This window comes from Sphingomonas sp. FW306-05-A (assembly GCF_058782275.1).
Map to the genome: position 1 here is coordinate 340729 of NZ_JBYSXN010000002.1, position 115343 is coordinate 456071.

Consider the following 115343-nt stretch of genomic DNA (forward strand, 5'->3'; position numbering starts at 1 on the left):
GCTCAAGGCCGGGCTGCCCGACCATGTCGAGGCGACCACGATCAACAAGATGTGCGGATCGGGGATGCAGGCGGCGATCCTCGCGGCGGATGCGCTCGCGGCGGGCTCGGCCGACCTGATCGTTGCGGGCGGCATGGAGAGCATGACCAACGCGCCCTATCTCTCGATGCGCCACCGCGGCGGCGCCCGGATCGGGCATGATGTGCTGAAAGACCATATGTTCCTCGATGGGCTCGAGGATGCGTATGAGCCCGGCAAGCTGATGGGCAATTTCGCCGAGGACAGCGCCGCGGCCTATCAGTTCACGCGCGCACAGATGGACGATTACGCGATCGAATCGCTCCACCGCGCGCAACGTGCGCAGCAATCGGGTGCGTTCGACCGCGAGATCGTCCCGACCGAAGTCGCCGGGCGCAAGGGGCCGACCACGGTCACCCTCGACGAGCAACCCGCCAAGGGCGATGTCGCCAAGATCCCGACGTTCAAGCCCGCCTTCTCGAAGGACGGCACGATCACCGCGGCCAATGCCTCGTCGATCTCGGACGGGGCCGCCGCGCTGGTGATGACGCGCGCGTCGGTCGCGGAGAAGCTCGGCCTCACCCCGCTCGCGCGGATCGTCGCGCATGGGGCGCATGCGCATGCGCCGTCGCTGTTCACCACCGCGCCGGTGTTCGCGATGCGCAAGACGCTCGAACGCGCGGGCTGGTCGGCGCGCGACGTCGACCTGTTCGAAGTCAACGAAGCCTTCGCGGTCGTCGCGATGATCGCGATGCGCGACCTCGACATCGCGCACGACCGGATCAACGTGAACGGCGGCGCCTGCGCGCTCGGCCACCCGATCGGCGCGAGCGGCGCGCGCATCCTCGCGACGTTGCTCTCCGCGCTGGAAACGCGTGGGGGCAAGCGTGGGCTCGCATCGCTGTGCATCGGCGGCGGCGAGGCGACCGCAGTCGCGGTGGAGTTGATGGCGTAACCGAGGACACCCCCCACGGCGTCGCGCTCCCCGCGCGCACGGTTCCGGCCCCGCGCTCGATCTCGGCGCAAGCGCGCGCGATGCTGGAACGCGCGGTGCGCGCCGACGGGGTGCCGCTCAACGCGCTCCATGTGCTGCCCGATCCGGCGGACCATGCCGCCTGGGCGGACCTCAAGACCGCCGCCGATGCGGGCTACGCGATGGCGATGGAGGGGATCGCGGGGAGCCTGCGCGCGACCGTCGAGACGATCACGGTCGGCGCGGCGCGAGTGCATGTCGCGACCCCCGAAGGCGCATTCGACGCCAGGCGCGCCTATATCGACCTGCACGGCGGCGCGCTCGTCTTCGGCGGCGGCGGCGCGTGCCGCACCGGCGCGCGGATGCACGCCGACCAGCACCGGGTGCGCTGCTACGGCGTCGATTATCGCACGCCGCCCGAACACCCCTTCCCCGCCGCGCTCGACGATTGCGTCGCGACCTACGCGCACGTCCTCGCGCACCACGCCCCCGCCGACATCGTGATCGGAGGCCGCTCGGCGGGCGGCAATCTCGCGGTGGCGATGCTGCTCCGCGCACGCGCCGAAGGGCTGCCGATGCCCGCCGGGCTGGTGCTGCTGTCGCCGCAAGCGGACCTGACCGAATCCGGCGACAGTTTCGCGGTCAACCGGCTGGTCGACGTCGTGCTGCCGGGGTCACTCGCCGCGACCAACCTGCTGTATGCGAACGGCACCGACCTGCGTGATCCTTTGGTGTCGCCGCTGTTCGGGGAACTTGGCGGACTGCCGCCGACCTTCCTGCAATCGGGCACGCGCGACCTGTTCCTGTCGACCACCGTCCGGCTGCACCGGGCGCTGCGCCGTGCCGGGGTGGCGGCCGAGCTGCACGTGTTCGAGGCGATGCCGCATGGCGGGTTCGGCGGCGGGACGCCGGAGGATGTGGAGTTGCGGGCGGAGGTTGCGACGTTTGTTGCTGGGCGGTGGGGTGGGTTGGCGGGTTAGCGCGTTGACATGGCGTGAGACGCTGGTTCGAAGCCAATTGCAAACATTATGAAATTCTATCAGTTTGAGGATATTGGTTTTTTATAAATTATAATTGTGAATTTCCAGACTCTAAGGAATAATGGTGTAGCAACTTTCGGTACGTCCATGAATTTCTCTGTTTTTATTTGCCCAGTTGTACGTTGCCCTGCCCAATCTGTTCCGTATGGTGCAGATGGGAGAGACAATGGCAGAACAACTTACATTTTCGATAGGGGTAGATGAGGACGTTACAGTCCGATCCTATGACGAACTTATCAAGTGGATTGAGAAGGAACGCAGCCGATGGGCTTGGATGGTGCCAAACGACAATCATACTGACCGACATGGCCTAGCAACCGAACTTCAAAACGCATGGAATACTGTACTCAACGAAGTAAGTTCGCTGAAGACACAGGGACATACGTTAAGTTATGCTGGTGATTACCTACACCCTCTTAAAAACAGCATAATAATGGTTTCGACCACAGGAGATGGTTCCACTGTTCTCGATATCAGACAAAGCGCTGGGGAAGTTGCTGCGATGGCAGCACTTGGTTTTCTTAAACAGCGACTAGCAGCACCAAACATGACGCTACGTGATGAAATGTTGGGCCTTCTGTTGAGCGTGTTCCCAGACCTCCGTAATGTTGCTGATTGGACTGATAGGCTAAAGCGCGAGCGGACAAACTTCCGAATGGCAACGCGAACCCTGCAGGAAAAGTTGGCTCATGATGCAGCGGAGCGCGACAAAGCTACGCGAGAGCTTAACGATCGCGTTCGCGGCATCGCCCATCGCATATTTGATGCAAGGCGGCGCGTATGGCGCGCAACTCAAACCGAATGGGAAAATTCGGCAAATGAGAGCGTCGCATCGATTGAAACCAAGGCGGGCAGCGCGGTCGTCAGTATTAATAATACGGAAAAATACTATCGAGAGTTTATGAGAATGAAGGCTCCGGTTGAGTATTGGGATAACAAAGCTGATAGCCACGGCAAACGTGAAAAACGTGCTCGATTTCTCGTAATGTTATTCTTTCCATGCTCGGCACTTGTTCTCTCTCCAGTTTTTGTATTTTGTGCGTGGATTCTTCTTTCGCACCCGGATACATCAAACTCGAGATCTCCCATCGCACTATATGTGGTTGTTTCAGGAGGACTTTTGCTATTGTCTACTTTGGTATTCTGGATCGGTCGCCTGCTTACAAAGTTGTATTTAAGCGAGCATCATCTGCGGAATGATGCGGAAGAGCGTGCTACAATGACGACAACATATCTCGCGTTAACAGGTGAGAATGCCGCTGGAGAGACGGACCGTCAAATTATTCTCAGTGCGCTCTTCCGTCCTACACCAGATGGTATTGTCAAGGACGATGGCCCCGGAGATATTGGACTTCAAGGTTTGCTAACTAAGCTATTGGTAAGGTAATTTAGAGAACGTTAGATTGTAGAAAATCGATTATTTCGCTTCCGATTTTCTTAAAGATTACATCCCCCCTCACCCCCGCAACCGCCGCTGCAACCGCTTCCACGCCCCCTCATCCGCACCCCAGCCCGGAAACGTCGGCGGCAGCAACGTCGGCCGGATCCGCACCGGTCGCCCCCCGCATTGCGAGCAGCGCAGGAACCCCGGCAGATTGTCGACCGCGGCGTTCAACCGCTTGAGGAAGCACCACCGCGCAAACCGATCGCGATGCACCACACCCTTGTGCGCGCACGATCCGCAGACGCAGCCGACGTTCATCTGATGCCGCGTGAAATCGAACAGCGTGCGAAATCTTACGTTGCCCACGTCAAAGCGGCAGCGCCATCTGGCGCGGGTCGCGATCACCCGGAAAACCCTCGAGCGCACACACGATCGTGCGCGCCAGTTCGGCGGCGGCGGCTTCGCGGATGCGCTCGCTCGGGGCGGTCAATCCGACTCGGGCGAAGCCGCTGCTGGTCAGGAGGGCGTGGGCGATCAGGGCGCAATCTGGCTGGGTCATAGCCACTATGTTCACCATCTGTTCCGATTCGTCCAGCGCGATTTTGGCGAAGAGCGATGGTCAGCAGGCTGTAAGCAGGCGCAATTCCCCCGGCGCGACGGGGCGGCAGAGATCGGACGCCTTCCGCGCCCGCAAAGCTACGCTGAAGCGGCAAGATCCTTGGTAAAGTACTGCGCGAACACCGTATCGTGATAATCCCCAAACGGCGCGCACTCGACGAACCCGGCCCGCCGATACAGCGCATGCGCGGCGGCGAACGGCGCGTTGGAGCCCGTCTCGAGGCTCAGCCGCCGATACCCCCGCGCCCGCGCCTCAGCGACCAGATGATCGAGCAGCACCCCCGCCACCCCGCGCCGCAGCTGCACGGGCGCGGTGCGCATCGACTTGACCTCGCCCCAGGCCGGATCGAGCTGCTTGAGCGCGCCCATCCCCAGCAAGGCGTCGCCCTCCCACGCGGTCCACACCGTCACCGACGGATCGCGCAGCCCGCTCGCATCGAGCGCGAACACGCTCCCCGGGGGGCTGTTCTCGAACGCGGCGCGTAAGTGCAGGTCGAGCAGGTCGAGCACGTCCGGATGCGTCAGATCGTCGCGCCGGATCGTCCAGCCCTTCACGGCAGCGTTTCGCCCGCTTCCGCACCCCACATCCGCAACTGTTCAACGAACCCGCCGCGCCCCTGGACGTCGAAATAGCACCAGCCGCCCGAACATTTGCTCAGCCGTCCGACCACCCCCGGTGCCGCGCGCCAGACGATGCGCGCGTCGCTGTCCGGGCTGTCGCGCAATTCGGCGACCTGCCCGGTGATCATCCCAGTCCGCCGCTCGCTGAGCAGCCCGCTCATCATCCACCCCTGCGTGCCGCTCGGGTCCTCGACCTTGTACCATTGGCCGTGCTCGAACACGGCGATGACTTTGACCGGAAGATCGGCACGCTGGTACAGCCAGCTGACCGGATAGGATCGCGCCGGCCCCGTGCGCATCCGCGCCTTCTTGGCACCGACCGAGGCGTAGAACGGCGCTTTGCGGTTGGCCATGGCGGCAATCGCGGGCGCGAACGCCGCCGCGGCCATGCTCGTCGCCCCGATCAGCAGCGCAAGCCGCGCCGCGATCGGCATCTTCTGGTGTCGTAGCGTCATGTCCCCGCTTATCGCGTTTTGGCGCGACGCTTCAACACCCGTTGACGCCGCGCAGGCCCTCCGCCAAGCCAGCGGGATGGCAGAGACGAGACGTGTCCCCAACCCGCGCGTGGCGGTGACCCGCGAATTGCCCGACGCGGTGATGCTGCGGATGGAGCAACTGTTCGACGCGAGCATCCACCGCGGTGCCACCGCGTTGACTCGCGCCGAGCTTGCCGCCGCGATGGCCGATTGCGACGTGCTGGTCCCGACCGTCACCGACGAGATCGACGCCGCGCTGATCGAGGGCGCCGGGCCGCGGCTGAAGCTGATCGCCAATTTCGGCGCGGGCGTGAACCATATCGCGTTGAAAGCCGCGCGCGCACGCGGCATCCTCGTTACCAACACGCCGGGCGTGCTGACCGAGGATACTGCGGACCTGACGATGGCGCTGCTCCTCTCGGTCCCGCGGCGGCTGGCGGAGGGCGAAAAGCTGGTGCGCTCGGGTGCGTGGCAGGGCTGGACCCCCGGCGGGATGCTCGGCCACCGTATCGGCGGCAAGGCGCTCGGCATCCTCGGCATGGGGCGGATCGGCCAGGCGGTGGCGCGGCGTGCGCGCGCGTTCGGCCTGTCGATCCATTACCACAACCGCCACCGGCTGCCCAAGGTGGTCGAGGCCGAGTTGCAGGCGCAGTGGCACCCCAATCTCGACGAGATGCTCGGCGCGATCGACCTGCTGACGATCCACACCCCGCGCAATGCGGACAGCGAGGGGCTGATCGACGCCGACCGGATCGCGCTGCTCCGGCCCCATGTCTATGTCATCAACACCTCGCGCGGCGGGATCGTCGACGAGGATGCGCTGGTCGACGCTCTGGAGAACGGCCGGCTGGCGGGTGCCGGCCTCGACGTGTGGCAGCATGAGCCGCGGATCGACCCGCGGCTGCTTGCGCTTCCCAATGTCGTGATGACCCCGCACATGGGCTCCGCGACGTTCGAGGGGCGGCTTGCGACGGGCGAGAAGGTCATCACCAACATCCGCATGTGGGCGGACGGCCACCGCCCGCCGGATCAGGTGCTCGAAGGCTGGGCCTGAGCGTCTATTACATGCTTGAAGCGGGTACAAACCGCCACGGAAATGGCAGATTCCGGCGCCACAATGCCGCATTCTGCTGTCGCGGCGACAGTGTTTCGACGAGTTTGGCGACGTCGCGCGCCGACAGACCCGACCGATCGCAGAAATACGGCCGCTGCGGCACCCGCGCGAAGTAGCTGTAAAACAAGGCCGCCCGGTCGCGCCCGGTCGCCGGCTTGCCGCGATGGAAGAAGCGCGCGGTGTCAGCGACGACGACCGTCCCCGCCGCCCCCTCGCAACTGATTGGATGAACGCCCAAAATGCGCCCGCCGTCGTCCTTCTCGTCGGCATCGTCGAAGTAAAACCGGTCGTCCGGCACAGTCGCCTCGACCGGCAGCAACTGGAACGGCCCGCTGTCCGCATCGACGTCGGTCAGATACACCGCCAGCTTGATCATCCGCCGGTCTTCCCGGTCGCGGTGCCATTTCCGCGTCGAGACCGCGCGCCCGTCGGCCAGCGTATATTGCAGGTTCACACCGTCATAGGCAACCGGCAGCCCGACATACGCTTCCGCCAGATCGAGCAGCGCGGGATGCAATCCCAACCGGTAGATTGCTGGTCTTGCGGCGATTTCGGCGGGCGGCACGCGGAGAAACGCACTGCCCGCACGCCCCTGCTCCCGCAGTCGGTCCCTCCACAGCGCGGTCAATTGCGACGCCTCGGCGAACGCTTCATCCGCCCCCTCCAGCGCAAGCGACGACAGACGGGTCTGGACCACACCGCGCTCTTCCAGCCCGCGCGCCATCTCCGCGATTGCATCGGACATGGCGGGCAATCGGGTGCGATGCTGGTCACGCGCGTGCTCGTATCGCCGATGGCGGAGGGCGTGAATCGTGCGGGTCTGCACCAGACCGGCGGCAACACGCCACGGCACAGATCCGGCTCTTCGTTTTATCCCTAGCAAAACGCTCATCATTGTACGCCTTACACGCGCGGCCCCGACGAACGGAGACACGCTCGCGGTACCAGCCTGGATGCAAGGGTCCCTATGCGCGCAAACGCGGACCCTGCCTATCGTTCTCCATCCCCCTACTCCGAATTGTTGCTGGAACGTTTCCGGCGTGCGGCGGCGGAGGCCGTCACCGCGTGTGGAAAAAGTCGTACAGTTGCTGTGCCACCGCCGCGCTGACGCCCGGCGCGCGCTGCAGATCCGCCAGACTGGCGTTGCGCACCGCCCGTGCGGTGCCGAAGTGCATCAGCAACGCCTTCTTGCGCGCCGGCCCGATGCCCGGCACGTCGTCGAGCGGCGACGCACCGATCGCCTTGGCGCGCTTCGCCCGGTGCGCACCGATCGCGAAGCGGTGCACCTCGTCGCGCAAGCGTTGCAGGTAGAACAGCACGGGCGCGTTGACGGGCAACTGGAACTCGCGTCCGTCGAGCATGTGGAACACCTCGCGGCCATCGCGGCCGTGGTGCGGCCCCTTGGCGATCCCGACGAGACACACGTCCTCGATCCCCAATTCCTCGAGCACGCCCTTCACCGCATTGAGCTGCCCGCGCCCGCCGTCGATCAGCACCAGATCCGGCCAGTCGCCCGAATCCCGATCGGGATCGTCCGCCTGCGCCCGCGCGAACCGACGCCCGAACACTTCGCGCATCATCCCGAAGTCGTCGCCCGGGATCGTGTCGGGGTTCTTGATGTTGAACTTGCGATACTGCCCCTTGCGGAACCCCTCGGGCCCCGCGACGACCATTGCGCCAAGCGCGTTGGTCCCCTGGATATGGCTGTTGTCATAGACTTCGATCCGATCGGGCGGTTCAGGCAAGTCGAACAGCTCGGCCACTTCGCGCAGCAATTTGGCCTGCGTCGTGCTCTCCGCGAGCCGCCGGTCGAGCGCTTCCTCGGCGTTGCGCTTGGCCTGGTCTAGCAACTGCCGCCGTGACCCGCGTTGCGGCATCGACAGCGCGACCTTGAACCCCGCCTGGGCGCCCAATGCCTCGCCAAGCAGCGCCGCTTCGTCGAGCTCGCGGTCGAGCAGGATCGTTCGCGGCGGCGGAACTTCCTCGTAGAATTGCGCGAGGAAGCCCGAGAAAATCTCATCCTCGGGCACGTCCGCGGTATGCGCCGGGAAGAAGCTGCGATGCCCCCAATTCTGTCCGCCCCGGATGAAGAACGCCTGGATCCCGATCACGCCGTTCTTGCACGCCATCGCGAAGATGTCAGCGTCGCCCAGCCCTTCCGCGTTGATCGCCTGGCTACCCTGGATGAAGGTCAACGCGCGCAACCGGTCGCGGATGATCGCGGCCAGTTCGAAGTCCATGTTCTCCGCGGCGACCTGCATCTGCGCGCCGAGCTTGGCCTGCACCTCGGTCGACTTACCCCCGAGGAACGCCTTCGCGTCCGCGACGAGTTCGGCATAACCCGCTTCGTCGATCCGTCCGACGCACGGCGCCGAGCATCGCTTGATCTGGTACAACAGGCAGGGCCGGTCGCGGTTCTTGAAGAAGCCGTCGGTACAGCTCCGCAACAGGAACAGCTTCTGCAACGCATTCAGCGTGTTGTTGACCGAGCCCGCGCTCGCGAACGGGCCGTAGTAATTGCCCTTGGCGCGCCGCGCGCCGCGATGCTTCTGGATCCGCGGATAGGCATGATCGGCGCGCAGCAGGATGAACGGGAAGCTCTTATCGTCGCGCAACAGCACGTTGTACGCCGGGCGATAGCGCTTGATCAGCTGCGCCTCGAGTAGCAGCGCCTCAGCCTCATTGTTGGTCGTCACAATCATCATCGACCGAGTCTGCGCGACCATCCGCTGGAGCCGCTTCGACAGCCGATCGACCTGCGTATAGTTGGTCACGCGGTTCTTGAGCGCGCGCGCCTTGCCCACGTACAGCACGTCCCCGCGCGCATCGAGCATCCGGTACACGCCGGGTCTGATGGGCAGCGTCGCCAGCACGTTACGGATCGCGGCGACCCCCGCCTCGATATCGGGCGCGTCGCTGCCGCGAACGGTGAAGGTGGCCTTGTCTTCGTGGAAGCGGGTCGGGGCATTGGGATCGGACATCGCGTACGATCTAGGGGTTCGTGCCGGTGGATACCACGGGTTCGTTCACCTTCTTGCCGATATGCATGGCACGCGCAGCCAAGCGTCGGTGCGCGTCCGATCGGGATCGGGACTCCAACCGACAGACTGATCCTTATCAGTGAGAATGCAAGCAACTGGCGCGGACATTAAGCACGCTACCCGGCGTTTCATCGCTCGCCAATACGGCAAGTCGGAGATGGAATATGGCCCTGAAATTCGCCGGAACGATGAATGCGATCAATCGCGGTCTTGATACGACCAAGGCGACCAAGGGCGCCGACATGATCGAGGATTGGGAAGCCGCGCTCGCGGATGTCGAGACATCGGGTGCCAAGGGCATTCTTCGCGATCTCGGATCGCTCCGCAAGCAGCTCGAGCGCGACGAACCCGATGCGGATCGCGTCCATGCGCTGCTCCACCGTCTGGGTGCCGCCACGACCAAGATCGCCGACAAGGCGGATGCGCAGCAGGAAAAGCTAAAGGCATTGGGCGAGGCGCTGACCGAAGCCGGCGAAGACTCGCCCGACGAGGAAGAAGACACCGTCGCGGCTGCAGCCCCCAAGCGCGCGCGCAAGAAGGCCTGATTGGTTTTCACCGGCGGTTCCGCCGATGTGAAACGGCAGAAAGCTCGTCGTCTCGACAGAGACGGCGGGCTTTTCGCTGTCAACGATGGTCGTCCCGCATCACGGCAGCGGCCGTGACGTTGCATCCATTCGACAATCTGCTCCGGCTGACGGTACACCGACATATTAACGAAGGGGACCGAGATGCCGACGACCGACCCGACCCGCCGCACGCTCCTAGCCGGAGGCGCCGCGCTCTATACGCTCGCTGCCGCGCCGCTCGCGGCCCAATCGTCCCGCGACGAAATCGTGCCGCTCTGGCCAAAAACGATTCCCGGCGATCGGAAAAGCGCGATCAAGCCCAGTGTCGAGGAACGCAGCAAGGATCCGCGCCACCCCGACCGCTGGCTGCGCGGCATCGCGCGTCCGGCGCTTGTGGTGAAGCGCGCCGCCAAGCCCAATGGCGCGGCGGTACTGGTGATCCCCGGCGGTGGTTATGGCTTCCTGTCCTACGACAATGAAGGTCTGGAACAGGCGGCGTGGCTCAATGCGCACGGCATTACGGCGTTCATCCTGCAATACCGCCTCCCCGCCGAAGGCTGGGGCGATCGCGCGTTGGTACCGTTGCAGGACGCGCAACGTGCGATGCGGACGATCCGCGCGGACGCTGCCCGGTTCGGCGTCGATCGCACGCGGATCGCAGTGCTCGGCTTTTCGGCGGGCGGGCATCTCGCGGGATCGCTCGCCACGCGGCACGGCGAAACCGCCTACGCGCCGATGGACGCGATCGACGGCCAGTCGGCACGGCCCGATTATGCCGGCCTGATCTATCCCGTCGTCAGCCTGGAAGCGCCGTTCACCCACGGCGGGTCGCGCGATGCCTTGCTCGGCACCGACGCACCTGTCCCGCTGCGCCACGCCGCTTCGGTCGAAACACGCGTCACCAGTGACACGCCGCCGATCTTCCTCGCGCATGCCGCGGACGACGACCTGGTCCCGGTTGCGAACAGCATCGCGATGTTCGGCGCGATGAAGGCAGCCGCGCGACCGGCCGAACTGCATGTGTTCGAAGCCGGCGGACACGGCTTTGGGACGCGCCTCCCCGCGAGCAAGCCTGCGTCGGTTTGGCCCGCGTTATTTACCGCTTTCGGCACCAGCAAAGGCGTGTTCCCCACCTGAGCGGATCTTCCGCCAGCAAAAGTAGCTGTTCATATATAAATCATCGCTTTATAGCTGCACGAAATAGCCCGGTTCGCGGTGCACTTCTGGAGGGGATCGAGATGCGAGGATACGCAACGCTAGCCGGATTGCTGCTGGGTCTGGCTTCGGTCACCGCCCAGGCGCAGACCATCGTACCGGGCGATCCCCACGCGGGTGATCCGGTCGGCATCGTGTCCGATCCGTGCGTCACGCATCCTGCTCCGGACGCCAAGGTCAGCTACCAGATGTTCAATCTCCATATGCTCACCCGAGATTTCGGGCAGCTGTGCCGCTACGCCGCCGACAACCGCGCGCTTGCCGGGCAGAAGGTCCGGGTCGTGTTCATGGGGGATTCGATCACCGACAACTGGATCCACGCCGACAAGGAGCTCTTCTCCAACGGCGTGGTCGATCGCGGCATCAGCGGGCAGACCACCCCGCAAATGCTGGTCCGCTTCCGCGCCGATGTGATCGCGCTGAAACCCCAGGCGGTCCACATCATGGCGGGCACCAACGACATTGCGGGCAACACCGGCGCGGCGACGCTCGAGACGGTCGAGGGCAATATCCAGACCATGGCCGAACTGGCCCGCGCGCACGGGATCAAGGTGATCCTCGCCTCGGTCCCGCCCGCCGCTTCCTTCCCGTGGAGCCCGGACAAGCGCCCGGTGCCGCAGATCGCCGCGCTCAACGCCTGGCTGCAGAGCTACGCCAAGGCGAACGGCTTCACCTACGTCGATTACCACGCCGCGCTCGCCACCCCCGAGGGCGCGATGAAGCCGGGCTATGCGAGCGACGGCGTCCATCCGACCCCGCAAGGCTATGCCGTGATGCGCCCGCTTGCGCTGGCAGCGATCGCCAGAGCGGTTGGCAAGTGACCCCAGCCGCGCTCACGCGCCGGTCGATCCTCGCCGGGCTCGCCGCGACGCCGATGGCGCATGCGGCGCTCGCGAAAAGCCCGATGGGAATGACGCGCGGGCCGGTCGAGCCCAACTGGCCGTCGCTCGTTTCCAACTATCGCTACCCCGACTGGTTTCGCGACGCAAAGCTCGGAATCTGGTCGCATTGGGGGCCGCAATCGGTCCCCGAACGCGGCGACTGGTACGGCCGCTTCATGTATATGCAGGGGCATCCGGTCTACGACCATCACGTCAAGACCTATGGCCATCCGACCGTCGCGGGGATGAAGGACGTCCAGAACCGCTGGACTGCCGACCGCTGGGACCCGGACGCGCTGATCGCGCGCTACAAGAAGGTCGGCGCACGCTATTTCATGGCGCTGGCGAACCACCACGACAATCTCGATTGCTATGACAGCCGCTATCACGCGTGGAACTCGCTGCGCGTCGGCCCAAAGCGCGACATCGTCGGCACGTGGGAAAAGGCAGCGCGCAAGGCCGGGCTCAAGTTCGGCGTATCCAACCATTCTGCGCACAGCTGGCACTGGTATCAGACCGCTTACGGCTACGACCAGACCGGCCCGCGCAAGGGCGAACGCTATGACGCGTTCCGGCTGCGCAAGGCCGACGGCAAGGGCCAGTGGTGGGACGGGCTCGACCCGCAGGAACTCTACACCGGCGGCCATGCGGTGATGCCCGACGGGATCGACACGATTCCGGCGATGAACGCGTGGCACGAGAAGAATGACGGCCAGTGGATCGAGACCGGCCCGACCGACGATCCGCGATACGTCACAAAGTGGCTGCTCCGCCAGACCGACCTGATCGACAAGTACAAGCCCGACCTCGTCTATTTCGACGATTACGGGCTGCCGTTCGGCCCGATCGGGTTGCAGGCGGCGGCGGACTATTACAACCGCTCGATCGGCTGGTCGGGCAAGATCGACGTCGCCTTGTTCGCCAAGCAGTTGAAACCCAACGAACGGCTCGGCGTGGTGCAGGATGTCGAGCGCGGCTTCAGCGATCATTTGTGGGAAGAACCGTGGCAGACCGACACCTGCCTCGGCGACTGGTTCTACAACGTCGCGCGGCTCAACGACAAAAGCTACACCTCGGCGGAAAAGGTCGTCCAGCGGCTTGCCGACGTGGTGTCGAAGAACGGCAATCTGCTGCTGTCGGTGCCGCAGCCCGGCCACGGCGCAATCGATGGCGAGGAAGAGAAGATCCTCGACCAGATGGGCGAATGGACCGCGACCAATGGCGAGGCAATCTTCGGGTCGCGGCCATGGCGCATCTTCGGCGAAGGGCCGACCAAGCTCCAGTCGGGGATGCAGAACGAAGCGGGTGCGGGCGATTTCACACCGCGTGACGTGCGCTTCACCACCAACAAGGGCGCGCTGTACGTGCTGTTCCTCGGCTGGCCCAGCGGCACCGCGACGGTGCCCTCCTTGGCGGCCGGTCGTGCGCGTGGCGAAATCGAACGTGCGACGCTGCTCGGCGGCGGGTCGGTCCGCTATCGCCGCGATGCGGCGGGCCTGCATATCGATTTCCCGCCCAAACCTGCTGGCGGGTTCGTCCCCGTAATCCGGCTCGATGGAGGTCTCGCATGAACCGGACGGAAACCACACGCGCATCGCTGACGCTGCCGATCATCCTGATCGTCGCCTTGTTCTTCCTGTGGGGCGTCGCGAACAACCTCAACGACGTGCTGATCTCGCACTTCAAGGGCCTGTTCAGCCTGGGCGATTTCGGCGCAGGGTTGGTGCAGTCGGCCTTCTACCTCGGCTATTTCTGCCTCGCGATTCCCGCCGCCTTGTTCATGCGCTCCTATGGCTACCGCGCGGCGGTGCTGCTCGGGCTGATCCTCTACGGCGCGGGCGCGCTCTTGTTCTGGCCCGCCGCGAGCGCACTGAGCTATCCTGCGTTCCTCGCCGCGCTGTTCATCATCGCGAGCGGCCTTGCCTTTCTGGAGACGTCGGCGAACCCATTGATCGCACGGCTCGGCAGCCCCGAGACCGCGTCGCGTCGGCTCAACTTCGCGCAAGCCTTCAACCCGCTTGGCTCCATCAGCGGCGTGCTCGTCGGGCGTGCCTTCATCCTGTCGGACAGCACCACCGCACAGCTCGACCGCACCCAGGCGGCGGCTGCGGTGCAGATGCCCTATCTGTTCATCGGGATCGGCGTGCTGATCTGGGCCGTGCTGATCCGCCTTGCGAAATTCCCGGCGATCGCGACTCAACCCGATGTCGAGGAAGGCGTCGGTGCCGCATCGGACTTCGCCTGGCTATTGCGCTCGCCACGCTTCCTGATGGGGGTGCTCGCGCAGTTCTTCTACGTCGGCGCGCAGGTCGGCGTGTGGAGCTTCCTGATCCGCTATGTCGAGACGGTGTTGCCTGGCACCCCCGCCACCACGGCGGCGGGCTATCTCACCGCGTCGCTGATCGCGTTCATGGCGGGACGGTTCGTCGGCGTTGCGCTGATGGGACGGGTCCGCCCGCTCCCGCTCCTGTCGATCTTCGCTACCGCGGCAGCCATCCTGTGCGCAGTGGCTGGCGTCGTCGGCGGCATGACGGGCGTCCTGGCGCTTGTCGCGAGCAGCTTCTTCATGTCGATCCTGTACCCGACGATCTTCGCCGAAGCCGTCAACGGGCTGGGTCCGCGCACCAAGGCGGGGTCGGCCTTGCTGGTGATGGCGATCGTCGGCGGGGCAGTGTTCCCTGCGGTGATGGGCTTGGTATCCGACGCCGGCGGATCGATCGTGCAGGCGATGCTCGTCCCTGCCGCATGCTTCCTCGTCGTCCTAGCGTTCGGAGTGTTTCATATGCGGAGGCCTGCATGATCACCCTCCCCCCGATCGGCATGGGCTGCGCCGGGATCGGCAATCTTTACCGCAGAGTCGACGATGCGGTCGCGACCGAGACCGTCGCCGCCGCGCTCGCGGCCGGCATCCGGTACTTCGACGTGGCACCGCATTACGGCTTCGGCCTTGCCGAAACGCGGCTCGGCGCGGCGCTAGCCGAGTATGACCCAGCAGGGCACGCGTTGGTGTCGACCAAGGTCGGGCGCTTGCTCGAACCGACCGACAGCGACGCGACCGAACGCCACGGCTTCGTCGACGCCCCCGCGCTGGAGCCGGTGTTCGATTATTCGTACGACGGCGTGCTGCGCAGCCATGCCGAAAGTCTGCGCCGCCTGCGCCGCAATCGTGTCGACATCCTGTTCGCACACGATCTGGGCGCAGAGACGCACGGTGACGAAGCCGAGCGGCACATGACGGCCTTTCTCGACGGCGGCTATCGGGCGCTCCGCGGCTTGCGGGACGCGGGCGACATCGGGGCGATCGGCATTGGCGTCAACGAAATCGCGGTGTGCCATGAGGTGCTAGATTCCGCCGACATCGACCTGATCCTGCTCGCCGGGCGCTACACACTGCTCGAACAGGACGATGCGCGCGCACTGTTCGAACGCTGCGCGCGGCTCGGCACGCGGATTGTCGTCGGCGGGCCGTACAATAGCGGAATCCTGGTCGAGGGCAGCAAGAGCGACAGCCACTTCAACTATGCCCCGCCGCCGCCGCACATCGTCGCGCGTGTCGCCGCACTGGAGGCGGCGTGTGCTGAATTCGACGTGCCGCTCCCCGCCGCCGCGCTCCAGTTCCCATGCCGCAACCCGGTGGTCGCCAGCACGATCCCCGGCCTGGTCGGGCGCGAACAGGTCGAGGCGACGCTGCGCTTTGCCGAATGGCCGATCCCCGACGCCTTGTGGGACCGCCTGACCGCCACCCTCTCTCCCGTATCGGACGTCTTCGCTTCATGACCGCCATCCTGCTTCATCCCGACGACAATATCCTCGTCGTCACCGCCACGATCGCGCCCGGTGACGCAGTCCCGATCGATGGCGTCGCAGTCATCGTCCCGATGGCGGTACAGGTCGGCCACAAGATCGCGCGCCGTGCGCTGAGCCTCGGCGAGACCGTCATCAAATACGGCGCCCCGATCGGATCGATGACCGCCCCCGCCGCCGCCGGCGACCACGTCCATCTGCACAATATGAAGAGCGACTATATCGCGTCGCACATGCGCGACACGCTCGAACGGAGTAGCGAGTCATGATTTCCGCCTGGTCCCGCACCGACGGCCGCAAGGGCATCCGCAATGTCGTCGCCGTCGCCTATCTGGTCGAATGCGCGCACCACGTCGCGCGCCGCATCGTCGACAAGAGCGACGATCCCGACATCCAGCTGATCGGCTTCCCCGGCTGTTACCCCAACAGCTATGCCGACAAGGTGATGAAGGCGATCGCGACGCATCCCAATGTCGGCGGGCTCGTCATCATCTCGCTCGGCTGCGAGAGCTTCAACCGCGAGGGCCTCGCCGCCGCGGTCGCGGCCAGCGGTCGCCCGGTCGAGACGCTGGTGATCCAGCAGAACGGCGGCACCGCCTCGACCATCGCCGCGGGTCTCGCGGCAGTCGCGCGCGTCAAGGCGATCGCCGACGCCGGTCCGCGCATCCCGATGGCCCCGAGCGAACTCGTCATCGGCACGATCTGTGGCGGGTCGGACGGGACCAGCGGGATCACCGCCAACCCAGCGGTCGGCCGCGCCTTCGACCGGTTCGTCGCGGAGGGCGCGACCTGCATCTTCGAGGAAACCGGCGAACTCGTCGGCTGCGAGGCGATCATGTCCGATCGCGCGATTACCCCCGAGCTCGGCGCGGAACTGATCGCGAGCGTCGAGAAGGCCGAACGTTATTACACCATCCTCGGCTTCGGCAGCTTCGCGCCCGGCAATGCCGAGGGTGGCCTGACGACGCAGGAGGAAAAGTCGATGGGTGCCTATTCCAAATCGGGCAGCTCGCCGATCTCTGGCATCGTCAAGCCCGGCGACGTGCCTCCGTCCCCCGGCCTCTACATGCTCGACGTCGTGCCTGATGGCGAGCCGCGCTTCGGCTTCCCCAACATCTCGGACAATGCCGAGATCGTCGAACTGATCGCGTGCGGTGCACATATCAACCTGTTTACCACCGGGCGCGGGTCGGTCGTAGGTTCCGCGATTTCACCTGTCATAAAAATCTGCGCAAATCCCGAGACCGCACGGCGACTTGCAGAGGATATGGACATCAACGCCGGGCGGATTCTGGAAGGTGCGGCGACGATCGAAGAGGTCGGCACCGAAATCTACACCCGAACGCTCGCCGTCGCCGCGGGCGAGCGCAGCGTGTCCGAGGCACTCGGCCATCAGGAGTTTATCTTGACCTACAAAAGCTTCGATCCCGTCGGCCCCGCCTGCCTGCCGCGGAGACAGGCGGCATGAGCGGGCGGCTGAACGGCAAGACCGTGTTCGTCACCGCCGCCGGCCAAGGCATCGGCCGCGCCAGCGCCGAACTGTTCCTGGCAGAGGGCGCGAAAGTCATCGCGACCGATATCGATGCCACCAAGCTGGAAGGCCTCGCGTGCGAGACCTTCGCGCTCGACGTCCGCGATGCCGCCGCGGTCGCCGCACTTCCTGGGCGTACCGGCCCGGTCGACGTGCTGATGAACAGCGCGGGCGTCGTACACAACGGCACGATCCTCGAGTGCGACGAGGACAGCTGGGCGTTCGCCAACGACCTCAACGTAACCGCCATGTACCGCACGATCCGCGCCTATCTCCCCCTGATGCTGGATCGTGGCGCGGGGAGCATCGTCAACGTCGCGTCGATCGCGAGTTCGGTGAAGGGCATCCCCAACCGCTTCGCCTACGGCACGACCAAGGCGGCAGTGATCGGGCTGACCAAGTCGGTCGCGGCGGATTTCGTCGCGCGCGGGGTGCGCTGCAACGCGATCTGCCCCGGCACGGTCGATTCCCCCTCGCTCCAGCAACGGCTGCGCGATACCGGGGATTATGACCAGGCCCGCAAGGATTTCACCGCGCGACAGCCAATGGGACGGCTCGGCCGCCCCGAAGAAGTCGCCGCGCTGGCGCTGTACCTCGCCAGCGACGAATCTGCCTTCACCACGGGTCAGGCGCACATCATCGACGGCGGCTGGATCAACTAAGGTTTTCGTCTCGCACCCTTTCTTCGTCATCCCTCAGGAGTTTCCCCATGAAGTTAGTTCGCTACGGCACCCCAGGCGAAGAACGCCCCGGCCTGATCGACGCCAACGGCACGCTGCGCGACCTGTCGGGTGAAATACCCGACGTGATCGGCGCGACGCTGTCGCCCGATGTTCTCGCCGATCTCGCGAAGCTCGACCCCGAGACGCTCCCGCCGGTCGAGGGCAATCCGCGCTACGGTGCGTGCGTCGGACAGGTCGGCAAGTTCCTGTGCATCGGCCTCAACTATTCCGACCACGCCGCCGAAACCGGCGCGACCGTGCCGCCCGAGCCAGTCATGTTCACCAAGGCCACCAGCGCGATCATCGGCCCCAACGATACCGTCCGCATCCCGCGCGGGTCTACCAAGACCGACTGGGAGGTCGAGCTCGGCATCGTCATCGGCACCGCCGCCAAATATGTCTCGGAGGCAGACGCCCCCGCGCACATCGCGGGCTATTGCGTGATCAACGACGTGTCCGAGCGCGAATATCAGCTCGAACGCCACGGCACCTGGGATAAGGGCAAGGGCTGCGACACGTTCGGCCCGCTCGGGCCGTGGCTGGTCACGCCCGACGAAGTCGGCGATGCAGGCGCGCTGCACATGTGGCTCGAGGTCAACGGCCATCGCTATCAGGACGGTACGACGGCGACGATGGTCTACAAGCCCGCCTTCCTCGTCAGCTACCTCAGCCAGTTCATGACGCTCCACCCCGGCGACGTGATCACGACGGGCACGCCCCCCGGCGTCGGCATGGGGCAGAAGCCGCAGGTCTTCCTGAAGGCGGGCGACGTGATGACGCTCGGAATCGAGAAGCTCGGCGAACAGCGCCAGGAGGTTACGGCGGACTGATGCAACAGGTCCTGCTGCTCGACCTCAAGGACGATCCCGCCGGGATCGCCGAGTACGAACGCTGGCACGCGGCGGGCAATGTGCCCGCCGCGGTGACGGCGAGCATCCGCCGCGCCGGCATCCGCGACATGCGGATCTTCCGCGCGGGCACCCGACTGGTGATGCTGATGGAGACGGGGCCGGACTACGACCCCGCCGCCAAGGCCGCGAGCGATGCCGCCGATCCGGATGTGGTGGCGTGGGAACGGCTGATGGACCGTTTCCAGCAAGCGATCCCCGGCGCGATTCCGGGGACAAAATGGACCGAGACGACGCAGATCTACGCACTGAGCGCGCAAGACTGAGCGGTGATGGTCACGCTCGCCAGACCCACCGCGAGCGCGCACAGTGTCCCCATCACGCTTGCCCGAATCGTATTGGCGCTTGCGCCAGTGAAGTGATTGCCCATAGGTGAACACAAGGTACTGGGGCGGACAGGCGTCACCTGCCTAAGCGCAGGATCGGACGGGGGAGAAGAATGGCAAAAGCCGCAGCAGTGCTGGACTATCGAGCCCGCGCGCGCCGGCGTCTTCCGCCGTTCCTGTTCGAATATCTCGACGGCGGTTCCTACGCCGAAGTCACGTTGCGCCGGAATGTCGCCGTGCTCGAACAATTGGCCTTGCGTCAGCGGGTTCTGACCGACGTGTCGTCGATCGATCTCACCACCCGCATCTTTGGCACGGAGCAGGCTTTGCCCGTCATGCTCGCACCGATCGGCCTTGCGGGCATGAACGCGCGTCGTGGCGAGGTGCAGGCGGTCCGCGCCGCCAATGCCGCCGGCGTTCCGTTCTGCCTGTCGACCGTCAGCGTCTGTCCGCTCGCCGAAGTCGCGGCCGCAGCCACTGCGCCCTTCTGGTTTCAATTGTACATGATCCGTGACCGCGGACTGGTGCGCGCGCTGCTTGACGAAGCCCAGGCGCTGGGGTGCTCGGCACTGGTGTTTACGGTCGACATGCCCGTCCCCGGCGCACGCTATCGCGACTACCGGTCGGGTCTTGCGGGTGCGCCGGGTCTGCGCGGAACCGTTCGCAGGATTGGCCAGGCATTGACCCGTCCAGAGTGGGCAATCGATGTCGGCCTTAGGGGCAACCCGCACCATCTCGGGAACATCGCCCCCGCGCTTGGCGACAAGTCCGGGCTCGAGGATTTTCTCGGATGGATGCGGACCAACTTTGATTCGAGCGTCACCTGGCGCGATCTCGACTTCATTCGCTCCCACTGGAAGGGGCCATTGATCATCAAGGGGATTCTCGACCCCGACGACGCACGCGCCGCGGCACAGACCGGCGCGGACGGGATTGTCGTGTCCAATCACGGCGGACGGCAACTCGATGGTGTTCCCGCCACCGCCGATGCGCTCCCCCCGATCGTCGACGCGGTCGGCGATGCGCTTACGATCCTCGTGGACGGCGGCGTGCGCTCCGGACTGGACGTCGTGAAGCTGCTCGCGCTCGGCGCGCACGGCGTGCTGCTCGGGCGGGCATGGGCCTATGCGCTTGCGGCGGATGGCGAGGCGGGTGTCGCCCATGTGCTGCGCCTGATCGAAGCCGAGATGCGCGTCGCGATGGCGCTATGCGGCCGAACCCGAATTTCCGACATCGACCAGTCGATGCTCGTGTCCAACATTCTCTAACACGGGGCCCGTTATGATCGCCGCAGCAATATCCAAACACAAACTCGCACGCTGGACCGGCGTGGCCGCGATAGCCTTGCTGCCCGTCGCCGCGGCACAGGCCGAGCCGATGGCGACGGTCGATCGCAACGGCAGCCTCGTCGCGATCGAACCCTATGCCCCCAACATCGTGCGCGTCACGATCGCCGTCGACCGCGCGTTGGCGGATGCCGCCCCCGGCCCCGGCCCCAACGCCAAGGCAAACGCCGCCGGCTGGACCCACCGCACCGATCCGTCGGGGGACGTGTTCGCGTCCTCCGCCCTGTCGCTGACAGTGGCGGCGCAGCCGTGGCCGAAGGCGCCGTCGCAGATGGAACGCTATTTCGCGCCGTCGCTCCCCCCGGTCGCGATCACCATCAACGGCGCAGACGGCCACGTCATCACCCGCATGAATGGCTGGGAAATGGCCCCGCACACGGTATCGGGCGAAAAGACGTTCAGGGTGGGCGCGAGCTTCGCCGCCCCCCTCGACGAGCATTATTATGGGCTCGGCCAGAATCAGGAAGGCAAGCTCGACCTGCGCGGCCGCACGATCGACTGCCGCCACAATTACGATGCGCCCGCGGGCGAGACAGTATGCGTCCCCTTCCTCGTCACCAACAAGGGGTACGGGATCGTCTGGGACAATCCCTCGACTACGACGGTCTCGCCCGGATTGCACAACAGCACGCACTGGCAATCCGAAGTCGGAGAACGCGTGTCGTTCTTCGTCATCACCGGCGACACCACCGACGCGCTGTATGCTGGCTATGCCTCCCTTACTGGCAAGACCCCGCTCCCGCCCAAATCCGCGTTCGGCCTGATCCAGAGCAAGGCGCGCTACGAAAGCCAGGCCGAGCTACTCAGCATTGCCGACGGCTATCGCAGCCGCGGCTATCCGCTCGACACGATGGTGCTCGACTGGTTCTACTGGACCCGGATGGGGCAGCTCGACATCGACCGCACTTATTTCCCCGACCCAGCGGGGATGAACGCCAAGCTCAAGGGCATGGGGATGCGCAGCATCATCAGCGTCTGGCCGCGGTTCGAGAAAGAGTCCCGCTACTATAACATGCTTTCGGCCAAGGGCTGGCTGCTGCATGACGCCGACGGCAGCGTTGTCGACGGTCTGCCAGTCCGTGCGGACCGCGCGGGCGCACTGCTCGACAGCACCAATCCCGAGGCGCGGACGTGGTTCTGGGAACGCATCCGCGACAATATCGCATCGCAGGGCTTCGACTATTTCTGGCTCGACGAGACCGAACCGGATCTCGTCCCCGATGGCCATCAGTTCGCGATCGGGTCGGGTGATCGGTACCATAACGTCTTCCCGCTGGTGCATACCGCCAGCGTTGCGGAAGGATCCGCAAAGGATCGCCCGGACCTGCGCAACCTGATCCTGTGCCGCGCGGCCTATCTCGGCACGCAGCGGAACGGCTGCCTGTTCTGGTCGTCGGACGTCCAGGCGACGTGGGAAGTGTTGCGGCGGCAGGTGCCAACCGGGCTCAACTTCACCGCATCGGGCATGGCCTATTGGAGCAGCGACACCGGCGGCTGGCAATATCCATCCGGCCCCAAGGCGCTGAACCCCGTACTGCTCGATCCTGCAGGCGCGACCGCGATGGGCGGAAACTATCCGGATTATCCCGAACTGTTCGTCCGCTGGTTCCAGTACAACACGTTCACGCCCACGCTGCGCATCCACGGCCAGCGTCCGGCAACCGCGATCTGGGAATATGGCAAGGCAGCGGAGCCCGTTCTCGCGCAATATCTGAAGCTGCGCTACGCCTTGATGCCCTACCTCTACGCAATGGGCCACCAGACCGCGGAAACCGGAGCGCCGTTCATGCGCGCGCTGTTCATGGATTTCCCGAACGATCCCAAGGTCAGCGACATGGGCGACGAATATATGTTCGGCCCCGCCTTCCTCGTCGCGCCCGTGACCGACCAGGGCGCAACCTCGCGCCCGGTGTATCTGCCCGCCGGGACCGATTGGTACGATTACTGGACCAACGAACGCCACACCGGCGGCCAGACGATCACCGCCGCCGCGCCGATCGACAAGATCCCGTTGTTCGTCCGCGCCGGGTCGATCATCCCGATGGGCGTTCAGGTCCCAAGTACCGCGACGCGCCAGAAACTCGACAGCATTCGGGTGTACCCAGGCCGCTCGACCAACTTCACGCTCTACGATGACGATGGCGTGAGCACGCGCAAGACCGGCACCAGCGCGGTACTGCGGTGGGACGACGGCACCAAGCGCCTGACCGCGTCGGGCAAGCTGCCGACCGGGCAGGACCCGGCCACGCTGGTCAAGGTGATGGCCCGCTGATCGACGGCGGGCGATGGCGCGCCTTGTGCGCTTTCGCCCGCCCCGGCTAAGGTTGCCCCCAACCGGAATCCAGGCGGATCCACAACGGGGGAAGCAATGGACGATCACGACGCAGACGATCGCCGCTACAAGGCGCCCGCGCTCGAAAAGGGACTGGATATCCTCGAGTTGCTGGCAGATGCGAGCGACGCGATGCCTTTCTCCGCGATCGCGGACCAACTCGACAGATCGCGCGGCGAACTGCACCGGATGGTCCAGGTGCTCCAGTTCCGCGGCTATATCGAACAGGATGCGGGGTCCGAAGGCTATCGCCTGACGGATCGGCTGTTTTCGCTCGGCATGCGCCAGCCACGAACGCGCAACCTCGTCGAGATCGCCCTTCCCGTCATGCGCCAGCTCGTCCAGGAAACCGGCGAATCGTGTCATCTCGCCTTCCACAGCCGCGGTGAGATGGTCGTCGTGGCGCGGGTCGAATCCGGCGAACAGCTCGGATTCTCGGTCCGCGTCGGCTATCGCCGCCCGCTTGCCTCGACCGCTTCGGGGATCGTGCTGTACGCATTCCAGGATCAGGCGGTCCGCCGCCATTGGGAAACGCTGTTCGATCCGCCGCTGGACGTAACGGCCCTCGCGGCATTCCGGTCGCACGCCGAGGTCGTACGGACTGCAGGCGTGGTGCAAATCCCGAGCCCGCTGATTTCGGGCGTGACTGACATATCCGCCCCCGTACTGCGGGGGGAATTTGCAGCGGCTGCGCTGACCGTCCCTTTCCTTGCGCGACGGCAGCCGGTTCATACCGCCCGTGACGTCGCCGCGATGGTGGTGAACGCGGCAGGGCAGATCGCGGGCCAGCTGGTCCAGGGTGACGATCGCCTTTGAGACGAGACCGGCGCACCGTCGGTGCGCCGTCTTTCGCTCCGTCTCGGTGCCGCCCGTCCGCGCTTCGTCTACATTATTTCCGACGAATCGCTGTGACCCAATTGGAAAACGAACCGTCGCCGATCGGGGAAAGCCGGTACCACGGCAAGTTTTCAGCTCCAGTTGGTAAGGCGAGCATTCCGACGGGCAGATCACAGGTGCTCGTTATCACCCGTCAAGCGCACGGCCTACACTCCCGCCAGTAGGCATAATCGTACGACGAAGCCGTCATGAATGAGCTCTTAAACATGACTGGCTTGCAGCAAACGTGCGATACCGACTATCATGGCGCAATACTCGACACATTTGGCCATCGCCATCGAAGCCTTGTGCTCAGCTTCCAGCAGTTTTCAGAGCCCTGTACGGGAACCCGGTCAGATTTAACAAAATTTTGACCGGATGCGGCAGACTCTCTGGTTATCCCCCCATTACGGCACTATTGGCCGAAACCACATTATCTGAGGTGAGAAAAATGTCGAAGACCGCCATCGTTACCGGGATCAGCGGCCAGGATGGCGCATATCTGGCAGAGAATCTGCTCGGCCGCGGCTATACCGTTTACGGCACGTATCGCCGGACGAGCTCGGTCAATTTCTGGCGGATCGATGAGCTCGGCATCACCAACCATCCTCAACTCAAGCTCGTCGAATATGATCTGACGGACATGGGGTCGGCGATCCGGTTGATCGAATCCTCCGAGGCGACCGAGGTCTACAACCTTGCCGCGCAGAGCTTCGTCGGCGTCTCGTTCGATCAGCCGATCACCACCGGACAGATCACGGGGCTTGGCGCAGCCTATCTTCTCGAGGCGATCCGCACCGTCAATCGCGACATCCGCTTCTACCAGGCGTCGACGTCCGAAATGTTCGGCAAGGTCCAGGCGATCCCGCAGACTGAAGACACCCCATTCTATCCGCGCAGCCCTTATGGCGTGGCCAAGCTCTATGCTCATTGGTTGACGGTCAACTATCGCGAGAGCTTCGGCATCTTTGGCACGAGCGGCATTCTGTTCAATCACGAATCACCGCTGCGCGGGCGTGAGTTCGTAACGCGCAAGATCACCGACACGGTCGCGAAGATCGCGCAGGGCAAGGCGGAAATGCTCGAACTCGGCAATCTCGATGCCAAGCGCGACTGGGGCTATGCCAAGGATTATGTCGAAGGCATGCGGCTGATGCTCCAGCACGATGTCGCCGACACCTATGTGCTCGCCACCAACCGCACCGAGCCGGTCCGCCGCTTCGTCGAACTGGCATTCGCGCATGTGGGGATCGAGCTCGACTGGTCGGGCAAGGAAGAAAACGAGACGGGAACCGACCGCAAGACCGGCAAGACGCTCGTACGCGTCAATCCCGCGTTCTACCGCCCTGCCGAAGTGGATCTGCTGATTGGCGACCCGGGCAAGGCACAGCGTGAACTCGGCTGGACCCCGACGGTCAAGCTTGAGGAACTCGCCCAGTTGATGATGGAAGCCGACATGCGCCGTAACACGGCGGGGTGGTCCTTCTGATGCGGGTCGCGCTGACCGGAGCGACCGGCTTTACCGGTCGCTTCGTGTCGTCCGCTTTGGAGCAGGCCGGCGCGACGCCGGTCGCGCTGCAGGTTGACCTGCGCGACCGCGACGCTGTCGTCGCCGCAGTCGATGCGCTCGAGTTCGACCGGGTGATCCATCTGGCCGGCCATGCCTTTGTCGACGCGCGCGACTGGCAGGCCTTTTATACGGTCAACCAGCTTGGCACGCTCAACCTACTCGATGCGGTCGCGCAGAAGCGGCCCGGTGCACGCTGCATCCTCGCATCAAGCGCGCAGGTCTATGGTCCCAAGGCCGAAGGGCTGATCGCCGAAAGCGCACCGACCAACCCGGTCAACCATTATGCGATCAGCAAGCGCGCGATGGAACTTGGCGCGGACCTGTGGCGCGACCAACTCGACATCGTCGTAACCCGGCCGTTCAACTACACCGGGATCGGCCAGGATACGCAATATCTGATCCCCAAGATCGTCGATCATTTCCGCCGCAAGGCCGATGTGATCGAGCTTGGCAACACATGGGTTCGGCGCGACTTCGGTGACGTACGCTCGGTGGCCGAGGCATGTTGTGGACTGGCGCTGGCGGACGACGTGCCGCCGGTGGTCAACATCGCAACCGGCGCGGTTTCGTCGATTGGTGACTTGCTGGAGCAGTTGCATGCGATCAGCGGCCATCGACTGGAGGTGCAGGTCAATCCGGCATTCGTACGCAAGGGCGACGTGGAAGTCCTTGGGGGAGATGCAACGCTGCTGCGCGCTGCACTACCGACGTGGCAACCGCGTGCGATTAGCGATACGCTGGCGTGGATGTATGAGGCGGGTGACAACGGATCGCCGGTAATCGCTTGAGAATGGGGTAGCGCACCCTACATCTCCGTCTAACACAAAGTAGTTTCGTAGCATGATTTCCTTCGAGAATGTTTCCAAGAGCTACCACATCCGTAAATTCCGCAAGGATGTGCTGGACGACCTCAATTTTGAGATTTCGACAGGATGCAGCCTTGGCATCTGCGGGGCCAACGGTGCGGGCAAATCCACGCTGATGCGGCTTATTTCGGGGGTTGAAGCGCCGACTGCGGGGCGGATCATGCGGACGGTCAGCTGTTCGTGGCCAATTGGCTATTCAAGCTGTTTCCAGTCGACTCTCACCGGTGCAGACAACGCCCGCTTCATTGCCCGAATCTATAGCAAGGATATTCAGCAATTGCTGGATTACGTTGAGGATTTTGCGCAACTCGGAGCGTATTTCCATCAACCGATCTACAGCTACTCGGCGGGTATGATGGCGCGGCTGGCGTTCGGGATCTCGTTGGCGATCGACTTCGACTGTTATCTTGTGGACGAGGTGACCGCGGCCGGCGACGATCGTTTCCGTCAGCGCTGCGAAGATGCGCTTCATCACCGTCGCGCTGCCGGAACGCTGCTGATGATCAGCCATGATCCCGGAACGCTCCGCGCTTATTGTGAACGGGGAGCCGTGCTGCAGCAAGGCCGACTGGATTTCTACGATACCATTGATGAGGCAATCGCAGTTCACATGCACAACCAGGCGGCCCATTGATCAGACCAGGCGTTCATCGCCCTCGTTAACGCACTGCAGCCCACGCGACCTTTATAATGTAGATCCAGTTGATCACATTTCCCTCAATATAGAGGGTGCTGCAACAGAACGCCGTCTTGGTACTACCGTAGATTGTCGTCGTGGATTAACTTGAGTAATGGGCGACGGACCATACCGTTTCCGAGACTCCAGTCTTCGTAGACGAGGAATACGTCAGCACCGTCGATGATCCACCGCGCGTATCGCACTTTGCATAGCGTTTCACTTTGCGGGCGGATCGGTGCCAAGAATGCCCCCCCAGGCAGCTTGGCCCACTGGTTTCTGCCCGACCGCGGCCAAGCTCCAGCCGAGCTCCTGACAAGTTCGAAAACCCAATTCTGTCCCGTCGTACAAAGCAAACCTTTATCCATCGTCTCCACTACCATATAACGATATCGCGGATCGGAAAAAGTCGCTGATTGTCCGACACCAGTGCAGTTCGCCATCCAAGCCCGACAGTCCGCAGGACCAAGTGTCGCATCGTTGGGCAAGCCATTGCCAGCCACGCTCCAGCGCCGAAAGTCCGCAGTAGCCACTACCCCACGGTAACCTGCTTTGGATGCGGCATCGAAGCCGTGGATCGTTACGATGAACATCCCGTCTTTCTTCTCGACAATGTCGGGTGTGCCTTCGTCCATTGTTGTTGTGGGGCAAGCTTTGCCAGTGCCAGCACAGATACGCGACCAAAGTGCGCCCCCCCGGACAACCGGATTGGCCGGATCAGGTACAAAACGTCCTGACGGCACCCCCCGTTTTTGGTAATGACATAACCCCCATCCTCCTTGGTTTTGGCGATCCAGACATTGCGCAAGCAAATGCCAAATCGCGGTCTTCGCATCATAGTAGACGCTGCCATCGAGAACGGCACAGCCATCTCCTGCCTTGCTATCGCCAGGTTCGACCGCGAGGGACGACGTTGACCAGCTTCGTCCACGATCCTTCGACGAACGTACGACCACGGCGTCGTGATCCTGCGGGCAGTAGCTCGCTTTCGGTAATTGCATCCGGTTGAAGGCATACCAAGTGCCACCATGCACGGCGAACCAACCGGCTTGCTCGACACCGTTCTCCCGGCTCGGCGTCCATTCAATGTTTCCAACTTGGCTGAAATGCGCCCCGTTCAGCCATAAGGCGTCGGGTGCTTTCGTGTCTCCCGCGCAAGCCGTTGGCACAGCGAGGATTAAGACGCGAATCAGGTTTGCCCATACCGCTGTCAGGAGGCGTGAACTGATCTGCGTTGTCACGGGGAAAGTCCTCTTATATGGCCGTCGACGAGTAGCAATCGCACTGTTAGGACGGAAATGTCGAAGCGAAACCCAACCGGCCCTCTGCAGATCGCTCAACGGTTGGTCCCTTGGGGACCAAAACCGCGAAAGTTCAAGATCGCCGGTAACTACGCCCGCGACAACCAAAATTGGCTGGAAGCAGCGGCAGGGTATCGTGCGTATCTGGAGCTAGTCCCCGGCGACGGACCGCTCTGGGTACAATATGGTCATGCCTTGAAAGAAAGCGGCGCATATCTCGATGCGGAGCTGGCGTACAAACGGGCCGTCGAAATCAACCCTGCTGACACTGATGCCCTTCTGCATCTTGGACACCTTCTCAAGCGCCAGGGTAATCAACAGGGCTCGGCTGAAGTATTCCTCAATTTGCTTGCCCGCGCTCCTAGCGCCGAGGCGGTTCGGGAGCTTCAACAAAGCGGCCATGGGCATCAAGCGCTGACAGCGTTCGGAGGACGACCTGTAGACGTAGCCGTCGGTGGCATCTTTCTCGAGCTGAGCGATCTTTTTCAATACCTTGGACACCACGTGACCGTTACAGGCATAACGCGTGTAACGTTGAGTTTAATCAACTACATCTTGGAAGACATGCCGCCGCCCGAGACGGCGCGGTATTATTTCGTTCATCAATATGGCGATGGTGAGGGGCTACTACTCATACCGCGCGAAAAGATCCGGCGCATGGTCAAGTCGGCGATGTATGGGTCTCCTAACCTCATCGCGATGCAAGCCTTGATTCATGACATGCGTTCTACCTCGAGCGTTTTCAGGCTCAAGGACGGCGATACATATCTGATTGTCGGAGCGTTTTGGGAGTTTGTGTCCAATCCGAGCTGGATAAATGGAATGCGTCAGCGTGGTGTTCGCGTTGGCGCTTATATATACGATCTGATCCCTATCTCCCACGCGCAATACTGCATGCAAGAACTCACGGACGCATTCTCTCTAGCGTTTGCCGATACTGCACGACTTTTGGATTTTGCTCTGACTATCTCGGCTTTCGTCGCAGAAGAAGTTAAGGAATACCTGCACCAATTTGGCATTAAGCCATTCCCTATTACGCCTGTCCCGCTCGCTCATGCCCTTCGCTTCGAAGGCCCGTCCAAGGGGATGATCCATCACTCCCTCACGGATTCCTCCAAGCGACAATATTTTGCAGGCATCCCCTTCGTTCTTTGCGTATGTACGATCGAAGCTCGCAAGAATCATGAATACTTGTTCTCTATCTGGCAGCGCATGATAGACGCGGGTATCGATGTTCCCGATCTTGTGTTTGTCGGCCGCCCTGGATGGCGCGTTGAGTCTTTGATGGATCGCATCAAGAATTCGGATTATTTGAACGGCCGCCTTCATATCCTTTTTGGCCTTTCCGACGATGAACTGTCTGACCTTTACGAGAGGTGTTTGTTCACTGCCTTCCCAAGCTTCGTAGAAGGTTGGGGGCTTCCGGTTGGAGAAAGCCTGTCGCACGGAAAGATTTGCGTAGCTTCATCAACGTCGTCGATACCGGAGGTCGGCGGAGACCACGTCCTGTATTGCGATCCATTTAATATCAACGACGGCTATGCAACTATCAGCCGGCTACTTGCTGACAAAGAGTATTTTGAAAGACTGCAATCGAATTTAAGGACTACGTTTACGGCTCGTACGTGGAATGACGTAGGACGGGATTTCTTCAACGCGGTCTCGCAATTCCTCGCTGATCTTGACGGCAGCGCGACGCCTCGCGAGATGTTTGCTCCACATCTGGTGCGTGGTCGTCTCATTGAGACGACCAAACTCATGCGTCTTGCTTCCCAGGGGTCGACTTATGCCCTGAACCCAGAGCGACTGATCTTCGCGTCCGGATGGCGGCATGTGGAGGGCGCTGGCACGTGGATGCTAGATGCCGACGCTTTGCTCGCAGTACGCACAGATTGCACAGCAAACGCTGAAGTAAGCGTACTTCTGCATCTTGGCGCGTCGCCATGGGTAGGGTCCCAGCATGTCCTTGAGATATCGACCGACCCACTGCACGACGAAAAGACCAGCTACCGTCGCCCCCTAAAGACGAACGCTGATTTCTGGGTGACATTCAAAGGTCGTGTTGACGGGGCAGGAACGCTCAGGATCCGGTTCGATGTTAGCGGAGCTGTTCAAACCCCTGGCAGCGAAACGCCCGTTAGCGTCCGGCTCCTTAGTGTAGGCTACGCGCCGACGGATGACTCAGAAGCACAAATCGGGCTTTTAGAGCGCGCGTTATTAGGATGAACAGCTGACTGGCAACGTGCCTCTGCTAACGCGAAGGTTCGTCGCCAACATCCCCTGCCCTACTGAGGAATACTCATGACCCCAATCACGTTTCGAGATCTTGACGCGTTTGTTCAGCAAACCGACCAGCTCGGTGGGCCAGGCTCAGCAGCCTGTGACGCATATTGGGGAACGATCACTTACGAGGTCGGAGTTGCGGTCGACGAGACGCTTGATCCGTTCAGCGATGCTTATGTAGACCAACAACTGGCGGTGTACGCCGAACTGTCCGGCCGGGCGTTTGATCAAGTTGCCAACGAACATAGCGACATTGATGTCAGTACGCACATTGTTGCCGTCAACCCTTACAACCACCCTTCCCCCGGCGGGTTGGCAGTCCATCTGCAGCGCCTTTCACAAGCTCTACAGCGCGCTTCACCTGCTTTGGGCAGCAAGATGTTGGACATGGGTTGCGGATGGGGGCTCTCGTCGGAGATCGCGGCCTATTGCGGCCTTAATGTTACGGCAGTCGACATTAACCCCGACTTCGTTCGATTGGTCGAGACGCGCGCCCGTCGACTGAACTTGCGCATTTCCGCGCAACAGGGGACGTTCGACGGCTTCTCCAGCCCCGAAAAGTTTGACACAGTCCTATTTTATGAATGCTTGCATCACGCTTTACGTCCCTGGACGGTGCTATCGCGCATGGCCCAGATGCTCTCGTTTGACGGTAGGGTCGTTCTGGCCGGAGAGCCTATCAATAGCATTTGGTGGAAGCATTGGGGGCTTCGTCTGGATCCCCTCTCGATTTACTGCATTCGGAAGTTCGGTTGGTTCGAAAGCGGTTGGTCGGCGGACTTTCTGAAGGCTGCCATTGAACATGCAGGCCTGAGCTGTAGTCTGTGGGAAGCTCCTGACACCGGCTACACCGTCATCGGAAACTTCGCGTCACAGAAAACCTTGCCTGCCGTCGAAATTGCTCGAATGGCGACGATGACGGGCTGGATGAACGACGTTGATTATTTGACATCAACAGGCGTTAGTACCCTGGCACTGGAGTTGCCTGAAGACGCACGAAAGGTTCGACTGGACCTTACTGTGTTTCGGCCGGCGCCCCTCCGGACTGTAGTCACAGCCAATAGTCTAGAGGTTTTCAATGGTGAACTGTCTCCCGGTCAAACTGTACTGAATGTCGACACCAACGGGGCAGCTTCGCTGACGCTCGAAATCACCACCGATATCTGGTGCCCAAACACTGAAATCGGCAACGATGACAATCGAAAGATCGGCATTCATTTGAGAGCGATAGGCATCATCTAACTGATGCCTCCATAGGCATATGGCGTTTTATACGTTCGGATCCGTTCCATAGTGTCGCTAGCAGCGCTGTCAGCCAACTACTGTGGCGCTGCGAAGTGCGATATCCTAAACGCAACCACCACCCGTCCCGCGGAGACGTGATACAGTGACACGGCAGGTGGCGAGCCTTTCTGCGAGGCTCGCCGGGATCACCTCGATCTGCATCGACGGACGCATGCTGAACGACGCCGGGTCGGGCACCGGGGTCGGTCAATTTGCGCGGACATTGATCGCCGCGCTGCAAGGTGCGGGGGTTGATCCCGCGATCCTTGGCGACGGCGGCATTACGGTACGCCGGACACAGTTCGGCAAGCTGTTGGCCGCCGCCCGCCCGTGGGCGCGTCGCGCGACCGTCGCGCCGCACGGGTTCGCAATCCGCGACGTGTTTCGCGAGGCGCAGGTGTTTTTCGATATCCACCGCCGGCCAATGCCGATCATCCTGCCCGGACCGCCTGGAACGATGCACTGGACCTATCCCCTCCCGCTCCGGGCGGTCGGCTGGCGAAACCTCTATACCGTGCACGATGTCCTGCCGCTTGATCCGGCGATCCCAAGCCCCGTCAATGGCCCTCGGCTGCGAAAACTGCTGAACGCGTTGCGCGCTGCGGGGGGAGAGTTCGCCACCGTATCGGAGGCTGCCCGCGATCAGATCGTCGCCCGCATGGGCTGGCCACGCGAGATCGTACCGTCCTGCCATCAGGCCGTAGCCGTCGTCACCGCAAGCGCCGATGCTGTCAGCACTACGGCGCCCCAAGCGCTACCCGACGGCCTGCGGCGGGACGGGTATCTTCTGTATGTTGGAGCGGTCGAAGCCCGCAAGAACCTGCCCCGCCTGCTCGAGGCCTATCGCATTAGCGGGATCACAACGCCTTTGGTCATCTCCGGACCGGACGGCCTCGACTCTGTTCATATCGACGCGCAGATCGCCGGGACCCCTGGCGCGGTGCGCCTGGGACTGCAATCGCGCGCCGCGGTGCTTTCCCTGATCGCCAATGCCCGCGCCCTGGTATTTGTGTCGCTCGCGGAAGGGTTCGGCTTGCCGGTGATCGAGGCCATGGCGCTCGGCACGCCAGTGCTTGCCGGAGACGTCGCTGCGCTGGCGGAAGTCGCGGGTGGTGCCGCAATGCTGGCCGATCCCCTCGATATCGCCGTACTCCGCGATGCGCTGGTCACGATCGATGCGGACGCCGCCCTGCGGGACAGATTGTCTGCGCAAGGAATTGCCCGCGCCCAACACTTTGCGCTCGCCCCCTATGCACAGCGCCTGCTTACCCTGTACGGGATGGCATGACCGACACCAGCGTATCGCCCGTACGGGTAGGCCTCGATGGCTACAATCTTGCCCTCCCGCAGGGAACCGGGGTCGCGACCTACGGCCGCAACCTTGCCGCTGCGATCGACGAACTCGGCTACCCGATCGATCTTGTCTTCGGCGTCAACATTCCGCGCAAGGCCGACATCGACCTGCGCGAATCCTTGTTTTTCGGGCAATTGGGTGCGGACGCCCCGAAGCGGCTCAACTGGCGCAAGAAGGTCAGGCGGTGGCGGGTACATCCGTTCGCGCATGACATGATCGAGATCCCGGTCACCGGCCGTGCGGTGCTGGAGGATGCGGGGGATCGGTTGCCGCGGTTCGATCGGCTGTTCAACCTCAGCGAGATCTACGACGTGTGCGCGCGGCATTTCCGTCGCTATGGGCGTTTCATGACATTGCGGATGCCCAACCCGCCGACGATCATGCACTGGACTTACCCCCTGCCCCTGCGCGTGGCGGGAGCGCGCAATATCTACACGCTGCACGATCTGGTGCCCTTGCGACTGCCGCGCGCAAGCCTTGAGGATAAACGATATTACGACACGCTGACCCGCGCCTGCGTGACGCGCGGCGATCACATCGTAACGGTCTCGGAAAAGTCGCGTTCCGATATCATCGAGCTGCTCGGTGCCAACCCGGGGCATGTCACCAATTGCTACCAGGCAAGCGACATGCCCGCGCTGCGCGATCCGCAGGCGTTGGCAGGGCGCCTGCGGCGCCTGTTCGACCTCGACCTAAAGGGCTATTTCCTGTTCTTCGGGGCAATCGAGCCCAAGAAGAACCTCGGACGCGTGATCCAGGCGTATCTCGAGGCGGATCTCGAAACGCCGCTGGTAATCGTCGGCGCGGAAGCCTGGCATGCCGATCGCGAACTCAAGTTGCTCGGTACGGCGCATGGCCGCCAACTGCCCGGCGTCGACCGGATCCGCCGGATCGATTACGTTCCGCGGGCATTGCTCACCGATTTGTTGCACGGCGCCAAGGCGAGCCTGTTTCCTGCGCTGTATGAGGGCTTTGGCCTTCCCGCGCTGGAGACGCTTGCGGCCGGCGTCCCGCTGCTGTCGAGCACGACGGGCGCGCTTCCCGAAGTGGCGGGCGCGGCGGCGCTGGCGGTTGACCCATATGATGTCGACGCGATGGTGGCTGCGCTCCGTCGACTTGATACGGATGCAGCATTGCGCGCCCGGCTCTCCGAACAGGGGCCAGCGCAGGCGGCGCTATTCTCCCGTGCGGCGTTTGCGGAACGCGTTCGTCAACTTTACCAACAGGTCGCTAGGCGCTAGGCGGACTGACGAAGCGCGTGCCTGGGCGATCCCGCGTCACGCTGTCGATCAAACTGTGCTGCCTTGAGCGACACTGGAGTAATATCATGCGTACTAAGCGCTCAATGAACATCGTACGCCCCGGTCTGACCCTGCTTGCCCTGACTGCAGTAAGCGGTTGTGCCACGCTTCCCCGCAACGGCCCGACCGGGCGCCAGATTACCCAGGATGTTACCAAGCAGAACGACATCGGGTTCGAGGTCGTCGACATCGCACCCAGCAATATCGGCGCCCTGTCGACGATGGATACCCCGACCGGCGCCTTGGCGGCGCTGTCCGCGGAAGGATATGTCGACACGCTTGGACCCGGCGACGTGCTCTCGGTCGAGATTTACGAAGTCGGCGCATCGCTCTTCGGCGGACGCGCCTCGATCGCCAGCGCGAGTGCGGCCGGGGGTAGCGCTGTTGGCGAGGCGGCACCGTCTGCATCGTCGCAGACGATCGGCGACGGTGGCGTCGTCGTCGACCGCAACGGCACCATAACCGTTCCGTATGTCGGAACGATCGCGGTTACCGGGCTTACGCCTGCCGAGGTACAACGCAAGATCCTGGCGGGTCTCCGCGGGAAATCGCAAAGTCCGCAGGTAATCGTCTCGCTGCGGCGCAACGTCGCCAACACCGTCGTTGTGATGGGCGCGGTCTCCGCTCCACGCCGCGTCCCCCTGACGCTGGCACGCGAACGTCTGCTCGATGTCATTGCAGACACCGGCGGCATAACGCGCGCTACCCAGAGCGGCGCATCGACGGCGACCGGCACCGGCGCACAGGATTCGATCGTACGGTTCACGCGGCGCGGCAGGACCGTCGAGCAGCCGCTCGATACGGTATTGTCGGGATCGGCGGACGATCTCGTCCTGCTGGGTGGTGACCGGATCGAACTGATCCGCCAGCCGCGCACGTTCACGGTTTTCGGCGCGATCGACCGGATTTCGCAGATCCCGTTCGAAAGCCGCACGCTGACGCTGGCCGAGGCGCTCGCGCGCGCCGGCGGACCGAATGACGGTCGCGCCGATCCGCGCTCGGTCTTCGTTTTCCGCCTGCCCGAGGGTGCTACGGCACCGGTGGGACCGGCGCGTCCGGGTGACCCTGCGGTCCCCGTTGCGATGACCGTCAAACCGGTGATTTATCGGATCGACATGCTGCGGGCGCAGAACTACTTTCTGGCGCAGCGGTTCGTGATGCGGGACAAAGACGTCGTGTATATCGCCAATGCGTCGGCCAACCAGCCGCTGAAGCTCGTACAGGCACTGGGGCAACTGTTCTCGCCGGTCATCGCGGTGCAGAATGCGACCCGCTGATCGCGCCCTTCTTAGGACCATAGGTATGCCACTGTAGCTGGACTGGGGCAATTTGGGCCCACTGTGGTACTGGCGAGAGTCGCATTGCGGCTGCGGCAACAAGACCACAGGGCTCCAGCATCGCTAACAGTCAGCCGCTCGGTGGCGCTGGTGTGCGTCTAAAAGCTGTCTCGAAATCACTTAATATGCGCATTTGCTGCGTTCAGGCAGCCGCGTCCTGCACGAAAACGATGTCACAACGCCGTCAATCGCGCTGTTTCGGGTAGCGTGCGCATTACCCGAGGCGACGACCCTGACGAGACCGGCGCGCATCCCGCGCCGGTCTCGTCGCGTTGCGATCAGGCCGCATGCTCCCGCACGCCTGCTGCGATCAGCCAGCCAATGCCATAAACGAGCAAGAGCGACAGAAATACCGTTACGACGATCTTCGTGCGCTGCGGATAGAGCGCACGGACCGGCAGATTGGCATCGACGACAGGCACGACGAACAACTGTTGACGGCGTGCCTCGTCCTGTGCCCGCAAGAGCGCGGTCGAGGCCATTTCAAACTGCTTGCCAGCCATTTCCTGGCGCATCTTGATCCCTTCGTAAGCGCCCATTCCCGACGCCACGTTACCGGGACCGCTCGACAATTTGGACGTCTCGGCTGCGACCTGACGGGATAATGCCGCCACGCGTTGACGCGTTGCCTGAAGCTGCGGACTGTTCGAGGCGAGTACTGCGGCCATCGACGATTCTTGCGCCTGCGCGACTGCCAATTGACCCTGCAATTGTGAAACCATGCTGGTGCGCGACGTTCCGGTGACCTGTGGGTTGAAATCTTGCCCGCTGCGACGGAATTGCGTAATCCTGCCCTGCACCTGCGCCAGACTGGATTCCGCTTCCTCGACGCGCTGCCGCGACATGGCCACGGCATTGGCGTAGTTGCGCTTGTTCAGTGTGTTAACCCGGTTCTCTCCGAGCTGGGTCAATTCGCGAATAATGAGGTACGAATCCTCCGGTCGGAAGCTTCGAACCCTCAGCACCGTGATGCCGGTTTCCGTGCTGACATCAACGTCCGCCTTGCCGTTGAAATAGCGCAGAAGCTGTTCCGGGGTCGGGCTTGAATACCAGAGCCGGGAGAAAAAGTCCGCTTCCGGTCGGCGGAACCGCTGGCTTAGTCCGATCCGGCTTTGCAACGCGGCAACCGCGTCATGCGATTTGAGATAGTCCGCGACGACCAAGGCATCGCGCTCCGACGAAGCGCCGCCGACAAGGGTCAAGGCCTGCCCTAGCCCCGTCGGCGCGGCGGGCTGGGAGTCGGCCGTCCTGACGACGAAATGCGCTTCGGACTCATACTGATTCGCTGCGATGAGATAGTAATAAGCAGCAACGAGCGCTGTCGGTAACAGCACGATCAGGCACCAGTTGCGGTGTGCGCGCAACCACCCAATCAGCCCGGACCGGTCGGTTGAAGAGGAGTTATTCAAGATGGCTACCTTAGTGAAGGTGAACGCGACGCCGCGTCGCCCGAATAGACGTGAGTCCGAAATAGGTGAGCGTCAGACACCAGATGGCAATGTAGGAGACATCGACGTACGTATCTTTTGCGGCATGAAATTGTCCGAAGCGCACGAGTTCGAATATGGTTACCAGCGGGAACCAAGTGAGCCACGACCTGTAGGGCTCCGGTATCCAGATCAATTGATAAAACGCGCCGGATAGCGGCATCAGCACATACGTGATCGGGTGAACGAAGCGTGCGACCAGACGGTTGTCGTGGGTCCACGCGCAGATCAGCATGGACAATCCAAACGAAAACCAGATCATTAGCAGGATACCGAGCAGCAACTCGAACGGTCGATCAGGAACGGTGGCCAATCCCATGATCGTCACGAACCCGAGCAGGACGAATAGGCTCATAATGGTGCCGGCCGCTTCGAGCAGGGCGCGGGCCACCATCATGTCAAGAATGGTCACACGCCGATGATAAAGCAGCGGCATGTTCGATTCGAGCACCCCTTCCGCACGTGTCACCATACCGCGGAACATGATGAAAACGGTATAACCCAGGATAGCGAACGGAACAGGATGGATACCACCATGTGAACCGCTTCCGGTATGCAGCACCGCTACCGCTGCTGCCAGCGACATCGGCTCAAGAAAAATCCACAGATATCCGATATTCTCCCGACCGTATCGGGTATGCAACTCGCGCATTAGCAGCGCGCCGATGACGTTCCCCTGGACCTGCAGTCCACGCCAGAAACCCCGATCGCCAGTCGATCCCGACGTACCCGAAATCATGGTCATATATGACTATCCATGGCGGCGCGAGACGTACGGCACGACATCCTGTGACGAAGACCACGGCGAACATTTGCTGAAATCGGTAACACGTTCGTATCATCCGAACGCATTTCCCAGGGGACATATGTCGCCGTCACCGTAGAGTCCAAAAGGCCAGAAACCCCGAAATTGCGCACGGGCTTGTCCAAGCGACACCATACGCTGTTATCGGATCCGTCGCTGAGCATGGCGAGGCGTTTAGGCGGTAAGAAAAGGACATACAAGCTGGTAAGACGCTGACGCTAGATCGTTCAGCCATTGGTGAGTCCCCCTGCCCGGCAAAGCGACGCACACGGTTCCTGTTGTTAAATAGTCGCCTTATTGCCCGGCTTGGCATATGGCCCCCCGAATGAAGCACTCCCCCCTCCTGTCGGGCATTGCCGCGCGTTTAACGCGGCGATCGTCCACCGATGCGGGCATCCGCCTGTTCCATCTCGACCATCTCCTGACCCATTCGCGGCAGCGCAACGAGGCGGTGATCCGCGCTCTCTGCAGCAATGCCTATCTCGGAGACGGGCGTTCGCTGTGCCGCGTCCTTGGTCGTTACAAGATGATCGTCGATACCACCGATGTCGGGCTGTCGAGCCATCTGCTGCTCGATGGCTATTGGGAAATGTGGCTTACCGAATTGCTCACCAAGCTGGTCAAACCCGGCATGAAGGTGGTCGATGTCGGTGCGAACCTGGGCTATTTTTCGCTATTGATGGCGGATCTGGTCGGTTCGGGCGGGCATGTCTACGCGTTCGAGCCCAACACCGACCTGGCGCGGCGCATGACGCAAAGTCTTGCGATCAACGGTTTCGCCGACATCGCCACGGTCCACGAGCAGGCCCTTGCCGATGCAGAAGGGGATGTGCTGCTGGTCGTGCCGACCGATGAACCCAAGAACGGTCATCTGCTCCCTGCCGATCATCCCGTTTCGGGCGACGCTGCCACCGAAACCCGCTTCATGCGGACCCGGCGTCTGGACAGCTATGCCGAGTTGCTCGACGCGGACCTCATCAAGATCGACGCCGACACGTCGGAACTCGCGATCTGGCACGGTATGGCCGGGATCCTTGCGCAACGGCGTTCGCTGACGATCGTGCTCGAATTCGCCCGGATGCGCTATGCCGATCCGGGGGCGTTCATCGATCAGATCGTCGCGGACGGTTTCACCCTGGCGGAGATCACGCTCGAGGCGGGGATCCAGACGACGACCCGTGAAGCGATCCTTGCCGCTCCCCCCACCGAAGACGTGATGCTCCTGCTCGTCCGTTGACCGATCACGCCTGCGCGGCGTGCTCGATCACGATCTTCTCGAGGATGACCTGACCGGTCAGCGGGAGGATCGGGATCTGCAGGATTCCCGCAGTTCGCGGAAGTTCGCCAGCAACGACCATCCCGTGATCGGGCTTGGCCGCACCGTCATGCGCTACGCCGGCGATATCGACCCGGACCGCTACGGCGTGACGGGTTGCGGCGAAATGAAGGTGGAGCCTCGCGCCCTCGCCCCCTGTCCAGTCGAACCGCAAGGCGGCATCGTCGCCATCGATGCGGCAACCGGTGACACCCGGTGACAGCCAGCTTGGCCCATCGCGAAGGGTCTCACCTTGCTGTGCCGTCAGGACCGGCGCGGCGGGATCGGCGTTTTCGTTCCGCTGCGCCAGCGCAAACGTCCAGGTCCCGGCATTGACGCGCGGCAGCGTTGCATCTGCCCGCGCCGTGACCGATCGCGCCTGCTGCACCACGTCACGCGCGATCGCTTGCCATGTACGCGGTGCATACTCCTGGCGGATTGCCGCCTCGGCATGCTGTCGCGCGCCGTCGTCGAGCAGCGGACGAACCGTCGCGGCGATATCCGCCGCGTCATTCGGGTCGAAATAGCGCGCATGACGCCCTCCCGCTTCCGGCAAGGAGGAAACGCGCGAGATCGCGGGGACCTTGCCGTAAGAGAGCGCTTCCGAAACCGGCAGGCCCCAGCCTTCGTAGAAGCTCGGATACAGCGCGAACAGGCAATGCTCGTACAGGGCAGCCAGCGTGTCATCCGGGATGCCATGCAGGATCAGGATCATGCGCCGCAGCGCCGGCTGATCGCGCAGCATCTTGTGGAGATGCTCGTTCAACCATCCGCGCCCCCCGACGCATACCAGCCGCGGCACCGCCGCTTCGCCGACGCTTTCGGCAAGCGCCAGCCACGCTTCAAACGCACCCTGGTGGTTCTTGCGCGGCTCGAGTGTCGATACGAACAACACATACCGTTGCGTTTCGAGGCCGTAGGGCCGCAAGGCCTCTACCGGGGCTGCGGCTTGACGGAAATCCCCGTCCAGGCGGACGACCGGAACCGATTGCTCTGGAATCGGGGCATTCCATTCGACCGATGTCCGCACGAGATCCGCGCGCGTCGCCTCCGAAATGGCCAGGCACCCATCTGCTGAATGCAGCAGGGACCCGAACCACGCACGATAATCGCGGACCAGTGATTGCGCGAACCATTGTGGCCCGATCAACGGGATCAGGTCGAAGACCAGCGGAACGTAGACCACCCCGTGCCGCGCGCGGATCCGGCGGACATCGACCAAATAGTTCCGGTCGGACCAGGACGTTCCCAGATTGACCAGCACGGTTTCCGGTGCGAACCGGATCGTCCGCGCGGTGGCGATCTTCCGATACAGGTGATCGAGCCCGGCGATCCAGGCGGGATCTGCGATGTCGTCGCTTTGCCGCGCCAGACGGCACAATGCATCGAATTGATCGTGCGGCAACGTGATCCAGCCGCGTCGCGCGCTGGCATAGACGCAGAATACCGGCTGCGGATCGAACACCTGCTCGAGACAGGCCAGCGAAACCTCGATCTGGACGCGCTGGATCCCGGTCGGGAGCCGGCGCTGCCCGAAAAAGGCGAGCAGGTCGGTCACGTCGAACACCATCGCCCCCGGGGGCAAGTGTCCGGTATCCTCCGACCGCAGTTCCGCCGGGTCGATCCCCAATACGCTCAGCGCGTCCGACAGGAAGGCGGGATCGACATCGTCGCGATCGGGCATCAGCCGCACCAGTTCGGACACCGCTTGCAAATTCGTCGGGTCGCGCTTCAGCGCCGTCACGAAATAGCTGGCGGCCTCGGCCGGCTGACGCCACGCCTTGGCCATGTGACCGAGCTGGAGCAATGGCTCGGCATCCGTCGTGCGCAGGCGGGCGGCTTCTTCATAGGCGCTGGTAGCCCGGTCGATCTCGCCGGCTTCCTTCTCCATATGCCCAAGCTGCACCCAGAGATGCTGGAGGTGGGGCTCGCCTGACAGGGCTTGGGCATAAGCATCGGCGGCAGTACGCCAATCCTGCACGCCGCGAGCGGCATTCCCAATCTTGATATGGAGCGCGGTGGTTCGGCGTACGCGCACCCCGTTTGATCGCGGCCCAAGCGGAATCCGCCTGACCACGCGGTCCCACCAACTGTTGAGGGGCCATCTTTTGGTTGATCGCATCGCATCGTCCCTAGCGGGCCGACGAGTGAACTGACAATCATTTTACGGGGCCGCGAGAACTCGCAGCAATCCGGGGGCGGGCTTGGTTTACGCTTCCCGACGATGGAATTCCGCCAGGCGATGCCAAGGGCGGGGCGGCATAATTGAGATTATTGTCATATTTAAGCATCGAAAGGTGCCGGTGATTCGCAATTGCGAATTGTGAGAGCTGGCCTACGTTCTGCAAGCCACGCACTAAATTCTGCAAGCCACGCACCAAGAAGGGCGCTTGCAGTTGGAAGCTTGGGCGTTGCTTTGGGTGCGGGATGGAACCGATCCCGACCCATCTGCCCCCCCCTCCGAATGGAGGTCACCGTGATCGACCTGGCTCAGAAAGCGCGTGTCGTAAGAGCAGCCGCCAGAGTGGCGATGAACCGACAGAATACTTGTCTTTTGAAAGGTTTGAGGACAATCTAGTTTTTATCGGTGATAATTGCAGGTATCAAAACATATTCCGGAGTTTTGCCGGCTTCGGGCCTTACCGACCTCCACCCGCCTGAACTTTCTGACAATATCTACGACTTTTTGGACATTTTTTTCGCAAAGTAACAGTAGGTATATTTCACAAAGACTCTGTGACTTTTATTTGGGAGATGTTAGTTTGCTACGAAAACCAATTGGTATTTCCGCGACTCAACGACCCCATGTCCATATTGTTTTAAGTGATCGCAATTGGATTATCGAAGAGCTTGCCCAGCAGTTGGTCGATACGCTTCCGTATGTGACTGCTGATACCATCGCTGATCCAACGGCGGCGTTGCAATACTATATGACCTACAGCGCACGGACGAAGCGCGTTTCCCCGGTAGAACTCGCACTGTTCACTCATCGAGAAGAGGAACCTAGTGCAGGCCGTCGTTTCGACGAAGCTGCCAAAGCCGTCGACTATGCCGTATCGATGTCGAACGCCACTGATCGCCTTGTCGAAGCGTTGGGCGTGGTCAAACGAAAGTGCATCTGCCCGGGGATTGACCTCGATCGGTTCCGGCCGCGGCTGAAGATCGCCGTCGTAGGCCGGACGTACCATACCGGGCGCAAGGGCGAAGCACTGGTCCGCGCGGTAATGGACGTAGCCGATATAGATTGGCATTTCACCGGCGATGGATGGCCCGCCCCTGGGCTGCATATCGCGCCCGAAGCGCTTCCCGAATTCTACCGTTCAATGGACTACGTCCTGGTGCCGGCAACCAATGAAGGCGGGCCGATGAGTGTGCTGGAAGCGCTGGCCAGTGGCGTTCCGGTAATCGCTTCCGATGTCGGCTGGGCGGCGGAATTTCCGCATATTCATTTCGAGCGGGGCAATGCGGCATCGCTACGCGGCGTACTACAGCAGCTTCGTGCCGAACGGTTCGCTTTGCGGGACCATGTCACTGATTTAACTTGGCAAAGTTGGGTACAGTCACACGATGAACTTTTTGCAACGCTGGCCCCTAAAGAAACGCGTTCATTACCTATGTCATTGCCTCACACGAATATTCGTTCGGTCGCACTGCTGACGCATGGTGCGGAGGATACCGCCTTGGGTGGCCCGAGCGTTCGGGTACCACGCACCAGAGATGAACTGGTCAAGCTCGGGGTGCGTGCCACCGCCAACAATCGCATCAATGCTACGGTCGCTGCAGCTGATGTCGTACACGGCTTCAATATCTGGGCCCCCAGCGATGCCTATCGCATGGCTCGCCAAGTCGAACGGTTGCACCGTCCATTCGTTTTCTCACCGATCCTGCTCGATTTGAGTGAAGCACCGTTCTGGCAAGTTGACCTGCTGCAGGCGTTTCGCTGCGCTCAGAATGCGCAGAATGCGGAAGCCCTCGTCGACAATGCGTTTGCCCTCCACGAGCAGCAACAACGGCAGCCGAAGGATTTCGTACCTGGATACACCGCAGCGCTTTCTGCGATCAACAAGATCAGCTTCGCCACGATTTTTCTCAGCGTTCAGGAACGCGAACTTTTTGAACGGCTGGTAGGGGCTCCCGCGACGAATCCGTTTCTTGTCCATAACCCGGTAGATCTGGAACGTTTCAACGCGGCAGATCCCGACCTGTTTCGAACGACATACGGTTTGGACGACTACGTCTTATGTGTCGGACGCATAGAGGTCCGCAAGAACCAGTTGATGCTGGCCGCTGCACTGGCGGCGACAGGGCTTCCGCTCGTCCTTATTGGTCACGAAGCGGACGCTGAGTATGCCGCATTGATACGCAGTTTCGGGGGTCCTAACCTGCATGTGATAGGGCGGATCGACCCTACTTCACCGCTGCTCACCTCGGCTATCGCCGGCGCGCGCGTCTTTTCGCTTCCCAGCTGGGCGGAGGGTGCCCCACTGGCCGCGTTGGAAGCGGCAGCCGCTGGCGTTCCCATGGTGCTCTCAGACCGCTCTGCCGAGATCGAATATTTTGGTTGCCATGCTGCGTACTGCAACCCCGCAAGCATGACCTCTATTCGCGAGGAAATCATCCGCGCGTGGGAGACCGCGGGCGACGAGAGCGCACGCGAGGCACTACGCCAGCTGGTTCGCGAGCAGTACAATTGGTCAACCCATGCGAAAGCTACGCTGGCCGTATATGAGGCTGCCGTCGCCCCAGCGACTGACGCAACCTTGCCGATGACGCCGCCCCCTTTGGCCACGCCCCCCGCTGCGACTGGTATCGTGTTTGATATCACGACGTGGGCGAACAACCTGGAAAAATACTCCGGTATTGTCCGCGTTGAATGCGCGATCGCGCGTGCGTTGCTGTCACGTACTGACGTAGCAGTACGGTTCATCCTCTATCTCGACTCCAGCGAATTCGTCGAGCTTCCCCGCGCCATTGTCGAACTTGGGTCAATCGGTAGCTATGTCAAACTTGTTCGCAATAGTGTCTCACGCCCATCCCTACCACGCAATTTCATTGGCTTCTCGGACATGATCACGGTCGGGAGCGGGTGGACGCAGAGTGCGACATATACGGCCTCGATTGTCAGCTTATCGCGCAGGTTCGGACTCAGGCTTAACGTTCTCCTGCACGACCTTACTCCCTACCTTTTCCCGCATTGGTTCGAAGAAGGCTATGCCGATAAATGGACCACGAACTGCCGAACTATCGTCTCGAATGCTGATCGTATCCTGATCAATTCGGACAGCACCGGACGCGACGTCGGTCGGTTCTGCATGGCTCAGGAAATCGATACGCCAACGTTGGGTAGAATACGGTTAGCGGATGAGATTGGCGACTTCTCGAAAGGCGTGATTACGCCCGCCGCACAGGCAGTGTGCGAGAAGTTGTCCGCTGTGCCGTTCGTTCTCGCGATTGGCGAGATTGACGTTCGAAACAACTACAGCCTTCTATATGATGTGTGGGTCATGTTGTGTGAGCGCATGGGCGATTCCGCGCCGCATCTCGTGATCGTTGGCGGGGTTTCCTGGGATGGGCAGGCTGCAGCACGCGCCCTCCGCGAAGATAGCCGCGTCAACACGCATGTTCAGATTCTTGAAGACGTCGACGATATCCTGCTTGCTCGGCTGTACGAGCAAAGCCTGTTCACGGTTCACCCATCGCTGTACGAAGGCTGGAGCCTGCCCATTGGCGAAAGCTTGTCGCAGGGCAAGATTTGCCTGGCTTCGGCAACCTCCTCCACGCCCGAGATCGCGCCAGCAGTAACGGATCTGCTGCCGCCAATGGACAGGTCGGCATGGGCTGCACGGATTGAGCATTATGCACGCTCCGCCTCCTCGCGTGCATCACGAGAAGCGGAGGTTCGCGCGGGATTTGTCATGACAAGTTGGGCACAAACCACAGATAACATCGTCCACGTATTGAACGCACAGACGCGAAGCCCAGTGCCGGACCAGTATCTCGCCGGTACAATCGCGGCGGTGAACGATCGTTTTGCGTCGCGTTTCCTTCAAGATGGTTGGCATCCCGCCGAACCTTGGGGCGTTTGGTCAGGCAACCGGCGTGCCACTTTTGCCTTCCACCTTGTCGGGCGACCCGCAGGGGACATGGTGCTAACACTTCTTGCGCGCATTCTAAAACAACCGGGTGATCGGTGCATCTATAATGTGGCCGTCAATGACCTGACATGCGGCTCGATCGCGTTCGGGCCGGACCTTGGCAACCATGAGACGGACTATTCGATTGGTCGAGTCATCGTGCCAAGCCGTGCTCTGGAAAACGGCGACTTGGTCCGTATCGTGCTTGAAACAGATATCATCCACCGTGCTTGTGATCTCCATCCTGGTTCACCCGACGTTCGGCGCTTGGGTCTCGGGCTGAGTGCGTTCATTGTCGAAGCGAAGCGGCACGCTGGCGACGCAACACGCCTACTAAGCACCCAGCCTGACATACGCGCCATACTCGGTATCCCGGTCACGCTCGATATGGCTCGGATGTTAGCCGATAATCCATCACGGCGCTCGATCACGCCGGACCAATGGATCGCCGCCTTGGCGGCCTTCGTCCAGTCGGGCGAGGTGCTGCCGGAGGGTGTGGCCTCCGTCGATGGATTGCTCGTCTTCGTTACTGGCACAGCCCGTCTACGATTGGGGGAAGAGGCGATTATCGATCTGCTCATAGAAGTCGATCCCTCAGCCGCCAAATCAACCATCATCGACGTATTTGCGAACAACGATCTCATTACGTCTTATTCTATTGATGCCGGGGTCACCCTGATCAGCGCACGCGTGCCGTCCGCCCGCTTGGGGGCGTCGGATCCCTTGACCCTCGCATTGTGTACAAGGTCGAAGCGCAATGCCCCAGAGTTCGTGATTAAAATGCTCCGTATTCGAACTGCCAACTCGACGGTGGTCCTGCCCTTGCTGCCTAACCGCACCGTCAGCCTTGCCGACCAGTTCCCGAAGGTTCCCTACAAGGCGAAGGGTGCGGTTGAAACGGTGATCCCGTTCAGCACGCCCTGCGGCGATATAGACGCAGTGCTCGTGCTCGAGGGGCTCTCGCATCGCGTCAGAACAGTCGAAGTGGATGGCGAACCTCCAGAAATTGTTCCGGCCCCATCCGGACACACCTTGGTGACGCTTCGAGGCGGAACGGAGCAGCGGCGACATGGAAAAATCGTCATATCGGCCGATCTGATCGACCCATACGCAAACGATACTGACGGCTGGCGGGTTACGTTCAGTCCGCTAGCGCCTTTGGACGCCCCCGCTGTCGGCAATGCCCTGCGGCGGATCACGTTTGGTGCATGGCACGACGCAGGGGAAGATAGCATCCAGTGGGGTGCAGGCGAAACCGTCTCCTTCTGGGTGCGCCCGGGTACATCCGCTGGCGTCAGGGTCGTGGCCGAGGTCATCGGAAGGCTTGAAGCGGCGTCCAACCTGATTATCACCGTCGACGGCGTAGCAACGCACGCCGACGTTGAACCGGAGAGCGATACGGGACGCTTTGCGCTTCTCATTCCGTTCAGCGATTCAACCAAAATGTTCCGGTCTGTCATGATTTCGGGTTTGCCGACCGCACGACCAGTCGACCTTGGAATCAACGAAGACAGCCGTCTACTTTCCTTGCTGCTGTTAGAAGTTTCGGCGACGCCCGCCAGCATAGGTTGAGACTTACGGCAATCTTCGTATGCCAGGGAATGTCAATTGCCCAAACCTTTCCCAACTTAGCAAATCTTTCGGCTTTTTCGCGACGAGTTGACGTCGAAACGCCCCATACCCGCCCTACCCCTTACTAGCACGGTGAGGGAGAAGGTTGCTGATCACAACCGCAGAACTGGATGGCCGAACTTTCCGGCATCTATGCCGCGCACTCATGCCGGTCGATCACCATAGCGATACGTTCGAGCCAAGCTGACCGCATGCGATCAAAACAAAAAAGCCCGCCAGCTCATCGAGCTGGCGGGCTTTTAATGGTGGGCGTGGCAAGGATTGAACTTGCGACCCCTGCGATGTCAACACAGTGCTCTACCACTGAGCTACACGCCCACTTCGCCGCGGCGGTGCCGGGCGAGGGGTGGCCTTTACCGAAGGCTTTCCCCGCGCGCAAGCACCTCTTGCGACAAATCAGAAATTTCCGCCGACCCGTTCCAGTTCGAACATGCGATCCACCTCGAGCACGAGATCGCGCAGGTGGAACGGCTTGGACAGCACACGCGCCTGCGGCATGGATTTGCCCGCCTTGAGCGTCACCGCGGCAAAACCCGTAATGAACATCACACGCAGATCGGGCACCATCTCGCTCGCCTTCTGCGCGAGTTCGATCCCGTCCATCTCGGGCATCACGATGTCGGTCAGCAACAGGTCGAACCGTTCGTCCTGCAACAGCGGGATCGCGGCGGTACCGCGATCGACCGCCGCGACCGAATAGCCGGAACGCTCCAGCGCGCGCGTCAGATATTCGCGCATCACGCGATCGTCTTCCGCCAACAAGATCCTGATCATGCCATTGCGTCCTGGTACGTTCCGCCGGGCCAAACCGCCCGCATTTGCGGTATTGTATGCGCGAAGGCCTTAATATTTTCCAGCCGGATCGGCCCTGCGCCTGTGCTACTATAGGTCAATATGGCTGCTTCCCATTCCCCTGCCGCAGGTCCGCTACGCCCCCCGTTCGATCGGTTCGGAGACGCCACGCCCGCCAGTCCGGTCGTTCTATCGGTGCCACACGCCGGACGCGACTATCCCGACGCACTGTTGGCCGCGTTGCGCGTCCCGCTGGTCGCGGCGACCGTGCTGGAGGACCGGTACGTCGATGCCGTCGCCCTGCTGGCGCGCGAGCGCGAGACGATGCTGGTGCAGCGTCGTGCGCGTGCCTGGATCGACCTCAACCGTAGCGAGCAGGAGCGCGATCCGGCGATCGACGAAGGTGCTCGCGCCGCCGCCGCCCCGATCGCCTCGGCGAAGGTTCGCGGCGGGCTCGGGCTGATTCCGCGACGGATCGCGGGTGCCGGTGAGTTGTGGCGAAGGCGGTTCAGCGCGAGCGAGGTCACGGCGCGGATCGCGGAGGATTACCGCCCCTACCATGCAGCGCTTGCCGACACGCTACAGGCCGCGCGGGCGCGGTTTGGCATCGCGGTGTTGCTCGACGTGCATTCGATGCCGAACCTGGGCCCGGGCGGGCCGCAAATCGTTCTGGGAGACCGGTTCGGACGTAGCGCGGATACACGGTTCGTCACGGTGATCGAGCAGACCGTGCGCGCCGCAGCCATTCCTTACGCCCGTAACACGCCCTATGCCGGGGCACAGATCCTAGACATGCACGCACGCGGGGGCGTGATCCACGCGATCCAGATTGAATTCGATCGTACGCTCTACCTTGATCCGGCAGGCGACCTGCCGGGGGATGGCCTACGCGCCACGGCGCGGGTGCTTCGGGCGATGATCGACGCGGTCGAGGCCGAGGCAATGGGCGCTCGATCGCTGTCGCACCAGATCGCGGCGGAATGACCCCATAAAAAAACCACCGCGTGCAATACACGCGGTGGCCAAGGTTCAGGGAGGAGACACTCCCGAAGGAGCGTCGCGCGGTCCCGCGAAAGGGGGGAACACGAGGCCGCGTAAGACCGATATAGGTAAGCGGTTTTCGTCCTTCAAGGAAGAATCGCAGCGAGTTTCGCGCCTGCCGCATTTTTTCTGAAAAAGAATGCCTTTAATCCGGCAACGCGCCCAAACCATGCGACAAAAAACCCCGCCGCAGTGCGACGGGGTTGCTTGTTCCCGGTCTGCGGAGGCGATGCCTCCGCCCGAATCAGTTGACCAGCTGCGGTGCCGGAGCCTTGCCGAGCTTGACCTGACGATCGAAGATCTGCGGCAGCGTGGTGAGCGAGAAGAGGTGCGCGTAGACCAGCGGCAACAGGCCCGACTTCTGGATCTTGCGCAGCTGATCGCCGCGCAGGTCGTTGAGCTTTTCCTCGTTCACGATCTGGAAGCCGCGATAGATGAACGGCTGGTCGTTGCCCGCCATGTTGAGCGTGAACTCCCCGTCCATCAGCAGGTCCATCTCACGCAATTCGGTCATGAAATTGGCGGTGCGCGCACCGGCCTGCTCGAACTGCTCGTTGAAGCCCAGGATGTTCTGGACGAGTTCGGTCGGCTTGCCGTCGGCAAACAGCGCCTCGCCCTCGTCGAGCGCGCCGATCGTGTCGCTGGTGGGATCGAAGCACAGCGACAGGTCCTGGGCATCCGGGCGAAGCCGTGCGAGCATGAACGGATAGCGGCGGATGTAGGCCGGGATGTAGACCTTGTCCTCGATCAGCTTGCCGTCGTCGCCGACGAACACGTTGACGCCTTCGTTGAGGCCCATCAGCGCGATCGGGATCGAATCCGCACCCGTCGTGAAGACGATCGGCAACCACGGCTGCGTCGCGACGAATTCGTCGACCGTCACGGGAATCGCATGCTGGTTGACGAGGAACGGTGCTGCATCCGCGGCATTGAAGCGGAAATTGGCATGCGTCTCGCTGGAAAGCGGCTCGAGCGCATTGTAGAACAGCGGAAGAGTTTGCGGCGCGCTGGCCATGATCGTCTCCAATGGTAAAAGTAGCGCGCAGGTCCCCCACGCCTTACGATCGTCGGCTCTATGGCGCGCGCGGCGTTTCCGCAAGGGCGAGGAGCTTTCCCGGGTTCATCAGACCGTTCGGATCCAGCCCGGCCTTGATCGCGCGCAGTGCGGCCATCCGCGCGGGCGACGACAGGCGTTCAAGCGCGTCGCGCTTCATTTGCCCGATGCCATGTTCGGCGGAGATCGAGCCCCCTGCGGCGACGACGAGATCATAGACCATGCGGCTTGCGGGCGCACCGACCTCCCGTTGCCAGCGATCGGCGGCGACGGGATCATGCTGGAGTCCAGCGGGAGCGTTGACGTGGAAATGGACGTTTCCATCGCCCAGATGTCCGAATCCCGTCGCGTGGACGCCGGGATAGGCCGCCTCCACCGCGGCTGCCGCATTGACCATGAAGTCGGGCATAGTCTCGACCGCGACCGAGATGTCGTGCGCAATAGTCGGCCCTTCGGCGCGTTCTGCCTCCGAAATCGAGTCGCGCAGCCGCCAGAACGCCGCGGATTGCGTCGTGTTTGCAGCGACGACGGCATCGCGTGCGAGCCCCTCTTCCAGGGCTTGGCCCAAGAGGCGCTCTAGCACGTCGCGAGCGGCAGGCTCGACGTGATCGGTCGCATAGTCGATCAGTACCAGCCAGGGATGCCGTGTTTCCAACGGCGCGCGCGTGCCGGGGATGTGTTTCAGGACGAGGTCGAGGATCTCGCCGGGAACAAGCTCGAAACTCTCGATCGCATCGCCCGAATGCCGCTCGAGTACGCGCAACAGCGCCAGGGCGGCGTGCGGGCTGTCAACCCCGATCCAGCCGGTGGCGCGGTCGGCCTCGACCGGGACCAGACGGAGTGTCGCCGCAGTAACGATGCCCAGCGTACCCTCCGCGCCGACCAGCAGCTGCGTCAGGTCATAGCCACGGTTGTCCTTCTTGAGCGGGGACAACCCGTCGTGGACCTTCCCGTCCGGCAACACAAGTTCGAGGCCTGCGACAAGCGTCCGCATCGATCCGAAACGCAGCACTTGCGTACCGCCGGCATTGGTCGAGACGAGCCCCCCCACGGTCGCGCTGCCGCGGGCGCCCAAGGTCAACGGGAACCGCATGCCCTGCGCCTCGGTCGCGGCGTGGAGATCCTGCAGGATGACCCCGGCCTCCGCCACCGCAAGGCCCGCGGCGGGATCGATCCGACGTAGCCGGTTCAACCGCCGCAGCGACAGGATCAGCGCGGAACCATCGGCGGGCGGCGTAGCCCCCCCGACCATCGAGGTGTTGCCGCCCTGCGGCACCAGCGGCACGCCATGGTCGCGCGCCAACCCAACCACTGCGGCGACGGCTTCCGTGCTGTCCGGCGACAGAATCGCCGCGCTCGCGCCGTGATACCGCCCGCGCCAGTCGGTCAGCCACGGCGCGATGTCGGACGAATCGGTCGTCACGGCCTTGTCGCCGATCCGGGCACGGACGGCTGCGATGAAGCGGGTCTGGGAAGCTGTCACCCGAATTTCCTAGACCCGATCCCGCTTGGTTTCCAGCCGCCCGGCCCCGCTTTGCGTCGCGTCACGGTAAGCACCGGAGAAACCATTACGGAAAGTTCCACATGACGAACCAGATCGGTTCGAATGCTTCGACGCACGTAACGATAGCGTAACGAATACAGTGCGATCCCATATGTGACGTTTCTGCAACATATGGTTGTAAATGTTACGGACTGGCAGAGAAGTCGGTTCGTGCATCTTGCCAAAAGTTTCCGAAACGTACGATTAACCGGCCCTGGAAAAGTATAAAGTAATCAGGGAAACATCATGAAATCGAACCGGTTTCTGCAAGCGACGGCGCTTGTCAGTGCACTTTGCGCATTCCCGAGCGTAGGCTTCGCGCAAACGGCGACCAGCGGCAACGGGCGCGCCGACACACAGACCTCCACCGTTGTCGGCACCGACGCTGCGGCGCAGGCCGTTCCTGAGGCGACAGCAGTTCAGGCTGCTACCGTCGAAGATCAGTCAGCTGCCCCCCAGCCTGCAGGCGACATCGTCGTAACGGGCTCACGTATCCGGAGCACCGAAGCCAGTTCACCCGTCCCGGTCACTGTCATCAATGACCGCGAGCTCCAGGCGACCGGATTGTCCAATGTGGGCGACATCCTGCGTCAAATTCCGTCTGTTGGCCTTGGCTCGACACGAACGAATTCGAACTTCCTGACATCGGGCACTGGCATCTCGTCGATCGACTTGCGTGCCTTGGGTAGCTCGCGGACCCTGACCCTCGTAAATGGTCGCCGCTATATTGGCGGCTTTGCCGGCGACTCGGCGGTCGATACCAACAATATCCCAACCGATTTTGTTGAGCGGATCGACGTTGTTACGGGCGGAAACTCCGCTGTTTATGGTTCCGACGCAATCGCGGGCGTGGTCAACTACGTCCTGCGCGACCATTTCGACGGCATTTCTGTGCGTGCCCAGAACGGCATCAGCGAACGCGGTGATAACGCAAACCGCATGGTCAGCGTCACTGCGGGAACGTCCCTGGGTCATGATGACCGAGGCAACGTCATGGTCAACTTCACCTACGACAAGGCCGATGGGCTGTTCTCGCGCAACCGAGCAATTTCGGCACAAGATTGCGCCGGCTTGATCTGCGGTCCCGCCTCTTATTCCAGCTATCCGTCGCAGGGCCGGTTCCAGTTGTTGGGGGCAGATGGCAGCGCCAGGGCAATCCTGCCGGGCGGAAACAGCCTATTCACCTACAATCCCGACAACAGTGTCGTAAACGGCTTCCCAACCGGTTACGGTTATAACCGTAACAACGATCGGTACATTTCCACTCCCGTCGAGCGGTATCTTGTTTCCAGCGTTGGCCATTACAAGGTGACTGACGGCATCGATGCATTTGTCGAAGCGACATATAGCAAAGTGACGTCGAATGCGTCGCTGGAACCATCGGCATTGGCAAACACCGACATCGGTATCGATGGTATCGGTATCGATAATCCGTTTATCCCGACGAACGTTCTAGCGGCAATCTCGGCAGCTAATTCAGATGCCAACCCCAACAACGACGTGTCCACCATCGGCTTCCGTCGCCGCAGCAACGGGATTTTCGATCGCAGCAACCGCGCCTCACGTGACACATGGCGTGTAGCCGCGGGCCTGAAGGGCGACATCGGCAAATTCAACTGGGATGTGAGCTATGTGTTCGGTCACCTGCGTGACTTCAATTCGACCGAGGACGTCGACATCACGCGGTACGCTAATGCGTTGAATGCGGTACGCGTAGGTACAGGCAACGTGGTTGGCACTGACATCATCTGCCGCGATGCCGCAGCGCGTGCGCAGGGTTGCATCCCGCTCAACATTTTCGGCTATAATGTCACTGATCCCGCAGCGGCGAGCTACGTTCAGGCCGTCGTTCCTAAGTCCGAAGACATTCGCAACACGCAACACGTCTTCACAGCGACCATCGGTGGTCCGTTGGCTACACTGTGGGCAGGTGATATTCAGGGTGTCGTCGGCGGCGAGTACCGCAAAGAAAAGACGAATGACAATCTTGATATCTTGACCAACACGGGACAAAACTCCGGCAATCAGGCAGCCGATCTAGTCGGTAGCTTCGACGTCAAGGAGGCATTCGGCGAAATCCGTGTCCCGCTTCTGAAGGACCTTGCTTTCACCCGGTATCTGGGTCTCAACGGTGCAATCCGTTACTCCGATTACTCTACGATTGGTAACGTTCTGAGCTGGAATGCCGGTGCGGAATGGGAAGTTATCCGTGGCCTGCGTTTCCGTGGTAATTATGCGGTAGCAAATCGCGCGCCGAATGTTTCCGAATTGTTTAGTTCGCCGTCTGAGACCTTCGCTTCCGTGACCGATCCTTGCGACGGCATCACGCGCACGAGCACTGAGGCAACGGCGGTTGCGTGCCGCAACGTTCCTGCGATTGGCGCTTACTTCGCGGCAAACCCGAACGGCACGTTCGAGTACACTCTGGCCGACTTGCAGGGCATTAACGGCTTTACTGGCGGCAACACCTCGCTCAAGGAAGAAAAGGCTAAAACCTATACGTTAGGCATCGCCTACAACCCAACCTACCTGCCCGGTCTGCTCTTCACGGCCGACTATTACAACATTGAGATCGAGGATGCGATTTCTACGATTGGCAGGTCGCGCAGCATTCAGCAATGCCTGCTGACCAACGCCCCCGTGTATTGCGACAATGTCTACCGTAGCGCTACAACTGGTTTTGTTACCCGAGTAGACGGCCAGCTTATCAATACTTCGACGTACAAGACTAGCGGTATCGATTTTGTACTGCGGTACAATCGTAATATAAACCTTTTGGGAAATGACTCGTTCATCGTCGACGCTCGATATACCCACCTGTTCCATTACATTACTCAGGGTGACCCTTCGGATACACCGGTCGACTACGCCGGAACGTTCGGCTCGGGATTCTCGCGAGATCGGTTCAACGTACGCGGCACCTATTCGAAGGATGGCGTAAGCCTCAGCTGGAACACTCAGTTCATCAGCGGGGGTCCATACACGCTGGATTTCGCGAGTAATGATCCAGCCGTACAGGCACTCAACGAGATCAAGGATTACTGGCTGCACAACGCACAGGTCCGGTTTGATATCGACAAGCGGTATTCGTTGTTCGTTAACGTCGACAACGTTTTTGATAAGAAGCCCCAGTATTTGCCGGGAACACCATTCGGTACTCCTACTGGCCTTGAGACTGCCGCCGACTTCGACGTGTACGGACGTCGATTCACTGTGGGCGCGAAGTTCTCGTTCTAACGGGATCGGGTACTACCTACCTCCAGGGAGCGATCGTAAGGTCGCTCCCTTTTTTTGCCCTTGACGCCCGCCAACAATAACAAGGCGGTGCATCCTTTGGTCGTCGGCGCTTTCTATAACGACTGAAGCCCGCCTGTTTTCGAGGGTCCGGGATTACGTCGGAGAAGCGCACAAATGTCGAACCAAGTCGTGTCGGAACGTCTTTCGTTCATGGGGATGGACCACAAGCAGCGATCGACCCTCGCCAAGGTCCTGCCGCTTGTTTCTCGGCTGATCGGACCGGCGCTCGACCGGTTCTACGACAGCGCGCGTGCCACCCCCGACACCGCTGCCTTCTTCCGCGACGAAGCCCAGATGAAAAAGGCCAAGGGCGCGCAGGAAGCGCATTGGCGGCGCATCCTGAACGGTGCGTTCGACGACGAATTCTATACCAGCGTCCGGCGAATCGGGTCGGTCCATGCCCGCATCGGCCTCGAGCCGCGCTGGTATATCGGCGGCTATGCGATCGTCATCGAATCGCTTCTCAAGGAACTCCACCGCGAATTGACCCCCTGGCGGCGTCTGTTGACGCTGTTTCGCGGCCCCGACCCCGTCGAGGTCAGCATTGCCGTCGTGAAGGCCGCACTGCTCGACATGGAATTATCGGTTTCGCTCTATTTCGAGGAAGCCCAGGTCGAACGCGACCAGGCGATCTCCGCCCTGGGGACGGCTCTGGCCACGATGTCCGACGGCGACCTGACGCAGGAACTGCGCGGTTTGCCCGCTAGTTTCGCCAAGCTCGAAGAAAGCTACAATGCCACGCTGGAGAAAATGCGCACGACGATCGGTGCAGTCGGTGCCAGCGCCGACGCAATCCGCACCGGATCGGGTGAAATCTCGACCGCATCGGAAGATCTCGCGCGGCGCACCGAAAGCAATGCTGCCAGCCTCGAGGAATCGTCTGCCGCGCTGATGCAGATCGACAATCGCATCAAGGCGAGCACCGAAACCGCCGGGCAGACCGTCGCCCGCGCCGACCAGGCGATCGCAACCGTCGGCGATGGCCGGGCGACCGCGGGCCAAGCGAAACAGGCGATGCAGCGCGTCTCCGACAGCGCCAAGGGCATCGACGACGTGATCGAGGGGCTGGACAAGATTGCGTTCCAGACCCGCGTGCTGGCGATGAATGCGGCGGTCGAGGCAGGCCGCGCGGGCGAAGCGGGGCGTGGTTTCGCGGTCGTGGCCGATCTGGTCAGCGCGCTCGCGATGCGCGCGGAAGAGGAAGCCAAGCGCGCCCGCGACCAGCTCACGCTGACACAGACCGACATCATCACCGCCGTCACCGCGGTCGAAAAGGTCGACGCCGCATTCGTCGCGATCACCACCGACGTCGGCGAAGTGCACACGCGGCTATCGGGAATGGTCACCGACAATCTCGCGCAATCCTCAGCGATCACGCAAATCACGGTGGCGGTCGGCAGCATGGAACATTCTACCCAGCAGAACGCGGCAATGGTCGAGCAGACCTCCGCCGCCGCCCGCACGCTGACCAACGAAGTTGAATCGCTCGCCCGCCAGACTGCGATGTTCCGGGTCGACGGGACGCATCACGGTCAGCACATGCACTGATCGGGCCGAAGCGCAGAACGCCCGCCCGTCCCTCGCCCAATAGCGGGGAGTGGGCGGGCGCTCGTGCGTCTCAGCCGTTCAACACGAGACCGACGGAACCACGCCGCTTAGCGCGCGCGGACCATCGTGCTGCGAACCAGTCGAGCGACCAGCCCCGGCAGTCCTGCGTAGTTCGACTTATGGTAGGGCGAATCCGGCGTCAGCGTCGCGACCAACCGGTGGTGCGCCTCGTTCAGCGCGTGATACGGCACGCTCGGCAACAGGTGGTGAAGCGCATGGTAGCGCAAGCCAACCGGCGCCCACAGCACCGGCAGCAAAGCCGGCGGCGGCACGTTGACGGTGTCGAGATATTGCGCGGTAACGGTCATCGTCTCCCCGTCATTGTCCCACAGATGTGCGACCAGCGTCCGCACCTGATTGAGCACATAGACCCCCGACGCCACCCCAAGCGCGATCGCGAACATGGACAGCGGGAACACCCCGGTCACAACGAGTGCGATCAGCGTGATCGACCAGACGCTGCACGCCCCTTCAAGCCAGCGCCACTGTGCGGCGACGTCGCCTTCGGGCATCCGGCGGCGGAACTGCGGGTTGATCGAGAGCGACGAGAAGCGCGCGACCAGCGTTTCGCGCATCCCCGGCACCACCAGCGACAAAGGCGTAAGCACTGAATAGCGGAACATCAGCGCGACCGGCGCGACGATCGATGACAGCAGGAACAGCGGCAGCGTCCAGGGCTTCATATGCGCCAGCGGCAGATATTCAGGATCCTCGACGGTGCCATACCGCGTCTTGGCGTGATGCAGGTTGTGGACGCCTTCGTACATGAACGACGGCACCAGCAACGGAATGCCCACGACGAGGTTGAACCCCGTGCGGAACCCCGGCAACGCGCTGTGCTTCATGTGCGAGACTTCGTGGATGAACATGCCCGCGCGGTACAATCCCAGGATCGCCACCACCGCGGCAACCAATGCCCAGCCGAGCGACCCCACCGTCATCGCTACCGCAAGCCCGGCATAGCCGATCGTCGCCGACAGCAGCAGGTCGGTCCAGTAGATCCGTGGGTTCGGCGCATTCAGGTCGCGCGTCAGCTCGACCACCGCGCGCAGCATCGCCTTGTCGTCGGTAATCGCCGACAGCGGCACCCGGACCGGCGGCAAGGCCTGATCCTGCGCACGCTCGGATGCGCGGCGATCGAAGGTCGACGTGGGCGAGGTCAGCAGGGGCGAGGTCGTCATGGAGGTGGGCATTGCATGAACATAGTGGCTAGAACTAGGCAAAAACAGGGGCTCCGTTTCGGCTGGATGTGCAACGACTTGACTCAGGTCGGCAGGCGCGGGAGGGCACGGCAACTCTGACAAGGCGACTGTCTCGTGGCCCATTCCCCGATTGCGATCCGTCCGATCACCAGCAAGGCCGACCGAAAGCGGTTCGTCGACTTGCCGTTCCGTCTGTACAAGGACGATCCGAACTGGGTGCCGCCGCTCAAGGGTGAGGCACTGGGCCTGATCACGCCCGAGAAGAACGGCTGGTTCAGCCATGCCAAGGCGCAACTGTTCCTGGCGGAGCGCGACGGCAAGGTCGTCGGGCGCGTGTCGGCGCATATCGATACACTCGCGCTGACGATGAGCCCGACACAGGGGTTCGGCCCCGGGTGCGGACAGTTCGGCCTGTTCGAGGCCGAAGACGGGATCGTCGGGCGTGCGCTGATCAATGCCGCCGAAGGGTGGCTGCGACATCAGGGGATGACGCGCGTGCTGGGGCCGATCAGCATGTCCGTATGGGAAGAGCCCGGCCTGCTGGTCGACGGCTATGATCATCCCCCGACGATCATGATGGGCCACGCAAAGCCCGAATATCGCGACTGGATCGAGAATGCGGGCTATCATCAGGTCAAGGAACTCCTGACCTACGAACTTGACATCACCGTGCCCTTCCCGCCGCTGCTGCAGCGGATCATCGCGTCGGGCGAAAAGAATCCGCGGATCCGGATTCGTGAGGTCGACAAGACCAAGTTCGACGAGGAGGCCGCGATCATCCTCGCCATCCTCAACGACGCATGGTCCGACAATTGGGGTTTCGTCCCGCTCACCCCGCCCGAGATCGTGGACGTCGGGGTCAAGCTCAAACCGATCGTGTTCAACGACCTGATCCGCATCGCCGAAGTCGACGGACGCCCGGTCGCGTTCATGATCACCCTGCCCGACCTCAACGAGGCGATCGCGCCGCTGAAGGGCAGCCTGTTGCCGTTCGGCTGGGCAAAGCTGCTGCTCTTCCTGCGCAAACCGAAGGTCAAGACGATGCGCGTGCCGTTGATGGGCGTGCTGAAGGAACTCCAGTCATCCCGCATGGCAAGCCAGCTCGCCTTCATGATGATCGAGTACATCAAGCGCGACTCGGTCGCGCATTACGGCGCGACACGTGGCGAGATTGGCTGGATCCTCGAGGACAATCAGGGAATGCGATCGATTGCCGACGCAATCGGCTGCACCGTCAACAAGCGGTACTGGATCTACGAAAAGACGCTTTGACAGACCGAGGGACGGCAGGGCTCGCGGTCAGCGACCGCGAGCCGGCACCGTTCACTTCGCGATCGGATCGATCCCCTCCTGCTCAAGCCACTGCAACCGCGTCTTACAGGTCGTACGCTGGATGTGCGACCCCGTCGGGGTCTCCCGGACGCAATAGCGCTGACGCGCCGAGACGGGCGCAGGGGTGGCGGACGTCGGCAGTGCGACCGACGCCGCGGAGGCGGTCATCGCTACCGTATCGATCTTAGAGCGTTCGCTGGCGAACGCAGGGCTGGCAGCAGCGATTGCGACGACGACGAGCGAAACTGCAACTTTGAACATGGTATCCTCCGCATGACGATGCCGGAAGCAGCACCGATATGCGTGTTAGTGCATTAACTGTGCCATACACTTGATACCTGTGATTACAGTGACTTAGCTTCAAGCTGCCTGTAACAGTCTGGTTCATTCCGCCAATAAACGGAAGAGTTCACCACTCCTTGGCGCGCCGTCCGATCAGAACCGGCGCGACACGCCCCAGAACAGTTCGATCCGCGATGCGGCATGGTTGAGCCCTGTGATCGCGCCCACGTCGACCTGCAGATCTTTCCCGACCATCCAACCGAGCGCCGAAATCGCATAGACTTGCGTCGTCTTGCCGCTCGGGTCGTCATCGCGGCGCACCGCGGCCTCGACGATGGCGTTGAGTGACTTCGTCACCGCTACCTGGACGCCGACCACTTCCAAGGCCGCGAAATGCCGACCCGAACCGCTGTCATTGACCGCAGCGTCAATTTCGCTGGAGGATTCGAGGTTGATCGTGTCGGTCAGATCGTACGTCACCGGCACGACAAGCCCGGCACCCCAATCCCCTGCACCGACATCATGACGTCCGGTTGGCAGCGTGACGAACGGCTCGGCCGCAACTGCCAGGCCTTTCCCGTCCGGGTTCCTGAAATTGACCCTCGCCCCCAGTTGGACGTCGCCAACGCCATTCACCACATCGGTCTCACCCGTCGCCTTGTCGCGCGTGCGGGCATGGCCGAACGGGGTCCAGCCGATCTGTGCCTCGATCACATTGCTGACGCCGATCCGCACGAGGGTCTGGCCAACCTCGACAAGATCGACGCGCTGATCCGACCCATTGTCGAGCGTCCAGTCGGTCATCGCGGTCTCGACCGAAACCCTGCCGGGCGCGACGGTACAGGCGGGTGTGCCGAGCCCGGGGCGCTGCGGGCAAAAGTCGCGGTCCTCTGCCTGCGCATTACTCGCCAGCAAGGTTGCGGTCATGACCGCGGCCGCACGCGCTACCCCTCGCAACGTTTTCACGCGGCAGCCCGTAGCGTGACCCACGTAGGGGCATGGTCGCTCGCTTTTTCCCGGCCGCGGTAGGTCTTGTCGACGCCGGAGTCGATCAGTCGGTCGGCCGCCATCGGACTCAACAGCAAATGGTCGATCCGGAACCCCGCGTCGCGTTGCCAAGCCCCCGCCTGATAGTCCCAGAAGGTCCACACTCCGCCGCCCGGGTGCCGCGTCCGCAGCGCGTCCGTCCAGCCTTGCGCCACTAGCGCGCGAAAACCACCACGGCTCTCCGGCTGCATCAGCGCGTCTTCCTGCATCGCACGTACCGAATAGGTATCGTCGTCGTTGGGGATGACGTTGTAATCCCCCGCCAACACCACCGCACGCTCTTCGGCCAACAGGACGCGCGCACGGGCGGCAAGCCGGTCGATCCAGCGGAGTTTGTAATCGAATTTCGGGCCGGGCCGCGGGTTGCCGTTGGGCAGGTAGATCGAGGCGACGATCAGATCGCCGATCTCGACTTCGAGATAACGGCTGTGCTCGTCCTCCGGCTCGCCATCGAGACCGCGCTGCCGCTCGACCGGATCGCTCCCGCGCGCGAGCACGGCAACGCCGTTCCAGCTCTTCTGCCCGTGCCAGACGACGCCGTAGCCCGCCGCGCGGATGTCAGCCTCGGGGAAGGTCTCGTCGCTGGTCTTGAGTTCCTGCAGGCACACCACATCGGGCTGTTCCTCGGCAAGATACTCCAGCAGGCGCGGCAGACGCGCCTTGATCCCGTTGATGTTATAAGTGACGATCTTCACGCGACAGGCCCCTGTTGGTCGGGGCGGACGTTACACCGAGAAGCTGGAACCGCAACCGCAACCGGACGCCGCATTGGGATTGGTCACACGGAACGCCGCGCCGCCAAGATCCTCGACGTAGTCGACCGCAGCACCTCGAACGAGATCGAGACTGACCGAGTCGACCACAAGCCGGACGCCATCCAGCTCGGCGACCGTATCGTCGGTCTCGACCGCCTCCGCGAAACCGAACCGATATTGGAACCCGGAACACCCGCCGCCGTCAACGGCGAGGCGCAGGATCGCAGGCTTGCCCTGTTTCGCCGCGATAGTGGCGACGCGCGCCGCAGCCGACGGGGTAAGCGCGATATCGGGAGCAAGGATGGTGGCCATTACGCGAAGATAGGCGCTTGCGGGGGTAACGGCAACCGTTCCCCCGGTGGCATCGGCTCAGTCTGCCGCGTCTGCTGCTGCCGGACCACCGACCGAAACCGGGATCGTGTGGATCGACTTGTCCTGTGCTGCGACCAGATAATCAGCGGTCTGGAGGAACGGCACCGGGTTCACCGCATGACCGTCGATGCGGACTTCGTAGTGAAGATGCGGACCGGTCGAACGACCGGTGGACCCGAGCAACGCGATCAGCTGGCCGCGATGTACGCGCGTACCGGCTTCGACGAGGATCTTCGACAAATGGCCGTAGCGCGTCTGGATGCCCTTGCCGTGATCGAGCTCGACAAGATTGCCGTACCCGCCTGCGCGCTCGGCACGATCGACCACGCCATCGGCGGTAGCATAGACCGGGGTGCCCATCGGACCGGGAATGTCGACGCCGGCGTGCATCGCCGCGGTGCCGCGGAACGGGTCCGAGCGGATGCCATAGTTGCTGGTGTAGGCGAGATGCTCGACCGGCTGTGCCGCGGGGATCGCGATCGCGCCCTGCTGGAGCGTATCGAGCTTCTTCCACGTCATGAACAGCGAGCGGAACTGCGTGTCGGCGCGCAGGTCTGCTTCAGCAGCCGAGCTGCTGGCAGCTTCGAACGGTCCGCCCATCGCGACCGGCTGGCGCTTGATCAGCCGCTCAGGCTTGATGCCGAGCGTACGGAGATGCGCGACCGTGCGGGACAGGCGCTGGTTTGCGACGCGGCGCACATCACCGGCAGCCGCAAGCTGCTGTGCTTCGACCTTCTTGAGCGGGGCGACGACGTCTGCGGCAAGCGCGTCGGCCTTCGCATCGACGATCGGAGTGGGCTGCGACAACAACGCCACGTCGGCCTTGCCGCCGACGGCTGCGACCAGCAATGCCTGGCGCTGATCGACCCGAACGGCGTGCGCTTCGGCGGCGGCGCGGATCGTCGCGATGTCGCGCTGGAGCCGCGCGACGCTCAGGCGCATCTGCGCGACCTTGATTTCGGGGGCTTCCGGCGTTGCGACGATGCCGGTCATCGTGGCGGCCCCGACAGCGGCCTGCGCCACCCCGTAGGCCGAGAAACACATGCTGACACCGACGACCGATGCGGCCATCGCCTGGGCACGGGCGCCGATGCGGAAGCGCTTCTGGTTGCGGCCATCATGCAGGATGAAATCGCGGGTCTTGAAATATGCCCCGACGCGGGTGGCGAAACGCGCAGCTGCCGCGACCGAATTGATGTGCGTTTTCATTGAACCCCGACGATCATTTGCGTTTGCCGGAGAACCCGACACCCGCTCCTATTCGACCTGTTCTAGCCCCCTAAAACTGGCCGATGCTGTTTTGACGGAACTTTTCGCAATACGGCAAGGCACGTAGACACTTCTCGCGTCCAACCGGCTGCCCACCACGGCGAGCCGTTGAAATCCGCATGGTCCGCAGCGTTAACCACCGCGAATCGTCACAAAATGGCACGGACCGCGGCGAGAACCTGCTCGACATGCCCGGGCACCCGGACCTTACGCCATATGCGCGCGAGCGTGCCGTCGGCGGCGAACAGAAAGGTCGATCGGTCGATCCCCATATAGGTCTTGCCGTACAGCTTTTTCTCGACCCAGACGCCGAACGCCTCGAGTGCAGCATCCGTGTCGGCGGATGCCAGCGGCACGGTCAGATCGTACTTTGCGGTAAACTTGCGGTGCTTCTCGGGCGTGTCGCGCGACACGCCCAGCAGGTCCACGCCGAGTGCTTCGAAATCAGCCCGGGCCGCGCTGAAATCCTGTGCTTCGCGGGTGCAGCCGGTGGTGTCGTCCTTAGGGTAGAAATACAGCACGAATGGCTTGCCGACATAGCCCTGCAGGTCGATCCGGGTGCCGTCCGGCCCCGCCAGATCCACCGCCGGGATCGCCGCGCCCTCCACCAATGCCGTCATGTTGCGAGTCCCTCTACCTGTGCCAGCCATGCCGCGACATCGTGCCGTGTCGCCTCAAGCGACGCAACGACCCGCCCCCAGTCGTCCATCCGGAGTGCCTGCGCGATCAGCGCCTGCGTCGCCGGACCAGGCGGCTCTGCGGTGGGTGCCACCAACCGCAGCGTGACGAGCAGCCGCGCAAGCAGTTCATACGCCCGCGCCATGCCGTCGGGCGCGGCACCGGCCGCGATCAGGGCGTCGATTGCGCGCTGCAAATTGGGGTCGAAGCCGATCCGCCGGGTCAGTTGCACCATATGAACTGCGAATTCGAGATCGACGAGGCCGCCCGGCAACAGCTTCGCGTCCAACGGCCCGAGCGGCGGCTTGTGCAGCGCCATCTCGCGCCGCATGTCAGTCGCTTCGGCCAGGATATCGCGCTCCGGCCGGTCGCCACCAAGAACGTCCATGATGATTCCCTGCACCGCATCGCGCGCTTCGGTCGATCCGAACACCGGACGCGCGCGGGTCAGCGCCATATGCTCCCAGGTCCACGCCTGCTCGCGCTGGTATTGCGCAAACCCGTCGAGCGAGACCGTCAGTGGCCCCTGCGTCCCCGACGGGCGCAGCCGGGTATCGATCTCATACAACGGCCCGGATGCGGTCGGCACCGATAGCGCCGCAGTCAGTCGCTGCGCCAATCGGTTGTAATACAACACTGCGCCGAGCGGTTTGCGGCCATTGGACTCGGCCAGATAGTCGCCCGTGAACAGGTAGATCAGGTCGAGGTCCGACGCGTGCGTCAGCGCGCCACCGCCGAGCCGCCCGAGTGCGAGGATGACGAGTTCGCTGCCTGGCACCGTCCCGTGCGCCACCGCGAATTCGGTGACGGTGGCCTGCGCGAGCACGCCGATCGCGGCTTCCGCGACGCGTGCATAGCCCGCCGACACCGCAAGCGGATCCGCCACGCCCGCGACGATCTGCGTGCCCAGCGCAAACCGTTTCTCGCCCACCACGCGACGGACATGATCGAGTTCCGCCTGATAGTCCGGCCCACCCGCCATTTCGCGCATCAGCCGCGCGACGTCATCGACCGGATCGAGCGCGCTGGCATCGATCAACCCGTCAAACAGTTCGGGTCGACCCGCCAGATCCTCGGCGAGCGTCACCGCATGGCTCAGAATCAGCCCGAGCAACCGCGCCAGTGCCGGACGCGCCTCCAGCAGACGGAAGAAATTGACTGCGCTCGTCAACCGCCCGAGCATCCGGTCGAGCCGGATGATCGCGCCATGCGGATCGGGGGACTCGCCCAGCGCCGTGATCAGTCCGGGCAACACCGCCTCGAGCGCGGCACGCGCAGCCGGGCTGCGCAGCGCAGGGTAGCTGCCGCTGCGCCAGTGTTCGATCCGCTGCACCGCGGTCGTCGTATCGCCGAACCCGGTTTCCGCCAGTTGCGCAGCCAGCGCAGCGCTATCGAACGACAACGCACCGTCCGCATCCGGATCGAGCCCGTCGTAACTCCGCGCGGTGGCGGTCACATGCGGTTCGAGCAACGCCAGAAGCGCAGGCCCGTCCGCCGCGCCGTGCAACCGTGCGACCCCGTCGAGCGCAGCGCCGCTCGGCAATTGATGCGTCTGCCGGTCTTCGACCATCTGGACGCGGTGTTCGATCGTGCGGAACAGCGTGTAGGCGTTTGCCAGCGCGTCCGCCTCCTGCGGATCGACCCACCCCGCCTTCGCCAGTGCCGCGAGCGCGTCGCGCGTTGCGGGCACGCGCAAGGCCGGATCACGACCGCCGTGGATCAGCTGATGTATCTGCGTGAAGAATTCCACTTCACGGATGCCACCGCGGCCACGCTTGAGATCGAACCCGGGGCCAAATGCTTGCCCCTGCGCATAGTGGTCCCGAATCCGGCGCGAGATCCCCCGGATCTCGCCGATCGCGCCGAAATCGAGCGCGCGGCGCCAGATGAACGGCGCGATCGCCGACAGGAAGCGGTTGCCGAGCACGCGATCGCCCGCCGCAGCACGCGCGCGGATGAACGCCGCGCGTTCCCACGGCAAGGCGAGAGATTCGTAATAGGAAATCGCGGCATCGACCGAGAGCGCGATCGGCGTCACCTCGGGCGACGGCCGCAGCCGCAAATCGACGCGCAGCACATAGCCATCCCCGTCGCGTGTCTGCAGAAGCTCGACGACGCGGCGCGCAATCCGCACCGCTGCGGTCTCGGGCGCTTCCCCGCGACGGCATGGCAGCGTCGCCGGGTCGAAGATCAGGATCGGATCGATGTCGGACGAATAATTGAGTTCGCGGCTGCCCTGCTTGCCAAGCGCGATCGCGGCAAAGCCGATGGGCGCAGCATCGGGCGTCCGCTCTGTGATGGCGGTCGTGATCGCGGTGTCGAGCGCATGGTCCGCGAAATCCGACAGGGTTTGCGTGACCGTCGTAAGATCATCGACCCCCGCCAGATCCCCGATTGCCACGCGCAACGCCAGACGTCGGCGCGCCAGCCGTAACCGGCGCGCTACGGATTCGTCGTCAAGGTCGATGGTAATCGTTTCCAGCGGTGGCAAGTGTCCGCGCAGGAACGCGTCCGCCATGGCAGGTTCGCGATCCAGCAATAGCGCAAGAAAGGGAGCATTCTGGCGTGCGCGTACTGTCGCAGCGATAATGGAGGATTCAAATTCCATTGATGTCAGGACTTAGACGCAAATCAGACCACTCCGTACTGCATCGAGCAACAATACCGCGGGTCGATCGTTCTGTCCCCATGCCGATCGATCTTCCACCCAACATGAATGCGTCAGCGACGGCTCACGTCCTCGTTGCCGCACCCCGCGTAGGAGACATGCTATGTCCGGCGCTGTCGTCGGCGTATCGATGCACAAACAGTCCGTCGGACGATATCGATCGGCTAATGCAGCAGTTGGACCGCGTTCCCTCGGTCCAGCCAACTGTGGCCACTAAGCTTACGAGCGGCGATCCCGACTAAGGTCGTCGACCTCGCCCATGATCGTGTCCAGCGCGCTCATGCCGGGTTCGTTTGTGTGCGTGCGCCGTGAGGGTAGCGTGTTGTCGCCCATCACTGCCTCAAGCGCAACACGGCCACGCGCAACGCGGCTCTTGATGGTGCCGACAGCGACACCGCAAATCTCGGCAGCCTCTTCGTAGGCAAAGCCACCGGCTCCCACGAGGATCAATGCCTCGCGCTGCGGCTGCGGGAGATGCAGCAGTGCGCGCTGCATGTCGCCCAGTTCGACATGCTTGTCCTGGCTCGCCGGCGCAGCAAGGATCCGGTCAGCGACCAGATCGTCCCACTCGCCCTTGAAGCGCGCACGGCGCATTTGCGACAGATACAGGTTGCGCAGAATGATGAAGGTCCATGCGCGCATATTGGTGCCGGCCTGGAACCGCTGACGCGCAGCCCATGCCTTCATCAGCGTTTCCTGGACGAGATCGTCGGCCAGATCGCGATTGCCGGACAACGAACGACCGAACGCACGCAGATGTGGAATTACCTGCGCCAATTCCTTCTTGAACTCGGGGTCCGACAGCGCGACGTGCTCGACTGCGGGCACGTCGTCGTGAATATCGTCCTGATCGATCGCGTCGGTCATGAAATCCTGTCTCGTGGCGTCATTTGCCACACATGGGAACGGCGTTCCGCAATGTCCAACCCCGGACCTGCAGAACGCCATAGTAGCATCAAAACGTTAGCGGTTGAAAACCAGCAATATCACGGCAAACAGCACCACTACCAATGCCAGCGAGATGCCGAGCACATACCGTGTCACATGTGGGGTCGATCCCGCACGTGCATCTTCCCGGTCGACGTGGATTTCGTCCCTGTCCGCCATGCGAGCCCCGTTTGTTGTTGTTCCGTATCGTATGGAACCCAACACCCGGACACGCGATGGGTTCCCGGAGCTACCAGGAACCCGGCGCGGCACGCCTCAGATAGCCGGAACAGTCGTCTGGTCGAAGAACAGGGCCTGCGCGATCGCAGCCTTGACCGTGGAACGCTGGAACGGCTTGGTGATGAGGAACGTCGGTTCCGGCCGCTCGCCAGTCAGCAGACGCTCCGGGAATGCGGTGATGAAGATGACCGGCACTTCGAACTCGGCCAGAATGTCCTTGACCGCGTCGATCCCCGAACTGTCGTCCGCAAGCTGAATGTCGGCAAGCACCAGACCCGGACGATCCTCCATCGCCAACGCAACCGCTTCGTCGCGCGTGACCGCGACACCGGTCACGTCATGCCCGAGGTCGCGCACGATGGTTTCGATGTCCATCGCGATGATCGGCTCGTCCTCGATGATGAGAACGCGCGCACGGGTCTGCTTCTCGATCTCGGTCAGCGCCTCGGCGACCAGCGAGTCCACCTCCTCCGGCTCGACTTCGATCAGATACGCCGCATCCTCGGGCGTAAAGCCTTCCATCGCCGTCAGCAGCAACGCCTGACGCGACAGCGGCGTCATCCGTGCGAGACGGGCGCGTGCGATGGCTTCCTGCCCGTCACCCTCGCTGGCGCTCATGTTCTCAGGCGTCTCGTCGTAATTCGTCGACGTCCAGATCGCGTGGAACATACGGTAGAGACCGAGACGCGGATCGACGTCGCGGGGGAATTCCTCGGGGGCGGCGACGATCGCTTCCAGAGTAGCCCGTACATAGCGGTCGCCATGCGTCTGGCTGCCGGTCAACGCGCGGCCGTAACGGCGCAGAAAGGGAAGATGGGGGGCGAGCTGCTGTCCAAGCGACATGGCTGTCGGGGTCTCCGTAATGGGTCAGGTCGGGTGGTCTTGTGGAAGCGCCCCCCGGCATATGCAACGCGTTTCGTGGCTTCTTGGTATTCGAAACTTAAAATCGCATCCCAGGCGGAACCATCGAAGAGCTATTTGGTTTCATCACCCAATCGCTCACGTGCATTCTTTATGCAGTGAGTATCCGTGCCGGATTGTTACGGCAGCATTTTGATTCTATCCGGGCATCCGGATCTCAGGGGGACGGCATTGCGTTCGGGCGACGACTCTTCGAAAAAGCCGGAAGCGGCCGTGGTGCGGAAAGCCGGAGGCCCGGTCGCGGGCGCGAAAGTTCAAAGCAAGGACCGCGACATGGGCGCGGCTTTGCGGACGGTCTACCAGCGTACGGTCGAAGAGGAGATCCCGGCGGATTTGCTCGACCTTCTTGGCAAGCTAGACTGATCCTGCGGTGACAGACATCGCGGGCGCCCCCACCCCCGCGCGGACTGGCCGGAAACTCGACCGCGTCCCGACGGGCGCAAAGGTCTTTCTGATCCTCAGTGCGGCGCTGCTGCCATTGGCGATCATCGCTTTTTTCGCAACGCTGCGCACCGCCGAACTGGCGGATGAAGCGACGCGGGCGCAAATGCGCCTGACGACCACGGAAAGTGCGCGCAAACTCGCGATCGAGCTGATCGGCGACATGACCGCGCTCCGCGTCTCGCTGAACGCACTTGAGATCGACCCCGGCAACACGCCAAGCTGTGCGCGTGCGCAAGGCGTATTCGCGCCGCAACTTGCGGTCGGTACCCGCTTCGCCATTACCGATGCACGTGGACGCGTCATCTGCGGTGCGGCGCTGCCGATCCGCGGTGCCGTGGCACCCCCCAGCATGGACGGCCCGGTCACCGCGCAAATCCACCCCGGACGCGGACTGACCCTGTCGACGACGAGCGCATCTGGTCGCACGCATGCGACAGCCTATTTTCCCGCCGCTGTCCTCGAAGCGGTCGCTACGCCGACGGCCTATGCGCAAGCGTATGAAGCGGAACTGGTGCTCGACCGGCGGACGCTCACGCTGCAGCAACTCCCCCGGCAGGCCCCGCTCGAACGGCGGACTGCGCTGTCGATGCCGGTCGGGGTCGACGATATTGCGTTGGTCACGCGCACCCCGTCCGCCCCGATCACATCGCCCGTCCTGATCGCGCTGATCCTGCCGATCGTGATGTGGGCTGCGGCGGCCGGAATCGGCTGGTTCGTCGTGGATCGTCTGTTGATCCGGTCGCTGCGCCAGTTGCGGACGCGCGTCGCCTCGTTCGTGCCGGGTGAGGAGATCGACCCGGGCATGATGCGTGCCCTGCCCGCACAGGAAATCCGCGAGCTGGGCGAGACCTTCCAGGCGATCAGCCGCACCGTTGCCGAACATGAAGCCGGCCTGGCCGAAGGTCTGGTACGGCAGACCCGCCTCACGCGGGAAGTCCATCACCGCGTCAAGAACAACCTCCAGGTCATCTCCAGCCTGATCAACTTCCACGCCCGTGCCGCCCGCAGCCGCGAAGCCGCGCATGCTTATGCGTCGATCCAGCGGCGCGTCGATGCGCTCGCGGTCGTCCATCGCAACCACTTTGCGGAGATCGAGGAAAACCGCGGCCTGCAACTGCGCTCGGTGATCGGCGAGCTTGCCGCCAATATCCGCGCGACGGCGCCGGAGGGCGCGCAGCTCAGCATAGCGCTCGACATCGCGCCGTTCCTTGCCAATCAGGATATCGCGATCGCAATCGCCTTCCTGATCACCGAGATTGTCGAACTCGCTATCACCGTCGCGCCGACGACCCAGGTTCGGATCTCGGTATCGCCCGATCCGTCGGAACAGCGCGCACTGCTGCGGATCAATTCGCCGTCGCTGGTGGACGGAGACACGATGCGCACGCTGGTTGTCGAACGCTACGGTCGGGTCATCGAAGGTCTGTCACGCCAGCTGCGGTCGAAATTACATTATGATCCGCTGGTCGGGGCCTATGAAATCTCGGTGGCGATCACCGGCCGCGACTGAGACTTCACGCGGATCGCTAAAAATGCACTTTCCGCGATTTTAGTCGGAACCAGATCGCCAAACGTCCGTTCTGATATTCGGATAGCGAATTTATGCCCCCCCGCTCTCGCTATCCGCAACATGGACCCGGTCGCGCCTACCCCTCCCCCCCCCGGTGGCGCGCCCGGGTCCAATTCCTCACATCGCTACTGAGACCATCCTTCGATGGGTCGAATCTGTTCGGATGGTGGAACGATCCTGCGTTCCGATCATTTCGATTGCAGGCATCCTGCCCCGGCAGGACGCTCGTGATTTAAAGGAGGTTCGTATGCGTAAGGTTCTCAGTCTCGCTCTCGTCGCCAGTGCCGTTCTGGTTAGCGCCTGCAACACCGTCGAAGGTGTCGGCAAGGACGTGAAGTCGGCAGGCAGCACCGTCGAGAAGACGGCAGACAAGTCCAAGTAAGACGGACTTAGCCGGAATCGAAAGGCCGCCCCTGCGACGCAGGGGCGGCCTTTTTCATGTCCGTCAATCAACCGTGCGGCGGATCAGCTCTCGACCAGATCGGTGCTAGCGGTTTTTGCCCGACCCCGCTCCGAGAACCAGATTGCGATCAGCGCCAGCTCGTACAGCAGCACCAGCGGCACCGCGAGCATGATCATCGACCCAGCGTCTGGCGGCGCCAGAACGAGCGCCAGCGCGAAGCAGCCAACGATTGCATAGCGTCGTGCGCCCACCAGCTGCTTGCGCGTCACCAGCCCCGCACGCTCCACGATCATCAACACGACCGGCATCAGGAACGCGATCCCGAAGCCAAACAGAAACTGCATGATGAAGTCGAGATAACTGGCGACCGACGTCAGAGCCTGCTGCTCGACGCCGCCGAGGTTCCCCTGGAAGCTCAGCAGGAAGTGCAGCGCGGCGGGCACCGCGAGGAAGTAGGCCATCGACGCCCCCATCCCGAACAGCACCGGCGTCGCGATCAGGAACGGCAGCAGCGCCCGTTTTTCCTGACGGTACAAGCCGGGTGCCACAAAGCCCCACAACTGGTTCGCGATCACCGGAAAGGAAATCATCAGCGCCGCGAACAAAGCGATCTTGATCTGTACGAAGAAGCCGTCGAACACGCCGATCGTGACGATCCGCGTCTGCCCCGCCTTGAGCAGCGGCTGCACCAGGATCGTGAAGATGTCGCGCGAGAAGATGTACGTCACGATCACCGCGACAAAGACCGTCGCGAGACAATAGAATAACCGACGCCGCAATTCGATCAAATGATCCAGCAGCGGCGCGCGGCTGGCTTCGAGATCGTCGACCGGCGCGTTCACGACTGGGCCGCCCGTTGCGGTGCGTCGTCCGTGTGCGACGTCTCATGCCGGTCGGCTGGGACCACACTTGGCGTCACAACCGGTTCCGGCTGCACGGGGCCGGCGACATCGTGCGCCGGCTGGATCGTGGGCTGTTCCACCATATGGGGGTCCGCCTCACCATCTTCGGCAGTAGCAGCCGAATCGGCAGAGGGCAGCATCTGGACCGGGGTCGGCGGATGCTCGCGCATGATGCGCTCATTCTCCGCCGCCCACTTCTTTTCCATCTCGTGCAGTTCCGCCTCACGAACCATCGAATCGAAGCCCGATCGGAACTGCGTCGCGATGCCGCGCACCCGCCCTACCCAATAGCCTGCGGATCGCATCGCCTTGGGCAGGTCTTTGGGCGGGATGACCAGCAAGGCCACGACCCCGAGAATGATCACCTCGGATGAGGAGACGTCGAACATGCGGCTATCCGTCCGAAATCAGACTTCGCGGTCACGCACGCGGTTGCCGTCGCGGTCGAACACCGGGTCTGCGGCGGCCTTTGCTTCGATCCGGCTCGGTTCGCGGCCCGGTTCGTCCTCTTCGGCCATACCCTTCTTGAACTGCTTGATGCCCTTGGCGACGTCACCCATCATGCTGGAAAAGCGACCGCCGCCCAGTACGAGGATGGCGATAACGCCGAAAATGAGCCAATGCACAAGGCTGAAACCACCCATGGTCAATCTCCTAGGAATTCGTTCTATCTAGTCTTCATCGTACGGCTTTGCCACCTCCATAGTTTCAAACTGCAGATCGACCGGGTCAAGCAGCCCCGCCGCCTTCAGATCTTCGAGCCCGGGCAGATCGCGCCGCGTCGCCAGCCCGAAGTGGGCGAGGAACTCGGCGGTGGTCGCATAGAGCAATGGGCGCCCGGGAACTTCACGCCGCCCGGCGGGGCGGATCCAGCCCGCCTCCATCAGCACGTCGAGCGTTCCTTTCGAAATCTGCACACCCCGGATCGCCTCGATCTCCGCGCGCGTCGCGGGTTCGTGATAGGCGATGATCGCCAGCGTCTCGATCCCGGCGCGGCTGAGCTTGCGCGGTTCCTCATGCGTGCGACGGAGCAGATGCGCCATGTCGGCGGCCGTCTGGAAATGCCATCGCTCGCCCCGGCGAACGAGTTCGATCCCGCGCCCCGCATAATCCGCCTGCAACGTCGCCAGCGCGCTGCGTACGTCGATCCCGCCGAGATGGGCCCTGATGGCATCCGCGGTCATCGGCTCGGTCGAGGCGAACAGCACCGCTTCCACCGCACGGACCGTGGCATCGGGCGGAGTCATGCCGTGGCCGCCCCACCGATCGCGCGGATGTACAGCGGGGCGAACGGCGACTGCTGTCGCAATTCGACCTTGCCCTGCTTGGCAAGCTCCAACGCGGCGAGGAACGACGATGCGAGCGCGGACTTGCGGAACACGCCGCGTGCGTCCGCCGGCAGGAAGGTTTCGATCAGGCGCCAGTCGATCTCCACCCCGACCAGCCGTGAAACCCGCGCAAGCGCCGCCTCCAGCGTCATGACGGGACGATGCGCGACGATGTGCATCACTGGGCGCGTCCGCGCGGTGATGACGCCATATGCCGCGATCAGGTCATAGATCTCGGCTTGCCACAATGCCTTGCGCGTCGTCCGCAGCCCTTCCGGCGCGCCGCGCGTAAACACGTCGCGTCCGACCCGGTCGCGGGCGACGAGCCGCGCCCCCGCCTCGCGCATCGCGTTCAACCGTTCGAGCCGAAGTTGCAGCCGCAACGCGAGTTCCTCAGGCGACGGCTCGACCTCCGGATCGCGCGGCAACAGCAGCGCCGACTTCAGATAGGCCAGCCAAGCCGCCATCACGAGATAATCCGCCGCAAGCTCCAACGCGGCCTGCGCTTCCTCGACGAAGCGGAGATACTGGTCGACCAGCGCAAGGATCGAGATCTGCTTGAGATCGACCTTCTGGCTGCGGGCGAGCGCGAGCAGCAGGTCCATCGGACCTTCCCACCCTTCGATATCGAGCGTCAGCGTTTCGGGCGTGTCGGTCATGCGTAGCGCGACGCTACCAAATTCAAGATGGCGTGGGGAGCGGCTTATCGGGTGCAGCGTCCTGTTGCCGGTGAGCCGCCTCGCGGGAGAAGTTGCCATCGAATGCTCATTCACCGTGTTCCTGCGAAGGCAGGAACCCAGGGCCGCACAGAGCCACGGCTGTCGCGCGCGAGACTCCGTGACTCCTGCTTTCGCAGGAGAACGGTTTACCCCAAAACCCAATCTGCCGAAGGCTATACCAGTGCGAGCAGCGCATCACGCTGAGCGATCAGCGCGGCCATGTCGCCCTCTTCGCGCGCGCCCGCCACCGTCGCCATCGCGCGATCGAGCCGTGCGCGCGACACGTCCGACATCTCGCCCAGCCGTGCGGCGATGTCGGCCATCTCGTCCATCCGCGCCCAGCAATCGAGCACCAGGTCACACCCCGCCGCAATCGCCCCCGCGGCCTTGTCGCCCGCGTTCCCCGTCAGCGCCTTCATGTCGATGTCGTCGGTCATCAACAATCCGTCGAACCCGATCCGCTGGCGGATGATGTCCTCGACGATCACCGGCGACAGCGTTGCCGGGCGATCCCGGTCCCACGCTTCGAACACGATATGCGACGTCATCCCCATCGGCGCGCCCTTGAGCGCGATGAACGGCTGGAGATCGATTGCCAGCTCCGCATCCGACGCAGTCACGGTTGGCAGATGGTAATGCGTATCGACCTTTGCGCGGCCATGCCCCGGCATGTGTTTGACCACGCCGACGACCCCCGCCGCCCGCAACCCGTCGAGGATCGCCCGCCCCATCGCCGCGACGCGCAGCGGTTCGGACCCGAGCGCGCGCGTGGTGATCGCCTCGGTCGTGTCGGGCTGCGATACGTCGAGCAGCGGCAGGCAGTCGACCGTGATGCCGACCTCCGCGAGCATCAGCCCGATCGCCTGCGCATTCGCCTTGGCCGCCTCGATCGCGGAGATGGGCGCGATCTCGTACAGCGCATCGAATGCTGGGCCTGCCGGAAACTCGGGCCACTCGGGCGCGCGCATCCGGGCGACGCGGCCGCCTTCCTGATCGATCAGGATAGGCAGATCGGTGCGCCCCGACAGATCGCGCAGACTGTCTGTCAGCGCGCGCACCTGCGCGCGGTCGACGATGTTGCGCTTGAACAGGATATATCCCGCCGGCTCCACCGCGGCGAAGAAAGTGCGTTCGTCGGGGGTGAGGACGGGGCCGGACAGGCCGAAGATGACGGGCTTCATGCCATCGTCCTATCGCCCGCCGACCGCCGCGTCACCCCGGCCAAGACATCAAGTGCGCGGAACGAAGCACGCCTGACCCGCAGCCGCCAGTTTGGCGCACAGGCTTTTCGCCTCCCCCACGGTCCCCGCATTGACCCGGAGGCGATACACGGTGCGCCCGTTGACCTGCGCCATCTGGACCGATCTGCCGAGCGGGGCGAGATAGCTGTAGCGCTTGGCGATCCGCTTCCCGATGTCGTTGGCATCGGCCTCGGTGTCGAACGACCCCAATTGGATCGACGCGCCACCGGTCGCCGCGCCGTCCGCCGCCGGGATCGCCGAGACCGCCTTGCTTGCACCCGAATCGATGCGCTGCAATACGACCTTCTTGCCTGCGACCGGCACCTCGGGGGCGGCGGCCATGTCGATCGACGAATTGCCCATGCTGTTGCCGTTGCTCGTCGCGATCGCGGTGTCGCCCTCGCCCTGCACGACCATGCCGCCCGGTTCGGTCGGGCGGATCTTGTAATCCCCGGCAGGGGCCGCGATCAGCGCGCCGTCGCCGTTGATCCCGCGATGCGTGTCCCAATAGCGGTACCCGAGGATCGCGACAGCGACCAGCGCCAACAGTCCGACGACCATCATGACGATGCGGATGACCGGCGCGGCCCCGTCGCGCTCCTGCTCGACCGTTTCGAGCCAGGGAAGCCGGTCGCTGTCGCGCATGTCCCGGTCGCCGATCTGCATCACTTCATCTCCTGGACCGCCTGCACCCCCATGATGCCGAGGCCATTGCGGATAATCTGCCCGACCCCTTCGGCCAGGAACAGCCGTGCACACGTCACGCCGGGATTGTCGGCAAGCAGGAAGCGGCGATCCGGACGATCGTTACCGACATTCCATAGCGCGTGGAGCGATGCTGCCAAGTCATAGAGATAGAACGCAATACGGTGCGGCTCGCGCGCCGCTGCGGCGGTGTCGACGATGCGCGGGAACTGTGCTGCGAACTTTACCAGTGCGAGGTCCTCGGTGTCGAGCAGCGACAGGTCGACCGTGTCGCAGTTGATTCCCGCCTCGGTCGCGCGGCGGTGCAGCGACGCAATCCGCGCGTGCGCGTAATTGACGTAGAAGACGGGGTTATCCTTCGATGCCTCGACCACCTTGGCGAAATCGAAGTCCATCTGCGCATCGGCCTTGCGCGTCAGCATGGTGAAGCGGACGACGTCCTTGCCGACCTCGTTCACGACATCCGCGAGCGTGACGAAATTGCCCGCGCGCTTGGACATCTTGATCGGCTCGCCGTTGCGCATCAGCCGCACCATCTGGACGAGCTTGACGTCGAACCGCGTCTTGCCGCCGGTCAGCGCCTGCACCGCGGCGACGATCCGCTTGACCGTCCCCGCATGGTCGGCACCCCAGATGTCGATCAGCGCGTCGGCGGTCTGCGCCTTCTGGTAATGGTACGCGAGATCCGCGCCGAAATAGGTCCACTGCCCGTTCGACTTTTTGATCGGGCGATCCTGATCGTCACCGAACTGGGTCGAGCGGAACAGCGGCAGCACGACCGGCTCCCAATCCTCGAGCTCCTGCCCCTTGGGCGCTTCGAGCACGCCGTCATAGATCAGGTCGCGCGCGCGCAGATCGTGCTCGGCCGCCTCGGGCTTGCCCGCCGCCTGAAGCTCGGCTTCCGACGAGAACAGGTCGTGGTGGATCCCGAGCTGCGCGAGATCCGCCTTGATCAGCACGAGCATCGCCGCGACCGCGCGGGTGCGGAACAGCACGAGCCACTCGCCCTCCGGCTTGCCGACATAGGTGTCGCCGAATTCGGTCGCGAGCATCTGCCCGACGGGGACGAGATAGTCACCCGGATACAGGCCCTCGGGAATCTCGACGGTCTCGCCGAGCGCCTCGCGGTAGCGCAGGTGGACCGAACGCGCGAGCACATCGACCTGCCCGCCCGCATCGTTGACGTAATATTCGCGGATGACCTTGTGCCCGGCGAACTCGAGCAGCGCCGCCAGCGCATCCCCGACGACCGCACCACGGCAATGCCCCATGTGCATCGGACCCGTAGGGTTGGCCGAGACATATTCGATATTGACCGTCGTACCCGCACCACGGTTCGACCGGCCATAATCGCCCGCGGCGTCGTGGATCGCGGACAATTCGGTCCGCCACGTGTCGTCGGTCAGCGTCATGTTGATGAAGCCCGGCCCGGCGACCGAAACACTCGAGACCTCGTCGAGCGCCTCCAAATGCGCCGCGATCTTCTCCGCGAGCGCGCGCGGGTTGGTCTTGGCGGGCTTGGCCAGCACCATCGCGGCATTGGTCGCGAGATCCCCGTGCGTGATGTCGCGCGGCGGCTCGACCGTGACGTTGGCGCGCGACAGGTCGGCGGGCAGATCCCCCGCGGCGACGAGCGTATCGAGCGCCGCATCGATATGCGCGGCAAAACGGGTGTAGAGGGTCATGGGGGTCGTCCGGTGGTGTCTGCGAGCGCGCCCCTTAGCGGATGTGACGGGCGGCTTCAAATCACCTTCGCTCCTCCCCGGCACGGGGAGGGGAACCGTGCGCATTCAGCGAACGGTGGAGGGGAGCTTCCGCCCGTGACACGCCCCCCTCCACCCCTCAGCTGGAGATGCCGAGCGGTCCCCCTCCCCGTCCCGGGGAGGATTGAGATGGTACAACAGCGGTTGCTTTGCCTGGAACACCATGTGTACCACCCGCGGCATACACTTTGTGTCGAAAGGTTGCCCATGCACGCCAAGTCGCTCCTGCTCGCCGCTACTGCGGCGTTGATCGCGCTCACCCCAGCGCTGGCACAGGAGCAGGCGGCGGCGCCCGTCGGCGGCGACATTCCGAAGAGCTTCACCCCGCCCGAAACCGGCCGCGACTATGTCAAGCGCGAGGCGATGATCCCGATGCGCGACGGGACCAAGCTCTACACCGTGATCGTCTACGCCAAGGGCCTGACCAACGCACCGATCGTGCTGACGCGCACGCCATACAACGCCAAGGGCCGCGCCAACCGCACCGACAGCACAAGCGAGCTGTCGACGCTGCCGCTCGCCGACGAGATGTTCGTCAAAGGCGGCTACATCCGCGTCTATCAGGACATCCGCGGCAAATACGGCTCGGAGGGCGATTACGTCGTCACGCGCCCGGTGATCGGCCCGCTCAACCAGACCAAGGTCGATCACACCACCGACGCGTACGACACGATCGACTGGCTGGTGAACAAGGCGAACCTGCCGCAGTCGAACGGCCGCGTCGGGATGATCGGCTCATCCTACGAAGGTTTCACCGTCGCGATGGCGCTGCTCCACCCGCACCCCGCGCTCAAGGTGGCCGCACCCCAGAGTCCGATGGTCGACGGCTGGATGGGCGACGACTGGTTCCACTACGGCGCGTTCCGTCTCCCCAACATCGGCTGGCTCGGATCGCAGACCGGCTACAAGGGCGCTGGCAAGTCCCCGCCGTCGGGTGGCTATGACGATTACGACAATTTCCGCACGATCTCGGCGGGCGATTGGGCGAAGAAGTCGGGCTACGACCAGCTCCCCTATTGGAACCGCATGGTCCAGCATCCGGCCTATGACAGCTTCTGGTCGGGCCAGGCGCTCGACACGCTGCTCGCCGCGACCCCATCGAACGTTCCGACGCTATGGGAACAGGGCCTGTGGGATCACGAGGACATGTGGGGCGGCATCCGCGCCTATGAGGCACTGGTCAAGGCGGGGCACCAGTCGAACAACTATCTGGTGATGGGCCCGTGGCGGCACAGCCAGGTCAACCGCGAAGGCCGCTCGCTCGGGCCGCTGCAGTGGAACGGCGACACCGCGCAGCAATATCGCGAAGACATGGTGCTGCCCTTCTTCAACCAGTATTTGAAGGATGGCCCGGCGGTCACGCTCCCCGCCGCGGCGATCTACAACACCGGTGCAAACCACTGGGACAATTTCCCGAAATGGCCGCTGTCGTGCGACAAGGGCTGCGACACCGGGCTGACCCCGCTGTATCTCCAGGCGGACAAGGGCCTCGGCTTCCAGCGCGCGGCGAATGGCGGCGACAGCTATGTTTCCGATCCCGCCAACCCCGTCCCGTATCTCCCGCGCCCGATCAATTTCGAGGACGGACGCTGGGGCGAGTGGCTGGTGTCTGACCAGCGTTCGGTCGACGGCCGCACCGACGTGATGAGCTATTCGACCCCGGTGCTGACCAAGACGGTCAAGGTCTCGGGCGTGCCATGGGCGGACATCTTCGCCAAGACGACGGGGACCGACGGCGATGTCGTGGTCAAGCTGATCGACGTCTATCCCGACGAAGTCGCGAGCAACCCCAAGATGGGCGGTTACCAGCTTGCGATCAGCCTCGACATTTTCCGCGGCCGCTATCGTGAAAGCTTCGCCAAGCCGACCGCGATCCCGGCGAACAAGACGCAGGAATATCGCTTCCGCTTGCCCGCGGTGAACCACGAATTCCTGCCGGGTCACAAGATCATGGTGCAGGTCCAGTCGTCGCTGTTCCCGGTCTATGACCGCAACCCCCAGACCTTCGTCCCCAACATCTTCCTGGCGAAGCCGGGCGACTACAAGAAGGCGACCGTGACGATCCAGCACGGCAGCGTCGGCGCGAGCGCGGTGTTGCTCCCGGTGGTGGCGCAGTAAGCCTACACTCACCTACACTTCCCCGGCGCAGGCCGGGGCCCAGTAGCGAAGGTCGAGGTAACGAAGCGCTGTCACCAGCTACCTCGGTCCCCGCTACTGGGCCCCGGCCTTCGCCGGGGAAGCGAAGAGTTTGGGAAGCGAATGGTTTGGGACGTTAAGGGGTGGGGGTTGGGGAACGGCAACGCCGCTACACCAACCCCGCCACCGCCGCCGTCCCCCTGGATGACGGAAACAACGCCGCCATCGCCTTCGCCGATTCCACCCCGAAATGCCCCGCAACCGCACCACCGATGAACGCATCGAGCTGCAACGTCGGCCGCAAATCCCGCCCCTCGAACAACGCACTCGCCGCAAGCCCCGGCCAGTCCGCCAGCACCCGCCCGCCACGCACCGCGCCGCCCAGCAGCATCGTCGAACTCCCGGTCCCGTGGTCGGTCCCCCCGGTCCCGTTGACCGCGACGGTCCGCCCGAACTCGGTCGCGACCAGCACCATCGTATCGTTCCACAACGGCCCCAGCCCGGCCTGAAGCGCGCCGATCATCGCATCCAGCCCCTTCAACTGCGCGCCGAGCCGAGCGCGTTGCCCGGTATGCGTGTCCCAGCCGCCGGTCTCGATCATCGCGATCCGCGCGCCGTTCGCAGGCGCCATCAGCCGTGCCGCAAGCGCACCGGTCGCCGCGGCATTCGCGCCGCCGCCCGCCGCCAGATCGCCGGTCAAGGCACGCGTCCCCATCGCCTCGCTCCACAAGGCGTGAAGCTGGCTGTCCCCTTCGTACAGCATCGAAACGCGCTGCATCAGATCGTCCGAAGCCTGGGGCAAGCTCGACGGCGCATAGGAGGAAACGTCATGCGCTCCGCGCAACGCGAGCGGCACCGTCGCCGACACCGCGATCGCCTTCGCCTGCGTCGGAGGCAGCACACCGAGCAGCCGGTTCATCCAGCCGTCCTTGAGCTGATACGCGCCCGTCCCGCCGCTCTCGAGCACGTTCTGCCCGTCGAAATGCGACCGGTCGCGATACGGCGAGGCGACCGCATGCGCGAAGAGCGCCTGCTTCTGGCCGTACAACGCCTGCACGCTCGCCATCGCGGGATGCAGCGCGAACATCGAATCAAGCTTCGGCGCGCCCGCGAAATCGAGCGCCAGATCACCGCGCGCCCCCGCAAACGCCGGGTCGCCGACCGGCGCGACGATCCCCAGGCCGTCCGCCGCGCCGCGCTGGATGATAAAGACGAAGCGCTTGTCGGTCTCCGCCTTGGCGAACGCCATGCGCGGGCTGAGCGCGGCAAACACGGCACCGGCGACACCCGCGCCGAGAATCGAACGACGATCGTACATGGCGATTACCTCCGCAGGAATTCGGGCGCGACGAGCAGCAACGCAAGCGCCTGCGCCGGGCTCTCGCAGTTGGCGAGCGCGGTCCGGGTTGCGGGACTGACCGCCCCCGGCATGATTTTCGGCGCGAGCGCCCGCGCATCGACATTCGCCGCGCGCGACGCGAAGCGCTCCGCCGCCTCGACCCGACGCAGCACCGCATCCGGCCCCGCCCAACTCGCGGCAATATCGTCATAGCCGATCGGCTGCCCCGGCTTCCACGTCGGTTGCCCGAGCTGGTTGAGCAGTCCGACCATCGCCTGCGGGTCCGCCGTCTTGACGTTGAGCGCGCGCATCGACGAGATCGTCCACTCCCACGGCGTCTTGAACTTGAGCGGGCGCTCGACCCACACTTCAGGCGAGGCAATCAGCGCACGATAGACCGTCGGCAGATCCCCGCCCGACGTCAGGAACGCTGCCTGCAACCGCCCGACTAACGCTGGCGGCGGCGTATCGCCCGCGAAATGCCGCGCGAGCTTGGTCATCACGTGCGCCGCTGTGGCGGGCGCGATCGCCACGTCCTGCAATACCGCGCGCGCCTGCTCGACCCCGCCCGCGGGATAGCGCTTACCCATGATCAAGCGGTCGCCGGGTTCGTGGATCGGGGCCGCGAAAACGAAGTCGCCCGGCAATCCATCGGTCCCCGCAGCCCCCGCCCCCGGCCCCCGCCCGATCCCCGCGACGGTCCAGCCGGTCATCGCGCGCGCGAATTCGGTGACGTCGGCCTGGGTATAGCCGGTGCGCACGCCGAGCGTATGAAGCTCGAGGATCTCGCGCGCGAGATTCTCGTTCAGCCCGACCTTGCGGTTGCCGCGCGCCGTGATCCGCAATCCGCGCGGCGAATTGGGGCCGACCGACACCGCCTGGTCGAGATACAACAGCATCGCAGGGTGCTGCTCGACCGCGACCAGCATGTCGAGGAACGTGCCCAGCACATGCGGCCGGATCGCCTCGAACTCGAGCGTCCCCGCCAGACCGATCAGTTCCAGCTTGTCCGCCGACACCGCAAAATGGTTCGCCCAGAAATGCACCAGCCGCTCGACGAACGGCGTATCGGTGACGAGCGCATTGGTCGCCCGGGCGGCGACCGCGCCGGCATAGTCCGCGCGACTGGTCCGCTGCGCGAATTGGCGCGCCTGTTTCATCGCATCGTCGCGCCCCGGCTTCTCTCTGGTCGGTGGTGCCATGCCGGGCGCGCCCGGGGCCTGCATCGGCGAAGGCGGTACACTTTGGCCGGGTGCCGGCGGATTGGACGCCCGATTCCCCTGCGCCATGCGCAGCGCGCGTTGCTGCCGGAAATAATCGGCGAGCCCGGCCGCCACGGTCGCGCTGGTCGGTGCATTGGCGATGACGTCGGGATGCGGGTCGAAGCCGCTCAACTGCCGCGTCAACCAGTCCACCGGGTCCACCGGAGGCGGCTGGTCGCCGCGCGCGCCAAGCCCGAACCGGTTCATCGCGATGCTGACTTTCGTCACAGAAGCTGTCCCTATACCCGAACGACCAGGACCTTCTGGACCGGCTTTGTCGCAAGACTTTGCCGGACACGACAGCACGGCGTTCGTTCCGTGCAACTGGCCTCGCGTCGTTTGCGCTTGGGACGCATGTTGCAATGCAATATAAAACGAACAGCACACCAACCCGTGGAGGGGATGCTGATCAGGCTTTCGTTTGAAAGGAACCGGTCATGCTCAAGTCCATCGTCACCGCCGCAGCCGTCATCGTCGCCACCGCTGCCCCCGCGTTCGCCGACACCGTGAGCGATGCGCGCACCTTCACCCGCGACGGCGAGACCTTCACCTACACGCAAGTCGCCAAGGACGATCACGTCGACATCGATGGTCGCAATCTCAATTCGGGCGAAACCTTCCACCTCGTCGTCCGCGGCAAGCGCGTTGCCGGTGTCGCGAACGGCAAGCCCGTATCCTTCTTCGTCCCCGCCAAGGCTGCAGTGATGGACGACAAGGTCGTCGCTCTGCGCTGATCGCTCCCCCGGCAGGGGCTTCGGCTCGTATCGAGCGATCTCGCATGCCCGCTAGGGCGCACCGCTGCCCCCCCGGTTTGGTGCGCCCTAGAACCCGTCCGGCAAGTCGATCGGACCGACCGCTTCGCGATAGCGTGAGACCGCATAGCGGTCGGTCATTCCCGCGATGAAGTCCGCGATATGGCGGCTCCGCCACGGCTCGGCGTCGGGTAACCGGTCCGCCCATTCCCCCGGCATCAGGCGCGGGTCCGCACGATACGCCGTGAACAGCCCCGCGACGATCCCTTCCGCCGTCCGCGCCGCCTCGAGCTGGCGCGGATGATGGTAGAGGTTGACGTACATGAACCGCTTGAGCGTCCGCTCGTCGTCGCGCATCGCGTCCGAGAAGCCGACGAGGCAACGCCCCGCCGCGCGAACGTCCGCGACGTCACCGATACCGACAAGCCGCCGCTCCGTCTCGGCGATCAGGTCGTTGACCATCGTGCCGATCTGGGTGCGGATCAGTTCACCGACCAGACGATCGGGCGCGACATCGGGGAAACGTGCGCGCACGCCGTCCCACTCGCGCGCGACCACCGGCACCGCAAGCAACTGGTCGAGCGTCAGCAGTCCGGCGCGCAACCCGTCGTCGATGTCGTGATTGTCATAGGCGATGTCGTCGGCGATCGCGGCGACCTGCGCCTCGAGGCTCGACCAGCGCGTCAGCTCCAACGGAAACGCCGCATCGCATTCCGCCAGCGCCCAGCCCGGCCGCGCGATCGGCCCGTTATGCTTGGCGAGACCCTCGAGCGTTTCCCACGTCAGGTTGAGCCCTTCCCACCGCGGATACGGGCTGTCGATCAGCATCAGCGCGCGCAGCGTATTGCCATTGTGATCGAACCCGCCCTGCCCCGCGAGCGCACGCTCCAGCGCATCCTCGCCGGCATGGCCGAACGGGGGGTGTCCGATGTCATGCGCCAGCGCCAGCGCCTCGGTCAGATCCTCGTTGAGCCCGAGCGCGCGCGCGATCGTCCGCGCGATCTGCGCGACTTCCAGGCTGTGCGTCAGGCGAACGCGGAAGTGATCGCCGTCGGGCGCCATGAACACCTGCGTCTTGTGCCGCAGCCGCCGGAAGCTGATCGAATGGACGATCCGGTCGCGGTCGCGCTGAAACGCGTCGCGCGGGCCGCGCACCGATGTCGGGTCACCTGCCCCCGGTCGTTCGTCGTGCAGCCGTCCCCGGCTCTGCTCCGGGCGGCTCGCCCAGCGCGCGATACTTCTCATTTACCCGGCAATTTCGTGACTTTCTGACCCGCATCGCTGGCGAAGACGAATCCGGAGATACCCTGTTTGGCAAGCGTGTTGACGAACGCCTGTGCTTCGTCGTCGGTCTTGAACGGCCCCGTCAGCACGCGGTTGGTCGCACGCTGCGGCGTAACCCAGCCCGTCTTGCCTGCCAGTGCCTTGCTGTTCTTGGTCTTGAGCTTGTCCCATTGCTTGGACAGGTCGTTGGCATTCGCGCCACCCGCGACCTGCACCCAATAGCGCTGCGGTTCGAGCAATTTGGGATCGTTCTTGCGCTTCTCTTCGGCCTTCTTGGCCTCGGCAAGCTTCTTCGCGTCGGCCGCCTTTTGCGCCGCCTTGGACAGCTTGCCGGTCTTGCCCGCGGCATCACCGCTGTCCGCCTCTGCGGTCTTGCCCGCCTTCGCCGTCTTGTCGGCGAGCGCCTTCTTGTCGGTTGCGGACTTGCGCGTGGAGACCGGGCGATCCTCCGCCGCGTCTTCGATCACCGGCTTGGCAGCGGGCTTGCGTTGGGCGACCGGCTTCTCGGGCTGACTGCGCACGACGGCGACGCGCTCCGCAGGGGGAGCGACCACCGCCGCACGCGATGCCCCCGCCGCGACATTGTCCTCCAGCGGTCGGCTCGGCACGGCGCGCTGGATCGGCGGCGGCGACGTGACCGCCATGCGTTCGGGCGCGACCCCCAGTTCGGTACCCGGAATGTTGATCCCCGCGATGATCGACGCAAGGATCGAATCCTCGCTCCGCACCGGGCTCGGCGTGGCGACGGCTGCGGCGGGCGCACTGGCAACCGGCGCGACGTACCCGGTTCCGACACCGGCAGATGACGGTGCAGCGGCCACGACCGCAGGACGATCGACATAAGGCGTCGATGCAACAGGGGCCGCAACAGCGGGCGAAACAGGCGCCACCGCCGTCGTGCCAGTCCTGACCGGTGACGGCGCAGCGGACGCGGCATTGGCGAGCTGCGTCGGCGTCAGTCGCGCCCCTGCCGAGGCGACCGGCGCGCGGGTCTGTTGGACGGGTGCCGAATAGGCCGGCGTCGATGATCGACCAGGCGTCATCACGGTCGACGACCCGAGCGCAACGGACGACGGAAGCGCAGGCGCGGTTGTCGACTGCGGAGAAGTCTGGCCACCAACCGAACGCGCGGGTGTGCCCGCTGCGAAAGGCACCGTTGCACCCGGAGTCGGCATCGCATTCGCGGCGGCAAGGTTCGCCGCACGTGTCGCGCTCGACCCCGGCCGAGGCTGCCCGCCATAGCGCGGCCCCTGATACGGCGTCGCGGATGCCATCGTCACCGGGCGCGGCACATAGGCCGGAGGAGCTGGCAGCGGCACGACGGGCGGCGTGGTCGCCGCGACGATCGTCTCGCGTGGGCGATCCTTGCGCGAGCGTCGCTCCTTGCGCGTCGGTGCAGCCGCGACGATCACCACCGGCGGACGCGGCGTGGCCACGCTCTCGACCGGTGCCGTCGGGTCGGCGCGCAATGCGGCGAGCGGCGGGGTCATCCGGGCATCGGCGATCCGCGTCGGGGATGCGCGCACTTCGCCGAAATGCACTGCGAACGCGCGGTCGGCGGGGCGCAAGGATGGCAGGATCTCGAAGAACGGCTGCAACCCCTGCGCCATCCCGGTCGGCATCATCGTCGTCGCGATCCGCTCCGCACCCGCCTTGTCCCCGCCCATCGCAAGGATGAACGCCCGCGACCGCCATGCCCCGCGATCGCTCTTGCGCAGCAGCGGTTCGATCTCCTTGAGCGCAATCTCGCGCTTGCCCGATATGCCGAGCGACAGGGCATAGCGCCGGCGCGTCTCGTCATCCTCGGCCGCGCGCAAGGCGACGCGGTAGTCGCGTTGCGCGCGATCCTGTTCGCCGATCAGATCGTAGGCAAGGCCGCGATCCGCGGCGAAACTCCGTACGTCGCCGCCCAGGGCTTCTGCCTCGGCGAAGTGGCGCAGCGCTTCCCCCGGGCGTTCCGCACTGACGAGCAGACTGCCCTCGCCCGCCTTGACCCGCGCGTTCCGCGGATCGATCCGCGACGCGCGCGTGAAGAACGCCGCCGCCGCGGTCGGATCCTCCAGCTTGAGCGCAAGTTCGCCTGCGCGGACCAGCGCCTGGACGTTGTTGGGGTCCGCTGCCAGCAAGCGGATTTCGCTCGCCAGGCTGTCGGCATCACCAACCGGCTGGACCATCTGAGGGGACGTCTGCGGATAGGGCGACGGATAGACCGACGCGCGCGCAGATTGGGCGTGGGCTCCGGCACCGGTCGCGGCAAGGGCGACGATGGAAGCGGCGAGGCGGACGATGCGCATGGACTATCCTAAAGCCCCTTGCCGCTGAACCGGCAATGACGGCTGCACCGGCTTGCGCCAAGACGAAACGGAACATCGGCGGACGGCACACCGTGCTGCCGCCGCGTCCGGGAAGACGGCCGCCACACCTCGACGGGCATGGCGACCGACGGGGTTACTGATTATTCTGGCGATGCAGGAACCGCGGGATATCGAGCGGGTCCTTGTCGGTCGAAGGCTCTTCCTCGCGAGCGGCGCCGCGCGAAACGCTCGACATCCGCTCGAACAGCGTGCCGCCCAGCTTGACGCGCGGTGCGCTCGGCGCAGGCTCGGGCGCTGCCGGAACGGGCGCATCCTCGGACACCGCCGCGCCGGGCGACAGCCAGCGACGCCGCGTCGGCGCTTCGGCCGGGGTATCGTCGCTCGCCGGGGCGGGCACATCGACGTCGCCGTACACGCGCGGTGCGGGCGGAACGACCGCGTCGCTGCCGAGTACGAGCTCATCCGCCGCGGCGGGTGCAGGCGCAGGCGCAGGTGCCGCCGTCGCAGCAGCAGGTGCAGGCGCAGGCGCTGCGGTCGGAGCAGGGGCCGGTGCGGGGGCCGGAGCCGGCGCTGCCGTGGTCGGCTCGTCGCTCTTCTTGTTCGTGAAGCTGAACGCGCGCGATGCGGGAGCCGCTGCCTCGGGCGGGCGTGCCTCGGCCTCTATACCGGTGGCGACCACCGAGACGCGGATCTTGCCCTCGAGATCGGGATTGAATGCCGAACCCCAGATGATGTTGGCATCGTCGTCGACCAGTTCGCGAATGTGGTTCGCGGCTTCGTCGACTTCGAGCAGGCGCATGTCGTCGCCACCGGTGATCGACACGATGACGCCCTTGGCGCCCTTCATGCTGACGCCGTCGAGCAGCGGGTTGGCGATCGCCTTCGACGCCGCCTCGATCGCGCGATTGTCGCCATCGGCTTCGCCGGTGCCCATCATCGCCTTGCCCATCTCCTGCATCACCGAACGGACGTCGGCGAAATCGAGGTTGATCAGGCCGGGCATGACCATCAGGTCGGTGATCCCACGGACGCCCTGCTGAAGGACTTCGTCCGCCATCTGGAACGCTTCCTTGAAGGTCGTGTTCGCGTTCGCCACCAGGAACAAATTCTGGTTCGGAATGACGATCAGCGTGTCGACATACTTCTGCAGTTCCTCGATGCCTGCTTCGGCGCTTTTCGCGCGACGCGTGCCCTCGAACGCGAACGGCTTGGTCACGACGCCGACCGTCAGGATCCCCATGTCGCGCGCCGCCTTGGCGATGACGGGAGCCGCACCGGTTCCGGTGCCGCCGCCCATGCCCGCGGCGATGAAGCACATGTGCGAGCCTTCGAGCATCTTGGTGACCTGGTCGATCGTCTCCTCGGCCGCCGCACGCCCGATCTCGGGACGCGAGCCAGCACCCAGCCCCTGCGTGATCTTCACGCCGAGCTGGATCTTGTGGCTTGCCGCAGACTGCTTCAGCGCCTGCGAATCGGTATTGGCGACAAGGAATTCAACGCCCTGCACGTCCGCGCGCATCATGTTCGCGATGGCGTTGCCGCCTGCGCCGCCGACGCCGATCACCGCGATCCGCGGGGTCAGCTCGTCGACTTCGGGCGGCAGAAATTCGATGCTCATGTCCCAGTCTCCAACGGGCGCCAAAGGCCCGACGCACTCAATTTACTTCAGCGGCGGTTCTGCACCATCGGTGCCAGTCGTTCCAGCGCGAACCGCCCAATCCGGTCGTAATAACCTAATAATTCGCACGAGCCGCCGCCATCAGGCGACGAAATACCGCAAAACCCTTCGGACGGTGCACAAGCTGCTGCTTGCTCGACAGCGCGCGCAGGTCGATCGGGTCGGCGGCGGCATAAAAGGCCAGCCCTGCCAGAGTCGTGAACGCAGGAGTCGCATGCGCCTCGGGCAGACCGGTCAGCCCGCGCGGACGCCCGATCCGCACCGAACGGCCGAGCGCCGCCTGCGCGTAATCCGCGATGCCCTTCAGCTCCGCGCCCCCGCCGGTCAGCACGACCTGACGCCCGACCGGTCCCTCGAACTTGAGGTCTTTCAACGCCTTGGACACTTCTCCGATGAGATGGTCGAGCCGCTGGCGGATCACCGAGATCAGTTGCGCCTTGGTGATGCGCGTGCCGTCGCTCGCGTCTTCCTCGGCCGAGATCGGCGCGACGTCGATCATCTCGTGATTGTCGCGCGGGGAGGCGTTGGCCGACCCGTGGACGCACTTCATTCGCTCCGCCTGCGCGCGACGCGTGCCGAACGCGGACGCGATATCGTCGGTAATGTCCTGCGCGCCGATCGGGATCGACATCAGCCCGACGAGCATCCCGCCCGCGAACAGCGAGACGTTGGTGATCCCCGCCCCCAGCTCGACCAAAGCAACGCCAAGCTCGCGCTCTTCGTCGCTCAGGCATGCCATGCCCGTGGCGACCGGCGAGGCGATGATCGACTTCACTTCGAGATGCGCATTGGCGACGCACAACCCCAGGTTGCGCACCGGCGATCCGTCCGCGGCAACGACGTGGATATGAACGCCGAGCCGGTCGGCATGAAGCCCGAGCGGACGCTTCACGCCGGTCAACCCGTCCAGCGTATAGAGTGCTGGCTGCGCGTGAAGCACCATCCGCCCGGCGGGATCGATCGATTCCCGTCCGGCCTGCAACAACGCGTCGATATCGGTCTGCTCGACGCGGTGCCCGCCCAGCTCGAATTCGATCGACGCGACGTCGGACACCAGCCCGCCTGCCGAGAAGCTGACCCAGACGTTCTCGATGTTGAGCCCGGCGATCCGCTCCGCCTGCTCGACCGCTTCGCGCACCGCGACTTCGGTCGCGGCGGCGTCGGCGATATAGCCGCGCTTGACGCCCTTGCTCTCACGCTGGCCGGTGCCGAGCACGATCAGCTCCCCGCCGTCGCCTTTCTGCGCGATCATCGCCGACACCTTCGACGATCCAATGTCGAGTGCGGTGATCAACCCTTCCGGTGCGGTTTTAGCCATGCCCTTACCCCTGTTCCCGCCAACACTTACCGCAATCGTTTAAACCTGTGAATCCTTAGTGATTCTTTTTACCGCGGTGAGCCGCGGCACCGTGCGCGGCGTCGCCGTGGGCGAAGCCGTCGGCGTCACGGTCGCCGGTGTGGTCCCCGCCGGTGTCGCCGTCGTCGTCCCCGGCGTACTCGCCGTCGACGGCGCACCACCCGGATCGGTGATCGCCTTGTTGGTCGTCACGCCCGGCTTGCGCGCGACCAGCCGCGTCGGGTCACGCATGTCGAAACCGAGCCACCCCTTGCCCAGCAACGGGCGCACACCGTCCAGTTGTGCGAACTTGATCAACGCCTTGCCCGCCGCGATGTCGCCCTCGGGCAAGGCGAGCGTCTCGCCGGTTTCGAATGTCAGCGTCCAGCGACGGTTGCCGACCCAGGTCGCCGCCTTCACCTGCCCCTTGAGCGCAGGCGCCACATCGAGCAGCGCGCGATACGCCGGTTCCTGCTCGTTCGCATGCGGGCCGACCACCAGCGGCAGGTCCGGCATCGCTTCGGGATTGACCGGCTCGAGCCACGTCCCGTTCGACGCGATCAACGCGAGCTGCCCCTTGTTCTGCCAGATCGCGCTCGGCTGCCGCTCGATCACGCTGACCAGCAGCGTATCGGGCAACCGCCGGGATACGTGCACGTCCTCGATCCAGCCGCTGTGCGAGACGAGATCGGAGCGGATCTTCTCCAGGCTGACGAGCGGCATCGCCATCGACGGCTGGTTCGCCGCGATCTTGTAGACGACGTTGTGGTCCATCCGGTTGAGGCCGGTGATCTGGATGTTGGTGACGCGGAACCCTGCATCGCCGATCCCCTCGCCGATCGCGGTGCCGATCGCCGCGGGAATGCCGAAGAAGGACGCGAGCGCGATCAGCCCTGCCCCGACCACGCCGGTGATCGTCCAGGTCGCGATCTTGTGCAGCGTCGCGTCGCTGATCGGCAGCGCGGTAATCGCGCGATCGATCACCGACGGCTTGGCCGCCTGCTTGCGCTTGGGCTGGACCGGGCGGCGGACGGTGCCGCGCTTGATCGTTCCGCTCATGGGGAATTGGCCTTCGCCGCTTTGTCCCTGATCGCCTCGTCGACGATGATCTGGACGAGTTGCGGATACTCGATCCCGCAATGCCGCGCCTGTTCGGGGACAAGGCTCAGCGCGGTCATCCCGGGCTGGGTGTTGACCTCGAGCAGGAACAGCCCGTCGACACCCTGTTCGTCATCCCAGCGGAAGTCCGACCGCGACGTCCCCTTGCAGCCGAGCAGACGGTGCGCATCGAGCGCGATCCGCTTGCATGCCTCGGCAATCTCGTCGGGAATATCGGCGGGGAAGACATGTTCGGTCAGCCCGTCGGTATATTTCGCGTCGAAATCGTACCAGCCATTCTTGGGCTTGAGCTCGGTAACGCCGAGCGCCTTGTCGCCCAGCACCGCGGTCGTCAACTCGCGCCCGCGGATATAGGGTTCGGCGAGCAGCTCCTCGAATTCGGTCCACGGCCCCGCCACGCCGCGTGCGATCGGGTTGCCGTAATTCCCCTCAGCGGTCACGATCGCCACGCCGACCGACGAGCCCTCGTTGACGGGCTTGAGCACATAAGGCCGCGGCAGCGGATCGGCGTCGTAGAGCGATTCAGATTTGACGATCCGCCCGCCCGGCATCGGAATGCCACCGGGGACGAGCAGCAGCTTGGTCAACTGCTTGTCGATCGCGATGACCGACGTCGCCAGCCCGCTATGGGTGTAGGTCAGCCCCATCAGGTCGAGCATGCCCTGGACGGTGCCATCCTCCCCCGGCGTGCCGTGGAGCGCGTTGAACACGACGTCCGGGGCGGCATCGGTCAGCCGCGCGGCGACGTCCTTGCCCATGTCGATCCGCGTGACGCGGTGGCCGAGCGACTCCAGCGCATCGGCGACACCGTTGCCCGACATCAGCGATACTTCGCGCTCGGCAGAGGGTCCGCCCATCAGGACCGCGACATGCAACACGCTCACAATCCGTCACCCCCCAAGCCGTCATCCCCGCGGAGGCGGGGATCCATTAGCGCGACGGCAATATGCCCATACCGACGTTCGCCAGTATGGATTCCCGCCTGCGCGGGAATGACGGGGGGTGGAGTTACCGTCACGCTACCACCCCGACCCGCTGAATTTCCCACGTCAATTCCACTCCCGATTGCGCTTTCACGCGATCCCGCACCTCTTCGCCCAGCGCCTCGATCTCGGCGCTGGTCGCGGCCCCGAGGTTGAGCAGGAAGTTGCAGTGCTTTTCGCTCACTTGCGCATCGCCGCGCGTCAGTCCGCGACACCCGGCCGCGTCGATCAACGCCCATGCCTTGTGCCCGTCCGGATTCTTGAACGTCGACCCGCCGGTGCGCGAACGCAACGGTTGCGACGCTTCGCGCTCGGCGGCGATGCGGTCCATCTCCGCCTGGATCACCGAAGGGTCCTCCGGATGCCCGCGGAACGTCGCGCTGACCACGATGCACCCTTCGGGCAGGTCCGAATGCCGATAGCTGTACCCGACCGCATCGACCGGCAGCACACGGCGTTCGCCGTTGCGGAGCACGATCTCGCATTCGACCAGCACGTCCTTGGTCTCGCGCCCATATGCGCCGCCGTTCATCCGCACGAACCCGCCGACCGTGCCGGGGATCGAACGCAGAAACTCGACGCCCCCGATTCCGGCATCGCGCGCCGACGACGACACCAGGATCCCGCTCGCCCCGCCGCCGCACAGCAGCGTCGTCCCGTCGATCGCGGACACCTTGGCGAACGGCTTGCCCAACCGGATCACCACGCCGGGCACACCGCCGTCGCGCACGATCAGGTTCGACCCCAAGCCGAGCGGCAACACCGGCACCGCAGGATCGAGCGCGGCGAGGAAGGCACTGAGGTCGGCCGTGTCCTTCGGCTCGAACAGCCACTGTGCGCTGCCGCCCGATTTGAACCACACCAGTGGCGCAAGCGGCGCGTTCTCGGTCAATCGGCCTTCCGTTTTGGGCAGATCGCGCGCAACGCGCGCGCCATCGGAAGGCGGCATCGCGCTCATCGCGCCGCCTCGATGCCAGCCGCCAGCCCCGCCGCCCATTTGGTGATGTCTCCAGCGCCCAGGCAGACGACCATGTCGCCCGCCTGCACCACGCCGGCGAGCGTCTGCGCCAGCGTAGCCGCATCCGCGATCGTTGCGGCGGAACGATGCCCGCGCCGCTTGATCCCGTCGACCAGTGCGTCCGCGTCGACACCCTCGACCGGCTGTTCGCCCGCGGCATAGACCGGCGTCACCAGCACCATGTCGGCATCGTTGAACGCGCCCTGGAACTCCTCCATCAGGTCGCCGAGCCGTGAATAGCGGTGCGGCTGGACGACCGCGATCACGCGGTTGCGTACGCCTTCGCGCGCCGCGGCGAGCACCGCGCGGATCTCGACCGGGTGATGCCCGTAATCGTCGATGATCGTGACCACCCCGCCCGGCACCGCGACTTCGCCGACGTTGGTAAAGCGCCGCTTGACCCCGCCGAACTGCTTGAACCCCTGCTGGATCGTCGCATCGTCGATCCCCAGCTCAAGCGCGACGCCAATCGCGGCGAGCGCGTTCTGGACGTTGTGCCGCCCGGCCATCGGCAGATCGATCCCCTCGATCGAGCGGCTGGTCCCGTCACGGTGACGGATGATCACCTCGAAGCGGTTGCCGCCCGGCACCGGCGTCACATTGACTCCGCGCACGTCGGCCTGCGCCGCAAAGCCATAGGTCACGACGCGCCGGTCGCGGACGCGCGGAATGATGTTCTGCACTTCGGGATGATCGAGGCACAGCAATGCCGCGCCGTAGAAGGGCACGTTCTCGATGAACTCGACATAGGCGTTCTTGGCCTGGTCGAAGCTGCCGTAATGGTCGAGATGCTCGGGATCGATGTTGGTGACGACCGCGATCGTCCCGTCTAGCCGCAGGAAGCTGCCGTCGCTCTCGTCCGCCTCGACCACCATCCAGTCGCTTGCGCCCAGACGTGCGTTCGATCCGTAGGAGTTGATGATCCCGCCGTTGATGACGGTCGGATCGACCCCGCCCGCATCGAGCAGCGCCGCGACCATGCTCGTCGTGGTCGTCTTGCCGTGCGTGCCCGCGACCGCAACGGTCGACTTGAGCCGCATCAGCTCCGCAAGCATCTCCGCACGCCGCACCACCGGGATACGTCGCTCGAGTGCCACCTCGACCTCGGGGTTGCCGCGCTTGATCGCGGTCGACGTCACGATCACCGCCGCGTCGCCGAGATTGGCGGCGTGATGCCCGATCAGGACCGGGATGCCCTTCGCGCGCAGCCCCTCGATGACATAGCCCTCGGCCACGTCCGACCCCTGCACGCTGTAGCCGAGGTTCTTCATCACCTCGGCGATGCCCGACATGCCGATCCCGCCGATGCCGACGAAATGGATCGTGCCGATGTCGGTTGCGACACCCCTCATGCGAATGCTGCCTTCTGATTGGGGTTGCGGCGCTGTGGCGCGCCGATCGGCATGTCGCCACGCGTATTGCCGAGGCTTTCGACCAGATCCGCCAGATCGCTCGCCGCCTCCGGACGACCGCAGCCGCGCGCGCGCGCCGCGGCATTCTGCAACGCCGCGGGATCGAGCCCGAGCTTCTGCATCTGCTTGGCGAGTTCGACCGGCGTGAAACTGCTCTGCTGGATCGTCCGCGCGCCGCCCGCGAGCGTCATCTCGCGCGCGTTGACGGTCTGGTGATCATCGGTCGCGCTCGGCAACGGCACGAGGATCGCCGGCCGCCCCGCGCAGGTCAGTTCCGCCAGCGTCGATGCACCCGCGCGCGCGATCACGACATGCGCCCACGCCAGTTGCTCGGGCAAGTCGGGCAGATAGGTCGCCAGTTCGGCCGCGATCGACAGTTCGGCATATTTCGCGCGGCACGCCTCGATATCCTCGATCCGCGCCTGATGCGTCACCTGCAACCGCCGCCGGAAAGCCAGCGGCAGCAGCGACAGCCCGTCGGGCACCACCCGGCTCAGCACACTCGCGCCCTGGCTGCCGCCGGTCACGAGCACGCGGAAGATCCCGTCTTCCTCGAGCAGCGGATACGGCTTGGCGCGCAGCGCGATCACCGCATCACGCACCGGATTGCCGACCAGATACGTCTTGTCGCGCAGCTTCCCGCCCAGCCGCTCGACCTCGGCATAGGATGTCGCGATCGCATTCACTTTGCGCGCGACCAACCGGTTGACCCGGCCCAGCACCGCATTTTGCTCGTGCACTGCGGTCGGGATCTTCTGGTTGAACGCCCCCAGCAGCGCCGGCAGCGCCGGATACCCACCGAAGCCGATCACCGCATCGGGACGGAAGCTCTTGTACAGCTGGATCGCCATCGCGCGGCCTTTCAGCATCGCGGACGTCGCCTTGAGATAGCCGACCGGCCCGCCGCCCAACCGCCCCGCGGGGAGGATATGCGTCTGGATCCCCTCGAACAGCCCGGGAAAGCGCACGCCGCGCTCATCGCTGACCAGCGCGACATAATGCCCGCGCCGCATCAGTTCGGCCGCGAGCGCCGCCGCCGGGACCATGTGCCCGCCAGTCCCGCCCGCTGCCAGTACGAAGTGTTTCGCCACGCTCATTCGCCGCTCCATCGCGCGATATATTTGGATCGCAAGACGAACGGATTGCGTCGGGTAAACGCCAGCAGCAACCCCATTCCGATCGACAAGGCGATCAGCGACGATCCGCCGTACGAGATAAACGGCAGCGTCATGCCCTTGCTCGGCGCGATCCCGGTGTTGACCGCCATCGAGATCAAAGCCTGGATGCCGAACTGCGTCGCCAGCCCCGCCGCCGCGAACAGGCGAAATTCGTCCTGTTCGTCGAGCAGCTTGACGAACACGCGCACGACGATCGCGAGGAACAGCATCGCGATGATCATGCACGCGATCAGCCCAAATTCCTCGCCGATCACCGAGAAGATGTAATCGGTATGCCCCTCGGGCAGCCGGAACTTCATCGCGCCGCCGCCCGGCCCGGTCCCGCGCCAGCCGCCCGCAGTGATCGTGTCGTGTGCGGCGTTGGTCTGGTAATGGTCGGCCGCGCCCGGACCGTCATGGTCGGGGAAGATGAACGCGTTGATCCGCGCGCGCGCCGTCCCGTAGAACATGTACGCCGCGACCAGCCCCGCCGGGACCGCCGCGACGAAGCCGGCGATGATCTTCGGCGAGGTGCCCGAGATCAGCAGCAACGCCATCCACACCGCGCAGAACACCACCGTCTGCCCGAAATCGGGCTGCAGCATCAGCAGCACCGAAACCAGCGCGGTCATCCCCGCGGTGATCGTCACCACCGGCAGCGCATCGTCCTTCGCGCGCATCGACAGCACCCACGCCGCCGTCACGATGAAGAACGGTTTGAGGAATTCGGACGGCTGGAGCAACGACACGCCGAGGTTGAGCCAGCGCGTCGCGCCGTTCTTCTGCACCCCGAACACCGGGACCAGCATCAGCAACACAAGGCACGCGACCGTACCGATCAGCGCCATCCGGCGCGCAACGGGAACGGGCAGCATCGACACCCCCAGCAGGACGGGCAACGACACGCCGACCCAGGCGAGCTGCCACCACAGATAGAAGAGCGGCGGGACGACGTGCTTGCCGTCCGAATAGCGCGTCGCCGCGGCGGGCGACGCCGCCCCGACTGCGACCAGTCCGACCGCGATCAGCAGCAGCGTCAGCAGCAGCAGCATCCGGTCGATATCCCAGAACCACGTGCCGAGCGGCGACCGGTCGCCGCGTCCGCCGCGACCCTTCATGCTTTTCCACAATTTTGGCGGGCTATTGCTCATGTCGTTCACTGGAGCGCCTCGACCAAAGTCCGGAATTGCGTGCCGCGATCCTCGAAATCGCGAAATTGATCGAACGATGCGCACGCGGGCGACAACAGCACCGTATCCCCGGGCGCGGCACTCCGCGCGGCGGCGGCGACCGCGGTGGCGAGATCGCCGCATTGCTCGACCGGCACCTTGCCCGCGAGAATCGCGGCGAAGCGCGGTCCCGCGGCACCGATCGTATAGGCACAGGCGACATGGCCGAACTGCGGCGCGCACGCGTCGAGATCGTCCGACTTGGCCTCGCCGCCCAGGATCCAGTGGATCCGCCCGAACGCCGCCAGCGCGGGCGCGGTGGATTCGGGGTTGGTCGCCTTGCTGTCGTTGACATAGGCGACGCCATCCCGGACCCGCACGCGCTCCATCCGGTGCGCCAGTCCCGTGAAGCTCTGCAGCCCCGCATCGATCGCGGCTTCGCTGACCCCCAGCGCCTGCGCCACCGCGATCGCGGCGAGCGCGTTCTGCGCGTTGTGCGGCCCTTGCAGCGACGGCCAGCGCGACTGGTCCATGCACACGCCGGGCGCGATCTTGGTGAGATGCTCGCCCCGCGCGGACAGGCTGCGCGCGATCAGCGCCGAGGGCGTGTCGCCGATCCCGATGATCGCGGCATGCTCGCGCGACTGCATCGCGAACAGGCGGGCCTTCGATGCGGCATAGGCGTCGAACCCGTCGTAGCGATCGAGATGATCGGGGGTGATGTTGAGCAACACCGCGACATCGCAGTCGAGGCTCTGCGTCAGGTCGATCTGGTAGCTCGACAGTTCGAGCACATAGACGCCGCCTTCCGGCAGCGGTGGCTGTTCGAGGATCGGCAGGCCGATGTTGCCGCCCATCAGGCTGGGGATGCCTGCGGTTTGCAGGATGTGGTGGATGAGCGCTGTGGTGGTCGACTTGCCGTTGGTGCCGGTGATGCCGACGACCTTGTGGCGCGGCAGCGCGGGGCGCGCCTGGGCGAACAGTTCGATGTCGCCGAGAATGGGGACGTTCGCGGCGCGTGCTTTCTCCGCCACAGGATGGCGATTGAGGGGGACACCCGGGGATACGACGAGGCCGTCGAAGCCCGTAAGGTCGAACGTCTCCGGATTGGAAAACGTTAAAAGCCCCTCCCCTTCAGGGGAGGGGTTGGGGGTGGGGGAAGTCTCACCGAGAGCAGCGCCCGGTACAGCCCCACCCCAACCCCTCCCCTGAAGGGAAGGGGCTTGAGAAGAAAGAGCCGCCCGCTTCGCCGCATCCGAATCCCAAGCAGCAACCGCCGCCCCGCCCGCAACCAGCGCACGCACGCTCGCCACGCCCGACCGCGCGAGCCCCAGCACAGCGTAACGCTTGCCAGCCCAAGTCGGTGAAACAATCACGAGAAAGCCACCATAAAGAAAAGCCCCTCCCCTTCAGGGGAGGGGTTGGGGGTGGGGCGTGTCTCACCGAGACCAGCGCCTGGTACAGCCCCACCCCAACCCCTCCCCTGAAGGGGAGGGGCTTCAAAAAGAAGACCTGCGCGCTTCACCGCAACTTCAACGTCGAAAGACCAGCCAGCGCCAGCACCAGCGCAATGATCCAGAACCGGATCACCACGGTCGGCTCGCTCCACCCGAGCTGCTCGAAATGGTGGTGAATCGGCGCCATCTTGAACACACGGCGCCCGGTGCGCTTGTACCAGAACACCTGGACGATGACGCTCACTGCCTCGACCACGAACAGACCGCCGATGATCCCGAGCACGATCTCGTGATGCGCCACGACCGAAATCGCCCCGAGCGCGCCGCCGAGCGCAAGGCTCCCGGTGTCGCCCATGAACACCGCAGCCGGCGGCGCGTTGAACCACAGGAAGGCGAGCCCCGCCCCCACGATCCCGCCACAGAAGATCGCCAGATCGCCCGCATGCGGCACATGTGGAATGCCGAGATAGGTCGCGAACTTGAGGTTGCCCGCCAGATACACGATCAGCATGAACGCGACGCTCGCGATGATCACCGGCATCGTGGCGAGCCCGTCCAGCCCGTCGGTCAGGTTCACCGCATTGCCGAACGCTACGATCGTGAACGCCGCGAACACGACGTAGAACCACCCCAGCTGGATCACCGGCCCGGTATAGAACGGCAGATACAGATGCGTCCCGTTCTGGTGAACGATGATCGCGCTCGCAACCAGCGCGATCGCGAATTCGCCGATCAGCCGCAGCTTGCTCGAGACGCCCGCGGTGCTCGCCTTGCGGACCTTGTCATAGTCGTCGAGGAACCCGATCGCGCCAAACCCGAGCGTCACGAAGGTGCACGCCCAGACGAACGGGTTGGACAGGTCCATCCACAACAGGCTGGAGACGACCAGGCTGGTCAGGATCATCAGCCCGCCCATCGTCGGCGTGCCGCGCTTCGACAGATGCGATTGCGGGCCATCGAGCCGAATCGGCTGGCCCTTGCCCTGCCGCACGCGCAGCCAGCCGATGAACCGCGGGCCGATCAGCAGCCCGAGGAACAGCGACGTCGCGACCGCCCCGCCGGTACGGAAGGACAGATAGCGGAAGAGATTGAGCCCCCCCGGGAATCCCAGATATTCGGCGATGAAATAGAGCATTACTGTGTCCCGCCCCGCAGGCTTGCGACAACCGCCGCCAACCCTACGCCGTTCGATCCCTTGATGAGCACCGCGTCCCCCGCCCCCAGCATCGCAGACAGGGCAGCCCGCGCCGCGGCAGCGTCCGCGACATGGACGAAATCGCCCTTCCCCTCAAGCGCGTTCGCCAGCGGGGTGATGCGTTCACCGACAAGAATGCCCGCTTCGACCCCCGCCGCGAGGATCGGCTCGGCGAGCGCCGCGTGATAGGAATCGCTGTCGTCACCCAACTCGCGCATTTCGCCGAGCAGGACGATCCGCCGCACGCCCTTTTCGGCGGCGAGCACCGCAAGCGTCGCGCGCATCGATGCCGGATTGGCATTGTAGCTTTCGTCGATCACCAGCGCGCTGCCCCCCGGCGCCGCCACGGTGAAGCGCGCGCCGCGCCCGGCGAGCCCGCCCATCTCCGCCAGCGCCAGTCCCGCGAGCGCAAGGTCGCCGCCGACCGCATCGACCGCGGCGAGCACCGCCAGCCCGTTGGAGACCCAGTGCATCCCCGCCTGCCCCATCGTGAAGCTCAGCTCGCGCGTGCCGACCTTCGCGGTCACGAACGTCCCGCGCGCGGTGCGCATCGTCTCCATCGCGCGGACGTCCGCCGCCTTGTCGAGCCCGAAGGTCACGATCCGCGCGGCATAAGGCGCGGCGGCAGCGATCAGCCGGTCGCGGTGGGGACTGTCGTACGGCACGATCGCCACGCCGCCGGGTTCGAGCCCCGCGAAAATTTCCCCCTTGGCGTCCGCGATCGCTTCTTCGTTCGGAAAGAATTCGGTGTGCGCGGGCGCGATCGTCGTGACGATCGCAACATGCGGGCGGACGAGTTGCGTCAGTTGCGCGAGTTCGCCCGCATGGTTCATCCCCATCTCGAACACGCCGAAGCGAGTCTCGGCGGGCATCCGCGCTAGGCTGAGCGGAACGCCGGTATGGTTGTTGTAGCTCTTGACCGAACGATGCGCGGCATCGGGCGCCCCGCGGTCGAGTGCTGCGAACAGCGCTTCCTTGGTCCCGGTCTTGCCGACCGACCCGGTGACGCCGATGATCCTGGCTGAGGTCCGTGCGCGCGCCGCACGCGCGAGCGCGTCGAGCGCGAGCGTCGTGTCGGGGACGAGCACATGCGGGTATTTTGTGGGCTCGGACACGACCGAACCGGCGGCACCTTGCGTAGAAACGGTGTCGAGAAAGCTGAAACCGTCGCTGAATGCGCCCTTCATCGCGACAAAAAGATCGCCTTTGCCGACCTCGCGTGAGTCAAAAGTAACGCCGGTCGCGGCGAAGTCGGCGGATGCGGTACCGCCCGTCGCGGCGGCAATCTCCGCCGCGGTCCACAGCGGCGCGCTCATGCGCTCAGCTCCTGCGCCATTTCGCGCGCGACGCTGACGTCGTCGAACGGCAGCACCAGATCGCCGACGATCTGCCCCTGTTCGTGCCCTTTGCCTGCAATCAGAACGATATCCTGCGGTCCCGCCGCCTCGATCGCCGCGCGGATCGCATCGCGCCGCGACCCGATCTCGGTCGCGCCCGGCGCGCCTTCCAGCACCATCGCGCGGATCGCGGCGGGGTCCTCACTGCGGGGATTGTCATCGGTAACAATGACTTGGTCGGCCTGTTCGATCGCGACGCGCCCCATTTCCGAACGCTTGCCCTGGTCGCGGTCGCCGCCAGCGCCGATCACGACGATCAGCCGCCCGCCTGCATGGGGCTTGAGCGCTGCGATCGCCGCTTCCAGCGCGTCGGGGGTATGCGCATAATCGACATAGACCGGCGCGCCGCTGGCGGCGATGACCGCGCGTTCCAGACGCCCTCTAACCGGTTGTAAACGGGTGATATTCGCCAGCGTTGCCGCCACGTCACTGCCCGTCGCGATCACCAGTCCCGCCGCGGTCAGCGCATTCGCCGCCTGATATGCGCCGATCAGCGGCAGGTTGATCGTATAGGTCGCGCCATCCGCCTCGATCGTCAGCACCTGCCCGAGCAGGCTCGGCACCCGCTTGATCAGCCTGAGCCGCTCCCCCGCCGTTCCCACCGTCGCCACCGCAACGCCGCGCGCCTGTGCAACCTTGGCGACCTTCACGGTGGCGGGATCATCCGCCCACAGCACCGCGGTGCCGCCATCGGCCAGCACCTCGGAGAACAGCCGCAGCTTCGCCTCGAGATACGCGTCCATCGTCCCGTGATAATCGAGGTGATCGCGGCTGAGATTGGTGAACGCCGCCGCTCGAACCGCCAGCCCCTCGGTGCGATATTGCGTCAATCCGTGGCTGGATGCCTCGAACGCGACGTGCGTCACGCCCTCGCGCGCCAGCCCGGCGACGTTCGACAGGAACGTCACCACATCGGGCGTCGTCAGCCCGGTCGAAACGCGGTCGTCCCCCGTGGTCACGCCCAGCGTCCCGATCGACGCCGCGTGGAACCCCGCCATGCGCCACAATTGCCGAACCATTTCGACCGTCGAAGTCTTCCCGTTGGTCCCCGTCACCGCCACCGCGACGCCCGGGAACGGGGCGAAATAGCGCGCGGCAAGCTGCGCAAAGGCACGCCGCGGATTGGCATCGGCGATGTGCACCGCGCCCTCCACCACCGCCTCGGGCCGTGCCACGACCGCGATCGCGCCCCCCGCCACCGCCGCCGCAATATAGTCCTCACCGTTGACGGCCGCGCCCTGAAACGCACCGAACACCGTTCCCGGCGCGACCTTGCGGTGGTCGATCGCGAAGCCGCTTACCGTCGCGCTTTCGTTTCCACCGGTCAGCGCACCCAATTTCACGGCAAATCCTTCATTCTGCAGTCGCGGCGGGCTTCTTGTCGCCCGTCCATACCAGCGGCAAAAGCTGCGATACATCAATGTCGCGGCTTGTGTCGGGTGTCACCCCCAGCATCGCGCCGGTCCGTGAGATCACCCGCCCGACAACCGGAGCGGCATTCCACGCTGCGGTGGTGAGGCCGAACGTCTCGGCGGTCCCGTTGGGCGAATCGAGCATCGCAACGACGACGTACCGCGGCGCGTCCATCGGGAAGGCGGCGGCAAACGTCGACACGTTCTTGCTCCGCGAATAGCCGCCTGCACCGGCGATTTCACCGGTGCCGGTCTTGCCGCCGACACGGTAGCCGGGCGCATCGCCCTTGCGCCCGGTGCCGAGCAGCACCACCAACCGCAACAACTGCCGCATCCGCGCGCTGGTCGCCTCGGTCAGCACGCGACGTCCCTTAGGGGCAGCACCCGGTGCAACCTTGAGCAGCGTCGTTGGCCGGTAGATCCCACCGTTGACGAGCGTGGCATAGGCGTTCGCCAGATGCAGCGGCGTGATCGCGATGCCGTGTCCATAGGCGGTGGTCATCACCGTCGTCCGGCCCCAATAGCGCGGCCAGATCGGTCCGGCACGCTCGCGCAATTCGATAGCGGGGCGTTCGCCGAAACCGAGCGCGGTGAACATCGCCGCCATCCGCTCCTTGCCCATCCGGTCAGCGATCTGTGCGGTCACGACGTTCGACGAATAGACCAGCGTCTCGGGGATGTTGAGCCAGCGCTTGGGATCGCCGCGATCGTCGTGGATCGTGAAGCGACCGACCTTGAGCGGCTTGGTCGCGTCGAACCGCCGGGTCATATCGGTGATGACGCCGTCGTTGATCGCAGCAGCCATCGCGATCGGCTTGAAGGTCGACCCAAGCTCGTACACCGACTGGGTCACGTTGTTGCGCAGCGCGTCGCTGCTCGTGCCGCTGATCTTGTTGGGGTTGTACACCGGCAGCGACACCATCGAGATGATCTCGCCGGTATGCACGTCGAGGACGACGCCGGTCGCCGCCTTCGCCTTGAAGTTGGTCATCGCGCGACCGAGTTCGCTCTCCATCGCGGCCTGGACCCGCGCGTCGATCGACAGCGCGATCGGTTCGCCGCGGCGGCGCGGATCGCTCAGCCGCTCATCGAACGCACGCTCGATCCCGGCGCGCCCTGCGATATGGGCATCGGTCGCGGTCGGACCGATATAGCCGAGCACGTGCGCCGCCATCGTCGATTGCGGATACAGCCGCTCGGGCTCGCGCGCGAACACCAGGCCGGGTTCGCCGAGCGCGTGGACCTTGTTGACGAGATCAGGGGATGCGTGTTTCTCGAGATAGGTGAACTTGGCGCGCATCGTGAGCTTCTGGAAATACCAGCCGGCGTCATGCCCCGGCATCAGCCGCGCGAGCGAATCCGCCAGGTCCTGCCGGTCCCCCAGCAACTGCGGCGGGCGCACGCCGATCGTCCAAGCGTCGATCGTCCGTGCCAGCGGCTGACCGTTGCGATCGAGAATGTCGCCGCGGACTTGCGGATTGACCGCAAGGTTCGCTGCACCGGCCGGAGCGCTCAGGATGCCGAGCAGCGCGATCCGGCCGATCACCAGCACGAACCCCGCCATGATCAGTAGCATCAGTATCATCAGCCGCACATGCGCGACCGCGACCAGCGCGTGGCGCTGTTCGTTACCCCGTCGCGCGGGGACCGGCCGGGCGACGAGAGTCGTCATTTACGCGATCGAGTCTCGGCGCGTGCGCCGCTGCGCAAGTCGCCCAGCATGCTGTCATCGAGCAACGCACGATCGAGCATCGCCACCGCCGCCCGCGGCTTGGGCGTTGCGACCGCGGCCATCGCGGTACGCCCGACCGGCGCTGCGGCGCGCGTCGGCTTGGTGCGCGGGGAAACGGGTGCCGGGACGATCGCGGCCTGAGCGCGCGGTGCGGGCACCGACGCCGGCGCGGTCTTGGGGGACACCGTCGCAACTGCAACGGCCACGGGGGCCGCCGCCGCCGTGGCGGGCACCACGGCCGCACCTGCTGCCGGCAGCGGGGCAAGCGGCTTGAACGACGCCAGTTGCGGACCGTTGGGCGAGCTTGGCTCGAGTGCCGCAAGCGCGGCTTCGTCGGCCACGAACTGCCCCGCAGACGGCGCGACCAGCCCGAGCTTCTCGGCGTTCCACTTGTCGAGCTGCGCCAGATTGGCGCGCGTGTCGAACTCGGTTTCGAGCGCGCGAATCTCGCGTTCCGCCCGCGCGATTTCCACGACGGTGTGGTCGAGCTTCTTGCGCTCGGCGGCGACCTGCAACGGCACGAGCAGGAAGCCGAGCGCCACCGCGACGCTCGCTAGGAACCATCCCAGACTCTTCCAAGCCAGCCCCAGCATTACAACGCCCCTTCCGTCCAAGCGGTGGCACTCGTCCGTCGTGCCGTCCGCAATGTGGCTGATCGTGCGCGCGGATTGCGCGCGATTTCTTCGTCGCTCGGGCGCACGCCGCGACCGACCTGTTCGAAACTGGGAGCGTGCTTCGCCGCCACTTCGGGCAGATGCCGCGACCCCGAGGGCATTCCGCCCGAGCGTTCGCGCAGGAAGCGCTTGACCATCCGGTCCTCGAGGCTGTGGAACGTCACGATCGCGAGCCGACCACCCGGCGCGAGTACGCGCTCCGCCGCCGCCAGACCGTCCGCCAGTTCGCCCAGCTCGCGGTTGATGTGGATGCGGATCGCCTGGAAGGTCCGCGTCGCCGGATCCTTCTTGTCATGCGCCTTATACCCGAGCGCCCGACGAACGACGTGCGCCAGCTCGCCGGTCCGCGTAATCGGCCGCGCCGCGACGATCGCGCGCGCCACACGGCGCGAGCGGGGCTCGTCGCCATATTGGTACAATACATCGGCAATCGCGGATTCGTCGGCGGTGTTGACGAAGTCGGCGGCGCTCTCGCCTTCCTGACTCATCCGCATGTCGAGCGGACCGTCCGACTGGAAGCTGAAGCCGCGCTCGGCCTGGTCGAGCTGCATCGACGAGACGCCGATATCCATCGTCACGCCCTGCACCGGCACGGCATCCCGCGCGGCGAGTTCGGCTTCCAGCGCGGAGAAGGTCGCAGGCACGAGTATCAACGCGCCGTCGGACGCATCGACCAGCGCCGCGCCGGCAGTGATCGCATCGGGGTCACGGTCGAACGCAATCACGCGCGCACCGCGTGCAAGCATCCCGCGCGTATAGCCGCCCGCGCCGAACGTCGCGTCGACGTGGCATTCACCCGGGGCAATGGCGAGCGCCTCGATCACTTCGTCGAGCAGGACGGGGACGTGGGGAGCCTCGCTCACAGGGCCACTCCCTTGGTCTTGCAGTGATAGCGGCATGCCGCCTGCATCACCGGATCGACATCCGCGGCGTCGAGCAACGTCTTCGGGTCCCAGATCTCGATCCAGTCGAGCGTGCCCCAGAAGAAGGCGTGTTCCCCGATCCCGGCATAGTCGCGCGGGAAGCCGGGCATGATGAAGCGCCCCGAACCGTCGAACGGAACCGGCTCGCCGCTCGCGCCGCGACGCTTGAAGTTATAGTTGGGCTCACCGTCCGCAGCGGTATGCGCGGCTTCGCGCGCATCGAGCTGGGCGCGCAGGATCTTCACGTAGGCCGGGTCGTAGGCGCGCAGGCATTTGTGCTTAGGGTGGACACCAACGATCACCGTCCCGCCATCCTTGCCGTCGGGGCGCGGCGCATTGGCTGCCAGCGTCGCTCGGAGAGAAGCAGGAATCGCGACCCGGCCCTTGTCATCGACAAGGCCAAGACCGTCACCCTGATAATCTCCGCGTTCGTCCACGCTTACCCCGCATCAAGCGGGCGAGCCTCCCCCGGTCCGGGAAATGCATTCCTGCGTTTCCCAGTGCTGCAAAATGCAGGCGAGATCGGGCTGCCCCTGTTGAATCAGAGGTACCACGGGGATAGCCGGGGATACAAGGGGAAACCCGGGGATGGAGCGGGCCGCGGGGCTAATCCCACGGTTTTCGGCGCAAATTTATCTACATTAATTCAAGCCGTTCCCGCTGTGTTCGGGCAACGCGTGCGATGACGGAGGCGAATCCCCCCGCAATCGGTTGCTGCGGCATGTTTTCCCGTGATTTCCCCGACCCGCCCCAGCCGTGAACGGGCCAGTCCCGGCCCGCCCGATTTCCCCGTCCGGCAGTCACTGCTGCGCGGCACCCTGCGGCAGCATCGCATTGTCGATGGCGGTGGCGTTTTCGACTTCGGCACTCGGCGCGACGCCGAGCTCGGCGAGCGGCTCCTTGTTGGCGGCAGTACCGCTCGACCCGGACGCACCCGACACGATGTTGGCGACGACGTCCTCCCGCGCGCTGCCGATCGCCACGACCTGACGATCATGGTTGGCGGTTGCGAAGATGGCGGCGGCAAGCCCGATAAATAGCAAGACCGCGGCGAGTCCGATCATCCCGACCCGGAACCGCTGCGTCGTTTGCGCTGCGTCTTGTGCGATGATTTTCATAGGCTGTGGTATAAATGTAACGTCATCGAACGTCTTTGTCGATGCAAAGCTCAATCCACCGCGAGCCATGCCGGGACAACCAGCCCCTTCGCCTCCAGCCATGCCCTGTTGTACAGGGTCGAGAGATACCGGAAACCGGTGTCGCACAGGATCGTGACGACCCGCGATCCCGGCCCGAGGTGCCGCGCGAGCCGGACCGCGCCCGCAACGTTGATGCCCGACGACAGGCCGAGGCAAAGCCCCTCCTCCGACAACAACCGCGTCACCCATTCCATGCCTTCGGCATCGGAAATGCGGAATTGCGTGTCGATCGGCGCGCCTTCCAGATTGGCGGTGATCCGCCCCTGCCCGATCCCTTCCGCAACCGAAGATCCCTCGGACTTCAATTCGCCATGCGCGTAATATTCGTAAAGCGACGCACCGTGCGGATCGGTCAGCGCGATGCACACCGATTCGTCATGCGCCTTCAGCCCCATGCCGACCCCAGCGATCGTCCCGCCGGTACCCGCCGCACACGTGAAGCCGTCGATCCGCCCGTCCATCTGGGCCCAGATTTCCTCGCTCGTTCCCGTCACATGCGCGCGGCGGTTGGCGATGTTGTCGAACTGATTGGCCCAGACCGCATTGGGCGTTTCCTCGGCGATCCGGCGCGACGTGTGCACGAAATGCCCGGGGTTCGAATAGGGCGCGGCGGGCACCAGCACCAGTTCGGCCCCGAGCGCGCGCAATGTGTCCATCTTCTCGCGGCTCTGCGTCTCGGGCATGACGATGATCGTCTTGTAGCCCTTGGCATTGGCGACGAGCGCAAGCCCGATCCCGGTGTTGCCCGCGGTGCCCTCGACGAACGTCCCGCCAGGCGCGATCGCCCCGCGCGCTTCCGCATCCTCGACGATGCCGAGCGCCGCGCGATCCTTTACCGACGCACCGGGGTTGGCGAATTCGCACTTGCCGTAGATTTCCGCGCCGGCAGCTTCGCTCGGTCCCTTCAACAGGACGAGCGGGGTATTGCCGATCAGGGCGAGCGTGTTCGATGTCGTGTGCATAAGGGGTTAGCTATGCGTCCGGGTGCCCAGCCGCAAGCAAGCTTCGCTTTGCCGCGGGTGAACGGCGCTACGGCACGCGCAAGATCCCTGTCGCACACACCGATGTTCTGGTATCGTTCCGCCATCATGGCCACCGCCCCTGAGTCCCTGACAACTGCGTTGGCATTTCCCCCGCGCCCGCTGCGCTGGCTGTTTCTCGACCTCAACAGCTATTTCGCGAGTGTCGAACAGCAACTCGACCCGGCCTTGCGGGGCAAGCCCGTGCTCGTCGCCCCGATCGACAGCGATACGACCGTGGCGATCGCCGCGAGTGTCGAGGCGAAGCGGTTCGGCATCAAGACCGGCACGCCGGTATGGGAAGCCAAGCGGCTGTGCCGTGACCTCATCATCACGCCCGCCCGCCACGACAAATATGTCGAATTCCACGATGCGATCGTCGCCGAGATCTGGCGGCACATCCCCGTGACCAGGGTTTGCTCGATCGACGAGGTCGCGTGCCGGCTGCTCGACAACGAGAACAGCGTCGCCGCCGCGACCGCGCTCGCGCACCGGATCAAGGCGGGGATCCGCGCCAACATCGGCGATTGCATGACGAGTTCGGTCGGGATCGCGCCCAACCGCCTGCTCGCGAAACTCGCGTCCGATCTGCAGAAGCCGGATGGTCTCGTCATCCTCCACGCCGAGACGCTGCCGCAGCGGCTCTACGACCTCCCATTGCGCGACATCAGCGGGATCGGCGCGAAGATGGAGCGGCGGCTTGCACAGGAGGGGATCAACGACATCCGCCAATATTGCGAGCGCCGCCCGCGCGATGCGGGCAACGCCTGGGGCGGAACCAACGGCGATCGCCTCTGGTATCTGCTCCACGGCGTCGACTTGCCCGAGAAGGCCACGCAAAGCCGCTCGATCGGCCACAGCCACGTGCTGTCACCGGGCAAGCGCAGCGCGGTGCCGGTGCGGCTGACCGCGCGCCGCCTCGCGCTCAAGGCAACCAGTCGCCTGCGCCGCAAGGCGTATCGCGCGCGCCTGCTCGTGCTCCATGCGCGGTTCGAGGATGACAAGTCGACGTGGCGGTGCTCGATCAAGCTGCCGGCGACGCAGGATAGCTTCGTCGTCCTGGCGGCGCTGGAAACGCTGTTCCCGCGACTGGCGGCGGCGGGCAAGGCGCGACCGGGCGACTTTCAGGTCCGCATGGTCGGCGTCACGCTGGGGGAAATCGAGCCCGTCGCCGGCGAACAGGAATCGTTGTTCGGTTTGCTCGACCCCGATGACCCCCTCGCCCGCGAAACCCGCACGCTTGCGCTCAGCCGTGCGATGGACCGGATCAACGAAAAGTTCGGTCGGCACGCGGTCAGCCTCGGTCCGCAAAACGGCGGAAGGATTGATCGAATAGGCACCAAGATCGCCTTTGGTAGAATTCCCGATCTCGATGAATTCCATGAGTAATGGTGGCGCTACCACGAAATAATTGCTGCAGTGCGTTAGAGTGGGAACCGCCGCTGCCGTAGGGTCTTGACGGTCCGTACCGCGTGCGCGAAGAAAATTGGATGCTCAATCGACTCCTCCCCGCCGCTGCCGTCGCGCTCCTTGCGCTGTCGGCCTGTGACAACAAGCCAACCGAGGTCAGCTCGGTTGCCCCGGACCCCTTGGCCGCAGAGATCGCCAATCGCGCGCCGGTCGAACTGCCGCCTGCGATCAAGAAGGAAGCGACGTTCCGTTGCGCCGACAACAGCCTTGTGTACGTGACCTTCTTCGAGGGCGACAAGCAGGCGCTGGTCAAGGCGACGCAGACCGGCACCCCGGTCAAGCTGACCGCCGAAAAGGCGGGCGACCCGCTCAAGGCCGATGGCTATGAGATGACCGGAACCGTCAAGGCGGTGACGCTGACTCAGCCGGGCAAGCCCAAGCAGCTCTGCGACCTGTAACGCTCCTTCATTGCGCGCATCGTCGGCATCCGGCACGATGGCCATTCCTGGGCGAAGGGCTTACCGGTGTCGACGATCGCGATTTACAGTCTCAAAGGCGGCGTCGGAAAGACGACGATCGCCGTAAATCTGGCGTGGTCCGCGGCTATCCAGTCGTCGCGCCGCACGCTTCTGTGGGATCTGGATCCGCAAGCCGCGAGCAGCTTCCTGCTGTCGCCAGACGCCGATCAGCCCAGACGTCACCCCCACGCGCAATCGATCTTCGTCAAGGATGGGACACCCGATCCGCTGATCCAGCAGACGGCAATCCCACGGCTCGACCTGATCGCCGCTGACGCGTCGCTCCGCGGGCTCGATCTGCTGTTCCACGAAATGGACAAGAAGAAGCGCCTGCAAAAGCTCTTAAGCGGGCTTCGCAAGACATATGACCGAATCCTGCTCGATTGCCCACCCGGCCTGACAGAGACGACCGAACAGGTCATGCGCGCTGCCGACCTGATCGTGGTGCCCGTCATCCCCTCCCCTTTGTCCGAACGCGCGCTGGCCGACGTGATCCGGCATCTGGGCGGCAGGACCGACGTGATGCCGGTACATTCGATGGTCGACGGTCGCCGCAAACTCCATGCCGACGCGCTGGCGCGGAATCCCGACTGGCCGGTCATCCCGACCGCGAGCCTGATCGAACAGGTCACCGCCCGCCGCGCACCGATCGGCAGTTTCGCGCCGCGCTCCGCCGGCGCCGCCGCGTTCGCCCAGCTATGGCAGGCGATCGAACGCCGTATCGCCGCATGACCAGTTCCCCGTCACGCGAGGCACCCGGAGTGCCGTTCGAACCGCTCGACCCGCAAATCGTGCTCGGCGCCTATGCGGTCGGCGTGTTTCCGATGGCGGACAGCCGCGATGCGGACGAAATCTACTGGGTCGAACCGCAGGATCGTGCGGTCCTGCCGCTCGACGGATTTCATCTATCGCAGTCGCTCCGCAAGACGATCGTGCGGGATCGCTATCGCGTGACGGTCGATCGGCGGTTCGGTGCGATGATGCGGCTTTGCGCCGAATCGGTCTCCAATCGTCCCGATACCTGGATCAATCCGCAGATCGAGGACGTCTTCAACCGCCTCCACGCACTCGGCTTCGCGCATTCCGTGGAAGTCTGGGACGGCGATACGCTCGTCGGGGGGCTGTACGGTCTCGCGCTCGGTCGCGCCTTCTTCGGGGAAAGCATGGTCAGCCGGGCGCGTGATGCATCCAAGGTGGCGATCGCCTGGCTCGTCGCGCGGCTTCAGGTCGGCGGGTTTACGCTACTCGACTGTCAGTTCATGACCGAGCATCTGGCGTCGCTCGGCGCGGTCGAAATCCCGCGCGCGGCTTATCTGGTCGAATTGTCCGAGGCGCTGTCCGGCGTGATCGGCTCGGATGCTTCGGCGTCGGGCGTCGGCGACTTCTTCGCGCTCGACCGCGGCGCCGCAGCACCGGACGCGGCCCCGGCGGCAGTCGACTCCGGGCCGCCTTCGGGGAAGGTCATTGCGCAGCTCTTGACCCACACGTCATAGATCGGATGCTGGACGACGTTCAGGCCGGGCCGCTCCTTGAACAGCCAGCCTGAAAAGACCCGCCGCCAGACCTTGTCGGTTCCCGACACGTCGACCTGGACGAACGCGCCGGTATAATGCTCCTGCTCCCACGGTGCGGTCTGCTCGCACGCCTTCAGGCGCAGCACGACGTCGCCCACCCGCAGCGTCTGGCCGGGTTTGAGCGTCGCATCGCGCGCAATGCCATTCCGCTTGTTGAGGACCCCGAGCGTCGCGACGCGCTCTGCCATCGGGGTCGCGCCGAGGCTGGGGTCGACCCCGCCCGCCACGTCGACGGTCACCACGGTTTGCCCGCTCGTGTCCGCATCCAGCGCGGTGTCGGCGGTTTCGGTCGGGGTCGGGGCGGGAGCATCCTGCGCTCGGTCGCACCCCGTTGTCGCCAGCAGCGCGGCCACACCGGCCGCGCCCAGCGCGCGCCGGATCACGCGTCCGGCGTCCAGGCTTCGTAATCCCCGGTCGCCTGCGCGCGAACACCGCCCTTTTCCATCGCACCGCTCGGGCGATACGCCAGCGCAGTGCCCGTCATGTTGGGTTCGGGCGGAAGCTGCCACGCGCGCGGCGCCGGAAGCGAGCGTTCCGGCACGTCGGCGACCTGATGATGCAGCCAGCTGAACCATTCGGGTGCGATCCGGCTGGTATCGTTGATGCCGTTATAGATGACCCAGCGCCGGGGATTGCCCGCGGTATCGCGTCCGCCTTCGTAATAGACGTTGCCGAGCGAATCCTCGCCCATCCGCGCCTTGCCGCGAAGCCCGAATGCGGTGCCCCAGCTCGCGCCGGTCCACCAGGTGAAAGGATTGAGATTGATGCCCATGCGGTAGCGCTTAGCGCGCCACGGTGCTGCCATCAACCGCGATCAACGCGCCTTCGGTGCCGTCCAGCTGACTCGATCCCCTTCCTTGATGCCGAGATCGAGCGAACGGCCGCCGCGGAGCTCCAGCACCGCGCCGACGGGTTCGCCCGACGCGACCGGGACTTCGGACTGGGGAATGGTGTTCTCGGCGATCCGCGCGATCGTCCGGTCGGGGCGAATGAAGATGATGTCGAGCGGTGTCGGCGTATCCTTCATCCAGAAGCTCGCTTCCTTCGGTTCGCCCGTCGGTGGATACGGCGCGAACAGCATCCCGCCGTTCTCGGGAATGTCGGTGCGGAACATCAGCCCGCGGCGCTGTTCTTCCTCGGTCGTCGCGGATTCGACCAGCAGACGGTGCGGGCCGTTCGCGCTCGTCACCGTCACCGCGACCATGCCCGCCGCGGCTTCGCCCTGACCCGCCGCTTCCTGCTCCGAGGCAGGTGCGCAACCACCGGTCATCGTCGTCAGCAGGATAAGGCCGATGACGGCAGTTGAACGCCCAAACATACGCAGGTCCTAGATCTTCGGTTCGACCGTTACCGCCAGCGGCCCCTTCTCTCCGGACACCATGCGGGCGGAAAGTACCTGTCCTGGCTCGACTTCCTCGAAACCAGCACGGCGCAAGGTCTCGACATGGACGAAGATATCGCCCGAATTGTCTTCGCGCACCAGAAAACCGTAGCCTTTGAGACGATTGAACCACTTCACCGTGACAGGTTCGTACGGCCCCGCCCCTTCGATCAGCGCCGACGGATCGGGCCGTTGCGGTTCGCTGCGCACCTTCGGCGGCGGTTCGACCGCGTTGGTCAGGTCGATCGACAGGATTTCGCTGGCCTGCAGCCCGCGCTCGCGCAAGGACGCGATACATTCGAGCCGCGCACCTTCCGGCAAACTGCGCCGCCCGTGCGGGCGCAGTACCGAAAAGTGAATCAGAATATCGCCAATCCCATCTTCGTCGGCGACAAGAAAGCCAAAACCCCGAGTCATGTCGAACCACTTGAGAACGCCTGTATAGCGCCGTGAGTCTTCGTTCACGATGCCGGCTTCATCATTCATTCGACCCTCGCGATCCAGCTCCCCATACGCCGGAATCGGTTCATCACGCATGTTAGAAAGTCCCCCGCTCAGGCCCATAGCATGAGTTCGGGCCCGATCCATAGGCCCGACGTACCCGGACCACTATTCTTGTTACATACGCGTTTAAAGTAATATTGAGTATCAGTATCGCACAACTATTCAAATGGGTCGAAACTTTCCCCCGGCGCAAGGCTCGCAATCTTGCGCGCGATCGTAAAGCCATGACCACCACGGATCATCGCCGCGATTTGTTTTTCCCGCATCGGAGCATCGGCCTGCTCCAGCGCGAACGGTCCGATTCGACGGCGTTTCGCAAAAGCCAGTGCCGTTTCCAATGCGCGATCTTCGACTTCTGGCACGATCGCGGCGCTATCGGCCTCATCGAGACCGGCCTCGCGCAGCGCGCCCGCCACACGACGCTGCCCCAGACCGCGCCGCCCCATCGCCGCCGCGCGCGCCTCGCCGAAAGCACGATCGTCAATATAGCCCAGTTCGGCGAACTTCTCCGCGATCGCGACGGGGTCGCGATGGGCCCCTTCCCACCCGCGTTCGCGGATCTTGCGCTGCAGATATGTCACCAATTTCGCACGCGTCGTTGAAAATCGCTCGACATAGCGTAAGGCAAGCCGCTCCAGTGCGCCGCTATCTAGCGGAGGGACTGGCTTTTTCTCCCGCTTTCGGGTTTGGTTCTCAGGGCGCTGGTACATGACGCCATCATTGTGCCACACTCGAACCGGATTTTGAACGCTTGGCATAAGCAGGGGTGCTTGCCGAAAGGGACCATAAGCGTGGCCGAAATAATAGAGCCACGATCGAGGGCGCAGATACAGATGACAGTTGACGTTGCGGGCACGCAGGACCTCGAGGCCGAAACGCCGAAGCCGGTCGCTACGCCCACCGAAGATTCGCTCCCGCGGCGATTCGCCGATTTTGAAACGCTTGGGGCGGCGCTGGATTACGCTGCAACAGGTCAACGCGGGCTTAATTTTCACGACGCACGTGGGTCGCTGACCCGCGCCTATCCGTTTGCCGAACTGCGCGACGATGCGATCGCGATGGCACGCCGGCTGGTCGCCGCCGGGATCAAGCCCGAGGACCGCATCGCGATCGTCGCCGAAACCAGCCCCGACTTCGCGGCGCTGTTCTTCGGCGCGGTCTATGCCGGCGCATGGCCGGTCCCGCTGCCGCTGCCGACGTCCTTCGGCGGACGCGATTCCTACGTCGAGCAACTGCGCGTCCAGCTTTCGAGCTGCGAGCCGGTGCTGCTGATCTACCCGCCCGAGCTCGCGCAGATGGGGGTCGATGCGGCCCGCGCTGCCGGCACCGATGGAATCGATTGGTCCGAACTCGTCCAGCGCCCCGCACCCAACGTCCAACTCCCGCAGGCCACCGGCGATCAGGTCGCGTACCTGCAATATTCGAGCGGCTCGACCCGCTTCCCGCACGGCGTCGCGATCACGCATCACGCACTGCTCAACAATCTGACCGCCCATGCGTACGGCATGCAGCTGGTCGAAGCGGACCGCTGCATCTCGTGGCTGCCGTGGTATCACGACATGGGCCTCGTCGGCTGCTTCCTGTCGCCCGTCGCCAATCAGGTCTCGACCGACTATCTGAAGACCGAGGACTTCGCGCGGCGGCCACTCGCGTGGCTCGACATGATCAGCCGCAACGACGGCAATTCGATCAGTTACTCGCCGACCTTCGGCTACGACATCTGCGCGCGCCGCATGTCGAGCCAGACCAAGGCGTCGGAACGCTTCGACCTGTCGCGCTGGCGGCTTGCGGGGAATGGCGCGGACATGATTCGCCCGGACGTGATGCAGTCGTTCGTCGACGCCTTTGCGGACGCAGGCTTCAAGGCAAGCGCCTTCCTCCCGAGCTACGGCCTTGCCGAGGCGACGCTCGCGGTGTCGATCATGCCACCGTCTGAAGGGATTCGGGTCGAACTGGTCGAGGAAACGCAATTGTCCGGCGTCGCGGCTGGAGAAGATCGCCCGCAGCGCTATCGGGCGATCGTCAATTGCGGCAAACCCGTGAAGGACATGACCGTCGAGATCCGCGAAGAGGACGGCACCCCCCTGCCCGAACGCGCGATCGGCAAGGTGTGGTGCTCGGGCCCGTCGCTGATGGTTGGCTATTTCCGCGACGACGCCGCGACCGACGCATGCATGGTCGACGGCTGGCTGGACACCGGCGACATGGGCTATCTGTCCGATGGCTACGTATACATTGTCGGCCGTGCCAAGGACATGATCATCGTCAACGGCCGCAACCACTGGCCGCAGGACATCGAATGGGCGGTCGAGCAATTGCCCGGCTTCAAGGCGGGCGACATTGCCGCCTTCGCGATCACCACCCCCGGCGGCGAGGAAACCCCTGCGGTCCTGGTACAGTGCCGCAGCTCTGACGATGCCGAACGCGTGCGCTTGCGCGAAGAGATCCGCGAGCGGGTCCGTTCGGTCACAGGGATGAACTGTGTCATCGAATTGATTCCCCCGCGGACGCTGCCGCGGACCAGTTCCGGTAAATTGAGCCGTGCAAAAGCGCGGAATTTGTACTTGAGCGGGGACATCAAACCCTACGATCTGGCAGCATAACGCGGCACAACGCGGCAGCGCGAAGGTATAATGCGGTTAAATCTCACCTTCGCGACTGCATTATAACGAACTGCTAACCTTACGGGTCCTACGACGGGCGGTGTGAACGCTCCGCCCTCCTCCCAATTTGCCGAGCCGCGGATCG

General features: G+C 64.1%; 101 protein-coding genes, 1 tRNA gene and 1 pseudogene (2 of these 103 only partly in view). 43 read left to right on the forward strand and 60 right to left on the reverse strand.

What is annotated here, in order from left to right; translation table 11 throughout:
• The 3 genes from AC3WJR_RS10475 to AC3WJR_RS10485 form a co-directional block, all read left to right on the forward strand.
• A protein-coding gene (locus AC3WJR_RS10475; RefSeq protein ID WP_492724800.1) for an acetyl-CoA C-acyltransferase crosses the window boundary here: on the forward strand, positions 1–973 show its 3' portion. 227 nt of this gene lie to the left of the window's left edge; 973 of the gene's 1200 nt are visible here — the last part of the coding sequence; the start codon falls outside the window, past its left edge; the stop codon is at positions 971–973.
• Between the two features lie 80 nt (positions 974–1053).
• Entirely contained in the window at positions 1054–1971 is a 918-nt protein-coding gene (locus AC3WJR_RS10480) for an alpha/beta hydrolase (RefSeq protein ID WP_492724802.1), read from the forward strand.
• Positions 1972–2197: 226 nt separating this feature from the next.
• Positions 2198–3418: a DUF6161 domain-containing protein gene (locus AC3WJR_RS10485; RefSeq protein ID WP_492724804.1), complete on the forward strand. Its 1221-nt coding sequence runs from the start codon at positions 2198–2200 to the stop codon at positions 3416–3418.
• Between the two features lie 69 nt (positions 3419–3487).
• Here AC3WJR_RS10485 and AC3WJR_RS10490 read toward each other — a convergent pair whose 3' ends face one another.
• The 4 genes from AC3WJR_RS10490 to AC3WJR_RS10505 form a co-directional block, all read right to left on the reverse strand.
• On the reverse strand, positions 3488–3781 hold the full coding sequence (locus AC3WJR_RS10490) for a hypothetical protein (protein WP_354282101.1): 294 nt from the start codon (positions 3779–3781) through the stop codon (positions 3488–3490).
• Between the two features lies 1 nt (position 3782).
• Positions 3783–3974 (reverse strand): DUF6771 family protein, encoded by a 192-nt coding sequence (locus AC3WJR_RS10495; protein ID WP_354282100.1) that lies wholly within the window; start codon positions 3972–3974, stop codon positions 3783–3785.
• A 137-nt stretch (positions 3975–4111) separates the two neighbouring features.
• A complete protein-coding gene (locus AC3WJR_RS10500) occupies positions 4112–4588 on the reverse strand; it encodes a GNAT family N-acetyltransferase (protein ID WP_492724807.1) in 477 nt (158 codons plus the stop codon).
• Complete coding sequence (locus AC3WJR_RS10505) at positions 4585–5088, reverse strand: SH3 domain-containing protein (RefSeq protein WP_492726111.1); 504 nt, start codon at positions 5086–5088, stop codon at positions 4585–4587. Before AC3WJR_RS10505 ends, AC3WJR_RS10500 begins: the two co-directional genes overlap by 4 nt.
• Positions 5089–5185: 97 nt before the next feature.
• Here AC3WJR_RS10505 and AC3WJR_RS10510 point away from each other — a divergent pair, with 97 nt between their 5' ends.
• Positions 5186–6184 (forward strand): 2-hydroxyacid dehydrogenase, encoded by a 999-nt coding sequence (locus tag AC3WJR_RS10510; RefSeq protein ID WP_354282098.1) that lies wholly within the window; start codon positions 5186–5188, stop codon positions 6182–6184.
• A 7-nt stretch (positions 6185–6191) separates the two neighbouring features.
• On the opposite strand, the gene AC3WJR_RS10515 is transcribed toward AC3WJR_RS10510, so the two are convergent.
• Together AC3WJR_RS10515 and uvrC are read right to left on the reverse strand one after the other, a co-directional pair.
• Complete coding sequence (locus AC3WJR_RS10515) at positions 6192–6989, reverse strand: phytanoyl-CoA dioxygenase family protein (protein ID WP_492724810.1); 798 nt, start codon at positions 6987–6989, stop codon at positions 6192–6194.
• 313 nt (positions 6990–7302) lie between these two features.
• Positions 7303–9225, reverse strand: coding sequence for an excinuclease ABC subunit UvrC (gene uvrC / locus AC3WJR_RS10520; RefSeq protein WP_492724812.1), 1923 nt, complete (start codon positions 9223–9225; stop codon positions 7303–7305).
• Between the two features lie 224 nt (positions 9226–9449).
• Between uvrC and AC3WJR_RS10525 the strand changes: the two genes are divergently transcribed.
• The 17 genes from AC3WJR_RS10525 (at position 9450) to AC3WJR_RS10605 (ending at position 26862) form a co-directional block, all read left to right on the forward strand.
• Positions 9450–9830, forward strand: coding sequence for a hypothetical protein (locus AC3WJR_RS10525; protein ID WP_354282095.1), 381 nt, complete (start codon positions 9450–9452; stop codon positions 9828–9830).
• Positions 9831–10013: 183 nt separating this feature from the next.
• Entirely contained in the window at positions 10014–10988 is a 975-nt protein-coding gene (locus AC3WJR_RS10530) for an alpha/beta hydrolase (RefSeq protein WP_492724814.1), read from the forward strand.
• 101 nt (positions 10989–11089) lie between these two features.
• Positions 11090–11887 (forward strand): SGNH/GDSL hydrolase family protein, encoded by a 798-nt coding sequence (locus AC3WJR_RS10535; protein WP_492724816.1) that lies wholly within the window; start codon positions 11090–11092, stop codon positions 11885–11887.
• A 53-nt stretch (positions 11888–11940) separates the two neighbouring features.
• Complete coding sequence (locus AC3WJR_RS10540) at positions 11941–13518, forward strand: alpha-L-fucosidase (protein ID WP_492726113.1); 1578 nt, start codon at positions 11941–11943, stop codon at positions 13516–13518.
• Positions 13515–14747, forward strand: coding sequence for an L-fucose:H+ symporter permease (gene fucP / locus AC3WJR_RS10545; protein WP_492724818.1), 1233 nt, complete (start codon positions 13515–13517; stop codon positions 14745–14747). Before AC3WJR_RS10540 ends, fucP begins: the two co-directional genes overlap by 4 nt.
• Complete coding sequence (locus tag AC3WJR_RS10550) at positions 14744–15724, forward strand: aldo/keto reductase (RefSeq protein WP_492724819.1); 981 nt, start codon at positions 14744–14746, stop codon at positions 15722–15724. The genes fucP and AC3WJR_RS10550 overlap by 4 nt, the downstream gene beginning before the upstream one ends.
• Positions 15721–16020 carry a UxaA family hydrolase gene (locus AC3WJR_RS10555; protein WP_492724820.1) on the forward strand — a complete coding sequence of 100 codons (300 nt, stop codon included), beginning with the start codon at positions 15721–15723 and terminating at the stop codon, positions 16018–16020. Before AC3WJR_RS10550 ends, AC3WJR_RS10555 begins: the two co-directional genes overlap by 4 nt.
• On the forward strand, positions 16017–17219 hold the full coding sequence (locus AC3WJR_RS10560; protein ID WP_492724822.1) for a UxaA family hydrolase: 1203 nt from the start codon (positions 16017–16019) through the stop codon (positions 17217–17219). The genes AC3WJR_RS10555 and AC3WJR_RS10560 overlap by 4 nt, the downstream gene beginning before the upstream one ends.
• A complete protein-coding gene (locus AC3WJR_RS10565) occupies positions 17216–17944 on the forward strand; it encodes an SDR family oxidoreductase (RefSeq protein ID WP_492724824.1) in 729 nt (242 codons plus the stop codon). The genes AC3WJR_RS10560 and AC3WJR_RS10565 overlap by 4 nt, the downstream gene beginning before the upstream one ends.
• 47 nt (positions 17945–17991) lie before the next feature.
• Positions 17992–18834 carry a fumarylacetoacetate hydrolase family protein gene (locus AC3WJR_RS10570; protein WP_492724826.1) on the forward strand — a complete coding sequence of 281 codons (843 nt, stop codon included), beginning with the start codon at positions 17992–17994 and terminating at the stop codon, positions 18832–18834.
• Positions 18834–19178 carry an L-rhamnose mutarotase gene (locus AC3WJR_RS10575; protein ID WP_354282086.1) on the forward strand — a complete coding sequence of 115 codons (345 nt, stop codon included), beginning with the start codon at positions 18834–18836 and terminating at the stop codon, positions 19176–19178. Before AC3WJR_RS10570 ends, AC3WJR_RS10575 begins: the two co-directional genes overlap by 1 nt.
• Positions 19179–19351: 173 nt before the next feature.
• A complete protein-coding gene (gene lldD / locus AC3WJR_RS10580) occupies positions 19352–20506 on the forward strand; it encodes an FMN-dependent L-lactate dehydrogenase LldD (RefSeq protein ID WP_354282085.1) in 1155 nt (384 codons plus the stop codon).
• A 13-nt stretch (positions 20507–20519) separates the two neighbouring features.
• Positions 20520–22856, forward strand: coding sequence for a glycoside hydrolase family 31 protein (locus AC3WJR_RS10585; RefSeq protein ID WP_492724829.1), 2337 nt, complete (start codon positions 20520–20522; stop codon positions 22854–22856).
• Between the two features lie 96 nt (positions 22857–22952).
• A complete protein-coding gene (locus AC3WJR_RS10590) occupies positions 22953–23732 on the forward strand; it encodes an IclR family transcriptional regulator (protein WP_492724831.1) in 780 nt (259 codons plus the stop codon).
• 511 nt (positions 23733–24243) lie between these two features.
• Entirely contained in the window at positions 24244–25281 is a 1038-nt protein-coding gene (gene gmd, locus AC3WJR_RS10595) for a GDP-mannose 4,6-dehydratase (protein ID WP_354282081.1), read from the forward strand.
• Positions 25269–26150 carry a GDP-mannose 4,6-dehydratase gene (locus AC3WJR_RS10600; protein WP_492724833.1) on the forward strand — a complete coding sequence of 294 codons (882 nt, stop codon included), beginning with the start codon at positions 25269–25271 and terminating at the stop codon, positions 26148–26150. Before gmd ends, AC3WJR_RS10600 begins: the two co-directional genes overlap by 13 nt.
• Positions 26151–26202: 52 nt before the next feature.
• Positions 26203–26862: an ABC transporter ATP-binding protein gene (locus tag AC3WJR_RS10605; protein WP_354282079.1), complete on the forward strand. Its 660-nt coding sequence runs from the start codon at positions 26203–26205 to the stop codon at positions 26860–26862.
• Between the two features lie 122 nt (positions 26863–26984).
• Here the strand turns inward: AC3WJR_RS10605 and AC3WJR_RS10610 are convergent, their stop codons facing one another.
• Positions 26985–28145, reverse strand: coding sequence for a hypothetical protein (locus AC3WJR_RS10610; RefSeq protein WP_492724835.1), 1161 nt, complete (start codon positions 28143–28145; stop codon positions 26985–26987).
• A gap of 255 nt (positions 28146–28400) precedes the next feature.
• Between AC3WJR_RS10610 and AC3WJR_RS10615 the strand changes: the two genes are divergently transcribed.
• The 5 genes from AC3WJR_RS10615 (at position 28401) to AC3WJR_RS10635 (ending at position 35704) form a co-directional block, all read left to right on the forward strand.
• A complete protein-coding gene (locus AC3WJR_RS10615) occupies positions 28401–30431 on the forward strand; it encodes a glycosyltransferase (protein ID WP_492724836.1) in 2031 nt (676 codons plus the stop codon).
• A gap of 75 nt (positions 30432–30506) precedes the next feature.
• Positions 30507–31730: a class I SAM-dependent methyltransferase gene (locus AC3WJR_RS10620; RefSeq protein ID WP_492724839.1), complete on the forward strand. Its 1224-nt coding sequence runs from the start codon at positions 30507–30509 to the stop codon at positions 31728–31730.
• A gap of 145 nt (positions 31731–31875) precedes the next feature.
• Entirely contained in the window at positions 31876–33060 is a 1185-nt protein-coding gene (locus tag AC3WJR_RS10625) for a glycosyltransferase family 4 protein (RefSeq protein WP_492724841.1), read from the forward strand.
• The gene (locus AC3WJR_RS10630; protein ID WP_492724843.1) at positions 33057–34367 is read left to right on the forward strand and encodes a glycosyltransferase family 4 protein; all 1311 of its coding nucleotides are present in this window, start codon (positions 33057–33059) and stop codon (positions 34365–34367) included. Before AC3WJR_RS10625 ends, AC3WJR_RS10630 begins: the two co-directional genes overlap by 4 nt.
• A gap of 86 nt (positions 34368–34453) precedes the next feature.
• Positions 34454–35704, forward strand: coding sequence for a polysaccharide biosynthesis/export family protein (locus AC3WJR_RS10635; RefSeq protein WP_492724845.1), 1251 nt, complete (start codon positions 34454–34456; stop codon positions 35702–35704).
• A 338-nt stretch (positions 35705–36042) separates the two neighbouring features.
• On the opposite strand, the gene AC3WJR_RS10640 is transcribed toward AC3WJR_RS10635, so the two are convergent.
• Positions 36043–37173 carry a KpsE/RkpR family capsule polysaccharide export protein gene (locus AC3WJR_RS10640; protein ID WP_492724847.1) on the reverse strand — a complete coding sequence of 377 codons (1131 nt, stop codon included), beginning with the start codon at positions 37171–37173 and terminating at the stop codon, positions 36043–36045.
• 10 nt (positions 37174–37183) lie between these two features.
• Positions 37184–37996, reverse strand: coding sequence for an ABC transporter permease (locus tag AC3WJR_RS10645; RefSeq protein ID WP_492724849.1), 813 nt, complete (start codon positions 37994–37996; stop codon positions 37184–37186).
• A 385-nt stretch (positions 37997–38381) separates the two neighbouring features.
• On the opposite strand from AC3WJR_RS10645, the gene AC3WJR_RS10650 reads away from it, so the two are divergent.
• On the forward strand, positions 38382–39293 hold the full coding sequence (locus AC3WJR_RS10650) for an FkbM family methyltransferase (protein WP_492724851.1): 912 nt from the start codon (positions 38382–38384) through the stop codon (positions 39291–39293).
• Between the two features lie 4 nt (positions 39294–39297).
• On the opposite strand, the gene AC3WJR_RS10655 is transcribed toward AC3WJR_RS10650, so the two are convergent.
• Positions 39298–41409 carry a glycosyltransferase family 4 protein gene (locus AC3WJR_RS10655; protein WP_492724853.1) on the reverse strand — a complete coding sequence of 704 codons (2112 nt, stop codon included), beginning with the start codon at positions 41407–41409 and terminating at the stop codon, positions 39298–39300.
• Between the two features lie 556 nt (positions 41410–41965).
• On the opposite strand from AC3WJR_RS10655, the gene AC3WJR_RS10660 reads away from it, so the two are divergent.
• Entirely contained in the window at positions 41966–47077 is a 5112-nt protein-coding gene (locus tag AC3WJR_RS10660) for a glycosyltransferase family 4 protein (RefSeq protein WP_492724855.1), read from the forward strand.
• Between the two features lie 303 nt (positions 47078–47380).
• Here the strand turns inward: AC3WJR_RS10660 and AC3WJR_RS10665 are convergent.
• Positions 47381–47455 (reverse strand) — tRNA-Val (locus AC3WJR_RS10665).
• A gap of 78 nt (positions 47456–47533) precedes the next feature.
• A complete protein-coding gene (gene cpdR / locus AC3WJR_RS10670; protein WP_354282064.1) occupies positions 47534–47911 on the reverse strand; it encodes a cell cycle two-component system response regulator CpdR in 378 nt (125 codons plus the stop codon).
• A 120-nt stretch (positions 47912–48031) separates the two neighbouring features.
• Here cpdR and AC3WJR_RS10675 point away from each other — a divergent pair, with 120 nt between their 5' ends.
• Positions 48032–48913 carry an N-formylglutamate amidohydrolase gene (locus AC3WJR_RS10675; RefSeq protein WP_492724858.1) on the forward strand — a complete coding sequence of 294 codons (882 nt, stop codon included), beginning with the start codon at positions 48032–48034 and terminating at the stop codon, positions 48911–48913.
• Positions 48914–49214: 301 nt separating this feature from the next.
• On the opposite strand, the gene AC3WJR_RS10680 is transcribed toward AC3WJR_RS10675, so the two are convergent.
• Together AC3WJR_RS10680 and AC3WJR_RS10685 are read right to left on the reverse strand one after the other, a co-directional pair.
• Positions 49215–49985 (reverse strand): SapC family protein, encoded by a 771-nt coding sequence (locus AC3WJR_RS10680; RefSeq protein ID WP_492724860.1) that lies wholly within the window; start codon positions 49983–49985, stop codon positions 49215–49217.
• A gap of 58 nt (positions 49986–50043) precedes the next feature.
• The gene (locus AC3WJR_RS10685; protein WP_492724862.1) at positions 50044–51507 is read right to left on the reverse strand and encodes an FAD-binding oxidoreductase; all 1464 of its coding nucleotides are present in this window, start codon (positions 51505–51507) and stop codon (positions 50044–50046) included.
• Positions 51508–51813: 306 nt separating this feature from the next.
• On the opposite strand from AC3WJR_RS10685, the gene AC3WJR_RS10690 reads away from it, so the two are divergent.
• Positions 51814–54804, forward strand: coding sequence for a TonB-dependent receptor domain-containing protein (locus AC3WJR_RS10690; protein ID WP_492724864.1), 2991 nt, complete (start codon positions 51814–51816; stop codon positions 54802–54804).
• Positions 54805–54978: 174 nt separating this feature from the next.
• A complete protein-coding gene (locus AC3WJR_RS10695) occupies positions 54979–56412 on the forward strand; it encodes a protoglobin domain-containing protein (protein ID WP_354282060.1) in 1434 nt (477 codons plus the stop codon).
• A gap of 107 nt (positions 56413–56519) precedes the next feature.
• On the opposite strand, the gene AC3WJR_RS10700 is transcribed toward AC3WJR_RS10695, so the two are convergent.
• The gene (locus AC3WJR_RS10700; RefSeq protein ID WP_354282059.1) at positions 56520–57653 is read right to left on the reverse strand and encodes a fatty acid desaturase family protein; all 1134 of its coding nucleotides are present in this window, start codon (positions 57651–57653) and stop codon (positions 56520–56522) included.
• Positions 57654–57788: 135 nt separating this feature from the next.
• Between AC3WJR_RS10700 and AC3WJR_RS10705 the strand changes: the two genes are divergently transcribed.
• A complete protein-coding gene (locus tag AC3WJR_RS10705) occupies positions 57789–58946 on the forward strand; it encodes a GNAT family protein (RefSeq protein WP_492724867.1) in 1158 nt (385 codons plus the stop codon).
• A 51-nt stretch (positions 58947–58997) separates the two neighbouring features.
• Here the strand turns inward: AC3WJR_RS10705 and AC3WJR_RS10710 are convergent, their stop codons facing one another.
• The 10 genes from AC3WJR_RS10710 to AC3WJR_RS10755 all read right to left on the reverse strand — a co-directional run bounded on the left by AC3WJR_RS10710 (position 58998) and on the right by AC3WJR_RS10755 (position 68087).
• Positions 58998–59267: a hypothetical protein gene (locus tag AC3WJR_RS10710; protein ID WP_492724869.1), complete on the reverse strand. Its 270-nt coding sequence runs from the start codon at positions 59265–59267 to the stop codon at positions 58998–59000.
• Between the two features lie 174 nt (positions 59268–59441).
• Positions 59442–60254 (reverse strand): transporter, encoded by an 813-nt coding sequence (locus tag AC3WJR_RS10715; RefSeq protein WP_492724871.1) that lies wholly within the window; start codon positions 60252–60254, stop codon positions 59442–59444.
• Positions 60251–61030 carry an exodeoxyribonuclease III gene (locus AC3WJR_RS10720; RefSeq protein WP_492724873.1) on the reverse strand — a complete coding sequence of 260 codons (780 nt, stop codon included), beginning with the start codon at positions 61028–61030 and terminating at the stop codon, positions 60251–60253. The genes AC3WJR_RS10715 and AC3WJR_RS10720 overlap by 4 nt, the downstream gene beginning before the upstream one ends.
• Positions 61031–61060: 30 nt before the next feature.
• Positions 61061–61402, reverse strand: a complete 342-nt coding sequence (erpA, locus tag AC3WJR_RS10725) for an iron-sulfur cluster insertion protein ErpA (RefSeq protein ID WP_492724875.1) — start codon at positions 61400–61402, stop codon at positions 61061–61063.
• A gap of 57 nt (positions 61403–61459) precedes the next feature.
• Positions 61460–62671: a M23 family metallopeptidase gene (locus AC3WJR_RS10730; protein ID WP_492724877.1), complete on the reverse strand. Its 1212-nt coding sequence runs from the start codon at positions 62669–62671 to the stop codon at positions 61460–61462.
• Positions 62672–62880: 209 nt separating this feature from the next.
• The gene (locus AC3WJR_RS10735; RefSeq protein WP_492724879.1) at positions 62881–63351 is read right to left on the reverse strand and encodes a peroxiredoxin; all 471 of its coding nucleotides are present in this window, start codon (positions 63349–63351) and stop codon (positions 62881–62883) included.
• Positions 63348–66017 (reverse strand): [protein-PII] uridylyltransferase family protein, encoded by a 2670-nt coding sequence (locus tag AC3WJR_RS10740; RefSeq protein WP_492724881.1) that lies wholly within the window; start codon positions 66015–66017, stop codon positions 63348–63350. Before AC3WJR_RS10740 ends, AC3WJR_RS10735 begins: the two co-directional genes overlap by 4 nt.
• 279 nt (positions 66018–66296) lie before the next feature.
• On the reverse strand, positions 66297–66944 hold the full coding sequence (locus tag AC3WJR_RS10745) for a sigma-70 family RNA polymerase sigma factor (protein ID WP_354282050.1): 648 nt from the start codon (positions 66942–66944) through the stop codon (positions 66297–66299).
• A 96-nt stretch (positions 66945–67040) separates the two neighbouring features.
• The gene (locus AC3WJR_RS10750) at positions 67041–67184 is read right to left on the reverse strand and encodes a hypothetical protein (protein WP_354282049.1); all 144 of its coding nucleotides are present in this window, start codon (positions 67182–67184) and stop codon (positions 67041–67043) included.
• Between the two features lie 96 nt (positions 67185–67280).
• Entirely contained in the window at positions 67281–68087 is an 807-nt protein-coding gene (locus AC3WJR_RS10755; protein ID WP_354282048.1) for a response regulator, read from the reverse strand.
• A 249-nt stretch (positions 68088–68336) separates the two neighbouring features.
• Between AC3WJR_RS10755 and AC3WJR_RS10760 the strand changes: the two genes are divergently transcribed.
• The 3 genes from AC3WJR_RS10760 to AC3WJR_RS10770 all read left to right on the forward strand — a co-directional run bounded on the left by AC3WJR_RS10760 (position 68337) and on the right by AC3WJR_RS10770 (position 70561).
• Entirely contained in the window at positions 68337–68528 is a 192-nt protein-coding gene (locus AC3WJR_RS10760) for a NepR family anti-sigma factor (RefSeq protein WP_492724884.1), read from the forward strand.
• Between the two features lie 7 nt (positions 68529–68535).
• Positions 68536–70119 carry a sensor histidine kinase gene (locus AC3WJR_RS10765; RefSeq protein ID WP_354282046.1) on the forward strand — a complete coding sequence of 528 codons (1584 nt, stop codon included), beginning with the start codon at positions 68536–68538 and terminating at the stop codon, positions 70117–70119.
• Between the two features lie 307 nt (positions 70120–70426).
• Positions 70427–70561 (forward strand): entericidin A/B family lipoprotein, encoded by a 135-nt coding sequence (locus tag AC3WJR_RS10770; protein ID WP_131527076.1) that lies wholly within the window; start codon positions 70427–70429, stop codon positions 70559–70561.
• 83 nt (positions 70562–70644) lie between these two features.
• Here the strand turns inward: AC3WJR_RS10770 and tatC are convergent, their stop codons facing one another.
• The 8 genes from tatC to argS all read right to left on the reverse strand — a co-directional run bounded on the left by tatC (position 70645) and on the right by argS (position 77162).
• The gene (gene tatC / locus AC3WJR_RS10775) at positions 70645–71424 is read right to left on the reverse strand and encodes a twin-arginine translocase subunit TatC (RefSeq protein ID WP_354282045.1); all 780 of its coding nucleotides are present in this window, start codon (positions 71422–71424) and stop codon (positions 70645–70647) included.
• On the reverse strand, positions 71421–71873 hold the full coding sequence (locus AC3WJR_RS10780; protein ID WP_354282044.1) for a Sec-independent protein translocase subunit TatA/TatB: 453 nt from the start codon (positions 71871–71873) through the stop codon (positions 71421–71423). Before AC3WJR_RS10780 ends, tatC begins: the two co-directional genes overlap by 4 nt.
• Before the next feature lie 18 nt (positions 71874–71891).
• Complete coding sequence (locus tag AC3WJR_RS10785; RefSeq protein ID WP_354282043.1) at positions 71892–72128, reverse strand: twin-arginine translocase TatA/TatE family subunit; 237 nt, start codon at positions 72126–72128, stop codon at positions 71892–71894.
• A gap of 27 nt (positions 72129–72155) precedes the next feature.
• Positions 72156–72731 (reverse strand): SMC-Scp complex subunit ScpB, encoded by a 576-nt coding sequence (scpB, locus tag AC3WJR_RS10790; RefSeq protein WP_492724888.1) that lies wholly within the window; start codon positions 72729–72731, stop codon positions 72156–72158.
• Positions 72728–73471, reverse strand: coding sequence for a segregation and condensation protein A (locus tag AC3WJR_RS10795; protein ID WP_492724890.1), 744 nt, complete (start codon positions 73469–73471; stop codon positions 72728–72730). Before AC3WJR_RS10795 ends, scpB begins: the two co-directional genes overlap by 4 nt.
• Before the next feature lie 233 nt (positions 73472–73704).
• On the reverse strand, positions 73705–74712 hold the full coding sequence (locus AC3WJR_RS10800; RefSeq protein ID WP_492724892.1) for a glycoside hydrolase family 3 N-terminal domain-containing protein: 1008 nt from the start codon (positions 74710–74712) through the stop codon (positions 73705–73707).
• Between the two features lie 48 nt (positions 74713–74760).
• Positions 74761–75438 (reverse strand): SPOR domain-containing protein, encoded by a 678-nt coding sequence (locus AC3WJR_RS10805; protein ID WP_492724894.1) that lies wholly within the window; start codon positions 75436–75438, stop codon positions 74761–74763.
• Positions 75438–77162, reverse strand: a complete 1725-nt coding sequence (gene argS, locus AC3WJR_RS10810) for an arginine--tRNA ligase (protein WP_354282039.1) — start codon at positions 77160–77162, stop codon at positions 75438–75440. Before argS ends, AC3WJR_RS10805 begins: the two co-directional genes overlap by 1 nt.
• A 285-nt stretch (positions 77163–77447) precedes the next feature.
• Between argS and AC3WJR_RS10815 the strand changes: the two genes are divergently transcribed.
• The gene (locus AC3WJR_RS10815) at positions 77448–79358 is read left to right on the forward strand and encodes a CocE/NonD family hydrolase (RefSeq protein ID WP_492724897.1); all 1911 of its coding nucleotides are present in this window, start codon (positions 77448–77450) and stop codon (positions 79356–79358) included.
• Between the two features lie 187 nt (positions 79359–79545).
• On the opposite strand, the gene AC3WJR_RS10820 is transcribed toward AC3WJR_RS10815, so the two are convergent.
• Both AC3WJR_RS10820 and AC3WJR_RS10825 read right to left on the reverse strand, forming a co-directional pair.
• Positions 79546–80694, reverse strand: coding sequence for a DUF1501 domain-containing protein (locus AC3WJR_RS10820; RefSeq protein ID WP_492724899.1), 1149 nt, complete (start codon positions 80692–80694; stop codon positions 79546–79548).
• A 5-nt stretch (positions 80695–80699) separates the two neighbouring features.
• On the reverse strand, positions 80700–82205 hold the full coding sequence (locus AC3WJR_RS10825) for a DUF1800 domain-containing protein (protein ID WP_492724901.1): 1506 nt from the start codon (positions 82203–82205) through the stop codon (positions 80700–80702).
• 209 nt (positions 82206–82414) lie between these two features.
• Between AC3WJR_RS10825 and AC3WJR_RS10830 the strand changes: the two genes are divergently transcribed.
• Complete coding sequence (locus tag AC3WJR_RS10830) at positions 82415–82711, forward strand: hypothetical protein (RefSeq protein ID WP_354282035.1); 297 nt, start codon at positions 82415–82417, stop codon at positions 82709–82711.
• 87 nt (positions 82712–82798) lie between these two features.
• On the opposite strand, the gene AC3WJR_RS10835 is transcribed toward AC3WJR_RS10830, so the two are convergent.
• The 20 genes from AC3WJR_RS10835 to AC3WJR_RS10930 all read right to left on the reverse strand — a co-directional run bounded on the left by AC3WJR_RS10835 (position 82799) and on the right by AC3WJR_RS10930 (position 107151).
• Positions 82799–83974: a deoxyguanosinetriphosphate triphosphohydrolase gene (locus tag AC3WJR_RS10835; protein WP_492724903.1), complete on the reverse strand. Its 1176-nt coding sequence runs from the start codon at positions 83972–83974 to the stop codon at positions 82799–82801.
• Complete coding sequence (locus AC3WJR_RS10840; RefSeq protein WP_492724905.1) at positions 83971–86307, reverse strand: SPOR domain-containing protein; 2337 nt, start codon at positions 86305–86307, stop codon at positions 83971–83973. The genes AC3WJR_RS10835 and AC3WJR_RS10840 overlap by 4 nt, the downstream gene beginning before the upstream one ends.
• A 154-nt stretch (positions 86308–86461) precedes the next feature.
• A complete protein-coding gene (ftsZ, locus tag AC3WJR_RS10845; RefSeq protein ID WP_492724907.1) occupies positions 86462–87946 on the reverse strand; it encodes a cell division protein FtsZ in 1485 nt (494 codons plus the stop codon).
• A gap of 115 nt (positions 87947–88061) precedes the next feature.
• A complete protein-coding gene (gene ftsA, locus AC3WJR_RS10850) occupies positions 88062–89324 on the reverse strand; it encodes a cell division protein FtsA (protein ID WP_354282031.1) in 1263 nt (420 codons plus the stop codon).
• Positions 89325–89363: 39 nt separating this feature from the next.
• Positions 89364–90401 carry a cell division protein FtsQ/DivIB gene (locus AC3WJR_RS10855; protein WP_492724909.1) on the reverse strand — a complete coding sequence of 346 codons (1038 nt, stop codon included), beginning with the start codon at positions 90399–90401 and terminating at the stop codon, positions 89364–89366.
• A complete protein-coding gene (locus AC3WJR_RS10860) occupies positions 90398–91336 on the reverse strand; it encodes a D-alanine--D-alanine ligase (protein WP_492726115.1) in 939 nt (312 codons plus the stop codon). Before AC3WJR_RS10860 ends, AC3WJR_RS10855 begins: the two co-directional genes overlap by 4 nt.
• A 139-nt stretch (positions 91337–91475) precedes the next feature.
• Positions 91476–92393 (reverse strand): UDP-N-acetylmuramate dehydrogenase, encoded by a 918-nt coding sequence (gene murB / locus AC3WJR_RS10865; protein WP_492726117.1) that lies wholly within the window; start codon positions 92391–92393, stop codon positions 91476–91478.
• Between the two features lie 5 nt (positions 92394–92398).
• Positions 92399–93814, reverse strand: coding sequence for a UDP-N-acetylmuramate--L-alanine ligase (murC, locus tag AC3WJR_RS10870; protein ID WP_492724911.1), 1416 nt, complete (start codon positions 93812–93814; stop codon positions 92399–92401).
• Entirely contained in the window at positions 93811–94971 is a 1161-nt protein-coding gene (murG, locus tag AC3WJR_RS10875; RefSeq protein ID WP_354282027.1) for an undecaprenyldiphospho-muramoylpentapeptide beta-N-acetylglucosaminyltransferase, read from the reverse strand. The genes murC and murG overlap by 4 nt, the downstream gene beginning before the upstream one ends.
• Positions 94968–96182 (reverse strand): FtsW/RodA/SpoVE family cell cycle protein, encoded by a 1215-nt coding sequence (locus AC3WJR_RS10880; protein WP_354282026.1) that lies wholly within the window; start codon positions 96180–96182, stop codon positions 94968–94970. The genes murG and AC3WJR_RS10880 overlap by 4 nt, the downstream gene beginning before the upstream one ends.
• Positions 96183–96187: 5 nt before the next feature.
• Positions 96188–97576: a UDP-N-acetylmuramoyl-L-alanine--D-glutamate ligase gene (gene murD, locus AC3WJR_RS10885; protein WP_492724914.1), complete on the reverse strand. Its 1389-nt coding sequence runs from the start codon at positions 97574–97576 to the stop codon at positions 96188–96190.
• A gap of 145 nt (positions 97577–97721) precedes the next feature.
• Positions 97722–98792, reverse strand: coding sequence for a phospho-N-acetylmuramoyl-pentapeptide-transferase (gene mraY, locus AC3WJR_RS10890; RefSeq protein ID WP_354282024.1), 1071 nt, complete (start codon positions 98790–98792; stop codon positions 97722–97724).
• The gene (locus AC3WJR_RS10895) at positions 98792–100168 is read right to left on the reverse strand and encodes a UDP-N-acetylmuramoyl-tripeptide--D-alanyl-D-alanine ligase (RefSeq protein ID WP_492724916.1); all 1377 of its coding nucleotides are present in this window, start codon (positions 100166–100168) and stop codon (positions 98792–98794) included. The genes mraY and AC3WJR_RS10895 overlap by 1 nt, the downstream gene beginning before the upstream one ends.
• Complete coding sequence (locus tag AC3WJR_RS10900) at positions 100165–101592, reverse strand: UDP-N-acetylmuramoyl-L-alanyl-D-glutamate--2,6-diaminopimelate ligase (RefSeq protein ID WP_492724918.1); 1428 nt, start codon at positions 101590–101592, stop codon at positions 100165–100167. The genes AC3WJR_RS10895 and AC3WJR_RS10900 overlap by 4 nt, the downstream gene beginning before the upstream one ends.
• Positions 101593–101602: 10 nt before the next feature.
• Positions 101603–103333 carry a peptidoglycan D,D-transpeptidase FtsI family protein gene (locus tag AC3WJR_RS10905; protein ID WP_492724920.1) on the reverse strand — a complete coding sequence of 577 codons (1731 nt, stop codon included), beginning with the start codon at positions 103331–103333 and terminating at the stop codon, positions 101603–101605.
• Positions 103330–103986, reverse strand: a complete 657-nt coding sequence (locus AC3WJR_RS10910) for a hypothetical protein (protein WP_492724922.1) — start codon at positions 103984–103986, stop codon at positions 103330–103332. Before AC3WJR_RS10910 ends, AC3WJR_RS10905 begins: the two co-directional genes overlap by 4 nt.
• Positions 103986–104966 carry a 16S rRNA (cytosine(1402)-N(4))-methyltransferase RsmH gene (gene rsmH, locus AC3WJR_RS10915; protein WP_492724924.1) on the reverse strand — a complete coding sequence of 327 codons (981 nt, stop codon included), beginning with the start codon at positions 104964–104966 and terminating at the stop codon, positions 103986–103988. Before rsmH ends, AC3WJR_RS10910 begins: the two co-directional genes overlap by 1 nt.
• Positions 104927–105427: a division/cell wall cluster transcriptional repressor MraZ gene (locus AC3WJR_RS10920; protein ID WP_354282018.1), complete on the reverse strand. Its 501-nt coding sequence runs from the start codon at positions 105425–105427 to the stop codon at positions 104927–104929. The genes rsmH and AC3WJR_RS10920 overlap by 40 nt, the downstream gene beginning before the upstream one ends.
• Before the next feature lie 363 nt (positions 105428–105790).
• Entirely contained in the window at positions 105791–106108 is a 318-nt protein-coding gene (locus tag AC3WJR_RS10925) for a hypothetical protein (protein ID WP_354282017.1), read from the reverse strand.
• 50 nt (positions 106109–106158) lie between these two features.
• Positions 106159–107151: a cysteine synthase A gene (locus AC3WJR_RS10930; RefSeq protein WP_492724926.1), complete on the reverse strand. Its 993-nt coding sequence runs from the start codon at positions 107149–107151 to the stop codon at positions 106159–106161.
• Between the two features lie 126 nt (positions 107152–107277).
• Between AC3WJR_RS10930 and AC3WJR_RS10935 the strand changes: the two genes are divergently transcribed.
• The 4 genes from AC3WJR_RS10935 (at position 107278) to aat (ending at position 110629) form a co-directional block, all read left to right on the forward strand.
• Positions 107278–108597 carry a Y-family DNA polymerase gene (locus tag AC3WJR_RS10935; protein ID WP_492724928.1) on the forward strand — a complete coding sequence of 440 codons (1320 nt, stop codon included), beginning with the start codon at positions 107278–107280 and terminating at the stop codon, positions 108595–108597.
• A gap of 101 nt (positions 108598–108698) precedes the next feature.
• Complete coding sequence (locus AC3WJR_RS10940; RefSeq protein ID WP_492724930.1) at positions 108699–109076, forward strand: hypothetical protein; 378 nt, start codon at positions 108699–108701, stop codon at positions 109074–109076.
• Positions 109077–109142: 66 nt separating this feature from the next.
• Positions 109143–109868 carry a ParA family protein gene (locus AC3WJR_RS10945; protein ID WP_492724932.1) on the forward strand — a complete coding sequence of 242 codons (726 nt, stop codon included), beginning with the start codon at positions 109143–109145 and terminating at the stop codon, positions 109866–109868.
• On the forward strand, positions 109865–110629 hold the full coding sequence (aat, locus tag AC3WJR_RS10950; protein ID WP_492724934.1) for a leucyl/phenylalanyl-tRNA--protein transferase: 765 nt from the start codon (positions 109865–109867) through the stop codon (positions 110627–110629). The genes AC3WJR_RS10945 and aat overlap by 4 nt, the downstream gene beginning before the upstream one ends.
• 35 nt (positions 110630–110664) lie before the next feature.
• Here the strand turns inward: aat and AC3WJR_RS10955 are convergent.
• The 5 genes and pseudogenes from AC3WJR_RS10955 to AC3WJR_RS10975 form a co-directional block, all read right to left on the reverse strand.
• Positions 110665–110898, reverse strand: a pseudogene (locus AC3WJR_RS10955) (DUF2155 domain-containing protein); the annotation flags it as partial.
• Positions 110899–111089: 191 nt separating this feature from the next.
• Entirely contained in the window at positions 111090–111482 is a 393-nt protein-coding gene (locus AC3WJR_RS10960) for an NADH:ubiquinone oxidoreductase subunit NDUFA12 (protein ID WP_354282011.1), read from the reverse strand.
• 42 nt (positions 111483–111524) lie between these two features.
• Positions 111525–112028 carry a DUF192 domain-containing protein gene (locus AC3WJR_RS10965; RefSeq protein ID WP_492724936.1) on the reverse strand — a complete coding sequence of 168 codons (504 nt, stop codon included), beginning with the start codon at positions 112026–112028 and terminating at the stop codon, positions 111525–111527.
• Between the two features lie 9 nt (positions 112029–112037).
• A complete protein-coding gene (locus tag AC3WJR_RS10970; protein WP_354282325.1) occupies positions 112038–112577 on the reverse strand; it encodes a cold-shock protein in 540 nt (179 codons plus the stop codon).
• Between the two features lie 176 nt (positions 112578–112753).
• A complete protein-coding gene (locus AC3WJR_RS10975; protein WP_492724938.1) occupies positions 112754–113305 on the reverse strand; it encodes a regulatory protein RecX in 552 nt (183 codons plus the stop codon).
• 123 nt (positions 113306–113428) lie between these two features.
• Between AC3WJR_RS10975 and AC3WJR_RS10980 the strand changes: the two genes are divergently transcribed.
• Entirely contained in the window at positions 113429–115198 is a 1770-nt protein-coding gene (locus AC3WJR_RS10980) for a fatty acyl-AMP ligase (RefSeq protein WP_492724940.1), read from the forward strand.
• A 102-nt stretch (positions 115199–115300) separates the two neighbouring features.
• Positions 115301–115343 carry the beginning of a putative bifunctional diguanylate cyclase/phosphodiesterase gene (locus AC3WJR_RS10985; protein WP_492724942.1) on the forward strand. Its footprint extends 2315 nt past the window's final position, so the window shows 43 of its 2358 coding nt (coding positions 1–43); its start codon is at positions 115301–115303; its stop codon lies beyond the right edge, outside the window.

Bases quoted from the DNA above. Each gene is read 5' to 3' on its own strand.
- AC3WJR_RS10480 (WP_492724802.1), top strand. From the start codon at position 1,054: ATGCTGGAACGCGCGGTGCGCGCCGACGGGGTGCCGCTCAACGCGCTC.
- AC3WJR_RS10485 (WP_492724804.1), top strand. From the start codon at position 2,198: ATGGCAGAACAACTTACATTTTCGATAGGGGTAGATGAGGACGTTACA.
- AC3WJR_RS10495 (WP_354282100.1), bottom strand. From the start codon at position 3,974: ATGACCCAGCCAGATTGCGCCCTGATCGCCCACGCCCTCCTGACCAGC.
- AC3WJR_RS10505 (WP_492726111.1), bottom strand. From the start codon at position 5,088: ATGCCGATCGCGGCGCGGCTTGCGCTGCTGATCGGGGCGACGAGCATG.
- AC3WJR_RS10510 (WP_354282098.1), top strand. From the start codon at position 5,186: ATGGCAGAGACGAGACGTGTCCCCAACCCGCGCGTGGCGGTGACCCGC.
- AC3WJR_RS10515 (WP_492724810.1), bottom strand. From the start codon at position 6,989: ATGTCCGATGCAATCGCGGAGATGGCGCGCGGGCTGGAAGAGCGCGGT.
- uvrC (WP_492724812.1), bottom strand. From the start codon at position 9,225: ATGTCCGATCCCAATGCCCCGACCCGCTTCCACGAAGACAAGGCCACC.
- AC3WJR_RS10525 (WP_354282095.1), top strand. From the start codon at position 9,450: ATGGCCCTGAAATTCGCCGGAACGATGAATGCGATCAATCGCGGTCTT.
- AC3WJR_RS10530 (WP_492724814.1), top strand. From the start codon at position 10,014: ATGCCGACGACCGACCCGACCCGCCGCACGCTCCTAGCCGGAGGCGCC.
- AC3WJR_RS10535 (WP_492724816.1), top strand. From the start codon at position 11,090: ATGCGAGGATACGCAACGCTAGCCGGATTGCTGCTGGGTCTGGCTTCG.
- AC3WJR_RS10540 (WP_492726113.1), top strand. From the start codon at position 11,941: ATGGCGCATGCGGCGCTCGCGAAAAGCCCGATGGGAATGACGCGCGGG.
- fucP (WP_492724818.1), top strand. From the start codon at position 13,515: ATGAACCGGACGGAAACCACACGCGCATCGCTGACGCTGCCGATCATC.
- AC3WJR_RS10550 (WP_492724819.1), top strand. From the start codon at position 14,744: ATGATCACCCTCCCCCCGATCGGCATGGGCTGCGCCGGGATCGGCAAT.
- AC3WJR_RS10555 (WP_492724820.1), top strand. From the start codon at position 15,721: ATGACCGCCATCCTGCTTCATCCCGACGACAATATCCTCGTCGTCACC.
- AC3WJR_RS10560 (WP_492724822.1), top strand. From the start codon at position 16,017: ATGATTTCCGCCTGGTCCCGCACCGACGGCCGCAAGGGCATCCGCAAT.
- AC3WJR_RS10565 (WP_492724824.1), top strand. From the start codon at position 17,216: ATGAGCGGGCGGCTGAACGGCAAGACCGTGTTCGTCACCGCCGCCGGC.
- AC3WJR_RS10570 (WP_492724826.1), top strand. From the start codon at position 17,992: ATGAAGTTAGTTCGCTACGGCACCCCAGGCGAAGAACGCCCCGGCCTG.
- AC3WJR_RS10575 (WP_354282086.1), top strand. From the start codon at position 18,834: ATGCAACAGGTCCTGCTGCTCGACCTCAAGGACGATCCCGCCGGGATC.
- lldD (WP_354282085.1), top strand. From the start codon at position 19,352: ATGGCAAAAGCCGCAGCAGTGCTGGACTATCGAGCCCGCGCGCGCCGG.
- AC3WJR_RS10585 (WP_492724829.1), top strand. From the start codon at position 20,520: ATGATCGCCGCAGCAATATCCAAACACAAACTCGCACGCTGGACCGGC.
- AC3WJR_RS10590 (WP_492724831.1), top strand. From the start codon at position 22,953: ATGGACGATCACGACGCAGACGATCGCCGCTACAAGGCGCCCGCGCTC.
- gmd (WP_354282081.1), top strand. From the start codon at position 24,244: ATGTCGAAGACCGCCATCGTTACCGGGATCAGCGGCCAGGATGGCGCA.
- AC3WJR_RS10605 (WP_354282079.1), top strand. From the start codon at position 26,203: ATGATTTCCTTCGAGAATGTTTCCAAGAGCTACCACATCCGTAAATTC.
- AC3WJR_RS10620 (WP_492724839.1), top strand. From the start codon at position 30,507: ATGACCCCAATCACGTTTCGAGATCTTGACGCGTTTGTTCAGCAAACC.
- AC3WJR_RS10630 (WP_492724843.1), top strand. From the start codon at position 33,057: ATGACCGACACCAGCGTATCGCCCGTACGGGTAGGCCTCGATGGCTAC.
- AC3WJR_RS10635 (WP_492724845.1), top strand. From the start codon at position 34,454: ATGCGTACTAAGCGCTCAATGAACATCGTACGCCCCGGTCTGACCCTG.
- AC3WJR_RS10645 (WP_492724849.1), bottom strand. From the start codon at position 37,996: ATGACCATGATTTCGGGTACGTCGGGATCGACTGGCGATCGGGGTTTC.
- AC3WJR_RS10650 (WP_492724851.1), top strand. From the start codon at position 38,382: ATGAAGCACTCCCCCCTCCTGTCGGGCATTGCCGCGCGTTTAACGCGG.
- cpdR (WP_354282064.1), bottom strand. From the start codon at position 47,911: ATGATCAGGATCTTGTTGGCGGAAGACGATCGCGTGATGCGCGAATAT.
- AC3WJR_RS10675 (WP_492724858.1), top strand. From the start codon at position 48,032: ATGGCTGCTTCCCATTCCCCTGCCGCAGGTCCGCTACGCCCCCCGTTC.
- AC3WJR_RS10680 (WP_492724860.1), bottom strand. From the start codon at position 49,985: ATGGCCAGCGCGCCGCAAACTCTTCCGCTGTTCTACAATGCGCTCGAG.
- AC3WJR_RS10690 (WP_492724864.1), top strand. From the start codon at position 51,814: ATGAAATCGAACCGGTTTCTGCAAGCGACGGCGCTTGTCAGTGCACTT.
- AC3WJR_RS10695 (WP_354282060.1), top strand. From the start codon at position 54,979: ATGTCGAACCAAGTCGTGTCGGAACGTCTTTCGTTCATGGGGATGGAC.
- AC3WJR_RS10700 (WP_354282059.1), bottom strand. From the start codon at position 57,653: ATGACGACCTCGCCCCTGCTGACCTCGCCCACGTCGACCTTCGATCGC.
- AC3WJR_RS10710 (WP_492724869.1), bottom strand. From the start codon at position 59,267: ATGTTCAAAGTTGCAGTTTCGCTCGTCGTCGTCGCAATCGCTGCTGCC.
- erpA (WP_492724875.1), bottom strand. From the start codon at position 61,402: ATGGCCACCATCCTTGCTCCCGATATCGCGCTTACCCCGTCGGCTGCG.
- AC3WJR_RS10730 (WP_492724877.1), bottom strand. From the start codon at position 62,671: ATGAAAACGCACATCAATTCGGTCGCGGCAGCTGCGCGTTTCGCCACC.
- AC3WJR_RS10735 (WP_492724879.1), bottom strand. From the start codon at position 63,351: ATGACGGCATTGGTGGAGGGCGCGGCGATCCCGGCGGTGGATCTGGCG.
- AC3WJR_RS10740 (WP_492724881.1), bottom strand. From the start codon at position 66,017: ATGGAATTTGAATCCTCCATTATCGCTGCGACAGTACGCGCACGCCAG.
- AC3WJR_RS10745 (WP_354282050.1), bottom strand. From the start codon at position 66,944: ATGACCGACGCGATCGATCAGGACGATATTCACGACGACGTGCCCGCA.
- AC3WJR_RS10750 (WP_354282049.1), bottom strand. From the start codon at position 67,184: ATGGCGGACAGGGACGAAATCCACGTCGACCGGGAAGATGCACGTGCG.
- AC3WJR_RS10755 (WP_354282048.1), bottom strand. From the start codon at position 68,087: ATGTCGCTTGGACAGCAGCTCGCCCCCCATCTTCCCTTTCTGCGCCGT.
- AC3WJR_RS10770 (WP_131527076.1), top strand. From the start codon at position 70,427: ATGCGTAAGGTTCTCAGTCTCGCTCTCGTCGCCAGTGCCGTTCTGGTT.
- AC3WJR_RS10780 (WP_354282044.1), bottom strand. From the start codon at position 71,873: ATGTTCGACGTCTCCTCATCCGAGGTGATCATTCTCGGGGTCGTGGCC.
- AC3WJR_RS10785 (WP_354282043.1), bottom strand. From the start codon at position 72,128: ATGGGTGGTTTCAGCCTTGTGCATTGGCTCATTTTCGGCGTTATCGCC.
- scpB (WP_492724888.1), bottom strand. From the start codon at position 72,731: ATGACTCCGCCCGATGCCACGGTCCGTGCGGTGGAAGCGGTGCTGTTC.
- AC3WJR_RS10795 (WP_492724890.1), bottom strand. From the start codon at position 73,471: ATGACCGACACGCCCGAAACGCTGACGCTCGATATCGAAGGGTGGGAA.
- AC3WJR_RS10800 (WP_492724892.1), bottom strand. From the start codon at position 74,712: ATGAAGCCCGTCATCTTCGGCCTGTCCGGCCCCGTCCTCACCCCCGAC.
- AC3WJR_RS10805 (WP_492724894.1), bottom strand. From the start codon at position 75,438: ATGCAGATCGGCGACCGGGACATGCGCGACAGCGACCGGCTTCCCTGG.
- argS (WP_354282039.1), bottom strand. From the start codon at position 77,162: ATGACCCTCTACACCCGTTTTGCCGCGCATATCGATGCGGCGCTCGAT.
- AC3WJR_RS10815 (WP_492724897.1), top strand. From the start codon at position 77,448: ATGCACGCCAAGTCGCTCCTGCTCGCCGCTACTGCGGCGTTGATCGCG.
- AC3WJR_RS10820 (WP_492724899.1), bottom strand. From the start codon at position 80,694: ATGTACGATCGTCGTTCGATTCTCGGCGCGGGTGTCGCCGGTGCCGTG.
- AC3WJR_RS10830 (WP_354282035.1), top strand. From the start codon at position 82,415: ATGCTCAAGTCCATCGTCACCGCCGCAGCCGTCATCGTCGCCACCGCT.
- AC3WJR_RS10835 (WP_492724903.1), bottom strand. From the start codon at position 83,974: ATGAGAAGTATCGCGCGCTGGGCGAGCCGCCCGGAGCAGAGCCGGGGA.
- AC3WJR_RS10840 (WP_492724905.1), bottom strand. From the start codon at position 86,307: ATGCGCATCGTCCGCCTCGCCGCTTCCATCGTCGCCCTTGCCGCGACC.
- ftsZ (WP_492724907.1), bottom strand. From the start codon at position 87,946: ATGAGCATCGAATTTCTGCCGCCCGAAGTCGACGAGCTGACCCCGCGG.
- ftsA (WP_354282031.1), bottom strand. From the start codon at position 89,324: ATGGCTAAAACCGCACCGGAAGGGTTGATCACCGCACTCGACATTGGA.
- AC3WJR_RS10855 (WP_492724909.1), bottom strand. From the start codon at position 90,401: ATGAGCGGAACGATCAAGCGCGGCACCGTCCGCCGCCCGGTCCAGCCC.
- murB (WP_492726117.1), bottom strand. From the start codon at position 92,393: ATGCCGCCTTCCGATGGCGCGCGCGTTGCGCGCGATCTGCCCAAAACG.
- murC (WP_492724911.1), bottom strand. From the start codon at position 93,814: ATGAGGGGTGTCGCAACCGACATCGGCACGATCCATTTCGTCGGCATC.
- murG (WP_354282027.1), bottom strand. From the start codon at position 94,971: ATGAGCGTGGCGAAACACTTCGTACTGGCAGCGGGCGGGACTGGCGGG.
- AC3WJR_RS10880 (WP_354282026.1), bottom strand. From the start codon at position 96,182: ATGAGCAATAGCCCGCCAAAATTGTGGAAAAGCATGAAGGGTCGCGGC.
- mraY (WP_354282024.1), bottom strand. From the start codon at position 98,792: ATGCTCTATTTCATCGCCGAATATCTGGGATTCCCGGGGGGGCTCAAT.
- AC3WJR_RS10895 (WP_492724916.1), bottom strand. From the start codon at position 100,168: ATGAGCGCGCCGCTGTGGACCGCGGCGGAGATTGCCGCCGCGACGGGC.
- AC3WJR_RS10905 (WP_492724920.1), bottom strand. From the start codon at position 103,333: ATGACGACTCTCGTCGCCCGGCCGGTCCCCGCGCGACGGGGTAACGAA.
- AC3WJR_RS10910 (WP_492724922.1), bottom strand. From the start codon at position 103,986: ATGCTGGGGCTGGCTTGGAAGAGTCTGGGATGGTTCCTAGCGAGCGTC.
- rsmH (WP_492724924.1), bottom strand. From the start codon at position 104,966: ATGCCGCTATCACTGCAAGACCAAGGGAGTGGCCCTGTGAGCGAGGCT.
- AC3WJR_RS10925 (WP_354282017.1), bottom strand. From the start codon at position 106,108: ATGAAAATCATCGCACAAGACGCAGCGCAAACGACGCAGCGGTTCCGG.
- AC3WJR_RS10930 (WP_492724926.1), bottom strand. From the start codon at position 107,151: ATGCACACGACATCGAACACGCTCGCCCTGATCGGCAATACCCCGCTC.
- AC3WJR_RS10935 (WP_492724928.1), top strand. From the start codon at position 107,278: ATGGCCACCGCCCCTGAGTCCCTGACAACTGCGTTGGCATTTCCCCCG.
- AC3WJR_RS10940 (WP_492724930.1), top strand. From the start codon at position 108,699: ATGCTCAATCGACTCCTCCCCGCCGCTGCCGTCGCGCTCCTTGCGCTG.
- aat (WP_492724934.1), top strand. From the start codon at position 109,865: ATGACCAGTTCCCCGTCACGCGAGGCACCCGGAGTGCCGTTCGAACCG.
- AC3WJR_RS10960 (WP_354282011.1), bottom strand. From the start codon at position 111,482: ATGGGCATCAATCTCAATCCTTTCACCTGGTGGACCGGCGCGAGCTGG.
- AC3WJR_RS10965 (WP_492724936.1), bottom strand. From the start codon at position 112,028: ATGTTTGGGCGTTCAACTGCCGTCATCGGCCTTATCCTGCTGACGACG.
- AC3WJR_RS10970 (WP_354282325.1), bottom strand. From the start codon at position 112,577: ATGAATGATGAAGCCGGCATCGTGAACGAAGACTCACGGCGCTATACA.
- AC3WJR_RS10975 (WP_492724938.1), bottom strand. From the start codon at position 113,305: ATGTACCAGCGCCCTGAGAACCAAACCCGAAAGCGGGAGAAAAAGCCA.
- AC3WJR_RS10980 (WP_492724940.1), top strand. From the start codon at position 113,429: ATGACAGTTGACGTTGCGGGCACGCAGGACCTCGAGGCCGAAACGCCG.